This window comes from Pseudomonas sp. R1-6 (assembly GCF_051132115.1).
GTDB lineage: Bacteria > Pseudomonadota > Gammaproteobacteria > Pseudomonadales > Pseudomonadaceae > Aquipseudomonas.
Genome location: NZ_CP071662.1, coordinates 5,167,115 through 5,278,755, shown reverse-complemented (window position 1 = coordinate 5,278,755; position 111,641 = coordinate 5,167,115). Strand labels below are relative to the sequence as shown.

At 60.2% G+C, this 111,641-nt stretch carries 108 protein-coding genes, 2 tRNA genes and 2 pseudogenes (2 of these 112 running past the window's edge); 44 read left to right on the top strand and 68 right to left on the bottom strand.

What is annotated here, in order from left to right; genetic code table 11:
* From J3P81_RS23705 to J3P81_RS23650, 12 genes are all read right to left on the bottom strand, one after another.
* Positions 1–266, bottom strand: the 5' end (the start) of a protein-coding gene (locus tag J3P81_RS23705; protein WP_434561240.1) for a class I SAM-dependent methyltransferase. It extends 361 nt beyond the left edge of the window; 266 of the gene's 627 nt are visible here — the first part of the coding sequence; its start codon is at positions 264–266; its stop codon lies off the left edge, out of view.
* Positions 267–336: 70 nt separating this feature from the next.
* Positions 337–981, bottom strand: a complete 645-nt coding sequence (locus J3P81_RS23700) for a methionine ABC transporter permease (RefSeq protein ID WP_434561238.1) — start codon at positions 979–981, stop codon at positions 337–339.
* Complete coding sequence (locus J3P81_RS23695) at positions 971–2,095, bottom strand: methionine ABC transporter ATP-binding protein (protein ID WP_434561236.1); 1,125 nt, start codon at positions 2,093–2,095, stop codon at positions 971–973. The genes J3P81_RS23700 and J3P81_RS23695 overlap by 11 nt, the downstream gene beginning before the upstream one ends.
* 2 nt (positions 2,096–2,097) lie before the next feature.
* A complete protein-coding gene (locus J3P81_RS23690) occupies positions 2,098–2,907 on the bottom strand; it encodes a MetQ/NlpA family ABC transporter substrate-binding protein (protein WP_420766451.1) in 810 nt (269 codons plus the stop codon).
* Positions 2,908–3,016: 109 nt separating this feature from the next.
* Positions 3,017–4,405, bottom strand: a complete 1,389-nt coding sequence (locus J3P81_RS23685; protein ID WP_434561234.1) for an LLM class flavin-dependent oxidoreductase — start codon at positions 4,403–4,405, stop codon at positions 3,017–3,019.
* Positions 4,405–5,598, bottom strand: coding sequence for an SfnB family sulfur acquisition oxidoreductase (locus J3P81_RS23680; RefSeq protein WP_434561232.1), 1,194 nt, complete (start codon positions 5,596–5,598; stop codon positions 4,405–4,407). The genes J3P81_RS23685 and J3P81_RS23680 overlap by 1 nt, the downstream gene beginning before the upstream one ends.
* A gap of 23 nt (positions 5,599–5,621) precedes the next feature.
* On the bottom strand, positions 5,622–6,863 hold the full coding sequence (locus J3P81_RS23675) for an SfnB family sulfur acquisition oxidoreductase (protein ID WP_434561230.1): 1,242 nt from the start codon (positions 6,861–6,863) through the stop codon (positions 5,622–5,624).
* A 250-nt stretch (positions 6,864–7,113) separates the two neighbouring features.
* On the bottom strand, positions 7,114–7,875 hold the full coding sequence (locus J3P81_RS23670) for a hypothetical protein (protein WP_434561228.1): 762 nt from the start codon (positions 7,873–7,875) through the stop codon (positions 7,114–7,116).
* 437 nt (positions 7,876–8,312) lie between these two features.
* Positions 8,313–9,074 carry an L-cystine ABC transporter ATP-binding protein TcyN gene (tcyN, locus tag J3P81_RS23665; RefSeq protein WP_420766446.1) on the bottom strand — a complete coding sequence of 254 codons (762 nt, stop codon included), beginning with the start codon at positions 9,072–9,074 and terminating at the stop codon, positions 8,313–8,315.
* A gap of 3 nt (positions 9,075–9,077) precedes the next feature.
* Positions 9,078–9,743, bottom strand: a complete 666-nt coding sequence (tcyL, locus tag J3P81_RS23660) for a cystine ABC transporter permease (protein ID WP_420766445.1) — start codon at positions 9,741–9,743, stop codon at positions 9,078–9,080.
* Positions 9,743–10,543: a cystine ABC transporter substrate-binding protein gene (gene tcyJ / locus J3P81_RS23655; RefSeq protein WP_420766444.1), complete on the bottom strand. Its 801-nt coding sequence runs from the start codon at positions 10,541–10,543 to the stop codon at positions 9,743–9,745. The genes tcyL and tcyJ overlap by 1 nt, the downstream gene beginning before the upstream one ends.
* 203 nt (positions 10,544–10,746) lie before the next feature.
* Positions 10,747–11,739 carry a D-cysteine desulfhydrase gene (locus tag J3P81_RS23650; RefSeq protein ID WP_434561226.1) on the bottom strand — a complete coding sequence of 331 codons (993 nt, stop codon included), beginning with the start codon at positions 11,737–11,739 and terminating at the stop codon, positions 10,747–10,749.
* A gap of 389 nt (positions 11,740–12,128) precedes the next feature.
* Here J3P81_RS23650 and betT point away from each other — a divergent pair, with 389 nt between their 5' ends.
* Positions 12,129–14,090: a choline transporter BetT gene (gene betT / locus J3P81_RS23645; RefSeq protein WP_434564165.1), complete on the top strand. Its 1,962-nt coding sequence runs from the start codon at positions 12,129–12,131 to the stop codon at positions 14,088–14,090.
* A gap of 160 nt (positions 14,091–14,250) precedes the next feature.
* On the opposite strand, the gene J3P81_RS23640 is transcribed toward betT, so the two are convergent.
* Positions 14,251–14,991, bottom strand: a complete 741-nt coding sequence (locus J3P81_RS23640) for an SDR family oxidoreductase (RefSeq protein ID WP_434561224.1) — start codon at positions 14,989–14,991, stop codon at positions 14,251–14,253.
* A 125-nt stretch (positions 14,992–15,116) separates the two neighbouring features.
* Here J3P81_RS23640 and J3P81_RS23635 point away from each other — a divergent pair, with 125 nt between their 5' ends.
* Positions 15,117–16,007 carry a LysR family transcriptional regulator gene (locus J3P81_RS23635; protein ID WP_434561222.1) on the top strand — a complete coding sequence of 297 codons (891 nt, stop codon included), beginning with the start codon at positions 15,117–15,119 and terminating at the stop codon, positions 16,005–16,007.
* A gap of 205 nt (positions 16,008–16,212) precedes the next feature.
* Positions 16,213–17,250: an L-glyceraldehyde 3-phosphate reductase gene (gene mgrA / locus J3P81_RS23630; RefSeq protein WP_434561220.1), complete on the top strand. Its 1,038-nt coding sequence runs from the start codon at positions 16,213–16,215 to the stop codon at positions 17,248–17,250.
* 186 nt (positions 17,251–17,436) lie between these two features.
* Here mgrA and tauD read toward each other — a convergent pair whose 3' ends face one another.
* The 7 genes from tauD to J3P81_RS23595 all read right to left on the bottom strand — a co-directional run bounded on the left by tauD (position 17,437) and on the right by J3P81_RS23595 (position 25,699).
* On the bottom strand, positions 17,437–18,279 hold the full coding sequence (tauD, locus tag J3P81_RS23625) for a taurine dioxygenase (protein WP_434561218.1): 843 nt from the start codon (positions 18,277–18,279) through the stop codon (positions 17,437–17,439).
* 48 nt (positions 18,280–18,327) lie between these two features.
* Positions 18,328–19,167, bottom strand: coding sequence for a taurine ABC transporter permease TauC (gene tauC / locus J3P81_RS23620; protein ID WP_434561216.1), 840 nt, complete (start codon positions 19,165–19,167; stop codon positions 18,328–18,330).
* Positions 19,164–19,958, bottom strand: a complete 795-nt coding sequence (tauB, locus tag J3P81_RS23615; protein ID WP_434561214.1) for a taurine ABC transporter ATP-binding subunit — start codon at positions 19,956–19,958, stop codon at positions 19,164–19,166. Before tauB ends, tauC begins: the two co-directional genes overlap by 4 nt.
* A 19-nt stretch (positions 19,959–19,977) precedes the next feature.
* Positions 19,978–20,955: a taurine ABC transporter substrate-binding protein gene (gene tauA, locus J3P81_RS23610; protein ID WP_434561212.1), complete on the bottom strand. Its 978-nt coding sequence runs from the start codon at positions 20,953–20,955 to the stop codon at positions 19,978–19,980.
* A 183-nt stretch (positions 20,956–21,138) separates the two neighbouring features.
* Entirely contained in the window at positions 21,139–22,722 is a 1,584-nt protein-coding gene (gene gshA / locus J3P81_RS23605; RefSeq protein WP_434561210.1) for a glutamate--cysteine ligase, read from the bottom strand.
* A gap of 269 nt (positions 22,723–22,991) precedes the next feature.
* A complete protein-coding gene (locus J3P81_RS23600) occupies positions 22,992–23,375 on the bottom strand; it encodes a PaaI family thioesterase (RefSeq protein WP_434561208.1) in 384 nt (127 codons plus the stop codon).
* Positions 23,375–25,699 (bottom strand): Tex family protein, encoded by a 2,325-nt coding sequence (locus J3P81_RS23595; protein WP_434561206.1) that lies wholly within the window; start codon positions 25,697–25,699, stop codon positions 23,375–23,377. The genes J3P81_RS23600 and J3P81_RS23595 overlap by 1 nt, the downstream gene beginning before the upstream one ends.
* Before the next feature lie 356 nt (positions 25,700–26,055).
* Here J3P81_RS23595 and ompR point away from each other — a divergent pair, with 356 nt between their 5' ends.
* Together ompR and J3P81_RS23585 are read left to right on the top strand one after the other, a co-directional pair.
* A complete protein-coding gene (ompR, locus tag J3P81_RS23590; RefSeq protein ID WP_003196691.1) occupies positions 26,056–26,796 on the top strand; it encodes an osmolarity response regulator transcription factor OmpR in 741 nt (246 codons plus the stop codon).
* 111 nt (positions 26,797–26,907) lie between these two features.
* The gene (locus tag J3P81_RS23585; RefSeq protein ID WP_039592640.1) at positions 26,908–28,221 is read left to right on the top strand and encodes an ATP-binding protein; all 1,314 of its coding nucleotides are present in this window, start codon (positions 26,908–26,910) and stop codon (positions 28,219–28,221) included.
* 130 nt (positions 28,222–28,351) lie between these two features.
* Here J3P81_RS23585 and rimK read toward each other — a convergent pair whose 3' ends face one another.
* The gene (rimK, locus tag J3P81_RS23580; RefSeq protein WP_215003541.1) at positions 28,352–29,257 is read right to left on the bottom strand and encodes a 30S ribosomal protein S6--L-glutamate ligase; all 906 of its coding nucleotides are present in this window, start codon (positions 29,255–29,257) and stop codon (positions 28,352–28,354) included.
* On the bottom strand, positions 29,254–29,676 hold the full coding sequence (locus tag J3P81_RS23575; RefSeq protein WP_230633425.1) for an ATP-dependent zinc protease family protein: 423 nt from the start codon (positions 29,674–29,676) through the stop codon (positions 29,254–29,256). The genes rimK and J3P81_RS23575 overlap by 4 nt, the downstream gene beginning before the upstream one ends.
* A gap of 295 nt (positions 29,677–29,971) precedes the next feature.
* Here J3P81_RS23575 and J3P81_RS23570 point away from each other — a divergent pair, with 295 nt between their 5' ends.
* From J3P81_RS23570 to J3P81_RS23540, 7 genes are all read left to right on the top strand, one after another.
* Positions 29,972–30,376 carry an RNA-binding S4 domain-containing protein gene (locus J3P81_RS23570; protein ID WP_420766432.1) on the top strand — a complete coding sequence of 135 codons (405 nt, stop codon included), beginning with the start codon at positions 29,972–29,974 and terminating at the stop codon, positions 30,374–30,376.
* A gap of 241 nt (positions 30,377–30,617) precedes the next feature.
* Positions 30,618–31,520 carry an Hsp33 family molecular chaperone HslO gene (gene hslO / locus J3P81_RS23565; protein ID WP_434561204.1) on the top strand — a complete coding sequence of 301 codons (903 nt, stop codon included), beginning with the start codon at positions 30,618–30,620 and terminating at the stop codon, positions 31,518–31,520.
* 178 nt (positions 31,521–31,698) lie between these two features.
* Positions 31,699–33,243 (top strand): phosphoenolpyruvate carboxykinase, encoded by a 1,545-nt coding sequence (locus tag J3P81_RS23560; protein WP_420766430.1) that lies wholly within the window; start codon positions 31,699–31,701, stop codon positions 33,241–33,243.
* A gap of 230 nt (positions 33,244–33,473) precedes the next feature.
* Positions 33,474–34,673, top strand: coding sequence for a colicin E3/pyocin S6 family cytotoxin (locus J3P81_RS23555; RefSeq protein ID WP_434561202.1), 1,200 nt, complete (start codon positions 33,474–33,476; stop codon positions 34,671–34,673).
* Complete coding sequence (locus tag J3P81_RS23550) at positions 34,670–34,903, top strand: DUF7683 domain-containing protein (RefSeq protein ID WP_434561200.1); 234 nt, start codon at positions 34,670–34,672, stop codon at positions 34,901–34,903. Before J3P81_RS23555 ends, J3P81_RS23550 begins: the two co-directional genes overlap by 4 nt.
* A gap of 729 nt (positions 34,904–35,632) precedes the next feature.
* On the top strand, positions 35,633–36,859 hold the full coding sequence (locus J3P81_RS23545; protein ID WP_434561198.1) for a 3-hydroxyacyl-CoA dehydrogenase NAD-binding domain-containing protein: 1,227 nt from the start codon (positions 35,633–35,635) through the stop codon (positions 36,857–36,859).
* A gap of 46 nt (positions 36,860–36,905) precedes the next feature.
* The gene (locus J3P81_RS23540; RefSeq protein ID WP_420766426.1) at positions 36,906–37,325 is read left to right on the top strand and encodes an acyl-CoA thioesterase; all 420 of its coding nucleotides are present in this window, start codon (positions 36,906–36,908) and stop codon (positions 37,323–37,325) included.
* Between the two features lie 72 nt (positions 37,326–37,397).
* On the opposite strand, the gene J3P81_RS23535 is transcribed toward J3P81_RS23540, so the two are convergent.
* The 4 genes from J3P81_RS23535 to J3P81_RS23520 form a co-directional block, all read right to left on the bottom strand.
* Positions 37,398–37,880, bottom strand: coding sequence for a glycine zipper domain-containing protein (locus J3P81_RS23535; RefSeq protein ID WP_434561196.1), 483 nt, complete (start codon positions 37,878–37,880; stop codon positions 37,398–37,400).
* A 237-nt stretch (positions 37,881–38,117) separates the two neighbouring features.
* Positions 38,118–40,466 (bottom strand): FdhF/YdeP family oxidoreductase, encoded by a 2,349-nt coding sequence (locus J3P81_RS23530; protein ID WP_434561194.1) that lies wholly within the window; start codon positions 40,464–40,466, stop codon positions 38,118–38,120.
* The gene (gene fdhD / locus J3P81_RS23525) at positions 40,463–41,302 is read right to left on the bottom strand and encodes a formate dehydrogenase accessory sulfurtransferase FdhD (RefSeq protein ID WP_420766423.1); all 840 of its coding nucleotides are present in this window, start codon (positions 41,300–41,302) and stop codon (positions 40,463–40,465) included. The genes J3P81_RS23530 and fdhD overlap by 4 nt, the downstream gene beginning before the upstream one ends.
* 93 nt (positions 41,303–41,395) lie before the next feature.
* Positions 41,396–42,283 carry a LysR family transcriptional regulator gene (locus J3P81_RS23520; protein ID WP_420766422.1) on the bottom strand — a complete coding sequence of 296 codons (888 nt, stop codon included), beginning with the start codon at positions 42,281–42,283 and terminating at the stop codon, positions 41,396–41,398.
* 135 nt (positions 42,284–42,418) lie between these two features.
* Here J3P81_RS23520 and lysM point away from each other — a divergent pair, with 135 nt between their 5' ends.
* On the top strand, positions 42,419–42,859 hold the full coding sequence (gene lysM / locus J3P81_RS23515; protein WP_434561192.1) for a peptidoglycan-binding protein LysM: 441 nt from the start codon (positions 42,419–42,421) through the stop codon (positions 42,857–42,859).
* Positions 42,860–42,970: 111 nt separating this feature from the next.
* Here the strand turns inward: lysM and yrfG are convergent, their stop codons facing one another.
* Positions 42,971–43,633, bottom strand: a complete 663-nt coding sequence (yrfG, locus tag J3P81_RS23510; protein WP_434561190.1) for a GMP/IMP nucleotidase — start codon at positions 43,631–43,633, stop codon at positions 42,971–42,973.
* Positions 43,634–43,722: 89 nt separating this feature from the next.
* On the opposite strand from yrfG, the gene nudE reads away from it, so the two are divergent.
* Both nudE and cysQ read left to right on the top strand, forming a co-directional pair.
* A complete protein-coding gene (nudE, locus tag J3P81_RS23505) occupies positions 43,723–44,289 on the top strand; it encodes an ADP compounds hydrolase NudE (RefSeq protein ID WP_434561188.1) in 567 nt (188 codons plus the stop codon).
* The gene (gene cysQ, locus J3P81_RS23500) at positions 44,286–45,113 is read left to right on the top strand and encodes a 3'(2'),5'-bisphosphate nucleotidase CysQ (protein ID WP_434561186.1); all 828 of its coding nucleotides are present in this window, start codon (positions 44,286–44,288) and stop codon (positions 45,111–45,113) included. Before nudE ends, cysQ begins: the two co-directional genes overlap by 4 nt.
* A gap of 68 nt (positions 45,114–45,181) precedes the next feature.
* On the opposite strand, the gene J3P81_RS23495 is transcribed toward cysQ, so the two are convergent.
* From J3P81_RS23495 to rfbB, 7 genes are read right to left on the bottom strand one after another with little or no spacing between them, the layout of a single operon-like run.
* A complete protein-coding gene (locus tag J3P81_RS23495) occupies positions 45,182–45,637 on the bottom strand; it encodes a thioesterase domain-containing protein (protein ID WP_434561184.1) in 456 nt (151 codons plus the stop codon).
* Between the two features lie 32 nt (positions 45,638–45,669).
* On the bottom strand, positions 45,670–47,061 hold the full coding sequence (locus J3P81_RS23490) for a sigma-54-dependent transcriptional regulator (protein ID WP_420766416.1): 1,392 nt from the start codon (positions 47,059–47,061) through the stop codon (positions 45,670–45,672).
* Positions 47,058–48,866, bottom strand: a complete 1,809-nt coding sequence (locus tag J3P81_RS23485; protein WP_420766415.1) for a sensor histidine kinase — start codon at positions 48,864–48,866, stop codon at positions 47,058–47,060. Before J3P81_RS23485 ends, J3P81_RS23490 begins: the two co-directional genes overlap by 4 nt.
* A gap of 35 nt (positions 48,867–48,901) precedes the next feature.
* Positions 48,902–49,783 (bottom strand): dTDP-4-dehydrorhamnose reductase, encoded by an 882-nt coding sequence (gene rfbD / locus J3P81_RS23480; RefSeq protein ID WP_434561182.1) that lies wholly within the window; start codon positions 49,781–49,783, stop codon positions 48,902–48,904.
* Positions 49,780–50,325 carry a dTDP-4-dehydrorhamnose 3,5-epimerase gene (rfbC, locus tag J3P81_RS23475; RefSeq protein ID WP_434561180.1) on the bottom strand — a complete coding sequence of 182 codons (546 nt, stop codon included), beginning with the start codon at positions 50,323–50,325 and terminating at the stop codon, positions 49,780–49,782. Before rfbC ends, rfbD begins: the two co-directional genes overlap by 4 nt.
* Positions 50,322–51,197, bottom strand: a complete 876-nt coding sequence (rfbA, locus tag J3P81_RS23470) for a glucose-1-phosphate thymidylyltransferase RfbA (protein ID WP_420766412.1) — start codon at positions 51,195–51,197, stop codon at positions 50,322–50,324. Before rfbA ends, rfbC begins: the two co-directional genes overlap by 4 nt.
* Positions 51,194–52,276, bottom strand: coding sequence for a dTDP-glucose 4,6-dehydratase (gene rfbB / locus J3P81_RS23465; protein WP_434561178.1), 1,083 nt, complete (start codon positions 52,274–52,276; stop codon positions 51,194–51,196). Before rfbB ends, rfbA begins: the two co-directional genes overlap by 4 nt.
* Positions 52,277–52,474: 198 nt before the next feature.
* On the opposite strand from rfbB, the gene J3P81_RS23460 reads away from it, so the two are divergent.
* From J3P81_RS23460 to J3P81_RS23440, 5 genes are all read left to right on the top strand, one after another.
* Positions 52,475–55,387: an aminotransferase gene (locus tag J3P81_RS23460; RefSeq protein WP_434561176.1), complete on the top strand. Its 2,913-nt coding sequence runs from the start codon at positions 52,475–52,477 to the stop codon at positions 55,385–55,387.
* A 251-nt stretch (positions 55,388–55,638) separates the two neighbouring features.
* On the top strand, positions 55,639–56,517 hold the full coding sequence (aguB, locus tag J3P81_RS23455) for an N-carbamoylputrescine amidase (RefSeq protein WP_434561174.1): 879 nt from the start codon (positions 55,639–55,641) through the stop codon (positions 56,515–56,517).
* 3 nt (positions 56,518–56,520) lie between these two features.
* The gene (aguA, locus tag J3P81_RS23450; RefSeq protein WP_420766408.1) at positions 56,521–57,627 is read left to right on the top strand and encodes an agmatine deiminase; all 1,107 of its coding nucleotides are present in this window, start codon (positions 56,521–56,523) and stop codon (positions 57,625–57,627) included.
* Between the two features lie 243 nt (positions 57,628–57,870).
* On the top strand, positions 57,871–58,071 hold the full coding sequence (locus J3P81_RS23445; protein ID WP_420766407.1) for a hypothetical protein: 201 nt from the start codon (positions 57,871–57,873) through the stop codon (positions 58,069–58,071).
* Positions 58,072–58,466: 395 nt separating this feature from the next.
* Positions 58,467–59,753, top strand: coding sequence for an OprD family porin (locus J3P81_RS23440; protein ID WP_434561172.1), 1,287 nt, complete (start codon positions 58,467–58,469; stop codon positions 59,751–59,753).
* Between the two features lie 70 nt (positions 59,754–59,823).
* On the opposite strand, the gene J3P81_RS23435 is transcribed toward J3P81_RS23440, so the two are convergent.
* On the bottom strand, positions 59,824–60,582 hold the full coding sequence (locus tag J3P81_RS23435; protein ID WP_434561170.1) for a DUF4123 domain-containing protein: 759 nt from the start codon (positions 60,580–60,582) through the stop codon (positions 59,824–59,826).
* 399 nt (positions 60,583–60,981) lie between these two features.
* Between J3P81_RS23435 and J3P81_RS23430 the strand changes: the two genes are divergently transcribed.
* Genes J3P81_RS23430 through J3P81_RS23415 form a run of 4 tightly spaced genes read left to right on the top strand, consistent with a single transcriptional unit; the run spans position 60,982 to position 63,185 of the window.
* On the top strand, positions 60,982–61,728 hold the full coding sequence (locus J3P81_RS23430; protein ID WP_420766404.1) for a 2OG-Fe dioxygenase family protein: 747 nt from the start codon (positions 60,982–60,984) through the stop codon (positions 61,726–61,728).
* A 13-nt stretch (positions 61,729–61,741) separates the two neighbouring features.
* The gene (locus tag J3P81_RS23425) at positions 61,742–62,179 is read left to right on the top strand and encodes a GNAT family N-acetyltransferase (protein ID WP_420766507.1); all 438 of its coding nucleotides are present in this window, start codon (positions 61,742–61,744) and stop codon (positions 62,177–62,179) included.
* A complete protein-coding gene (locus tag J3P81_RS23420; protein ID WP_420766403.1) occupies positions 62,176–62,889 on the top strand; it encodes an AzlC family ABC transporter permease in 714 nt (237 codons plus the stop codon). Before J3P81_RS23425 ends, J3P81_RS23420 begins: the two co-directional genes overlap by 4 nt.
* Entirely contained in the window at positions 62,868–63,185 is a 318-nt protein-coding gene (locus tag J3P81_RS23415; RefSeq protein ID WP_039592671.1) for an AzlD domain-containing protein, read from the top strand. Before J3P81_RS23420 ends, J3P81_RS23415 begins: the two co-directional genes overlap by 22 nt.
* Here J3P81_RS23415 and J3P81_RS23410 read toward each other — a convergent pair.
* The gene (locus J3P81_RS23410) at positions 63,102–64,025 is read right to left on the bottom strand and encodes a LysR family transcriptional regulator (protein ID WP_434561168.1); all 924 of its coding nucleotides are present in this window, start codon (positions 64,023–64,025) and stop codon (positions 63,102–63,104) included. The genes J3P81_RS23415 and J3P81_RS23410 overlap by 84 nt on opposite strands.
* A gap of 334 nt (positions 64,026–64,359) precedes the next feature.
* Here J3P81_RS23410 and J3P81_RS23405 point away from each other — a divergent pair, with 334 nt between their 5' ends.
* Entirely contained in the window at positions 64,360–64,770 is a 411-nt protein-coding gene (locus tag J3P81_RS23405; RefSeq protein ID WP_434561166.1) for an MbcA/ParS/Xre antitoxin family protein, read from the top strand.
* Positions 64,770–65,447: an RES family NAD+ phosphorylase gene (locus tag J3P81_RS23400; protein WP_420766400.1), complete on the top strand. Its 678-nt coding sequence runs from the start codon at positions 64,770–64,772 to the stop codon at positions 65,445–65,447. The genes J3P81_RS23405 and J3P81_RS23400 overlap by 1 nt, the downstream gene beginning before the upstream one ends.
* Before the next feature lie 4 nt (positions 65,448–65,451).
* Here J3P81_RS23400 and J3P81_RS23395 read toward each other — a convergent pair whose 3' ends face one another.
* Positions 65,452–67,059 carry a methyl-accepting chemotaxis protein gene (locus J3P81_RS23395; RefSeq protein ID WP_434561164.1) on the bottom strand — a complete coding sequence of 536 codons (1,608 nt, stop codon included), beginning with the start codon at positions 67,057–67,059 and terminating at the stop codon, positions 65,452–65,454.
* Between the two features lie 187 nt (positions 67,060–67,246).
* A complete protein-coding gene (locus J3P81_RS23390; protein WP_434561162.1) occupies positions 67,247–67,504 on the bottom strand; it encodes a LysR substrate-binding domain-containing protein in 258 nt (85 codons plus the stop codon).
* On the opposite strand from J3P81_RS23390, the gene J3P81_RS23385 reads away from it, so the two are divergent.
* The gene (locus J3P81_RS23385; RefSeq protein ID WP_434561160.1) at positions 67,414–67,728 is read left to right on the top strand and encodes an SDR family oxidoreductase; all 315 of its coding nucleotides are present in this window, start codon (positions 67,414–67,416) and stop codon (positions 67,726–67,728) included. The two genes, J3P81_RS23390 and J3P81_RS23385, sit on opposite strands and share 91 nt — an antisense overlap.
* A gap of 108 nt (positions 67,729–67,836) precedes the next feature.
* On the opposite strand, the gene J3P81_RS23380 is transcribed toward J3P81_RS23385, so the two are convergent.
* A complete protein-coding gene (locus tag J3P81_RS23380; protein ID WP_434561158.1) occupies positions 67,837–68,115 on the bottom strand; it encodes a DUF3077 domain-containing protein in 279 nt (92 codons plus the stop codon).
* A 329-nt stretch (positions 68,116–68,444) separates the two neighbouring features.
* On the opposite strand from J3P81_RS23380, the gene J3P81_RS23375 reads away from it, so the two are divergent.
* Both J3P81_RS23375 and J3P81_RS23370 read left to right on the top strand, forming a co-directional pair.
* The gene (locus J3P81_RS23375) at positions 68,445–68,684 is read left to right on the top strand and encodes a type II toxin-antitoxin system RelB/DinJ family antitoxin (protein WP_027911784.1); all 240 of its coding nucleotides are present in this window, start codon (positions 68,445–68,447) and stop codon (positions 68,682–68,684) included.
* Positions 68,674–68,964: a type II toxin-antitoxin system RelE family toxin gene (locus J3P81_RS23370; RefSeq protein ID WP_434561156.1), complete on the top strand. Its 291-nt coding sequence runs from the start codon at positions 68,674–68,676 to the stop codon at positions 68,962–68,964. Before J3P81_RS23375 ends, J3P81_RS23370 begins: the two co-directional genes overlap by 11 nt.
* A 114-nt stretch (positions 68,965–69,078) precedes the next feature.
* On the opposite strand, the gene J3P81_RS23365 is transcribed toward J3P81_RS23370, so the two are convergent.
* The 6 genes from J3P81_RS23365 to J3P81_RS23340 form a co-directional block, all read right to left on the bottom strand.
* Positions 69,079–69,154: transfer RNA gene (locus tag J3P81_RS23365), tRNA-Thr, on the bottom strand.
* A gap of 421 nt (positions 69,155–69,575) precedes the next feature.
* Complete coding sequence (locus tag J3P81_RS23360) at positions 69,576–70,805, bottom strand: methyltransferase (protein WP_434564164.1); 1,230 nt, start codon at positions 70,803–70,805, stop codon at positions 69,576–69,578.
* Positions 70,786–71,475, bottom strand: coding sequence for an ABC transporter permease (locus tag J3P81_RS23355; RefSeq protein ID WP_420766354.1), 690 nt, complete (start codon positions 71,473–71,475; stop codon positions 70,786–70,788). The genes J3P81_RS23360 and J3P81_RS23355 overlap by 20 nt, the downstream gene beginning before the upstream one ends.
* Positions 71,472–72,167 carry an ABC transporter permease gene (locus J3P81_RS23350; protein WP_420766353.1) on the bottom strand — a complete coding sequence of 232 codons (696 nt, stop codon included), beginning with the start codon at positions 72,165–72,167 and terminating at the stop codon, positions 71,472–71,474. The genes J3P81_RS23355 and J3P81_RS23350 overlap by 4 nt, the downstream gene beginning before the upstream one ends.
* A 78-nt stretch (positions 72,168–72,245) precedes the next feature.
* A complete protein-coding gene (locus J3P81_RS23345; protein WP_434561154.1) occupies positions 72,246–72,998 on the bottom strand; it encodes an ABC transporter substrate-binding protein in 753 nt (250 codons plus the stop codon).
* A gap of 13 nt (positions 72,999–73,011) precedes the next feature.
* Positions 73,012–73,785, bottom strand: a complete 774-nt coding sequence (locus J3P81_RS23340) for an ABC transporter ATP-binding protein (RefSeq protein ID WP_434561152.1) — start codon at positions 73,783–73,785, stop codon at positions 73,012–73,014.
* A 378-nt stretch (positions 73,786–74,163) separates the two neighbouring features.
* Between J3P81_RS23340 and J3P81_RS23335 the strand changes: the two genes are divergently transcribed.
* Entirely contained in the window at positions 74,164–74,601 is a 438-nt protein-coding gene (locus J3P81_RS23335; protein ID WP_434561150.1) for a carboxypeptidase regulatory-like domain-containing protein, read from the top strand.
* 8 nt (positions 74,602–74,609) lie between these two features.
* On the opposite strand, the gene J3P81_RS23330 is transcribed toward J3P81_RS23335, so the two are convergent.
* From J3P81_RS23330 to panM, 10 genes and pseudogenes are all read right to left on the bottom strand, one after another.
* Complete coding sequence (locus J3P81_RS23330) at positions 74,610–75,056, bottom strand: hypothetical protein (protein WP_420766349.1); 447 nt, start codon at positions 75,054–75,056, stop codon at positions 74,610–74,612.
* A 40-nt stretch (positions 75,057–75,096) separates the two neighbouring features.
* Positions 75,097–77,331, bottom strand: a complete 2,235-nt coding sequence (locus tag J3P81_RS23325; protein ID WP_434561148.1) for an ATP-binding protein — start codon at positions 77,329–77,331, stop codon at positions 75,097–75,099.
* The gene (locus J3P81_RS23320; RefSeq protein WP_434561146.1) at positions 77,328–77,936 is read right to left on the bottom strand and encodes a biliverdin-producing heme oxygenase; all 609 of its coding nucleotides are present in this window, start codon (positions 77,934–77,936) and stop codon (positions 77,328–77,330) included. The genes J3P81_RS23325 and J3P81_RS23320 overlap by 4 nt, the downstream gene beginning before the upstream one ends.
* 212 nt (positions 77,937–78,148) lie before the next feature.
* A complete protein-coding gene (locus J3P81_RS23315) occupies positions 78,149–78,556 on the bottom strand; it encodes a hypothetical protein (RefSeq protein ID WP_420766346.1) in 408 nt (135 codons plus the stop codon).
* A 61-nt stretch (positions 78,557–78,617) separates the two neighbouring features.
* Positions 78,618–78,946, bottom strand: a pseudogene (locus J3P81_RS23310) (DHCW motif cupin fold protein).
* 116 nt (positions 78,947–79,062) lie between these two features.
* Positions 79,063–79,138: transfer RNA gene (locus J3P81_RS23305), tRNA-Phe, on the bottom strand.
* Positions 79,139–79,240: 102 nt separating this feature from the next.
* Positions 79,241–79,513, bottom strand: a complete 273-nt coding sequence (locus tag J3P81_RS23300) for an oxidative damage protection protein (protein ID WP_039592693.1) — start codon at positions 79,511–79,513, stop codon at positions 79,241–79,243.
* The gene (mutY, locus tag J3P81_RS23295) at positions 79,510–80,577 is read right to left on the bottom strand and encodes an A/G-specific adenine glycosylase (RefSeq protein ID WP_434561144.1); all 1,068 of its coding nucleotides are present in this window, start codon (positions 80,575–80,577) and stop codon (positions 79,510–79,512) included. Before mutY ends, J3P81_RS23300 begins: the two co-directional genes overlap by 4 nt.
* Positions 80,574–82,799: an AsmA family protein gene (locus J3P81_RS23290; protein ID WP_434561142.1), complete on the bottom strand. Its 2,226-nt coding sequence runs from the start codon at positions 82,797–82,799 to the stop codon at positions 80,574–80,576. The genes mutY and J3P81_RS23290 overlap by 4 nt, the downstream gene beginning before the upstream one ends.
* Positions 82,800–83,049: 250 nt before the next feature.
* Positions 83,050–83,448 carry an aspartate 1-decarboxylase autocleavage activator PanM gene (gene panM / locus J3P81_RS23285; RefSeq protein WP_420766342.1) on the bottom strand — a complete coding sequence of 133 codons (399 nt, stop codon included), beginning with the start codon at positions 83,446–83,448 and terminating at the stop codon, positions 83,050–83,052.
* A 260-nt stretch (positions 83,449–83,708) separates the two neighbouring features.
* Between panM and J3P81_RS23280 the strand changes: the two genes are divergently transcribed.
* The 6 genes from J3P81_RS23280 to hisF all read left to right on the top strand — a co-directional run bounded on the left by J3P81_RS23280 (position 83,709) and on the right by hisF (position 88,695).
* Positions 83,709–85,370 carry an OFA family MFS transporter gene (locus J3P81_RS23280; protein ID WP_434561140.1) on the top strand — a complete coding sequence of 554 codons (1,662 nt, stop codon included), beginning with the start codon at positions 83,709–83,711 and terminating at the stop codon, positions 85,368–85,370.
* A 279-nt stretch (positions 85,371–85,649) separates the two neighbouring features.
* Positions 85,650–86,243 carry an imidazoleglycerol-phosphate dehydratase HisB gene (gene hisB / locus J3P81_RS23275; protein WP_024778052.1) on the top strand — a complete coding sequence of 198 codons (594 nt, stop codon included), beginning with the start codon at positions 85,650–85,652 and terminating at the stop codon, positions 86,241–86,243.
* Positions 86,243–86,881, top strand: coding sequence for an imidazole glycerol phosphate synthase subunit HisH (hisH, locus tag J3P81_RS23270; protein WP_434561138.1), 639 nt, complete (start codon positions 86,243–86,245; stop codon positions 86,879–86,881). The genes hisB and hisH overlap by 1 nt, the downstream gene beginning before the upstream one ends.
* Positions 86,881–87,135, top strand: a complete 255-nt coding sequence (locus J3P81_RS23265) for a DUF2164 domain-containing protein (RefSeq protein WP_030141479.1) — start codon at positions 86,881–86,883, stop codon at positions 87,133–87,135. Before hisH ends, J3P81_RS23265 begins: the two co-directional genes overlap by 1 nt.
* Positions 87,136–87,177: 42 nt before the next feature.
* Positions 87,178–87,915, top strand: a complete 738-nt coding sequence (gene hisA / locus J3P81_RS23260; RefSeq protein ID WP_434561136.1) for a 1-(5-phosphoribosyl)-5-[(5-phosphoribosylamino)methylideneamino]imidazole-4-carboxamide isomerase — start codon at positions 87,178–87,180, stop codon at positions 87,913–87,915.
* A gap of 9 nt (positions 87,916–87,924) precedes the next feature.
* Positions 87,925–88,695, top strand: a complete 771-nt coding sequence (gene hisF, locus J3P81_RS23255) for an imidazole glycerol phosphate synthase subunit HisF (protein ID WP_420766339.1) — start codon at positions 87,925–87,927, stop codon at positions 88,693–88,695.
* Between the two features lie 30 nt (positions 88,696–88,725).
* Here the strand turns inward: hisF and J3P81_RS23250 are convergent, their stop codons facing one another.
* A complete protein-coding gene (locus tag J3P81_RS23250) occupies positions 88,726–90,225 on the bottom strand; it encodes a trypsin-like serine peptidase (RefSeq protein WP_434561134.1) in 1,500 nt (499 codons plus the stop codon).
* A 212-nt stretch (positions 90,226–90,437) separates the two neighbouring features.
* On the opposite strand from J3P81_RS23250, the gene J3P81_RS23245 reads away from it, so the two are divergent.
* Positions 90,438–91,193: a substrate-binding periplasmic protein gene (locus tag J3P81_RS23245; RefSeq protein ID WP_420766337.1), complete on the top strand. Its 756-nt coding sequence runs from the start codon at positions 90,438–90,440 to the stop codon at positions 91,191–91,193.
* Between the two features lie 140 nt (positions 91,194–91,333).
* Here J3P81_RS23245 and J3P81_RS23240 read toward each other — a convergent pair whose 3' ends face one another.
* From J3P81_RS23240 to gpmI, 4 genes are all read right to left on the bottom strand, one after another.
* Complete coding sequence (locus J3P81_RS23240) at positions 91,334–92,113, bottom strand: divergent polysaccharide deacetylase family protein (RefSeq protein WP_434561132.1); 780 nt, start codon at positions 92,111–92,113, stop codon at positions 91,334–91,336.
* Between the two features lies 1 nt (position 92,114).
* Positions 92,115–93,431: a S41 family peptidase gene (locus J3P81_RS23235; protein ID WP_420766335.1), complete on the bottom strand. Its 1,317-nt coding sequence runs from the start codon at positions 93,429–93,431 to the stop codon at positions 92,115–92,117.
* 32 nt (positions 93,432–93,463) lie between these two features.
* On the bottom strand, positions 93,464–94,756 hold the full coding sequence (locus tag J3P81_RS23230) for a murein hydrolase activator EnvC family protein (protein WP_420766334.1): 1,293 nt from the start codon (positions 94,754–94,756) through the stop codon (positions 93,464–93,466).
* A gap of 272 nt (positions 94,757–95,028) precedes the next feature.
* Positions 95,029–96,558 carry a 2,3-bisphosphoglycerate-independent phosphoglycerate mutase gene (gpmI, locus tag J3P81_RS23225; RefSeq protein ID WP_434561130.1) on the bottom strand — a complete coding sequence of 510 codons (1,530 nt, stop codon included), beginning with the start codon at positions 96,556–96,558 and terminating at the stop codon, positions 95,029–95,031.
* A gap of 152 nt (positions 96,559–96,710) precedes the next feature.
* Between gpmI and J3P81_RS23220 the strand changes: the two genes are divergently transcribed.
* Genes J3P81_RS23220 through secB form a run of 3 tightly spaced genes read left to right on the top strand, consistent with a single transcriptional unit; the run spans position 96,711 to position 97,901 of the window.
* Complete coding sequence (locus J3P81_RS23220; RefSeq protein WP_420766332.1) at positions 96,711–97,124, top strand: rhodanese-like domain-containing protein; 414 nt, start codon at positions 96,711–96,713, stop codon at positions 97,122–97,124.
* A gap of 1 nt (position 97,125) precedes the next feature.
* Complete coding sequence (grxC, locus tag J3P81_RS23215; RefSeq protein ID WP_434561128.1) at positions 97,126–97,380, top strand: glutaredoxin 3; 255 nt, start codon at positions 97,126–97,128, stop codon at positions 97,378–97,380.
* A gap of 38 nt (positions 97,381–97,418) precedes the next feature.
* Positions 97,419–97,901 carry a protein-export chaperone SecB gene (secB, locus tag J3P81_RS23210; protein WP_420766331.1) on the top strand — a complete coding sequence of 161 codons (483 nt, stop codon included), beginning with the start codon at positions 97,419–97,421 and terminating at the stop codon, positions 97,899–97,901.
* 145 nt (positions 97,902–98,046) lie between these two features.
* Here the strand turns inward: secB and trmL are convergent, their stop codons facing one another.
* A complete protein-coding gene (gene trmL, locus J3P81_RS23205; RefSeq protein ID WP_420766330.1) occupies positions 98,047–98,502 on the bottom strand; it encodes a tRNA (uridine(34)/cytosine(34)/5-carboxymethylaminomethyluridine(34)-2'-O)-methyltransferase TrmL in 456 nt (151 codons plus the stop codon).
* Here trmL and J3P81_RS23200 point away from each other — a divergent pair.
* On the top strand, positions 98,501–98,941 hold the full coding sequence (locus tag J3P81_RS23200) for a hypothetical protein (protein ID WP_434561126.1): 441 nt from the start codon (positions 98,501–98,503) through the stop codon (positions 98,939–98,941). The two genes, trmL and J3P81_RS23200, sit on opposite strands and share 2 nt — an antisense overlap.
* 505 nt (positions 98,942–99,446) lie before the next feature.
* Here J3P81_RS23200 and ntrC read toward each other — a convergent pair.
* From ntrC to glnA, 6 genes and pseudogenes are all read right to left on the bottom strand, one after another.
* On the bottom strand, positions 99,447–100,883 hold the full coding sequence (gene ntrC, locus J3P81_RS23195) for a nitrogen regulation protein NR(I) (protein WP_420766328.1): 1,437 nt from the start codon (positions 100,881–100,883) through the stop codon (positions 99,447–99,449).
* Positions 100,880–101,965, bottom strand: a complete 1,086-nt coding sequence (gene glnL / locus J3P81_RS23190) for a nitrogen regulation protein NR(II) (RefSeq protein ID WP_420766327.1) — start codon at positions 101,963–101,965, stop codon at positions 100,880–100,882. Before glnL ends, ntrC begins: the two co-directional genes overlap by 4 nt.
* Positions 101,966–102,219: 254 nt before the next feature.
* Positions 102,220–102,846: a DUF4124 domain-containing protein gene (locus tag J3P81_RS23185; protein WP_420766326.1), complete on the bottom strand. Its 627-nt coding sequence runs from the start codon at positions 102,844–102,846 to the stop codon at positions 102,220–102,222.
* Positions 102,843–103,361: a DUF4124 domain-containing protein gene (locus tag J3P81_RS23180; RefSeq protein WP_420766502.1), complete on the bottom strand. Its 519-nt coding sequence runs from the start codon at positions 103,359–103,361 to the stop codon at positions 102,843–102,845. The genes J3P81_RS23185 and J3P81_RS23180 overlap by 4 nt, the downstream gene beginning before the upstream one ends.
* A 135-nt stretch (positions 103,362–103,496) precedes the next feature.
* Positions 103,497–104,054, bottom strand: a pseudogene (locus tag J3P81_RS23175) (chorismate mutase).
* A gap of 121 nt (positions 104,055–104,175) precedes the next feature.
* Positions 104,176–105,582: a type I glutamate--ammonia ligase gene (glnA, locus tag J3P81_RS23170; protein ID WP_014336114.1), complete on the bottom strand. Its 1,407-nt coding sequence runs from the start codon at positions 105,580–105,582 to the stop codon at positions 104,176–104,178.
* A 328-nt stretch (positions 105,583–105,910) separates the two neighbouring features.
* Between glnA and thiI the strand changes: the two genes are divergently transcribed.
* Together thiI and typA are read left to right on the top strand one after the other, a co-directional pair.
* The gene (thiI, locus tag J3P81_RS23165; protein ID WP_420766324.1) at positions 105,911–107,365 is read left to right on the top strand and encodes a tRNA uracil 4-sulfurtransferase ThiI; all 1,455 of its coding nucleotides are present in this window, start codon (positions 105,911–105,913) and stop codon (positions 107,363–107,365) included.
* A 134-nt stretch (positions 107,366–107,499) separates the two neighbouring features.
* Complete coding sequence (typA, locus tag J3P81_RS23160) at positions 107,500–109,320, top strand: translational GTPase TypA (protein WP_420766323.1); 1,821 nt, start codon at positions 107,500–107,502, stop codon at positions 109,318–109,320.
* Positions 109,321–109,540: 220 nt separating this feature from the next.
* Here the strand turns inward: typA and J3P81_RS23155 are convergent, their stop codons facing one another.
* Positions 109,541–109,978, bottom strand: coding sequence for a YkgJ family cysteine cluster protein (locus J3P81_RS23155; protein ID WP_024778075.1), 438 nt, complete (start codon positions 109,976–109,978; stop codon positions 109,541–109,543).
* Positions 109,979–110,232: 254 nt separating this feature from the next.
* Here J3P81_RS23155 and J3P81_RS23150 point away from each other — a divergent pair, with 254 nt between their 5' ends.
* On the top strand, positions 110,233–111,641 hold the 5' portion of the coding sequence (locus J3P81_RS23150) for a glycogen/starch/alpha-glucan phosphorylase (protein ID WP_434561124.1). The gene runs 1,042 nt beyond the window's last position; 1,409 of the gene's 2,451 nt are visible here — the first part of the coding sequence; its start codon is at positions 110,233–110,235; the stop codon falls past the right edge of the window.

Sequence of the window (111,641 nt, the reverse complement as noted above, 5' to 3'; positions counted from 1 at the left end):
CGGGCCATGCGCGCGAATTCGCTCGAACCGTCGAGGCCCACCGCGACATGGCCCATGGCCGTGAAGGTGCGAAGATCACGCCCAGGGCCGCAGCCGAAATCGAGGATATGGAACGGCGCCTGGCCTTGGATGTGTCGCAGCAGGGCGTCGATGTTCTGGCTGACGTCATGATCGCGGGTGCCTTCGCGAAAACTCTCCGCCACGGCGTTGTAATGGCCAAGGGTCGTGGCGGTGATGGACTGCAGATCGTCGGCGGTGTGTTTCATGGTCGCTGGCTTTGGATTGGGAGTGTTTGATGACTATACCGCAAGCTCGCTTCCCACAATGTTTCGCCTCTCAGCGCTTGTTCAGCCCCCGCGCCAACCGATCCCCGCCCAGTTGAATCATCGCCACCAATGCCACCAGCAACACGATCACCGTGAGCATGATCTGGCTGTCGAAACGCTGGTAACCGTAGCGGTAGGCAATGTCACCCAGGCCTCCGGCGCCGATCGCCCCGGCCATGGCCGATGAATTGATCATGGTCACCAGGGTGATGGTAAAGCCGCCGACGATGCCGGGCAGCGCTTCGGGTAGCAGCACATGCCAGACGATGTGCCAGCGCCGGCAACCCATGGCCTGGGCCGCTTCGATCAGGCCATGGTCAACTTCCCGCAAGCTGACTTCGGCGATACGCGCAAAAAACGGCGTGGCGGCAATCGTCAGCGGCACCACCGCGGCCCATACGCCATAGGTGGTGCCGACAATCAATCGGGTGAACGGAATCAGCGCCACCATGAGGATCAGGAAGGGGATCGAGCGGAACAAATTCACAAACCCGCCCAGGGCCTTGTTCAAGGCGGGCGCCTCATAGATGCCGCCCTTGCCGCTTGTGACCAGAATCACCGCCAGCGGAATGCCCGCCAGCAACGCGATCAGCGACGACACGCCAACCATGAGGAACGTGTCGATGAAGCCCTGCAGCAATCGGTCAAACCACATAACCCAACACCTCCACCCGTTGTGCCCAGTTGCCCGCACGTTGACGCAGTTCATCAGCGCCCCATGACGACCCGCTCACCGCCAGCAGCAACTGCCCCAGCCCGTGGCCTTGAATTCTTTCCAGGCCGCCGTGCAGCAGCCGTACCCGTCCACCCAGGGCACTGAACAGGGCCGCGAGGTCTGGTTCGTCGCCGCTGTGCCCCGTGAATTGCAGGCGCAGTACAGTGGCTGCGTCGGCGGAGGTCGGGTGGGGTTGCAAGCGGCTTTGCAGTTCGTCGGGCAGCGCGTGCTGCAACGGCGCCAGGAGCGTGCGGCTGACGGCATGCTGCGGGTTGCCGAAGACTTCCCAGACCGGCCCTTGTTCGACGATCCGTCCTTGTTCGAGCACCACCACCCGGTCGCAGACTTCGCGGATGACCGCCATTTCATGGGTGATCAGCACGATGGTCAGGCCCAGCCGCTGGTTGATCTCACGCAGCAAACCGAGGATCGATTGAGTCGTTTCCGGATCGAGCGCCGAGGTGGCCTCGTCGCACAACAGGATCTGCGGGTCATGGACCAGCGCCCGGGCAATCCCGACACGCTGCTTCTGACCGCCCGAGAGCTGCGCCGGATAGGCGCCGTGCTTACCTTGCAGGCCGACCAGTTCCAACAATTCGCGAACCTTGTGCAGACGTTGTTCCTTGGGCACGCCGGCAACCTTGAGCGGCAGCTCGACGTTCTGCCACACCGTCTTGGCCGACATCAGGTTGAAGTGCTGGAAGATCATGCCGATGCGCCGGCGCAGCTCCACGAGACGATCTGCATCGAACTCGCCGATGTCCACCTGATCGATCAGCACCCGTCCGCTGGTGGGTTGTTCGAGGCGGTTGATGGTGCGGATCAGCGAGGACTTGCCCGCGCCACTGCGGCCGATGATGCCAAAGACCTCGCCGCGCTGGATCGCCAGGTCGATGCCTTGCAGCGCGGCCACCGGGCCCTGGGTGCCAGGGTAGGTCTTGCCGAGGCCGATGAAGCGCACATGGGCACGGTTCAGTTCTGGATGCAGCTCGGTCTGGTCGGCGATGTGGGGCGCGGGGGCTTCATGGCGGAGTCGAGCGTTGACGGCACTCATGATCAGCCTTCCCAGCCGGCTTGGTAGAGCTTGCCATGCGCCTTGTCCAGGGCCGCGCGCACGGCAGGTGAGTGTTGGTAAATGTCGACGAACTTGATCAGCCTTGGATCGTTCTCGCTCTTGGGCTGGATCACGAACTGGATGACATATTCCTTGTGGTCGAGGCCGTCGAAGAGCAAGGCAGACGTCGCGTCGAAGGTGTTCGCGAGGCGAATGTAGGCTGGATAACCTTGTACCAGATCGGCGTCTTCATAGGCACGCACCAACTGCACGGCTTCGACTTGCAGGATCTTGAGCTTCTTTGGGTTGGCGATGATGTCGTCTTCGGTGGCCTTGTAGCCGACGCCCGGCTTGAGCTGGATCAGCCCGGCCTTGGCCAGCAATTGCAAACCGCGTCCGCTATTGATCGGATCGTTGGCAATGGCCACGCTGGCGCCTTCGGGCAGCTCGTCGAAGCTTTTGTACTTCTTCGAATAGAGGCCGACGTTGTTGATGATTCCCGGTGCGAACGGCACCAGGTCGAAACCGGCGGCGGCCTTGGCGTTCTCCAGGAACGGTATGTGCTGGAAATAATTCACGTCGATGTCGCCCGAAGCGAGGCTGACGTTAGGCGCAATCCAGTCGCTGAATTCCACCAGTTCGACTTTCAGGCCTTGTTTGCCGGCCTCTTCGACGGCGGCCTCCAAGGGAATGGCGAACGCAGCGGTGGTGCCGATTTTCAACGGGGCGTCGGCGGCGAACAATGCCGAGCTGAACAGGCCGAAAGCCAGGGCCAGGGTTCTGACTGGCAGAGTGAGGAAGTGCTTGGTCATGTCGGATATTCCAGTCATCGATTAATTGAGTGATGCGCCTTTGTGGCGAGGGAGCTTGCTCCCGCTGGGCTACGAAGTAGCCCCAAACTCTTTGGGCGGGCTTCGCCCATCAGCGGGAGCAAGCCCCCTCGCCACAGGATGAGTGCCGGTAGGTTGAGCCGGTATGTTGTTCGGGCAAATGAGCCCCCCCGTGAAACAGCTTTTCCCGCAACGTGCCATCGTCGTATTCGGTCTTGTACGACCCGCGTCCCTGCAGCTCGGGAATCACCAGGTCGATGAAGTCCAGGTAACTTTGCGGCGTGACGATGCGGGTCAGGTTGAAGCCGTCGAGGCCGGTTTCGGCGATCCAGGATTCCAGCTCATCGGCGACCTGTTCGGGCGAGCCGACCACCGTGATGTAGCGACCGCCCAAGGCGTGTTGCTCCAGCAATCTGCGTCGGGTCCAGTCGTTGTTTTGCAGGGTCTTGGTGGCGGACTGGATGGCGTTGCTCTTCACGTACTGGATCGGTTCGTCCAGTTCGTACTCGGCAAAATCAATGCCCGTCGAGGCGGAGAAATGCGCCACTCCGGCCTCGGCGCTGGCGTAGCCCAGGTACTCGGCATGCTTGGTCCAGGCCGCCGCTTCGGTTTCGCCGACGATCACGTTCAGGCCCATGAACACTTTGATGTCTTCGGCATGGCGCCCAGCCGCGAGGGCGCTGGCGCGGACCTTGTCCACCTGGACCTTGGTCGCCGGTTTGTTCTGGCCACTGATGAACACGCACTCCGCATGGCGCCCAGCGAACAGCAGGCCCCGCTCGGAGCTGCCCGCCTGGAACAGTACCGGCGTGCGCTGTGGCGAGGGCTCGCAGAGGTGATAACCCTCGATCTGATAGAACTCCCCCTGATGCTGGACCTTGTGCACTTTCTCTGGCCGGGCATAAATCCGCTGCTCGCGATCGTTGATGACCGCGTCGTCTTCCCAACTGCCTTCCCATAGCTTGTAGAGCACTTGCAGGTACTCGTCGGCCTGGTCGTAGCGCCGGTCGTGCTCGACCTGCGCGGTAAGGCCCATGGCCTTGGCGGCGCTGTCCAGGTAGCCGGTGACGATGTTCCAGCCAACCCGTCCGCGGCTCAGGTGGTCCAGGGTGCTCATGCGCCGGGCGAACAGGTACGGCGGTTCGTAGGTCAAGTTGGCGGTGAGGCCAAAGCCGAGGTTCTTCGTCACTGCGGCCATTGCCGATACCAGCAGCAACGGGTCGTTGACCGGCAGTTGAATCGATTCTTTCAGCGTGACGTCCACGGACTGCTGGTAAACGTCATAGACCCCGACGATATCGGCAATGAACAACCCGTCGAACAAACCTCGCTCCAGCAACTGGGCCAGCCCGGTCCAGTATTCAATGGTGTTGAACTGGGTCGAAGTGTCCTCTGGATGGGTCCACAGACCGTGGTTGATGTGCCCGATGCAGTTCATGTTGAACGCGTTGAGGAGGATTTTTTTCTTGCCGGCCGCCATCAGATTGTCCCCCGCAGCGGCGGTTTTTCATCGTTGAGGTAGAAGTTGCCGACCGCGTGATACTTCCAGCGCACCGGGTCGTGCAGGGTGTGCACTCGGGCGTTGCGCCAGTGGCGGTCGAGGCCATGCTCGGCCAGGGTCGCCTGGCTGCCGGCCAGTTCGAAGAGCGTGCTGCCGGCGGCGAGGGAAATTTCAGTGCTGAGGGCCCGGGCTTCGGCCACGGCGATCGAGGCCGCCGCCACCGTTTCTGCGTTCGTGTCGGCCTGGGCGCGGTCAAGAAATTCACCGGCGCGTTCCAGCAAGGCTTCGGCGGCATGCAGGCGAATGCTCAGGTGGCCGAAGCTTTTAAGAGTGTGCGGGTCCTGGGTGGCGACGTCGCTGGTGGCGTCGATCCACGGACGGGTTTTGCTGCGGACAAAATGCAGGGCGTCTTCATAGGCGGCGCGGGCGATGCCGGCGTCGATGGCGGCGTGGAGGATCTGCGCCAACGGGCCTACCGGCGTTGGGCGTTCGAAGGCGCTCTGGAAGGGCACGATGTCTTCGGCACTGACAAGGACATCCTCAAACACCACCGAGCCGCTGCCGGTGGTGCGCTGGCCGAAACCGCTCCAGTCGTCGATCACCGTCAGGCCCTTGCTGCTGCGCGGGACGAACGCCAATTGCTGCACGCCGTTTTCATCCACCACCGAGGTGGGGATGCGCTGGGCATAGATCGCCCCGGTGGCGTAGAACTTGCGGCCATTGATGCGATAGGCCTCGCCGTCGCGACGCAGTTGGGTGATGCGGTCATGGGCCGTCCTCGTCCCGAGTTCCGCCAGGGCATTGCCGAACCGCTGGCCGGCCAGCACCTCGGCGTACAGCCGTTGCTTCTGGGCCTCGCGGCCGTTAACCCGCAGCACTTCCAATGCATAGAAATGATTTTGCGGAATCTGGCCGAGCGAACCATCGGCCTGTGAGATCAGCGCGATGACCTTGGCCAGCGTGACGTTGGATACGCCCGCACCGCCGTAGGCCTTGGGCACGCTGATGCCCCAAAGGCCCGCGCGAGTGAACGCTTCCAGCTCCGCAAGAGGCAGACGCCGTTCGCGGTCGCGCAGGGCACTGTCGCGTTTGAAGTCATCAGCCAGGTCGCTGGCGACAATCAAGGCTTGTTCATCGCTGGTGATCACCGCGACGTGTTGGGAAAACGTCATGTGCTGCTCCAGAGTCGGGGTCGTCAAATCCAGGAGTGCCGGGCCGGCAAGGTGCCGTTCAGGCGGTAATCGCCGACCGCGTGGTATTTCCAGCGCACGGGGTCGTGCAGGGTGTGGACCCGTGCGTTGCGCCAGTGGCGATCAAGGTTGAATTCAGCGAGGGTGGCGCGGCTGCCGGCCAGCTCGAACAGTTTCTCGCTGGCGTGCAGGGCGATTTCGGTGGTCAGGACCTTGGCTTCGGCGACGGCTATCGAGGCGCGGGCGGCGGACTGTTCGGTGATCGGCGCGGCGTTGACCTGGTCAAGCACCTGCCCGGCCTTGCGCAGCAAAGCCTCGGCGGCGTGCAGTTCGATCTTCAGCTTGCCGACATCGGCGATGACATACAGATCGTCACTGGCCCGCTCGACGTTGGCGTCGATCCAGGGGCGCGAGCGTTTGCGCACGAAGTCGATGGCATCGTCGATGGCGCCGCGGGCGATGCCCAGGTCAATAGCGGCCTGGATCAGTTGCGAAAATGCTCCTTGCACGTTGGGCGTGTCGTTGATGCGCCAGTTGTCCAGTACCAGCTCGGCGTCGACCCGCACATCGTTCAGCAGCACCGTGCCACTGGCCGTGGTGCGCTGGCCGAAGCCCGACCAGTCATCAACGATCCGCAGGCCCGGTGTGCCGCGCCGCACGAACGCCAATACCTGGCGACCCTCCTCATTCAAGGCCTTGACGGCGACCCAATGGGCGAACAGCGCACCGGTGGAATAGAACTTCTGCCCGTTGATGACATAGCCGTCACCGTCGGCCGTGATCCGTGCCTTGAGTTCCAAGGTGTTGCGGGTGCCGCGCTCCGGTCCGGCATTGCCGATGCGCCAGCCTTCCAGCACGCTTTGGAGAAGCAATCTCTTCTGCCGCTCGGTGCCCGTGGCAAGAATCAGCTGGAGCACGCCGAACTGGTTTTGGGGAATCTGACCAAGGGCCGGATCGGCAGCGCAAATGATTGCAAACACCTCGGCGATCGTGACGCAGGAGACTTGCGGGCCACCGTAATCGCGGGGCACGGCAATGCTGCCGAGCCCGCTGCGGGTGAATTGCTCGATTTCCGACCAGGGCAGCTTGCGTTGCTGGTCGCGACGCGCAGCTTGCTGGCGCGCCAATTGCGCCAGTTCATGGGCAGCTTTGATTGCTTCGGCATCGGTGCGCAGCACCTGCGCCGGCAGCAATGGTGGGGCGATGTTTAGGTCGCTCTGGACCTTTGCCTGTGCCAGATCGGACATCACAGCCACTCCGTGGCTGCACGCAGTGCCTTGGCGCCCTGCATTGGGGTGATTGTGTTCCGTACCATACCCACCTCACATCTCAAGAAAACGCCGCGATGAAGCGGCGACCAAAATCAAGAATGTCCGGTGGTCCGGTTTATATACCCTAAACGCGTAGATATTATTTTTGAAATAACTTTTAGGAATAACCATAGGCTGGATGTGATACCGGCGTGGCCTGCCCAGATACGACCATGGAAGAGAAACGTCACGGCGCCCGGCGTCGCGGTTCAGCGGCCACGAGCAGGTCTGTCGGCGGATTCTTCAGATACGGGTTGGCGCAACCGATCTTCAACGTACGCGGCGGAGCCCAGCGGGAATTGTTGCCCACCCGGTCGATGATGCAATAGGTCACTTCCAGACGCAGGTCCTCGCCCGCTTCCATGATGACTTCCGGCGGAACCCAGACGTGGACCGGTTGGCCAACTTCACAAGGCTTGATCCTTGGCAGGTCCATGCGCACGTCGCCCCAACGCACGGTAATCGCATCGTCGGCGGCCATGTTCAGGTAGGGCTCGATCGTCACCGGCACGCCACGTCTGATCTGGTTCGGGTTCACGCCTTGGCGGCGGATGGTTTCCGGGATCCGCACCGGCGCCAGGCTCTGGTTTTCATCACCGGTCAAGGCCGACGGTTGGCCACCGGGGCAGTCCAGCTTGACCTGAACCTGTCGCGCCGCGGACAGCGCCGGTCCGCGTCCGATTTGCATGACGCGGTAGTGGACGCGGGAGGTCCCGTTGACGATGAAACTCTCCGGTACCCGCAGGCAAATGCTTGCGCGCAGGTCCGATTCTGTAAGCAGGCGGGAGCCGACGTAGCAGTTGTCCCAGAATAATTCGACCAGATCCCCCGGATCCATGCCGGGGTAGGGCGCTACATCGACCTCCAGGTGCGCGGCGCTGGTGATATTGATGCCGCTGCTGGCCAAGGTGGGCGCGGGCAACTCAGGGGTATGCGACGTACATGTCATGGGTGTTCTCCTTGATGTCTAAACGCACTACGTTCCGGAAATATCGAAGACGTGAATAATTGCCGCGTTACTTGGTTTTAGGATGCTCGTTGATTTTTTGTTGAAGATAAGTAAAGCGCTTCGCCTGTTTGCGTCTAGATAAAGGTTGGAGAGTTTCAGTGTCAATAGAAGCGCTTGCGCAAAAGTTGATAATGTCAGGCTTCAGAAATGTCCTACGCATTGCTGTTAAGAATACGTTGTTCTGGTCGTACTTTTCCTCGGGCGTTGGGGTTCGAGGCTTTGCAGAGTGCGGATAGGCTGATCTCAGTCGAGGCGCGACTGGATAACTTTCTAACTTGGCTGGATAAGTAAAGGCGGGAAGTTCACGTTTGGCTTTGAATGAGGGATGTTGCAAGTTGTCTTACTTCCATCCTTGGAAGTAACGACATTGTGCTGCTTTAGTGCGTGCCGTGTCCGGCTGAGAGGAACTTGCTGAGGAACTGTCGGGTACGCTCTTCTTTCGGTGCTTCAAACAATGCCTTGGCTTCGCCTTGTTCAACGATCACGCCTTTGTCGAAGAACACCACGCGGTTTGCCACATCCCGGGCGAAGCCCATCTCGTGGGTCACGATGACCATGGTGCGTTTTTCTTCGGCCAAGCCACGAATGGTTGCCAATACTTCACCCACCAGTTCCGGGTCGAGGGCCGAGGTGGGCTCGTCGAAGAGGATCACCGCCGGTTCCATCGCCAGCGCCCGGGCGATTGCCACGCGCTGTTGCTGGCCACCGGACAGGCGCCTTGGATAGGCGTTTTCCTTGCCGGCCAAGCCGACTTTCGCCAACAGTTTGCGACCCAGCGCTTCGGCGTCGGCACGGGGCGTCTTTTTCACCACGATCGGGCCTTCGGTGACGTTCTCCAGCGCGGTGCGGTGGGGGAACAGATTGAAGTTCTGGAACACGAAACCGACCTGCTGGCGCAAACGACGCACCAGGCCCTGCTGCTGGTTCAAAGGGCGACTGCCATCGATCTCGATGTCGCCGACCTTGATCCGACCGCTGCTGGGCTCTTCGAGGAAATTCAGGCAGCGCAGGAAGGTCGTCTTGCCCGAACCGCTGGGGCCGATGATCGCAACCACTTCGCCTTCTTCGATCTTCAAGTCGATGCCGTTGAGCACAACCTGGCCCTTGAACTGCTTTGTCAGTTTTTCCACGACAATCATGGGTCAGGACTCCTGGTCGTGCCGATTGACCCGAGCTTCCAATACGTTCTGCAAGTGCGAAAGCACGGTGGCGAGAACCCAGTAGATCAGCGCGGCGGCAAGATACATGGTGAAGATTTCGAAGGTACGGGCGGTGATCAATTGCGCCTGACGGAACAGCTCCGGCACCTGGATAGTCGCCGCCAGCGCGGTGTCCTTGACCAGGGAGATGAAGCTGTTGCCCAGCGGTGGCAGGGCCGTACGCGCGGCTTGCGGCAAAATGGCCCGACGCAGAGTCTGGGCACGGGTCATCCCGATGCTCGCCGCCGCTTCCCACTGGCCGCGCTCGATGGAGCTGATGGCGGCCCGCAGGATCTCACAGGCATAGGCCGCCATGTTCAGCGAGAAACCGATCAGCGCCGCTGGGAGCGGGTCCAGCTCGACCCCCAGCTGCGGCAACCCGTAGTAGATCAGGAATAACTGCACGAGCAACGGTGTGCCGCGAAAGAACGACACGTAGGCGCGGGCTATCCAGTTGACCACCTTGAGACGAGACAGGCGCATCAGCGCCAGGCCAAACCCCAGCAACAAGCCGAAGAACATCCCGCCCAGGCTGAGGATGACGGTGTAATACGCGCCCTTGAGCAGGAAGGGCGCGGAGTCCAACGCGAGTTGAAGAGCTGCTTCCATTATTGGGTGACGTCAGCGTTGAAATATTTTTCCGACAGTTTTTTCAGCGTGCCGTCGGCGCGCAGTTTTTCTATGGCTTTGTTCACGGCGGCCAACAACTCAGGCTCGCCTTTGCGCAGGGCGATACCGGCCTCCTGGCGAGAGAAGGCTTCGCCGGCGGCGGTCGTGTCCTTGGCTTTCTTGGCGTATTCCAGCGCGGCGAGGCGGTCGATCAGGATGGCGTCGATGCGGCCAACGCGCAGGTCCTGGAACTTGCTCGGGTCATCTTCGTAAGTGCGTACATCGGCGGTAGGCACGTTGGCCTTGACCCACTGTTCGTAGTTGGTGCCCAAGCCAACGCCGACTTTTTTACCGCCCAGGTCAGCGGCTTTCTTGATGTTCAGCTCGTCGGCTTTTTTGGTCAGGACCAGCGCTTGAATGCCGGAAACAGTGTACGGCTCCGAGAAGTCGTATTTCTTCTTGCGTTCTTCAGAAATGGTCACCTGATTGACCACAGCGTCCAGGCGCTTGGATTCCAGTGCCGCGAGGATGCCTGCCCATGGGGTGGTCTGCAGCTTGACCTTCACACCCAGCTCCTTGGCCAGGGCTTCGGAAAATTCCACTTCGAAACCGGTCAGCTTGCCGTCGGCGTCAACGAAGCTGAACGGTGGGTACGTGCCTTCCAGGCCGATCTTGATTTCACCAGCGTCCTTGATGTTTTGCAGTTGCTCACCGGCAACCGCTTGCCCCAGCAGGCCGGCGCCCAGTACCAGGCCCAGCGAACCCACCAGCAGGTTGCGACGTAATGCGGAAAAATTCATGACAAGCCCCTGTGTTTTCTTAGAAGACATCGTTTGGATGGAAAGGCGTCGCCGCGCTCCGAAAAGATTGCCACATCCTGCCTTAAAGCAGCCAAGACGTCTCGCGGCAAATGCGCCTGCGGCGAGACTATAGGGTGGCTTTTATAGGTTGGAAAATAATATTAAATCCTCCCTATATAACCACATGGATTGTTTTCTGGACCTCAAAACGCCGCGTTGTAGGCAAACAATGCCGGCGCACCACCGGTGTGAAGGAAGATGATCGGGCCCTCGTCGAAGCGGTCGCGACCAATGCCGTCGAGCAGGCCCGCCATGGCCTTGCCGGTGTAGACCGGGTCGAGCAAAAGCCCTTCCTGGCTCGCCAGTAGCTTGACCGCCGCCAGCGTGCCGGCGCTGGGTTCGCCGTAGCGGGGAGCAAAGTATTCATCCCACAGGTTCACTTTGAAGGCTTGCGGGACGGCGACATCCAACAGCTGCGCCGTGCGTTCGGCCAGGCCCTGGACCTTGGGGAATTGATCTTCTTCGCTACGGGAAACCGTCACGCCAATGACCGGAAGCGCGGGCAGGCTTTCGCTCAAGGCCAGCGCCAGGCCGCTGTGGGTTCCGGCACTGCCCGAGGCCAGCACGACGGCGGCGAAATCGATACCGGTGTCCTTGATCTGTTCGGCCAGCTCCAGCCCAGCACGGACATATCCCAGTGCGCCGAGGGCGTTCGAACCGCCAATCGGCACCAGGTAGGGTTTTTTCCCGTTGCTGCGCAGGCGGCCAGCGAGGGCCTGCAATTGTTCGTCGGCGTTATCCAGGTTATCCACCAATTCGACGTTCGCGTCGAACAGGTCAAGCAGCAGTCGATTGCCGTTACCCAGGTAATTGCTGTCGTCGGTGCCGATGGGGTTTTCCAGCAGCGCCACGCAACCCAGGCCCAGCCTGGCGGCCAAGGCAGCTGTCTGGCGGACATGGTTGGACTGGATCGCGCCCGCGGTGATGAGGGTGTCGGCACCTTGGGCCAACGCGTCGGCGCCCAGGTATTCAAGCTTGCGCAGCTTGTTGCCGCCCAGTGCCAAGGGCGTCAGGTCGTCGCGCTTGATGTAGACCTCGCGGCCGAGCCATTGGGAGAGGCGTTCAAGTTTTTCCAGCGGTGTCGGATGACCGAGCAGGTCGAGACGATGAAAGCGGGACAGCTGTTCTTTGATCATGAGTCCGTACTGGTTGTAGGCGATGTCGGACTATAGGCATGTGGATATTCGGGCGGCAACCAGCAATCTTCGACCCGGCGTGAATGGAGATGAAGAAGGGTTTGTAAGCTTCCACAGGGTTCGAGGCAACACTGAACGAATGCGCGCCAGGCAACGTCATACCCAGCCATAGGCTAGTGTATGAAACGTGCCATTTAGCCCGGCGATTAGTCTCTAGTTCCCTATTCATGTTTAACTTGAACGTTCATTCAAGTTAAACCATTGGTTTGCTGCCCGCTCACAACAGGAGGCTTGCCTTTGCCGAGTCCGTTTGTACACATCGCTGCTTCGCTTCGCGAGGTGCTCTGTCGATGAGCACTTCGTCCCTCCCACCCAGCGGCCTGGTCCGCATGAATCCGCCAGTGTTTTATTTCTCGGCGACCTTCATCCTGCTGTTCGGCCTGGTTGTCATCACGCTGCCCAAGCAGGCCGGCGCGTGGCTTCTGGCGGCCCAGAACTGGGCGGCCAACATGGTCGGTTGGTATTACTTGCTGGCGATGACCCTGTATCTGATTTTCGTGGTGGTCACTGCATTGTCCGGCTACGGCAAGATCAAGCTCGGAGCCGACCACGACGAACCCGAGTTCAGTTACCTGTCCTGGGCCGGCATGCTGTTCGCCGCCGGGATCAGCATCACGTTGTTCTTCTTTTGCGTTTCGGAGCCGCTGACCCATCTGGTCCAGCCCCCCCAAGGGGAGGCCGGCACCGCCGATGCGGCGCGCCAGGCCATGCAGATCCTTTTCCTGCACTGGGGCTTGCACGGCTGGGGCGTCTTTGCATTCGTCGGCATGGCCCTGGCGTACTTCGCCTATCGGCACAATTTGCCGTTGGCCTTGCGGTCGGCGTTGTACCCACTGATCGGCAAGCGCATCAATGGCCCGATCGGTTATGCAGTGGACGGCTTCGGCATCATCGCGACCGTGTTCGGCCTGGGCGCGGACATGGGGTTTGGAGTGCTGCACCTCAATTCCGGGCTGGATTACCTGTTCGGCATCGCCCACACGCAGTGGATCCAGGTTGGCCTGATCGTACTGATGATGGGGGCGGCAATCATCGTCGCCGTGGCGGGTGTCGATAAAGGTGTGCGGGTCATGTCCGACATCAACATGCTGCTGGCCTGCGCGCTGTTGCTGTTCGTGCTGTTTGCCGGGCCGACGCAGCACCTGCTCAACACGCTGATTCAGAATTTGGGGGACTACCTCGGCGCGCTGCCGATGAAAAGTTTCGACCTGTACGCCTACAACAAGCCCAGTGACTGGCTGGGCGGCTGGACCGTTTTCTACTGGGCGTGGTGGATCGCCTGGTCGCCGTTCGTGGGGCTGTTTATCGCACGGATTTCCCGTGGCCGTACGATCCGCGAATTCGTGTTTGGCGTGCTTTTGATTCCACTGGGTTTCACCCTGGCGTGGATGTCGATCTTCGGCAACAGTGCCCTCGACCAGGTACTGAACCATGGCATGAGTGCCTTGGGCATGTCCGCCCTGGAAAACCCGTCGATGAGCCTTTACCTGCTGCTGGAAACCTATCCGTGGAGCAAGACGGTGATCGCGGTCACGGTGTTTATCAGCTTCGTGTTTTTTGTCACGTCCGCCGATTCAGGCACCGTGGTGCTTTCGACGTTGTCTGCCAAGGGTGGCAGCCCCGATGAAGACGGGCCGAAATGGCTGCGTGTGTTCTGGGGAGCGATGACCGCCCTGGTGACCAGTGCCTTGCTGTTTTCCGGCAGCATCGATGCGCTCAAGTCAGCGGTGGTGCTGACGTCGTTGCCGTTCTCCATGATTCTTTTGCTGATGATGTGGGGGCTGCACAAGGCGTTCTATCTCGAATCCCAGAAGCAGATTGCGCAATTGCATTCCCTCGCGCCGGTGGCGGGGTCTCGCCGGGGCACGGGCGGCTGGCGCCAGCGTCTGAGCCAGGCGGTGCATTTCCCTTCCCGGGACGAGGTGTACCGTTTCCTGGACACCACGGTGCGCCCTGCCATTGAAGAAGTGAAAGCGGTGTTCGCTGAAAAAGGCCTGGCGGTGATGACCCAGCCAGACCCGGCCAACGACAGCGTCAGCCTGGAGATCGGCCACGGTGAGCAGCATCCGTTCATCTACCAGGTGCAGATGCGCGGCTACTTCACGCCGTCCTTCGCCCGGGGCGGCATGGGCTCCAAGCAAATCAACAACCGGCGTTACTACCGAGCCGAGGTGCACCTGAGCGAAGGCAGCCAGGATTACGACCTGGTGGGCTACTCCAAGGAGCAGGTCATCAACGACATCCTCGATCAGTACGAGCGGCACATGCAGTTCTTGCATCTGGTGCGCTGAGCTAAGCCCAAGGACGGCGTCAACGAGCTTAGGGTCTGGCACCACCGGCCCCATCGCGAGCAGGCTCGCTCCCACAGGTCAAGGATTCCCTTGTGGGAGCGAGCTTGCTCCGGGCGGCGATCCGACGAAAGTGGTTTGACTTGGGGTTCAGATCGCAGCCTCAGACCAGCCCACCATTGGCCCGCAGGATCTGCCCGTTCACCCAGTCGGCAGCCGGGCTGGCCAGGAAAGACACGATGCTGGCAATGTCTTCCGGCTGGCCGAGGCGCTCCAAGGGCGGCATCTTCGCGTAGTGCTGCACCTGCTCTTCGCTTTTTCCGTGCATGAACAGCTCGGTGGCGACCGGCCCCGGGGCCACGGCATTGACCGTGATCTGTCGACCGCGCAGTTCCTTGGCAAACACCTGGGTCAGCGACTCCACCGCGGCCTTGCTGGCTATGTACACCGAATACCCAGGCAGGTTCAGGCCCACGGTGCTGCTGGAAAAATTCACGATTCGGCCGCCGTCGTTCAGCCGGGTCGCGGCTTCGCGCAAGGTGTTGAACGTGCCCCGGGTATTGATTGCAAACGTGCGGTCGAACAGCTCATCGCTGTGCTGTGCCAAGGGCATGACCTGGAGGATGCCGGCGTTGTTGATCAACACATCGACCTTGCCCAGCTGTGCTTCGACTTCATCGAACATCCGGCTGACATCGGCGGCAACCGACACGTCGGCCTTCACCGCTATGGCCTGGTGACCGGCCTGGCGCAACTGCACGACCAGCCTGGAGGCTTCGGTGGCACTGCTGGCGAAGTTGACGGCGACGGCGAAACCGTCAGTGGCCAGTTGCTTGGCAATCTCAGCACCGATGCCGCGCGAGGCGCCGGTGACAATGGCAACTTTGGAGTTTGGAACAGTCATGGCAAGAATCCCCTGAGATGTCGTGGTAGGTTGAAGCCAGATTCACATGTTTACTCTTGGCGATAAATGCAAGAAAGTTGCCTTGACTGTTCAATATCTCTCAACAATCAGGGCGCAGGATTCCGATGGATCAGGTCAAGGCCATGCGGGTATTTGTCCGCATATACGAGCGCAGCAGTTTCACCCTGGCCGCTGAAGATTTGAGCATGCCCCGGGCGACGCTGACCCACACGCTCAATCAGTTCGAGGCCTGGTTGGGGGTGCGTTTGCTGGAGCGCAGCACCCGCAAGGTACGCCCGACCCTTGATGGCGAAGCCTATTACCCGCGATGCGTGCAGTTGCTGGCCGAGCTGGAGGAAGCCGAACTGGCGTTTCGCGGCGTGGCGCCCAAAGGCAAGCTGAGGGTGGACCTGCACGGAACCCAGGCGCGATATTTCGTGATCCCGGCGCTGCCGCAATTCATGGCTCGCTACCCCGAAATAGAATTGTTCATCAGCGAGGCGGATCGTTTCGTCGACCTGATTGCCGAAGGCGTTGATTGCGTCGTGCGTTCCGGCACGTTGGCGGATTCGTCATTGATTGGCCGGCGCGTCGCCAATCTTCGGCAGATCACTTGCGCCAGTCCTGCTTACCTTCGCCGGCACGGTGAGCCGAAAAGCCTCGCGGATCTGAAACATCACAAAGCGGTGAATTACGTCTCGCGCAGTACCGGCAAGCTGTATCCGTTCGAGTTCATGGTCGAGGGCGAACTCAAGGAAGTGCCGATAGGTGGCACGTTGTCAGTGTCCGGCGCGGAAATCTACGCCGCGTCGGCCATCGCCGGGATGGGCCTGATCCAATGCCCGCATTACCGGATGGAGGAGCCGATCCGGCAGGGTCTGATCCAGGAAGTCCTCGCCGCGACTCCACCACCTTCCATGCCAGTGTCGGTGCTCTATCCGCACAACCGACACATGTCGCCACGGGTGCGAGTATTCGTGGATTGGGTGGCCCAGGTGTTTGCGCAGGCGCGTTAAGGCTTGGCTATCGAGCCCTGTGGGCGCGAGCTTGCTCGCGATGAGGCCATACCTGTCGATGATTTGTTGGCAGATCCACCGCTATCGTCGGATCGCCGCCCGGAGCAGGCTCGCTCCACACCTGCCATGCGAACTTTGGGCCTGACCGATGCGTCTGTGAAATGTTAGCTTCTGCCATTCGCCGTCCGCACAGAGAGCCTTTTCGATGACCTACACCGCTGCGCAAAACCGCTACGAGTCCATTCCCTATCGCCGCGTCGGGCGCAGCGGGCTGGTGCTTCCGGCCCTGTCACTCGGCTTGTGGCACAACTTCGGCGACAGTACGCCGATCGATACTCAGCGAGCCTTGCTGCGCACGGCATTCGACCTGGGCATCAACCATTTCGACCTCGCCAACAACTACGGCCCGCCCTACGGCAGCGCCGAAATCAATTTCGGTCGGCTGTTGCGTGAAGATTTCAAGCAGTACCGCGATGAATTGATCATCTCCAGCAAGGCCGGCTGGGACATGTGGCCCGGCCCTTATGGACAGGGCGGCGGTTCGCGCAAATACGTGCTCGCCAGCCTCGACCAGAGCCTGCAACGCTTGGGCGTGGATTACGTGGACATTTTCTACTCCCACCGTTTCGATCCCGACACGCCACTGGAGGAAACAGCCAGCGCCCTCGCCACAGCCGTGCAACAGGGCAAGGCTTTGTACATAGGCATCTCTTCGTATTCGGGCGTGAAGACCCGGGAAATGGCCGCGCTGCTCAAGGAATGGAAAGTCCCGCTGCTGATCCACCAGCCGGCCTACAACCTGCTCAATCGCTGGGTGGAAAAAGACCTGCTGGACGCTACCGAGGAACTCGGCACTGGCGTCATCGCTTTCACGCCGCTGGCCCAGGGACTGCTGACCGACAAGTATCTCAAGGGCATTCCGGCCGATGCGCGGGTGAATCGCCCGGGCGGTGGCTCGTTGCAAGCGTCGCATCTGTCGGATGAAAATATCGCCCACGTCCGCGCCCTCAACGAAATCGCCCAGCGTCGCGGCCAAAGCCTGGCTCAAATGGCCCTGGCCTGGACGCTGCGCGATCCACGTGTCACCTCGGCCCTGATCGGCGCGAGCCGGCCGGAGCAGATCGTCGAGAACGTCGGGGCGTTGCAGAACCTCAACTTCAGCGCCGAAGAACTGGCCGAGATCGACCGGTTTGCCCAGGAGGGTGGGATTAACCTGTGGGAGAAGCCTTCGACAGCGGAGTAACACCGAACACCCCTGTGGCGAGGGAGCTTGCTCCCGCTGGGCCGCGAAGCGGCCGCAAACCCATTCAACGCTGCGTATCAGGAAAAGCAGTGGGACAGGTTTTGCGACTGCTGCGCAGTCGAGCGGGAGCAAGCTCCCTCGCCACGGGGATATGCGTTACCCCGGAAAACCATTCGGGCAAGGCACTCACCTGAAAAACGGCACATCCCCCAACACCGTCGCCCGGTGCATCACGCGCCGGGCGGGACGGTAGTCGTCCACGGCGAAATGCTGGGTCACGCGGTTATCCCAGAACGCCACGTCGTTGGCCTGCCAGCGCCAACGAACGGTGAACTCCGGTCGGGTGGCGTGGGCGAACAGCAGTTTCAGGATCGCCTCGCTTTCGGTTTCCGATAGCTCGTTGATTCGGGTGGTAAAGCCTTCGTTGACGAACAGCGAGCGGCGGCCGCTCACTGGATGAGTACGTATTACTGGATGGGACAACGACGGGTTCTTGCGCCGTGCTTCCTCCCAGCGCACCAGGTCTTCAGGCGAGTTGCCGAAGCGCTCCAGCGGAAATGAACGGGTGAAATCGTGGGTCGCTGTCAGACCTTCCAGCAAACTTTTCAACGGCGCCGACAAGGCTTCGTAGGCTGCAATGCCGCTGGCCCATAACGTGTCGCCGCCAAACGCCGGCAGCAGCTTGGCGCTGAGCACCGCGCCCAGGGCGGGTGTCGGCAAGAAGGTCACGTCGGTGTGCCACACCGCGTTATCGCGAACGTCGGTGACGGCGGTGTCGAGCACCAGCACTTCAGGCTGCTCCGGTATGTTGGGGTAGATCGGATGGATGTGCAGGTCACCGAAATACGCCGCGAAACGTGCCTGTTGCGGTGGTTCGATCGGCTGGTCGCGGAAAAACAGTACCTGATGTTCCAGCAATGCCTGCTCGACGAAATCCCGGTCTTGCGGACTCAGCGGTTGGCTGATGTCGATCCCGTTGATCTGCGCGCCGAGGGCAATGCTTAAAGGGGTAATGGTCGGGCGGCTCATTTTGATTCTCTCGGATGGGCGCCGAATGGTCGGCGTGGTCATTGCGTATCAGTGAGCCTGGCCGTGCCATGGCACCAGTTTGCGTTGCAGGGCGCGCAGGCCCATCTCTATGGCGAAGGCGATCACTGCGATCACCAGGATTCCCAGAACCACGACATCGGTGACCAGGAATTGCGCCGCCGACTGCACCATGAATCCCAGGCCGCTGGTGGCTGCGATCAGTTCAGCGGCGACCAGCGTCGACCACCCCACGCCCAGGCCGATGCGTATGCCGGTAAGAATGTCGGGCAAGGCGCTGGGTACGATCACATGACGAATCAATTGCCTCCGCGAGGCGCCCAGGGACTGCGCGGCGCGCAATCTGGCCGGGTCGACGGTGCGCACGCCGGTGGCCGTAGCGATGGCGATCGGGGCGAAGATCGCCAGGTAGATCAGCAGGACTTTCGACAGCTCGCCGATGCCGCACCAGATCACAATCAGCGGCAAGTAAGCCAGGGGAGGGATCGGCCGATAGAATTCGATCAGCGGATCGAGCACGCCACGGGCAATACGATTGGCGCCGATGGCGATGCCCACCGGCACCGCTGTCAGCACCGCGAACAACAGGCCCAGGCCAATCCGGCCGAGGCTTGCGCCCAGGTGTTGCCAGAGTGTCGAGTCCATGTAGCCGCTGGTTGCCAGCAGCCAACCCTTCTGCAGCACGGCGGAGGGCGGCGGCAGGAACAGCGGTTCGATCAGCCCGGTGGCGGTGATCGCCCACCAGAGAAACAGCAACACCACCAATGTCAGGCCGCTGATCCAGCGTGTGCTCAGCCTGCGTCGAGCGGGTGCGGCCGCGTGCGAATTCACGGCATCGCCGGCCACGGCTGGAATTTCATAGCTGCTCATGCGCGCTCCTGTTGTCGAGTGGCGCTGCGTTGGGAAAACACTCTGGCGAGCACGTGCTCGCGGGTCTCGATGAAGCGTGGATCGGACTTGATCGACCGGGCCGATTCGCCAGCGCCGTACCGGTGGCCGAAATCCAGGCTCAGCCGCTCGACGATCCGCCCGGGATCGGGCGCCAGCAAAATCAGATCGGTCGCCAGGAACACGGCTTCTTCGATGTCGTGGGTAATCAGGAACACCGGTTTGGCGGTGCGCTGCCAGACCTGCAGCAGCAGTTCCTGCATCTGCTCGCGGGTGAAGGCGTCCAGGGCTCCGAACGGTTCGTCCATCAACAGTACCCGTGGATCGGCCGCCAGCGCGCGGGCCAGGCCGACGCGTTGCTTCTGACCGCCAGACAGCTGCCAGACGCGACGCTTTTCGAACCCGGCCAGGTCCACCAAGGCAAGCATTTCCCGGGCGCGAGCCTCGCGTTTTTCTCTCGCGAGCCCGGCCAGTTCAAGGCCAAACCCGACGTTTGCCAGCACGTCCAGCCAAGGCAGCAACGCATCGTCCTGGAACACCACGCCACGTTCGGCGCCCGGGCCTGACACTGGCACGCCGTCCAAGGTGATTTGTCCGGCGCTGGGCTCGACGAACCCGGCAATCAGGTTCAGCAACGACGTCTTGCCACTGCCGGATGGCCCGAGGGCGACCAGCAACTGCTGTGGACCCAGGGTCAACGAAATATCCGCCAGTACCGGTTTCGTGGCGCCGGGGTACTGTGCGCTGATGCGCTCCAGCTGTAGCAAGGCCATCTCGGTGTCTCCTTTTTGATCAGCGAGTGATGTATTTGGCGCTGACGTACGGTGCGTAATCCGGCAGTACGGCTTCGACCTTGCCTTGCTCCTTGAGGAACGCGGCGGTGTTGGTTATCGCCTGGGTGGTTGGGGCGCCGAGGCTCAGCACCTGGTCTGCGGCCAGGGGGAATACGTTGCCTTGCAACAACAGCGGGATATCGCTGGCCTTGGCCCCGGATAGCTTCACCAGCTTGTCGATGTTGGACGCATCGGCCAGCCAGGCTTGTGGGTCCTTGCGGTATTGGGCGTAGGCATCCAGGGTGACTTTTGCGAAAGCCGTGACGATTTCAGGGTGCTGCTGGGCGAAGTCCTTGCGCACGATCCATGCGTCGAAGGTCGGTGCGCCAAATTGCGCCAGTTCCGCAGAGGTAATCAGCACCTTGCCGTTTTCCTTGGCCACGCCCAGGGCTGGGTCCCAGACGTAGGTGGCGTCGATGTCGCCGCGTTTCCACGCCGCGATGATGGCCGGTGGGGCGAGGTTGAGCACGGTGACTTTCGATGGGTCGATATTCCAGTGTTTCAGCGCGGCGAGCAGGCTGTAATGGCCGGTGGAAACAAACGGCACGGCGATCTTCTTGCCGATCAGGTCTTGCGGGGTCTTGATGCCGGAGCCGTCACGGGCCACCAAGGCTTCGGCGGCGCCGATCTGCGTCGCGATGAGGAATGTTTCTACTGGCACCTTACGAGTGATCGCGGCGGTCAGCGGGCTGGAGCCGAGGTAGCCGATCTGCACATCGCCCGAGGCGATGGCGGCGATGATATCGGCACCGTTGTCGAACTTGCGCCAGGCGATCTTGGCCTGGGTGGCTTTTTCATATGCGCCATCGGCTTGGGCGACTTTCGCCGGGTCCACGGTGGTCTGGTAGGCGACGGTCAGGTCGGTTGCCTGAGCGAAAAAACTCGCCGCGGCCACGGAGGCGGCTGCGAGAAGGCAAAGGGGGAAACTCAAAGACATGGTAAAGCTCCTCAACAAGCCGCCGGAGAGTCGGCGTTGGAGGAGACTAAATGATCTAAGAACTCTAAAATAAATAACTTTTTCGCATTAGCTTATCTGCGAAAAAGTCTATCGAGAAGCCACGAAACCCCTGTGGCAGGGAAGCAAGCTCCCTCGCCACAGAGTGTTCTTGCCAGCGGCGAATCAGTTACTGATCGCTAGAATGCTCGCCTGGTACGACCCCACGAACACGTCGAAATCACCCACTTCGTTCTGCTCCAACTCGGTTTGCTGGACCAGGGATCGCCGAGCATTTTCCTCGAAGGCAATTATTTCATCGGCCGACAGTGGCTCTGCGCGGAAAAACTCGGCGTGGGCCTTGCTCTGGCGCAGGGAGAACTGGGCGAAGCTTTCCTTGTGTTCGGCCATGGCCGCCAGTACCCGGGCGGATGGCGTGAGGGATGGGTCGCGGACTTTTGCCAGTTGGGCGTCCAGCGCCTGGCGGTGGTCATCACCACCTTGGCTTTGGTCGAGCAGTGCCGCCAGCGGGGCGATCTTGTCCAGTAATTCCAGGGCCCAGGCTTGCATGTCCACCGATTCACCCTGGCGCTGCAATTGCAAGCCTGGCTTGCGGCCTTCCTTGACCACCGTCAGGAAGTTGCTGGTGGCGTTGCTGCACTCGTTGTTTTCCAGTTGCGGGCTGTCGTCGAGGCCGCAATACAAGAGGAACGCATCGAGGAACCGCGATTCGGTCAGGTCGATGCCCATCGGCAAGAACGGGTTGATGTCCAGGCAACGTACTTCGACGTACTGGATGCCACGGGCCATCAGCGCCTGGATCGGTCGCTCCCCGGTGTAGGTCACGCGCTTGGGGCGGATGTTGGAGTAGTACTCGTTTTCGATCTGCAGGATGTTGGTGTTAAGTTGCACCCATTCGCCGTTCTGGTGAGTGCCAATCTCGACATACGGCGCATACGGCGTTGCCACAGCCTTGCGCAGGCTATCGGTGTAGCTTGCCAGGTCGTTGTAGCAAGGCGTCAGGCCGGCCTGGGCGTTGCTCTGGTAACCCAGGTCGCTCATGCGCAGGCTGGTGGCGTAGGGCAGGTACAAGGTGTCCGGGTCCAATTGTTCCAGCTGATGCGGTCGGCCACGCAGGAAACCGGCGTCGAGGGCCGGCGAGGCGCCGAACAGGTACATCAATAGCCAGCTGTAGCGCCGGAAATTGCGGATCAGGGCGATATAGGCCGACGACTGGAAATCCCGGTCGCTCAGATCGCTGGCTTCGTCCTGGCGCAGCAGGGGCCAGAGCTTTTCCGGCAGGGAAAAGTTGTAGTGGATCCCGGCGATGCATTGCATGGTCTTGCCGTAACGCAGGGCCAGACCCTTGCGATAGACATACTTGAGCCGACCGATGTTCGAGGTGCCGTAATAGGCGATCGGAATCTCCTCCTCAGCCGGCAGCGGACACGGCATCGAAGGGCTCCACAGGTATTCGTCGGCGAGCTTGCTGTAGACAAATCGGTGGATCCTGTCGAGGCTGCGCAGGGTATCAGCCGGGTTGGCCAGGGCCGGGGTGATGAATTCCAGCAGCGACTCGGAATAGTCGGTGGTGATCTGTTCGTTGGTCAGCGCCGAGCCCAGGGCTTGCGGGTGCGGCGTCTGCGCCAGGCGCCCGTTGTCGGTGACACGCAGGCATTCACGTTCGATACCGTGCAGGCACTGCTCGAGCAGGGAGAGGTTGGCGCGCTCGCCGAGCAGGGCCAGGCGGCGGTTTAAAAGGTCGCTCAAGTTGAATTCCTTCACGCGTCAGTCGCCCCAATATGGGGGTGGGCAAGACGGTCTACAAGGGTGAAGTTAAAACTGGCGTTTTCGCCTGGTTTACATACGGTCAAAGAAGATCGCCGCCGTCCCTCGTGGGAGCGAGCTTGCTCGCGATAGCGGTATATCAGTCAACTAAATGTGACAGGTCCATCGCCATCGCGAGCAAGCTCGCTCCCACAGGAAAGCCCGACACCGCATTCGTGGCGTCGAAATTAACTCAAATCGATGACCAGGAGCTATAGGACAGCGAACGTGCCTTGCGCTTTTGCGACCAGCTTGTCGCCTTGCATCACATCGGCCTCGACCACCAATGTGCGCCGGCCCGGGTGGATGACCCGGGCGGTGCACAACACCTCGCCGCCGGACACGGCGCGGATGTAGTTGATCTTGCACTCGATGGTCGCAGACTGCTGGTCGAAGCCATGGACACTGGAGCAGGCCAGGCCCATGGCGATGTCCACCAGGCTGAACAGCGCGCCACCGTGCAGCTTGCCGCCGCGATTCCGCAACTCGGGGGCCAGATCCAGGGTGACTTGCGCCACCCCGTCCCCAAGGCTGTGCAAACGGCAGCCGAGCAGCTTGAAAAACGCGCTCTCCACCAACCCGGCTGGCGCGTCCATCAGCGTTTCTTCAATTGCTTGGCGTTGGCGAACAGCGAGGCCATGGCGTTGTTCGCCGGGGCCGCCGTGGCGGTTTCCTTGCGGGGCGCGGTGTTCTGCGACTGGCGTGGGGCGGCGCCTGGGCGAGCACCGCGGGCACCGTCGACCTTCTCACCCGGCGTGTCACTCATGCGCATCGACAGGCCAACGCGTTTGCGCGGGATATCGACTTCCATGACCTTCACTTTTACCACGTCGCCGGCCTTCACGGCTTCGCGCGGGTCCTTGATGAATTTTTCCGACAGTGCCGAGATGTGTACCAGGCCGTCCTGGTGCACGCCGATATCAACGAACGCGCCGAAGTTGGTCACGTTGGTGACCACGCCTTCGAGGATCATGCCCGGTTGCAAGTCCTTGAGGTCTTCGACGCCTTCTTGGAATTCGGCGGTCTTGAATTCCGGACGCGGGTCGCGGCCCGGCTTCTCCAGCTCTTGCAGAATGTCGGTCACGGTGGGCAGGCCGAAGGTTTCGTCGGTGAATTTCTTCGGGTCCAGGCGCTTGAGGAACGCGGCGTCGCCGATCAGCGAGCGGATGTCGCGGTCGGTCTGGGCGGCGATGCGTTGGACCAGCGGATAGGCTTCCGGGTGGACCGCCGAGGAGTCGAGCGGGTTGTCGCCGTTCATGACGCGCAGGAAGCCGGCGGCTTGTTCGAAGGTTTTTTCACCCAGGCGCGGGACTTTCTTCAACGCGGCGCGGGTCTTGAACGCGCCATGTTCGTCACGGTGGGTGACAATGTTCTGCGCGAGTGTCGCGTTCAGGCCGGAAATCCGCGCCAGCAGTGCCACCGAAGCGGTGTTCACGTCCACTCCCACGGCGTTCACGCAATCCTCCACCACGGCGTCCAGGCCACGGGCCAGTTTCAGTTGGGACACGTCGTGCTGGTATTGACCGACACCGATGGATTTCGGATCGATCTTCACCAGTTCCGCCAGTGGGTCCTGCAGGCGACGGGCGATCGACACCGCGCCACGGATCGACACGTCCAGGTCCGGGAATTCCTTTGAAGCCAGCTCCGACGCCGAATAAACAGAAGCACCGGCTTCGGAGACCATGACCTTGGTCATTTTCATGGCCGGGTATTTCTTGATCAGTTCCGCTGCCAGCTTGTCGGTCTCGCGGCTGGCGGTGCCGTTGCCGATAGCGATCAGGTCCACCGAATGCTTGGCGCACAGGGCGGCGAGCACCGCGAGGGTCTGGTCCCATTTGTTGTGCGGCACGTGCGGGTAGACCGTGGCGTGGTCCAGCAACTTACCGGTTGAATCGACGACCGCTACCTTGCAACCGGTGCGCAGGCCCGGGTCCAGGCCCAGGGTGGCGCGGGGGCCGGCCGGCGCGGCCAACAGCAGGTCGTGCAGGTTGTGGGCGAATACGTTGATCGCCTCGGTCTCGGCGTTATCGCGCAACTCACCGAGCAAGTCGGTTTCCAGGTGGGTATAGAGCTTGACCTTCCAGGTCCAGCGCACCACCTCGGCCAGCCATTTGTCGGCGGCGCGGTTCTGGTTCTGGATGCCGAATTGCTGGGCGATCATGCCTTCGCACGGATGCATGGTGCCGGGCAGTTCTTCGCCAACCTTCAGCGCGGAGCTGAGAATGCCTTCGTTGCGGCCACGGAAAATCGCCAGGGCACGGTGGGACGGCATGCTCTTGAGCGGTTCGTCGTGCTCGAAGTAGTCGCGGAACTTGGCGCCTTCCTCCTCTTTGCCGGCGATGACGCGGGCACTGAGGGTCGCCTCCTGCTTGAGGAAGTTACGCAGCTTTTCCAGCAGGTTGGCGTCTTCGGCGAAACGCTCCATGAGGATGTACTTGGCGCCTTCCAGCGCGGCCTTTACGTCCGCCACGCCTTTTTCCGCATCGATAAAACGCGCGGCTTCGGTTTCCGGGGCGAGGGTCGGGTCGTTGAACAGGCCGTCGGCCAGCTCGCCGAGGCCGGCTTCCAGGGCGATCTGGCCCTTGGTGCGGCGCTTTTGCTTGTAGGGCAGGTACAAGTCTTCGAGGCGGGTCTTGGTGTCGGCCAGCTTGATGTCGCGTTCGAGTTGCGCGGTCAGCTTGCCCTGCTCCTGGATGCTCGCCAGGATGCTGATGCGCCGTTCGTCGAGTTCACGCAGGTAGCGCAGGCGCTCTTCCAGATGACGCAATTGAGTGTCATCGAGGCTGCCTGTCACTTCTTTCCGGTAACGGGCGATGAAAGGGACCGTGGAGCCTTCATCGAGTAGCGCGACGGCCGCTTCGACCTGTTGTGGGCGGACGCCGAGTTCCTCGGCGATGCGGCTGTTGATGCTGTCCATAAAACCACCTGACAAATTGTGAAATCAGGCTCGCCACCGCAGAAGCCGGGCTCGGCGAGACTGGTTGAGCGGCCTGGCGTGCGCCGCTGCCTGGGTCAAAAGGCTGCCTGTTGACCCGTGAAATCAAAAAAATGCTGCCTGGCCAGGGGGGAAAAGTGTTTCGCCGGTGTAACGATCCGGCCCTGTCCTGGCACAAAGGCCGCGCATTATAACCAGCGTTCCACCGTTAGGGTGCGTCGCGCCCGTGGGCTTGATCAGCGGATTGCTGGAGATAGGCGAAAAATCTGCTAACAATGCACACGGTACGCACAACGGCAGCTAGGCCATAATGCGCGCCGAGATCAAAGGAGCTTCCTATGAGCAGCACCGCACAAACTGCTGAAGGCGAAAAAATTCTGATTGTTGACGACGATCCAGGGCTGAGCAGCCTGCTGGAGCGCTTTTTCGTCAGCAAGGGTTACCGAGCCCGCACTGTACCGAACACGGAGCAAATGGACCGTCTGTTGGCCCGTGAGGTTTTCAACCTCGTCGTCCTCGACCTGATGCTGCCCGGTGAAGATGGCTTGACCGCCTGTCGTCGCCTGCGCGGCGCGAACAACCAGATCCCGATCATCATGCTGACCGCCAAGGGCGACGAGCTGAGCCGTATCAAGGGCCTTGAACTGGGCGCCGACGATTACCTGGCCAAGCCGTTCAATCCGGACGAGCTGATGGCGCGGGTCAAGGCGGTCTTGCGTCGCCAGTCGGCGCCGGTGCCGGGCGCGCCGGGCAGCGAAGACGAAAGCGTCACCTTCGGCGACTATGAACTGTCGCTGGCCACCCGCGAGCTCAAGCGCGGCGACGAGGTTCACATGCTCACCACCGGTGAGTTCGCGGTGCTCAAGGCCCTGGTGATGAACGCTCGCCAGCCGCTGACCCGAGACAAGCTGATGAATTTGGCCCGTGGCCGGGAATGGGATGCGCTGGAGCGTTCCATCGACGTGCAGATCTCCCGCTTGCGCCGGATGATCGAGCCCGATCCATCCAAGCCGCGTTATATCCAGACCGTCTGGGGCGTAGGCTACGTATTCGTGCCGGATGGCGCCGCCAGCAAGTGATCGGCGATTTGTAGGAGCGGGAAGCCTGGTTGATTGAAGTCTTTTCCAGGCGACTCGCGGTCCGTCATTGTGCGAGCATCGCTCGCTCCTGCAAGTGTGTAGCGGCTATTCATGAAAACCCCCGTTTGGTTCCCCCAGAGTTTCTTTTCCCGCACCCTCTGGCTGGTGCTCATCGTCGTGCTTTTTTCCAAGGCGCTGACGTTGGTCTACCTGCTGATGAACGAAGACGTGCTGGTGGACCGCCAATACAGTCACGGCGTTGCCTTGACATTGCGGGCCTACTGGGCGGCCGACGAAACCAATCGAGCAAAGATTGCCGAGGCGGCAACATTGATCCGGGTGGTCGGAGCCGGCGTGCCGGAAGGCGAGCAGCACTGGCCATACAGCGAGATCTATCAGCGGCAGATGCAGGCCGAGTTGGGCGCCGACACCGAGGTGCGATTGCGCATGCACTCGCCGCCGGCATTGTGGGTGCGCGCTCCAAGCCTTGGGGATGGTTGGCTGAAGGTTCCGCTGTACCCCCATCCATTGCGGGGCCAGAAGATCTGGAACGTACTGGGCTGGTTCCTGGCGATCGGCCTGCTTTCGACGGCTTCGGCGTGGATCTTCGTCAGCCAGCTCAACCAACCGCTCAAACGCCTCGTGTACGCCGCCCGGCAATTGGGCCAAGGGCGTAGTGTACGGTTGCCGATCAGCGATACGCCCAGCGAGATGACCGAGGTGTACCGCGCCTTCAACCAGATGGCCGAGGATGTCGAGCAGGCCGGACGCGAGCGTGAGCTGATGCTTGCAGGGGTCTCCCATGACTTGCGCACGCCCCTGACCCGGTTGCGGTTATCGCTGGAGTTGATGGGCGAGCACACCGACCTGACGGATGAAATGGTCCGCGATATCGAAGACATGGACGCGATTCTTGACCAGTTCCTGGCATTCATTCGCGACGGTCGTGATGAGTCGGTGGAAGAAGTCGATCTCAGCGACCTGGTTCGGGAGGTGGCTGCACCCTATAACCAGAACGAAGAGAAGGTCCACCTGCGCCTGGAGCCGATCCAGCCGTTCCCGCTACGTCGCGTATCGATGAAGCGCCTGCTGAACAACCTGATCGGCAACGCCCTGAACCATGCAGGCACCGGTGTGGAAGTGGCCGCCTACGTTTCGGGCGATACCAGCGCGCCCTACGTCGTTCTGAGCGTCATGGACCGAGGCGCCGGCATCGATCCGTCGGAATTGGAGGCCATTTTCAATCCGTTCACCCGAGGCGATCGCGCCCGGGGGGGAAAGGGCACGGGACTGGGCCTGGCGATCGTCAAGCGCATCGCCTCGATGCACGGCGGCAACGTCGAGCTGCGCAATCGCGTGGGCGGCGGACTGGAAGCGCGGGTGCGGCTGCCGTTGGGCTTGATGTTGCCTCGGGATGCGGTGTAGCGGAATCGCTCGGAAGGCGCAAAACCTGTGGGAGCGAGCTTGCTCGCGATGCGGTGGCTCAGCCAAATTTATGTTGGCTGACACACCGTCATCGCGAGCAAGCTCGCTCCCACAGTAATTTATAAATGGATTACCCCTTGCCCTTGGTCCGGGTCATGTTCGGCCCGCCATTCTTTTCCAAGTGCTCGATGATGATCCCTGCCACGTTCTTGCTGGTGGTGGTCTCGATGCCTTCCAGGCCTGGCGAGGAGTTGACTTCCATCACCAGCGGCCCGTGATTGGAGCGCAGGATGTCCACGCCAGCCACCGCCAGCCCCATGACCTTGGCTGCCCGCAGGGCGGTCATGCGCTCTTCCGGCGTGATCTTGATCAGGCTTGCGCTGCCGCCGCGATGCAGGTTGGAGCGAAACTCCCCTGGCTTGGCCTGGCGCTTCATCGACGCGATTACTTTGTCGCCGACCACGAAGCAACGAATGTCCGCGCCCCCGGCTTCCTTGATGTATTCCTGGACCATGATGTTCTGCTTCAGGCCCATGAATGCTTCGATCACCGACTCCGCCGCCGTTGCGGTTTCGCACAGCACCACGCCAATGCCCTGGGTACCCTCCAATACCTTGATAACCAGAGGCGCGCCATTGACCATGGCGATCAGGTCGGGAATGTCATCTGGAGAGTGGGCGAAGCCGGTCACGGGCAAGCCGATGCCACGCCGAGACAGCAGTTGGAGCGAGCGCAGCTTGTCTCGCGAGCGGGCAATCGCAACGGACTCATTGAGGGGATACACCCCCATCATTTCGAACTGGCGCAATACCGCGCAACCGTAGAAGGTCACCGACGCGCCGATACGCGGGATCACCGCATCGAAGCCTTCCAGCGGCTTGCCGCGGTAATGGATTTGCGGTTTGTGGCTGGCAATGTTCATGTAGGCGCGCAGGGTATCGATCACCACCATTTCATGGCCACGCTCGGTCCCGGCCTCGACCAGGCGGCGGGTGGAATACAGACGCGGGTTTCGCGACAGCACAGCGATCTTCATGCAACACCTGTGGCAGAGGTAGTGGATACCGGGAATGCCGGCTTGTCTTGAACGTATTTGATGCCTGGATTGACCACCAACTGGCCGTCGATCAAGGCCTTGGAACCCAGCAACAGGCGATAACGCATGGATTTGCGGCAGGCGAGGGTGAATTCGACCCGCCAGAACCGATCGCCCAACGCCAGCGTGGTGCTGATCACATAGCGGACCTGGGCGTGGCCGTTGGAGCTCTTGATGGTCTTGCGCGCCACCAAGGGTGCTTCGCAGCGGCGATGGCGCAGTTGCACGACGGTGCCGAGGTGCGCGGTGAAGCGCACCCATTTTTCGCCGTCACGCTCGAATGGCTCGATGTCGGTGGCGTGCAGGCTCGAGGTGCTGGCGCCGGTGTCGATTTTTGCCCGTAGCCCGGCGACTCCCAGATCAGGGAGCGCCACCCACTCGCGCAGACCGACAACGGTCAGATGGTCGAAAGTCTTCAATAAAAACAACCTGAAATTGGCGCATCGGATTGCGGGCCCCGCGAATCGCGGTATTCACGCAGAATAATCACAAAATGACGACAGTTATCTACGTACTTGTTTGCATGTGTAACCGATGCCGACGCATGCCATGCGGACAGGCGGTTCGGCGGGCATTCTATCCGTCGGGACGGATTCGTGCGCCCGACAAAAACGGTAGTACAGTTCCAGCCATAGGTTAGAAAGAGGAATCCAAGTGGCACAAAAAAGCGAAGAGGATGACAAGGTCCGTCTCGATAAATGGTTGTGGGCGGCACGATTCTATAAAACCCGTGCCTTGGCCAAGGCTGCCATTGAAAGCGGCAAGGTCCATCACCGGGGCGAACGATGCAAGCCTGGCAAAGAGCCACGTATCGGTGATGAATACGTCATTCGAACAGGCTTCGACGAAAAAACGGTGGTCGTCGAAGCTTTGTCCATCGTGCGTCGCGGCGCGCCGCAGGCTCAAACGCTATACCGCGAGACCGAAGCCAGCGTCGCCAAGCGCGAAGCGGCAGCCGCCCAACGCAAGGCTGGTGCCCTGGGTGTGAGCACCGATGGCAAGCCCAGCAAGAAACAACGGCGAGACCTGTTCAAGTTCCATGGTAGCAACAGCGAGTAAAGCATCGGCCACACCGGTAACCCGTGGCGAGGGAGCTTGTTCCCGCTGGGCTGCGTAGCGGCCCCAGAATCTTGCGGTCGCTACGCAACCGAGCGGGAGCAAGCCCTCGCCACAACAGCGCTGCACATGCAGATAGATGCTCAGTCTTCCCGCAAAGCAAAATCATGGCTTGCTTGGAACCCATCCTGAATGCCCATAAAATGCCAGCCATCCATTGCCATCACCTCAGAACCAGACTCCTATGACTGATTTACCGGATACCGACTACACCCAACGTTTCATCTTCGATGACAGCGACGCCCGTGGCGAGCTGGTAGCGTTGGAGCGTAGCTACGCCGAAGTCCTCGCCAAGCACCCCTATCCGGAGCCGGTCGCGCAGTTGCTCGGCGAGTTGATGGCCGCCGCGGCGCTGCTGGTGGGTACCTTGAAATTCGATGGCTTGTTGATTCTCCAGGCCCGCTCCGAAGGCCCGGTGCCATTGCTGATGATCGAGTGTTCGAGCGAGCGTGAGATCCGAGGCCTGGCCCGTTATCACGCCGAGCAGATCGCCCCCGACGCGACACTCGCCGACCTGATGCCCAATGGCGTTTTGGCCCTGACGGTCGACCCGAGCCATGGCAAGCGCTACCAAGGCATTGTCGATCTCGACGGCGCAACGCTGGCCGAGTGCTTCACCAACTACTTCGTCATGTCCCAGCAGACCAACACACGCTTCTGGCTGTACGCCGACGGGCGGCGTGCCCGTGGCCTGCTGTTGCAGCAATTGCCGGCCGACCGCATTCGTGATTCGGAAGAACGTGATGCCAGCTGGCAACACGTCACCGCTCTCGCCAGCACCTTGAGCGCCGATGAGCTGCTGAGCCTGGACAACGAAACCATCCTGCATCGCCTCTACCACGAAGAACAGGTTCGCCTGTTCGAAGGCCAGCCGTTACGCTTCAAATGCAGTTGCTCCCGTGAACGTTCCGGCAATGCGTTGGTCAGTCTGGGTCTGGAAGATGCGCAGCAATTGGTGATCGAGCATGGCGGCGCCATCGAAATCGATTGCCAGTTTTGCAATGAGCGCTACCTGTTCGATGCCGCGGACATCGCCCAATTGTTCGCCGGTGCGGGTGTCGACACACCGTCAGATACTCGTCACTAAATCGGTTCAGCGCAGGTAAATCTCCTGGCAAACGCCGGATTTACGCCGTACTGACGGGAGGGCCCTACTCTTTTTGGGCTTTTCTGGCATAATCCGGCCCACTTTTTTCGGGTAGTAGTGCGCGACTTCCTACTACAAAACGTTTGGAGCACTCGGCCACGGGCCGACGGGGAATCTCATGACGCAAGCCAATAACGCCGTGTACACCGATCTGAGTGTCGATGATCTGGTTAAAGAAGCCCTGAATCGCGGTGAAGGCGAGCTTGCCGATACTGGCGCGCTGGTTGTACGTACCGGTCATCGTACCGGTCGTTCGCCAGTGGACCGTTTCATTGTGGAAGAGCCAACCACCCAGCACGCCATTGCCTGGGGCCCGATCAACCGCAAGTTCCCGGCTGACAAGTTCGATGCCTTGTGGAACCGCGTCGCAGCCTACCTGGGCGAGCGCGAGCGTTTTGTCTCCCACGTGCATGTAGGTTCCGATCCTGCGCACTACCTGCCGGTCAAGATGACCACCGAGACTGCCTGGCACAACCTGTTCGGCCGCTGCCTGTTCATCAACCCCGAGCAATACAACGCCGGCGGCAAGGACGAATGGCAGATCCTCAACGCGCCGAACTTCGTCTGCGAGCCTGAGCGCGACGGCACCAACTCCGACGGTACCGTGATCATCAACTTCGCGGCCAAGAAAGTGCTGATTGCTGGCATGCGCTACGCCGGCGAGATGAAGAAAGCCCTGTTCTCCGTACAGAACTTCCTGCTGCCGGCCGCCGACGTGCTGCCGATGCACTGCGCCGCGAACATGGGCGAAGAGGGCGACGTGACCCTGTTCTTCGGCCTGTCGGGCACTGGCAAGACCACCCTGTCCGCCGATGAAAGCCGCTACCTGATCGGTGACGACGAGCACGGTTGGGGCGTGGGCGTGGTCTTCAACATCGAAGGCGGTTGCTATGCCAAGTGCATCGACCTGTCCGAGAAGAACGAGCCGGTCATCTGGAAAGCCATCCAGCACGGCGCCGTACTGGAAAACGTGGTCCTGGACCCGGTCACCAAGAAAGCCGACTATGCCGACGACAGCCTGACCCAGAACAGCCGCGCCGCCTACCCGCGTGAGCTGATCGAAAAACGCGCACCGAAAAACCTCGGTGGCGAGCCAAACGCCGTGATCTTCCTGACCTGCGACCTGACCGGCGTACTGCCACCTGTGTCGATCCTCAGCGAAGAACAAGCCGCCTACCACTTCCTGTCCGGCTACACCGCACTGGTGGGCTCGACCGAAATGGGTTCGGGCAGCGGCATCAAGTCGACTTTCTCCACCTGCTTCGGCGCGCCGTTCTTCCCGCGTCCAGCCGGTGAATACGCTGAGCTGCTGATCAAGCGCATCCGTGGTTTCGGCTCCAAGGTCTACCTGGTCAACACCGGCTGGACCGGCGGCGGCTACGGCGTCGGCAAGCGCTTCAACATCCCGACCACCCGTGCGGTGATCGCAGCGATCCAGAGCGGCGCGCTGATCGGTGCTGAAACCGAACACCTGGACATCATCAACCTGGACGTGCCGCTGGCCGTCCCAGGCGTCGAGACTGGCCTGTTGAACCCACGCAACACCTGGGCCGACAAGGCTGCCTACGACGAAGCGGCCAAGGCATTGGCCGGTCTGTTCATCGAAAACTTCAAGAAGTTCGAAGTGAGCGACGCGATCAAGGCGGCAGGTCCACAGCTGTAGGGCTTGCCGATACATGAGAAAGCCGCCCTTTAAGGGCGGCTTTTTTGTGGGTGACTATTTTTCTTCCAGCGCCTGTTTATCCCTGGAAAGTAGAGGGCGAAATCGTATCCCAACAAAAAGAAAAGTCTCACGTCAGTCTCGGAACCGTCTGGTGATCACTTCCTTGCTTACTCGGTAAGGTTCGCCGCGCCGCTTGTATTGAGCCGGCGCTGACCGAGCAAGGACGAAGCATGGCGAAAGGTAAAAGCGATATCCCTCAGGTCTGGGAGTACCGCGGTGGCGAAAGGCGCTACAGAGTCCTGCGGGACATGACCCCGGGCGAGCTGGCAAAAAGAGACGCCGATTTTAAAGCCCATGAGGACATGCTCGCTCGGCAAGAGGAATACATGAGCCAGCGGCTGGGCCAGACAAGCCAGAGGGATGCACCGAGCATCAAGGGCTGTGTGTTCGCCAAATCCTGCGAACTGCCCGATGCAATCATCGACTATCACAATCCAACCGGTTACATCCCGACGGAACTGCTGAGCGCCTATGGTGCGTTCAAATTGTTGGGCGGTCGGGAGGTTGACGCGTCAGGCTGCGTACCGCTGAAGACCATCAGCGGAGCGTTACCGGCGAGTTTTGGCACGCTCGCACTGGGTGGGACCGCTTTGGCCTCCCTTGGCGCTGGCGCGACCGTCACGGCACCCGTGGCGGCCGGCGCGCTGGTGGGGTTGGTTGGGCTGCTGATGCCCTCGAACCTGGGCGATGGTTCGCTGTACACCGAAGAGCAACTAAGGTCCCTTGAAAAAGCGCGCAGCCGGGTTCGCCTACATGTCGAAACCCAGGCCGACGGGACGCTGAAAGGGTATGGCTACAACACCCAGTCAAGACGCGACTGGGAGATGATCCCGGTGGTGACATTCCAGGCGCGTGGCGAGCAGCAAGTGGCAGATTTTGGCGATGGGGTCGAGTTGATCTGGACGCCGGCAGTGGACCCTTGCGCGACGTTGGGCATCCCAGCTTTGGAGGCTGCGCCACAGGCGCCGCGTATCTGGATCTTCCCGCCGACACCCATGGCGGACAGCATTATCGTCAATCCGATTTATCCACCGGAATACAAGGATTTCATTCTTGTGTTTCCGGTGGGGTCTGGGGTTTCGCCGATCTACGTCGTACTCAGTGTTCCTGGGGACCACAAGTATCATAAAGCTCCGGAGGTGCTGATCGCTTTTCCAGACGCATTGCGCGCTGATCGTAAAACTCGGGTCAAGGGTGGGGGCGCCCTAAGGAAACGCTGGAAGACCCTAAAAGGAATTATTTTGGAATGGGACTCTCAACACGGAACAGTCGAAATGTATACCAAGCGTGGACAACATCTCGGCGAGTACAGTCCGACCACGGGAGAGCAAACTAAACCCGCAGACAAAACCAGGAGTGTCGAGCCATGATTTATATGATTGAAGCTTTCGATCGGAAAACCGGATTCCTGGATTTTGAAGAAAAAATACCTGAAGGTCAGGAAGAACGTACAAAGCAGATCATGGGATGGGCTAACGAGCAGGAAGGCTGGGAGGGCTATAATCTAACGAGAGCCCAGCTTAGTAAGTTCGAGGAGATTTTAGGTAAAGAAATCTACCGTTCTAGCTGTATTTTTCAAATCACTTGTAATGACTATTGATAGGCCGACTTATGCGAGGTGCGACACCATGAATGATTACCCCGCTCGAAGTCCTAAGAACTCAAGGTACTAGGCTTTGTTCAAGGAAAGCGAGGTTGTATAGGTGAAATAAGGTTTGGGTGGTTCGATAAATCAGCAGGTCCCAGACGCCGCGAGCGGCGTTTCGCCTCCCGCTAGCATCGGGGGCACTTCGGGTAGCCTCATGCATCCACCCAGTAAGAGAAACATGATCAGGGCGGTGGGCAATGTCAGTTTGTACGACATGACTATCTTTCCTTCTTGAATTCCAAAGTAACGGGCGTCCTGCTCGTCTGGCACGGGGAATATTTCCCAGCATGACGGCGCACCTTAACGCGGCCAGGAAGCAGAGACGAGACATCAAAGAGCCCTGATTTGTATCGCCCTGTGGCAAAAGAAGAAGGCTTCCGGGTTGTATCATCCGGTATCGTTTTTCATCCCCTACCTTTGCTCGATACAAGCATGAGTAGCACACCGCCCGGCTTCTCTGCGGCATCAGTGTGCCGCTCTTCACCAAGCTGAAGGCCCGGACGATCCGGGGATTTGCCGCGCTGGAAGAGTAACCATACGCCGAGATTCGTCGGTGGACCCTGGCGCAACTCTGAGCTCCATCCATCCGCTGAATGCCCTCCATCACACGAATAAATTTCAAAAAATGTCGATGGCTGACTAAGGTGAAGCAGTCTTTGGATCGCCAACAAGAGAGCAAACATGAGCCAGACATCCTTCGATATCCAGCGCGCCGCCGTAGTCGGCGCAGGCACCATGGGGCGGGGCATCGTGATGTGCCTGGCCAACGCTGGCGTAACGGTGCAGTGGGTCGATAACAATCCACAAATGCTGGAGCAGGCGCTGGCCACGGTGGCCGATACCTACGCCCATAACGTCCGCCAGGGCCGACTCGAACAAAGCGAAGCCGACGCCAGGATCGCCCGTATTGCGCGGGCGCAGGACTACGCGGCGATCCGCAACGTGGACCTGGTCATTGAAGCGGTCTACGAGAACCTCGAACTCAAGCAGAAAATATTTCGCGAGCTGGACGGCATGCTCAAGCCCGAGGCAATCCTGGCAAGTAACACCTCGGCGCTGGATATCGATGCCATTGCCGCCGCCACGCGTCGGCCAACGCAAGTGCTGGGCCTGCACTTCTTCAGCCCGGCGCACATCATGAAGTTGTTGGAGATCGTGCGCGGCGCACAAACGTCCAAGGCTGTGCTGGACGCTGCCCTGGCGCTGGGCAAGCGCATGGGCAAGGTGAGCGTGGTGTCGGGCAATTGTCACGGCTTCATCGGCAACCGAATGCTTCACCCTTATGTGCTGGAGGCGCGCAAGATGCTGTTGGAGGGTGCGTTCCCCCATCAGGTGGATGCGGCGCTGCAGGGTTTTGGTTTCGCCATGGGACCGTTTCGAATGTACGACGTGGTCGGGATCGATCTGGAGTGGCGCGCCCGGGAGCTGGCGGGCCAAGGGCAGGATGCCCCCGAGGTGCAGGTGGACAACCGCTTGTGCGAGTTGGGTCGGTTCGGCCAGAAAAGTGGCAACGGTTATTACCACTATGAGCCGGGCAGCCGGCAGGCTGAACACGATGTAGAAGTCGATGCGCTGGTGCAGCGGGTCAGCGAGGACCTGGGTTTCCAGCGGCGTGACATCGACGCCGATGAGATCCTCGAACGCTGCTTGCTGGCGCTGGTCAACGAAGGTGCGAAGATTCTCCAGGAAGGCATTGCCGAGTCGTCCCACGATATCGACCTGGTGTATCTCAACGGCTATGGCTTCCCGGCTGACAAGGGCGGCCCGATGGCCTGGGCTGATCAGCAAGGCCTTGCGGACATCCATGCACGCTTGGTAGACCTTGAGACGAAGCAGGGGGATCAATGGAAGCCTGCTCGCCTGATCGGAGAGTTGGCGGCGCAAGGCAAGGGTTTCTCGCAGCGATAACCGACAGCCTGTCTTCCCCACAACACTGCACAACCAAGGACAAGAGATGCCCCAGCGCACCGAGTACTTTCATTTCCAGCCGGTGACTACGCGCTGGCACGACAACGATGTGTACGGTCACGTCAATAACGTCACCTACTACAGCTTTTTCGATACGGCGGTGAATACCTACCTGATCGAGGCCGGTGGACTGGATATCCATGACGGCGAAGTAGTGGGTTTCGTGGTGAGTTCAGCCTGCGACTATTTTGCATCGGTCGCATTTCCGGACCGGATCGAGATCGGCCTGCGGGTCGCCAAGCTGGGCAACAGTTCGGTGCAATACGAGCTGGCGGTGTTCAAGGAGAACGAGCAGGAGGCCTGCGCGGCGGGGCGCTTCGTGCATGTGTTCGTGGACCGGATGTCGAATCAGCCAGTGCCGATCCCGGGTCGGCTACGCGAGGCATTGGAACGATTGGTACCCTGAAACGAAAAATCGCAGCCTCCGGTCAGTCTCCCGAAGGCTGCGATCATCTAACGGTACGGGTCAAGCCGGCCGTCAATCGTCGTGATAGCGATGCTTGTGCTTGTGCTTGCGATGTCCGTAGGCATGACCGCGGCCCCGGTGGCCATCGCGGTAGTAGCGGCGATCGCTACGGCGACCTTCGTAACGGTCGTCATCGTCGTCCTTGCCCATGTAGTTACCCAGTGCGCCACCGGCGCCACCGCCCGCTGCGGCACCGATCAGGCTGCCCGTGGAGCCGCCCACGCTGCGGCCGACCACGTTACCGCCGGCTGCACCCAGTGCGCCGCCGATTGCCGCTTCGCCGCGGCTATGTTTGTCTGCGCCGACTGCGCTACCGCCCGCGCCGCCCAGGGCCGCGCCGATAGTGGAGCCGGTGTTGCCGCCCAGGGACTGGCCGACGACCGAACCCAAAACCCCGCCCAATGCGCCGCCTACACCTGCTTCGGCGGTACCGCCGGCAGACGCGACGCCACTGACCAGGCTAAGGGACAACAAGAGAATGGAGGAGAACTTCATAGAGGAGCCTCAAAGGGATGACGGCGCGATCCTGAGGCTGGCTTCGCTTGGTTACAATCGAAATCCGACGAGTAACACGACTTGTGCACAATTCGCTAAGTTACTGTTTTCATAGCGGAACTTAAGTAGATTTTGCCGGTCTTTAGCTACTTCAGACAGGCCGTTTTCATTGGAAAACGGCCTTTTTCATGGGCGTCTGAAAGTGCCCGGCAAGGCCAGTTCAACGCCAGGATTGACTCAAGCCGACTTGGCCATGATCAGCCCGTTCTCGCTCGCCGCTTCCAGACGGATCGCCACGAACTTCGAGGTCGGGGTGTGGCTGCCGTCACCGGTACTTTCCAAGGGCACCAGCGGGTTCACTTCCGGGTAGTAGGCGGCGGCCTGTCCGGCCGGGATGTCGAAGGCCAGCAAGGTAAACCCTTTGACCCGCCGCTCGCGTCCGTCGTCCCACAGCGAGACGATGTCGGCCTTTTGCCCGGGTTTGAAGCCCAGTCGGATGATGTCCGCTTCGTTGACAAACAGTACGTCACGCTGGCCTTTCACACCGCGATAGCGGTCATCGAGGCCGTAGATGGTGGTGTTGTACTGGTCGTGGGAGCGCATGGACTGCAGGATCAGGTCCGGCAATTGCCCTGTGGCTCGGGTCCGCTCGTGGAGCAGGTCGGTCGGCAACCGGTTGGGCTTGAAGTTGGCGCGGCCTGACGGTGTGTTCCAGCGACGGGCACCGGCACTGTTGCCCAGATAGAAGCCACCGGGATTCTTGAGTTTCTGGTTGAAGTCCTTGAAGCCGGGGATGGTCTCGGCGATCAGGTCGCGGATGCGGCTGTAATCGGCCACGAGCCAGTTCCAATCCACCGGACGGCTGCCCAGCGTGGCGGCAGCGATGCCGGCGATGATCCACGGCTCCGAACGCATCTGGTTCGACAACGGCTGCAATTGGCCATTGGAGGCGTGGACCATGCTGAACGAGTCTTCCACGGTCACGGCCTGGGAGCCTTCGGCTTGCAGGTCGATGTCGGTGCGACCGAGGCACGGCAGGATCAACGCATCTTTCCCGTGGGCCAGATGACTGCGGTTGAGCTTGGTGCTGATCTGTACGGTCAGGTCACAATTGCGCAGGGCCTGGAAGGTGCGGTGGCTATCGGGAGTAGCCTGGGCGAAGTTGCCGCCCAGGGCGATGAATACCTTGGCCCGGCCCTCGGCCATGGCGTGGATCGCCTCGACTACGTTATGGCCGTTTTCACGCGGCACCTTGAACTGGAAACGCCGCTCCAGCGCGTCGAGGAACGCAACGGGCGGACGCTCGTTGATGCCCATGGTCCGGTCGCCCTGCACATTACTGTGCCCTCGCACCGGGCAAAGCCCCGCGCCTGGCTTGCCGATGTTGCCACGCAGCATCATCAGGTTGGCGATTTCCTGGATGGTCGCGACGGAATGGCGGTGCTGGGTAATGCCCATCGCCCAGCACATGATCACGTTGCTGGCTTTGGCGTACATGCGCGCGGCCTGCTCGATCTCGGCCAGGGTCAGGCCGGATTGTTCGGCGATTTGTTCCCATGGGGTGTCATCGACGACCGCCAGGTATTCCAGGACATCGACGCTGTGTTCGTTGAGGAACCCATGGTCGAATACTGCGGGGCCGCCGCTGTTCTGTGCTTCACGCTCCCATTGCAGCAGGAACTTCGCCATGCCGCGCAGCACGGCCATGTCTCCGCCCAGGGCTGGACGGAAATACGCGGTATTGGTGGGTTTATCACCGTTGGTAAGCATTTCCAGCGGGTGTTGCGGATGCTGAAAGCGCTCCAGGCCACGCTCTTTCAGCGGGTTGATGCATACGACCTGGGCGCCGCGCTTCACGGCTTCGCGCAGCGGTTCGAGCATCCGTGGGTGGTTGGTGCCGGGGTTCTGGCCCCAGACGAAGATCGCGTCGGCATGCTCGAAGTCGTCAAATGTCACCGTGCCTTTGCCGACACCCACGCTCTGGGACAAGGCCACGCCGCTGGCTTCATGGCACATGTTCGAGCAGTCGGGGAAATTGTTGGTGCCGTACGCGCGCACGAACAGTTGATAGAGATAAGCTGCCTCGTTGCTGGCCCGGCCCGAGGTGTAGAACTCGGCCTCGTTCGGGTTGGACAACCCCTGCAGATGTTTTCCGATCAAGGCAAATGCCGCATCCCAGCTGATGGGCTTGTAGCGGTCGGTTTGCGCGTCGTATTGCATCGGCTCCGTCAGGCGCCCCTGGTATTCAAGCCAGTAGTCACTCTGCTCGAGCAATGACGTGACGCTGTGCTTGGCAAAAAAAGCGGCGTCGACACGACGTTTGGTCGCTTCCCAGTTCACCGCCTTGGCGCCGTTCTCACAGAACTTCACCATGCCGCTTTCTGGCGAATCACCCCAGGCGCAGCCAGGGCAATCAAAGCCGCCGTTCTGGTTGGTCTTGAGCATCATGCGGATGTTTTTCAGCGCGTTATCGCTGGTCAGCCAGGCCTGGGCAACGCTGATCAGCGCGCCCCAACCACCGGCTGGGCCCTTGTAGGGTTTGTAGCGCGGTGCGGGTTTCTGGTTGGCTTGTTGATAATTGCTCACGCTTGTTTCTCCATCGCAGGGCTGTAGACCCGCGGCGCACTTTTTTGCGGCAGGTGGATGAGGTTGAGGTTGTGTTGGCGGGCCCATTGCACGGCAAGGCCCGTGGGCGACGACAGGCTGACCAACGTCTGGATGCCGGCGCGCAGTACTTTCTGGATCAATTCGAGGCTGCAACGGCTGGTGACGATTGCCACGCCACCAGCCACCGGGATTTGCTGACGGATCAACGCGCCGATCAATTTATCGAGAGCGTTGTGCCGGCCAATGTCTTCGCGGCCCATCAGCAACTCGCCGTTGGCGTTCATGAACAATGCCGCATGGACGGCGCCACAGTGCTGGCCCAGGGGCTGGAACTGGCTGATGCGTTGACGCAGGCCATCGAGCCATTGCGCTGGTGGCAAGGGTGCCCCGGGCAGCGACTTGAGGTCGGGCAGCGCCTGTTCCACGGCTTCCACGCCACAGAGTCCGCAGCCACTGGTGCCGGCCATTTGGCGACGTTGCTCTTTGAGATTCCAGAAGGCGCGATTGGCGATGGTGACCTGGGCATATTGGGCCGAACCGGCGCCGCTCAGTTGCAAGTCGTAAATGTCCGCTGGATCCTCGATGATGCCGCTGCCCAGGCTGAACCCGACGATAAAATCCTCGAGATCGGTTGGCGTGACCAGCATCACCGCTTGGCTGATGCCGTTATAGGCAATGGCCAACGCCACTTCCTCGGCCAGCGCGGCGCTGGCCGATTCGAAGTGCTCCAGGTTGCAGTAGCGATAGCTCTGGCTGGCGGCTGGCGTGGAAGGTTCCACGTCAGGCACTGGACAGGCCTGAGGCTTGTCGTTCATGGGCATCACTGAAAGTAGGAATAGTGCTAAGACTAAATGCGGCAATCTGCCACGTCTAATCGCTATTACTGATCTTTCAATAGATGACGTCGATCAAGGAAAGGTTATTGATTTCTGGTAAAGGGCGAAACAAGCCTCCGCCAACGCCGAACGCGGAGCCCCGCGACGCATGATCAGCCCAAGCGGAACAAGGGTTTGGGCGTTTTCGATGGGCTGGATGCGCAAGTCCTCGGTCATGACGTTCAGTCCGCTGTCCAATGGGACCACCGCGCAGCACAATCCGCCATGCACCGCTTGCAGCAATTGATGCACGGCGTCGGTTTGCAGCAACGGTTGAGGTGCAAGGCCTCGGCTATGGAACGCGTGATCGATGGATTGGCGAAAATGCATGCCGCTGGTGAGCATGCCCAGGGGCAGTTCAACCAGTGATTCCCATCTCAGCGGTTCTTCGCCAAAAAAGAAAAACCGCTGGTCGTACAGCAGGCCCATGCGGGTGTGGCTGAAGGGCAAGGATTCGAAGCGCTCGTTATCCAGGCGTTCCATGTAGGAAATGCCCAGGTCGATGCGGTTGTTCGCCAATTGTTCGAGGATGCGCTCCGAACTCAAGGACGATAATTCGAAGCGCAGGCTCGGGTGCTCGGTGTGCAGGCGTTGCATCATCGACAGCGGGTCGAAATCCGACAGCGGCACCACGCCCAGGCGCAGCGTACCCACCAGGTTGCCACGGCAGGCCGCCGCTTCGGCCTGAAGCCCGTCATAGGCCGCCAGCACTGTGCGTGCCCAAGCCAGCACCCGTTCGCCTGGCGCGGTAAAACCCTCGAAACGCTGGCCGCGGTTGACCAACGGAAGGCCCAGCTCTTCTTCCAGGCTGCGCAAACGCATCGACAGGGTGGGTTGGGTGATGTGACAACGGGCGGCAGCCTGGCCGAAGTGGCGGGTTTCGTCGAGCGCGATGAGAAATTTCAGCTGCTTGATGTCCATCTTCACTCCTTGGCGCGGGAAGATTGGGATTCTAGCGCTTTGGGCGTGTTGGGGTCATTGGTCGGTTGGAAGGCGGGCTCGGTGGGCTTGGTCTAGGCTTTGCGTCTGGACATTCAATTCCAAGGAGCAAGCGCCATGAGTCTTTTTAGTTTTGTGAAGGAGGCGGGTGAGAGACTTATCGATCTCCTGACCCCCGGTAATGCCAATGCCGGTGAGCAATTGAAGGAGCACATCAATAAAGTCGGGCTGGGCAACCCCAATATCCAAGCGACCGTTGAAGGTGACAAAGTCATCGTGACCGGTGAAGTCTCGAGCCAGGAGGAAAAAGAAAAGGTCCTGTTGGCTGTGGGCAATATCCAAGGTGTCGGCAGTGTTGACGATCAGATCACCGTGACTGGGCCGGTAGCGCAGGCCGCACGTTTCGTAACCGTGAAGAAGGGTGACACGCTCAGCGCCATATCCAAGGCCGAGTACGGTGACGCCAACAAGTACAACAAGATCTTTGAAGCCAACAAGCCGATGCTTTCGCACCCAGACAAAATCTATCCGGGGCAGGTGCTGCGTATTCCGGAATAGACTGCCGCATTTGCGGCGCCTTCATCGCGAGCAGGCTCGCTCCCACAGAGGCTTTGGTTCGCGGCGAAACCATTGTGGGAGCGAGCTTGCTCGCGATGAAGGCAGCGCGGTTCAAAGCCCGGCAATCAAATCCCGATAATCCCCGACCGCTTCGAATTCCCCGGTATCCTTCGGCCCCTTGCGGCTGTCCGGTTCGCTGACCGCCAGCAGATGCGCGATGCCGAAATCACGGGCGCTGCGCAAGACCGGCAAGGTGTCGTCAATGAACAGGCTGCGAGTGGGGTCGAAGTCCAGGTCCGCTTGCAGGGCGTCCCAGAACTGCGGGTTTTCCTTGGGGAAACCGTAATCGTGGGAGCTGATCAAACGCTCGAAATACGGGGCGAGCTCGATACGCTCCAGCTTCAGCGACAGCGAGTCTCGATGGGCGTTAGTGATCATCACGACGCGTTTGCCGGCCCTTTGGATCGCTGCCAGGAACGTATCGGCGTCGGGGCGCAGGGCGATCAGGTGGGCGGTTTCCAGTTTCAATTCGCGCACCGGCAGCTTCAGCTCCGCGCTCCAGAAGTCCAGGCAGTACCACTGCAACTGGCCGGCGTTGCGCTCGAACAGCGGTTGCAGCTCCATCTCGGCCATCGCGCGGCTGACGCCATGCAGTTCGGCGTAGCGCTGAGGCAGGTGTTCCAGCCAGAAATGGTTGTCGTAATGCAGGTCCAGCAGGGTGCCGTCCATGTCCAGCAGGACCGTGTCGATCGCGTGCCAAGGCAACAAGGCCATAAAAACTTCTCCAGCGGTAATCGGATATCCGACACAAACAATCAGAATAGGCCGGGTATAGTAGCCCGCTATCGCCCAGGGAGCCGTTTATGCGCCAGAAACCCACCATACTCGACCGACGGATCGTCGCCACCAGCCGCCTGTTTTGCGTGGAAGAAATGAAGCTGCGTTTTTCCAATGGTGTGGAGCGCACTTACGAGCGATTGGCGGCCAAGAGCCCTGGCTACGGCGCGGTGATGATTGTCGCGATGCTCGATGCCGACCATGCCGTGCTGGTGGAAGAGTATTGTGGCGGTACCGACGCTTATGAGTGGTCATTGCCCAAGGGTTTGGTCGAGCCGGGCGAAGACGTGCTGGCGGCGGCCGAGCGCGAGCTCAAGGAAGAGGCCGGTTTTGGCGCGCGTCAGCTGGAACACCTGACGGAGCTGTCGTTGTCGCCTGGCTACATGAGCCAGAAGATCCAAGTGGTGCTGGCGACCGACCTGTATGAAGAGCGGCTGGAGGGCGACGAACCCGAGCCGATGCGAGTGGACAAGATCAACCTGGGCGAGCTCTCGGCCCTTGCACAGAATCCCCAATTCACCGAGGGACGGGCGCTGGCGGCGTTGTATCTGGCCCGCGACCTGCTGACCCAGCGTGGAGCCTACCTGCCATGATTCTTCCTCACGCGCTGATGGTCCCGGTGATCGAACTGGCGCTTCGGGCCGGCGCGGCAATCCTGCCGTTCTGGCGCGCCGATGTAGAAGTTGCGCACAAGGCGGATGAATCGCCTGTAACCGCCGCGGACATGGCCGCCCACGATGTCATCGTCGCTGGATTGACCGCGCTGGCGCCGGATATTCCGATCCTCTCAGAGGAGGACGCCGATATCGCGCAAAGCGTCCGCGCTACCTGGAAACGCTGGTGGCTGGTGGACCCGCTGGATGGAACCAAGGAATTCATCTCGGGCAGTGAAGAGTTCACCGTCAACATCGCCTTGGTCGAAGAAGGGCGGGTGGTGTTCGGCGTGGTCTCGATGCCCACCAATGGCCGTTTCTACGTCGGTGGCGTGGGGCTGGGGGCCTGGCGTGGCGAGAAAGGCGTCGAGCCTTCGCCGATCACGGTGCGTAACGCGCTAGCGCCTGGTGATGCCTTTACCGTGGTCGCCAGCCGGCGCCACACCAGTGCGGAGCAGGAGCGCCTGTTGGCCGGCTTGAGTGAGAGCCTCGGCGCCTTGCAACTGACCAACATCGGCAGTTCGCTGAAATTCTGCCTGTTGGCTGAAGGCGCCGCCGATTGTTACCCCCGTTTGGCGCCAACGTCTCAGTGGGACACCGCCGCCGCCCAGGGCGTACTCGAAGGAGCGGGCGGCGAGGTGCTGGACCTGAGCGGCGAACCGTTCCGCTATCCACCGCGCGAGTCGCTGTTGAATGCTTCGTTCCTGGCGCTGCCGGCGAAAGCGGCGTGGCGTGGGAAGCTGTTGGAGCTTGCCCGCTCTTGAACCAAGGCTGATTTCTGGCCGGATGCTTTTGTGAGAGCAAGCTCCCTCGCCACGTGAATCAACGATGATCAGCGGTGCAAAACGTATTGCCCTTCGAATTGCACCGCCACATTCTCGCTGTCGACGTTCAACACCCGCGTTTGTAATGCCAGCCGCGCCCGCCCGTAGCGCTTATAAGTCGCCACGAAACGTTTCCAGGTCTTTTCATCGGGCGCGTCGCAAATGACGGTTGCATCTCGGGTCACGGGCAGCGGATAGCTGATCTGCCCTTCCTGGATCACGATGTGTCCGTCTTCGACTCCCTCCTCGCGCAAGGCCAGGTGCAACCAGCCCCAGCCACCCAGCACCGCGCCGCAATACAGGCTCCCCCCGAACATGGTGCTCTTGTGGTTGACGTTGGCCTCGAGCGGCAGGAACAGACGCAGCTGGCGGGCCTGCCATTGGAGCACCTTCAGGCCCATGTCCCGGGTCAATGGGATGTCCCGGTGCAGGATCGTTTCCAGATAATGGCTGTCGCGGTTCATGCGGGCCCTCTTCTAACGGTGGGTGGCAGGACTCAATCGGAATCGTCGGCCTGGCCTGGGCTATTGTCGCCGAAGGCCAGCCCATGCTTGCGCAGCTTGTCGTGCAGGGTTTTGCGTGGAATGCCCAACGCTTCGGCAAGGCTGCGCACTGAACTGTGGGGCCGTGCCAGCTCGGCGGCAATGAGGGTTTTTTCGAAGTTCTCCACCTGCTCGCTCAAACCGCCGCTGACGGTTTGCACCGGGGCGCCTGGCTGGCCTTCCGGCGCGCTGTTATCCAGGGCCAGCTCCAGGCCCAGGGCGAAACGCTCGGCGGCGTTCTGCAATTCGCGTACGTTGCCCGGCCAGTCATGGCGCAACAACAGCGCCCGGTGGGCCGGTAGCAGTTCGTGGGGCGGCAGGCCATGACGGGCGCTGGCCTCATCGGCAAAATGCTGGAACAGCATCAGCACGTCCTCACCGCGCTCGCGCAACGGCGGTATGCGCAGCGGCGCGACATTCAGCCGGTAATACAAGTCGGCGCGAAAGCGGCCTTGATCGGCGGCCTGGCGCAGGTCTTCCTTGGTGGCGGCGACGATACGGATGTCCAGGGGGATCTGCTGATTGCCACCCAGTCGTTCCACCACCCGCTCTTGCAGCAGGCGAAGCAATTTGACCTGCACGTCCAGGCTCATGCTTTCGATTTCATCGAGAAACAACGTGCCGCCATTGGCGAATTCGAATTTGCCGATACGGCGCTTCTGCGCGCCAGTGAAGGCGCCGGGTTCGTGGCCGAACAGTTCGCTTTCAACCACTGACTCGGCCAAAGCGCCGGCGTTGATCGCCACGAACGGCCCGTTGCGTCGACTCGAAAGATCGTGCAGCGCGCGGGCGACCACTTCCTTGCCGGCGCCGGTTTCACCCAGGATCAACACGTCGGCGCGCGTCGCTGCCAAGGCACCGATCTGCTCGCGCAGGCGCAACATGGGCGACGATTGTCCTACCAGCCGGGCGCTGAGTTCATGGCGATCGCTGAGGGCCAGGCGCAGGCTGCGGTTATCCAGGACCAGGCGCCGCAAAGCCAGGGCCCGACGCACACTGTCGAGCAGATGATCGCTGGCAAAGGGTTTTTCGAGAAAGTCGTAGGCCCCGGCGCGCATTGCCTGCACGGCCAGCGGTACATCGCCATGGCCGGTAATCAGCAGCACTGGCAGGTCCGGGTCCTGGGCGTGCAGTTGGCCCAGCAGTTCCAGGCCGTCCATGCCGGGCATGCGGATATCGCTGACCACCACGCCTGGCCAATCCCTCGGCAGTTGCCCGGCCAGGCCGTTGGCCTCGCCCAGTGGCAGGATTTTCAGCCCAGCCAGGTCGAGGGTCTGGCTCAGGGCCTGACGCAGGTGGGGATCGTCGTCGATCAGCACCACCTCAATCTGGTTTTCGATGGTCATACACTACGGTCCTCGGACGGTTGCAGGCTCACCCCGGGCGCACCCGCCCGCAGCTTCAGGGTAATCAGGGCGCCGCCTTCCTTGTGGTTGGCGAACAACAATTCGCCGCCGAAGGCGCGCATCAGGGTGTCGCAGATTGCCAGCCCCAGGCCAAGGCCCTGGGTGCGAGTCTTGGTGGTATAGAACGGCTCGCCGGCGCGGCCGAGGGCTTCCATGCAGAAACCCGGGCCGTTATCGCGGATGTACAGGTTGACGCCGGTTTCGGTCGCCTGGGCACTGAGCCAGAGTCTACGCGGCGGACCTTTTTCAGTCAGGGCATCCAGGGCATTGGCCAGCAGGTTGCCCAGCACCTGGCGCAGGCGTGTTTCACCGGCCTCGACCCACAAGGTGGCGGCGGGCAGGTCACGGATCAACTCCACTTCCATGCTGCGCCGACGTTTGGCGAGCAAGGCAAGGGCATCGTCCAGCGCCGGTTGCAGCGCGACGCTTTCCGGGGCGTGGCGGTCGCGGCGCGCGAAGGCGCGCAGGTGAGCGATGATCGACGCCATGCGCCCGGTCAGTTCGTTGATCAGCTTGAGGTTGCCACGGGCGTCGTCGGTGCGTTGGTGATCGAGCAGTATTTCAGCGTTTTCGGCATAACTTCTGATCGCCGCCAACGGTTGGTTGAGTTCATGGCTGATGCTGGCCGACATGGTGCCGAGCGCCGACAACTTGCCGGCCTGCACCAAATCATCCTGGGCACGGACCAGTTCCTGCTGGGCGTGCTCGCGTTCCAGCACCTCTTGCTTGAGACGACGGTTGAGGCCCTCCAGGTCGCTGGTGCGTTCCGCGACGCGGCCCTCCAATTCATGACGGGCCTTGGCCTCGAAGGCGATTCTTTCCAGGTAGTGGCGCCTGCGCTGCATCATCAACCCGAGCAACAGCATCAAGACCAGCAATGCCGCGCCGCCGATGACGACCACCGTGCGCACCGGGCGGTCAATCAGGGTGCGCGGGGCCAGGATGCTCACATTCCAGCCGGTTTCTTCGATGGCCTGGGTCTGGGTCAGCCAGGCATTGGGGTCCAGGTTGAGCGGCTTGGGGTCACGAGTAGGGTAGGGTTGTATCGCGCTGATCGCCTTGCTTTCCGGATCGCTCAGGGGCCGCGTCGAGCGGAAGCGCCATTCCTGGCGCGAGGTGAGAATGACCACGCCGTTGTGGTCGGTCACCAAGAGCTGTTCGGGCGTTTTGCCCCATAGGCTTTCGGTGTGGTCCAGGTCCACCTTGACCACCAATACGCCGATGACTTTTTCGCGATCATGCACGGCGGCAGCGAAGAAATAACCGCGTTTGCCCGATGTGGTGCCCAGGCCGAAGAAACGTCCCAGGCGCCCGGCCATGGCCTCGATGTAATAAGGGCGAAAGGCGAAATTGCGACCGACGAAGCTGTCGTGCTTATCCCAATTAGACGCCGCCAGGGTCTTGCCCGTGGCGTCCATCAGGTACATGACCTCGGCGCCGGTCTGGGCGCTGATGTTTTTCAATAACCGGTTGGCATTGCCCTGGGTGACGCCATCGTCCGGTGTCGACAAGGCCGCGCGCAGGGCCGGCAGCTCGCCGAGTATCTGGGGCAGTACTTCGTAGCGGTGCAACGTCCCCAGCAGGTTGGCGACGTAGAGGTCGAGTGTCTGTCTGTTCTGCCCGGCCAGTTCGCTGCGGTAGTAGCGCTCGGCCAGATGCTCAAGCGGCCACAGCAACGGTGCCAGGCACAGCGCGAGCAACGCCAGGCTGCGCCAACGAGGTCTGCGGGGGAGGGTGGAGGTCATGGGAGTCTGCGCCTGGGGTTACAGGCGCATTATGCCTAGGCTTGCCCGGCAAGGCACTGCTGTAACGCGCTTCGCCAGTCTGGTTGGCTCACGCCCCACTCCCTGGCCAGCCGGGCGCAGTCCAGGCGCGAGTTCAACGGACGCGGCGCCGGGGTCGGGTATTCGCTCGATGCGATGGCTTCAAGCACGGCGCAGGATTTGTGCTGCTCGACCAGGTGTTCACCGATGGCTTGGGCGAATCCGAACCAGGATGTCTGGCCCTGGGCTGTCAGGTGATAGGTGCCCCAGGCGCCGCGTTGCCCAGCTTGCCAGCGCTCGATCAGCTTCGCGGTGCTCTCGGCGATTGTCCCCGCCCAGGTCGGTGCGCCGATCTGGTCCGAGACGACGCGCAGATGGGGCTTTTCCTGCAGCAGACGCTGCATGGTCAACAGGAAATTGCGTCCCGCGTTGGAATACACCCAACTGGTGCGCAGGATCAGATGCTCTCCGCCCGCCTGGCGGATGGCCTCTTCGCCCGCCAGCTTGCTGCGACCGTAGACACTCAGCGGGTTGGGCGCGTCGTCCTCGGTGTAGGGGGTGTGCTTGCGACCGTCGAAGACATAATCGGTGGAGTAGTGGATCAGCGGCACGCCCAGTTCGAGCGCCGCCTGGGCGAGCACGCCCGGTGCGATGGCATTGATGGCGAAGGCCTGCTGCGCCTCGCTCTCGGCCTGGTCGACCGCCGTATGGGCGGCGGCGTTGATGATCAGGTCGGGCCGCGCCGCCTCGATAGGCGCGCGCAGGTGATCGGGTCGGGCCATGTCGAGCTGGCTGCTGCCCAGCACCGTCAGTTCGCCGATGCCGGCCAGGCGCTTTTGAAGGGCTTGGGAGACCTGGCCGTTCCGGCCGATGATCAAGATGCGCGAGGAAGTACTCATGGGAACAGATCGGCCTCATGCAGGGCCTTGCCGGCCTGGTCCTTGGGCGACAGGATCGGTGCGCCTGGCAACTCCCAGTCAATCGCCAGGTCGGGGTCGTCCCAGCGAATGCAGCGCTCGGCTGACGGGGCATAGTAATCGGTGGTCTTGTAGAGAAAGTCCGCCGAGTCGCTCAGTACGACAAAACCGTGGGCAAATCCAGGGGGAATCCACAGCTGCCGATGGTTCTGTCCCGACAGGCGTACGCTGGTCCACTGGCCGAATGTCGGCGAGCTGCGGCGAATGTCCACCGCAACGTCGAGTACCTCGCCGGCGGTGACGCGCACGAGTTTCCCCTGGGTTTGTTCGATCTGGTAATGCAGGCCGCGCAGCACGCCCTTGGCCGAGCGCGAATGGTTGTCCTGGACGAACTGCACCGTGCGCCCCGTGGCTTCGGTGAATGCCTGGGCATTGAAACTTTCATAGAAGAAGCCGCGATCATCGCCGAAGACCTTCGGCTCGAGGATCAAGACTTCCGGCAGTCGCGAGGCGATAACATTCAACGTGTTTCTCCGGCAATCTTGAACAGGTATTGGCCGTAGCCGGTCTTGCCGAAGTAACTGGCACGCTCCAATACGTGCTCGCGGCTGACCCAGCCCTGTTGATAGGCGATTTCTTCCAGGCATGCGACCTTCAGGCCTTGGCGATGCTCAATGGTCTGAACGTATTGCGAGGCTTCCAGCAGGCTGTCATGGGTGCCGGTGTCCAGCCAGGCAAAGCCGCGGCCAAAGCGCTCGACATGCAAGTCCCCTCGTTGCAGATAGGCATTGTTGACGTCGGTAATCTCCAGTTCGCCTCGTTTGGACGGCTTGATGGCTTTGGCGATCTGTATGACGTCGTTGTCGTAGAAATACAGGCCGGTCACCGCATAGCTGGACTTGGGGGCGGCGGGTTTTTCTTCGATGGAGACGGCGCGTCCTTCGGGATCGAAGTCGATCACGCCGAAACGCTCGGGATCCTTGACCCAATAACCGAACACCGTCGCACCGCGTGGGCGGTTGACGGCGGTCTGCAATTGCTCGCCGAAATGTTGGCCATGAAAAATGTTGTCACCCAGGATCAGGCAGACCGGATCATTGCCGATGAACTGCTCGCCAATCAGGAAAGCCTGGGCCAGACCGTCGGGGGTCGGCTGCTCGGCGTAGCTGAAATGGACGCCGAACTGGGCGCCATCGCCCAGCAGATTTCGATATTGGGGCAGGTCCTGCGGGGTGGAGATGATCAGGATTTCCTTGATGCCGGCGAGCATCAGTACCGAGATCGGGTAATAGATCATCGGCTTGTCGTAGACCGGCAACAACTGCTTGGAAACCCCGAGGGTGATCGGATGCAGCCGCGTGCCGGAACCGCCGGCCAGAACAATGCCTTTCATCATGCAATCGTATCCTTGTTTTCGAGCGAGCCGAGGCGCTCGCCTTGATAGCTGCCATCCTGCACGCGCCGGCACCACAGCAGGTTCTCCAGATACCACTGCACGGTCTTGCGCAGCCCGGTCTCGAAGGTTTCCCGAGGGGTCCAGCCCAGCTCCCGTTCGATCTTGCCGGCGTCGATAGCGTAGCGCAGGTCATGCCCGGGACGATCCTTGACGAAGGTAATCAGGTCCGCATAGCGCTCGACGCCCTCGGGTTTGTGGGGCGCGAGTTCTTCGAGCAGCGCACAGATGTTGCGCACGACATCGATGTTCTTCTGCTCATTATGGCCACCAATGTTGTAAGTCTCGCCGACTACACCTTCCGTCACGACTTTGAGCAGCGCCCGGGCGTGGTCTTCGACGTAGAGCCAGTCGCGCACTTGCTGGCCGTCGCCATAGACAGGCAACGGCTTGCCCGCCAGCGCATTGAGGATGACCAGCGGGATCAGCTTCTCGGGGAAGTGGAACGGCCCGTAGTTGTTCGAGCAGTTGGTCAGCAGCACGGGCAAGCCGTAGGTGCGCTGCCAGGCCCGGACCAGGTGATCGGACGCTGCCTTGCTGGCTGAGTAAGGCGAGCTGGGGGCGTAGGCGGTGGTTTCGGTGAACAGGTCATCGACGCCGTGCAGGTCGCCATACACTTCGTCGGTGGAAATATGGTGGAAACGAAACGCCCGTTTCTGCGGTTCGGCCAGGGCCTGCCAATAGGCACGGGTTGCTTCGAGCAAGCTATAGGTGCCGACGATGTTGGTCTGGATGAAGTCCGCCGGACCGTCGATGGAGCGGTCCACATGGGATTCGGCGGCCAGGTGCATGATTGCGTCAGGTTTGAACCGCGCCAGCACCGCGCTGATCGTTGCTTGATCGACGATGTCCGCCTGCACGAATTCGTAGCGGCTGTCGTGATCAATGCTGCTCAGCGACTCCAGGTTGCCAGCGTAGGTCAGCTTGTCGAGGTTCAGGACCTGGTGTTCGGTATCAAGAATCAAATGCCGTATGAGAGCCGAGCCGATGAAGCCGGCACCGCCGGTGATGAGAATGCGCATCCGGTTAAGCCTTTTTTCGATAAGACGATACAGCGATGGAGCATAGCTTGTCGGCATGACGAGGAGCGTGCAAGCGAATCTCCCTTGGGAACGGGCCAAGGGAAGCAGGCTCACTACTTAATAAGAAGTGGGGGTTGCTAATCCTCCGACTCAATGGCGAGATAAGCATCCAAAACAAAACCACTCAGGGGTCGTTGTATGCCGCTCGCTACGTTGGTTCACCGTGCCAGTTTGCCAAGCCCACAGATCAGCGCCGAACAGGCGTTGGTGCTGCTGCGCTCGAATTACGGACTCAGCGGTGACCTGCGACCCCTCGGCAGCCATCAGGATCTCAATTACCGCGTCGACAGCGACCGCGGGCGGTTCGTATTGAAGATTTGCCACGGCAACTATGCCGTCCAGGAGCTCCAGGCCCAGCATGCCGCGCTCAAGGCGCTGGCCGGGCATGGCGCGGTAAAGGTGCCTGCGGTCATGGCGGCCAGCAATGGCAAGGACCTGTTGACGCTTGAGGTCGACGGGCAAACCGTTCACGTGCGGTTGCTGGAGTACATCGAGGGCCAGTCCCTGACCCAGCTCAAGCATCTTTCCCGCGACCTGGTGACGGGGCTGGGGCGCGTGTGTGCCGAGATGGACGTGGCCCTCGCTGCGTTCGATCATCCCGGCCTGGATCGCACATTGCAGTGGGACGCGCGTCATGCGCCGGCCTTGATCGATCATTTGCTGCCCGTCATCAAGGATGAACAACGACGCCGATTGATCGCCGAGGCGGCGCAACAGGCCGAACGGCGCTTGCAACCACTCAAGGAAAGCCTGCCGGTGCAAGCGATCCACATGGACATCACCGATGACAACGTGGTCTGGCAGCGGGACGCCCAGCGCCAATGGCAACTGCAAGGCGTCATCGATTTCGGTGACCTGATCCGCACCTGGCGTATCACCGATCTGTCGGTAACCTGCGCGGCCCTGCTGCATCACGCCGATGGGGACCCGTTTTTCATCCTGCCGGCGATCCGCGCCTACCACCGCGTCAATCCGTTGCAACGCGAAGAACTCATGGCGCTTTGGCCGTTGATTGTCGCCCGCGCCGCGGTGCTGGTGCTCAGCGGCGAGCAACAAGTGGCTATCGATCCGGGCAATGAATACTCCCGTGACAATCTTCAACATGAATGGGAGATCTTCGATGTTGCCCATTCAGTGCCGCTCGAGTTGATGGAGGCTGCGATTCTCACCGCCGCCGGCCACAGCCTGCCGCCTTTCGCCAACGAGGGTTTCGCGCCGTTGTTGCCGACATTGGTCGGGCGAGATTTCGCCCTGATCGACCTCGGCGTCCTGAGCCCGCATTTCGAGGCCGGCAATTGGGAGCAGGCGGGAATCGACCAGCGCCTGCTGAGCGAAGCGGCTGCGGTGCATGGATTGGCGGCCAGCCGCTACGGGCAATATCGGCTTTCACGCACCCGTCCGGACAGTGCCGTCGAGCCCGATACCTTTCCATTGCACGTGGAATTGCATGTGCCCCACGGTACGCCGTTGGCGTCGCCCTTCGCCGGGGTTGTGCACAAGGATGCCAATGGCTTGCTGCGGCTCGACGGCCCGCAACTGAGCTTGCATGTGTGGGGCGTGTCTTCGTCGCTGCGTTCCGGGGCCTCGTTGACCAAAGGCCAGGCACTTGGCGAAGTGGCTGGCCCTTTGCGGGTCCAACTGTGCCGAGGTGAACATCTGGCGCCGCCGCTGTTCTGTGCGCCGTCGAGGGCGCCGGCTTGGCAGGCGCTTTGCCCCTCGCCCGCGGCGTTGCTGGGGCTGGCTTGCGATGCTGAGCCGGAAATCGACCCCGAGGCGCTCCTGGCCCGTCGCGATGCGAGTTTCGCCCGGTCGCAAAAACACTACTACGTCGACCCGCCACGCATCGAGCGCGGCTGGCGCAATCACCTGATCGACATGCAGGGCCGCTCCTATCTGGACATGCTCAACAACGTCGCGGTGTTGGGGCACGGCCATCCGCGCATGGCGGCGGTTGCGGCCCGGCAGTGGTCGCTGCTCAATACCAACTCGCGCTTTCACTATGCGGCGATCGCCGAGTTTTCCGAGCGCCTGCTGGCGCTGGCACCGTCGAACATGGACCGGGTGTTTCTGGTCAACAGCGGCACCGAGGCCAATGACCTGGCGATCCGCCTGGCCTGGGCCTACAGCGGCGGGCGCGACATGCTCAGCGTGCTGGAGGCCTATCACGGATGGTCGGTGGCGGCGGACGCGGTCTCGACGTCCATCGCCGACAACCCCCAGGCCCTCAGCAGCCGTCCAGACTGGGTGCACCCGGTGACAGCGCCGAACACTTATCGCGGTGAATTCCGCGGGGTCGACAGTGCGCCAGACTACGTGCGCAGCGTCGAGCACAACCTGGCGAAAATCGCCGAGCAGAAACGCCAGCTCGCCGGTTTCATTTGCGAGCCTGTGTACGGAAACGCCGGCGGCATCGCATTGCCGCCGGGCTACCTGAAGCAGGTGTATGCCATGGTGCGCGAGCGTGGCGGTGTCTGCATCGCCGACGAGGTGCAGGTTGGCTACGGGCGCATGGGCGAGTTTTTCTGGGGCTTCGAAGAGCAAGGCGTGGTGCCGGATATCATCACCATGGCCAAGGGCATGGGCAACGGCCAGCCGCTGGGGGCAGTGATCACCCGCCGGGAGATCGCTGAGGCGCTGGAAGCCGAGGGGTATTTCTTCTCTTCCGCAGGCGGCAGTCCGGTCAGTTGCCAGATCGGCATGGCCGTGCTGGATGTCATGGAAGAAGAAAAGCTGTGGGAAAACGCCAGGGTGGTAGGAGGACATTTCAAGGCCCGCCTGGAGGCGTTGATCGACCGGTATCCGCTGGTCGGAGCGGTGCATGGTTCGGGGTTTTACCTGGGGGTGGAATTGATCCGCAACCGCGACACCCTCGAACCGGCCACTGAAGAAACAACGGCGCTGTGCGATCGTTTGCGCGAGCTGGGTATCTTCATGCAGCCGACCGGTGATTACCTCAACATTCTCAAGATCAAGCCGCCGATGGTCACCACGCGTCAAAGCGTGGATTTCTTCGTCGATATGCTGGCGAAGGTGTTGGAGGAGGGGTTGTAGCCAATCTGAAACGCCACGCTGTTCCCCTGTGGCAGCGAGCTTGCTCGCGATGACGGTTCCAGGCCGATAATTGTTTGACTGGTCTACCGCTATCGCGAGCAAGCTCGCTCCCACAAGTTTTTCCGGCGGTTATTTATCGATTTTTGTCGGCTCTAGAAGCATAGTTTCAAGGAAAATTGGCCTGATTCTATTTTAAAGTCGATTTTTATCGGCTATAAAGGCGGCTCTGTCCATCGCCCAGGAGATGATTCATGAGCCGTATCGTTACCGTAGCCGCTACTCAAATGGCCTGTTCCTGGGATCTTGAAGCCAATATCGAGACGGCCGAAAAGCTCGTTCGCCAGGCCGCTGCCCAAGGCGCGCAGGTTATCCTCCTCCAGGAACTGTTTGAGACGCCCTACTTCTGCCAGAAGCCGAACCCGGATTACCTGCAGTTGGCAACGCCGGTCGATGAGAACATCGCCATCAAGCACTTCCAGAAACTTGCCGAGGAGCTGCAGGTCGTGTTGCCTATCAGTTTTTTTGAACTGGCCGGCCGGGCGCGCTTCAACAGTATTGCCATCATTGATGCCGATGGACGGAACCTGGGCGTCTACCGCAAGAGCCATATCCCGGACGGTCCTGGCTATCATGAAAAGTATTATTTCAATCCTGGCGACACCGGTTTCAAAGTATGGGATACCCGCTACGCAAAGATTGGCGTAGGCATTTGCTGGGATCAGTGGTTCCCGGAATGCGCCCGCAGCATGGCGCTGCAAGGCGCGGAGATCCTGCTGTATCCGACCGCTATCGGCAGCGAGCCGCACGACAAGACCATCTCGTCGCGCGATCACTGGCAACGCGTGCAACAGGGTCATGCGGGCGCCAACCTGATGCCGCTGGTGGCCAGCAATCGCATCGGCAACGAAGAGCAGGATGGCTACGACATCACGTTCTACGGCTCGTCGTTCATTGCCGATCAGTTTGGCGAGAAGGTCCAGGAATTGGACGAAACCGAAGAAGGCGTGCTGGTGCATAGCTTCGACCTTGACGAGCTGGAACACATTCGCAGTGCCTGGGGCACTTTCCGTGATCGACGGCCGAACCTGTACGGCGCGATCAAAACCCTCGACGGCTCACTGGAGTCCTGATTGATGACAACTTTGCACAGCACTCCGCGCGCGGACGGTTTCCACATGCCCGCCGAATGGGCGACTCAGACTCAGGTCTGGATGATCTGGCCCGAGCGCCCGGACAACTGGCGCCTGGGCGGCAAGCCGGCGCAGGCTGCCCATGTCGCGGTCGCCAAGGCCATCGCCCGTTTCGAGCCGGTGACCGTTGCGGTGTCCGCTGCCCAGTATGAAAACGCCCGGGCGCGCCTCGATGTGCCGAATATTCGTTTGGTGGAAATGTCCAGCGATGACGCCTGGGTCCGGGATACCGGCCCGACGTTCGTCGTCAATGACAACGGCGAAGTTCGCGGCGTCGATTGGGATTTCAATGCCTGGGGCGGGTTCGACGGTGGGCTGTACTCGCCGTGGAATCGCGATTCACAAGTGGCCGGCAAGATTCTCGAAATCGAGCGCAGCCCGCGCTATCGCACCGAAGGTTTTGTACTCGAAGGCGGTTCGATTCACGTCGATGGCGAAGGCACGTTGATCACCACCGAAGAGTGCCTGCTCAACCGCAATCGCAACCCGCACATGAGCCGCGAGGACATCGAGGCGGTGCTCAGCGCCCAGTTGGCGGTAGACAAGATCATCTGGCTGCCGGACGGCCTGTTCAATGATGAAACCGATGGCCACGTGGATAACTTTTGCTGCTACGTGCGCCCTGGTGAAGTGCTGCTCGCCTGGACCGACGATCCGCAGGACCCCAATCATGCCCGCTGCCATGGGGCGATGGAGGTGCTGCGAAACAGCACCGACGCCAAGGGGCGCCCGTTCACAGTGCATAAAATGCCGATCCCCGGGCCGTTGTACGCCACCGAGGAAGAATGCTCGGGCGTTGACGCGGTGGAAGGATCCCAGGAGCGCAATCCGACTGTGCGCCTGGCCGGTTCCTACGTGAACTTCCTGATCGTCAACGGCGGCATCATTGCCCCGAGTTTCGATGACCCGCTGGACGGTCCGGCCAAGGACCTGCTGCAAAGCCTGTTTCCGGAGCATGAAGTGGTCATGGTACCGGGTCGGGAACTGTTACTGGGAGGCGGAAACATCCATTGCCTTACCCAACAGCAGCCGGCGCCGCGCATAAAATGAGTGGCGATGTAACAGCCGGGTGACACTCATCGCAGCGGCTCTATGCCGGTGTTTTTGGATCCATCCCGGCAAGCCCGCGTCCTGATTGGGGCGCGGGCTTTTTTGTGTCTGGCGGGCTACCAGCGCGATGACATTGGCATAGCTCTTGTATCGTTATTTCGGCAGTTCTGGGGCAGTGGAGCTGCGTTGTTTTGTCATAAACCTCGGATAGATTGGCCGCTCATCAACCAGGAGGGCGCTGGAATGAACATGATTAGCGAGCGCACATGCCATCCTTTGGCTGTAAATGGTGAGTCGCTTCAAGCCGTGGCGCAGTGGTTGAAATCCAACGGAACGCGTCAGATCAGGGAACCTGATCCGCGCCGGATGATCATGGAACGCTATCCCGCTGGCCTGTTCAGCGAGGCGGAGCTGGAAGCGTTGTGGGATGTGATGCAAGGATAGAATTCAACGGATTGATAAAAAGCGCTGACCGCGAGGGCAGCGCTTTTTTTATGAGCGACTGTTTACCCGCTCATGTAAACGGCTTGCTCACCATGGTGGCGTCTCAACCCACCCGACATCCGCTTGGACCGCATGCTTACTTGAATCCGTTTCCGGAAATTTTTTGCCTGATTTCAGAAGATTCACGAAATTGACACAGGCTTCCGGGCGCGACTAGGATTCGCCCACGCCTGTGGCTAACAGCCATGACTCTTAAATAATAAAAAGGCCCGACACGATGATTCGTGGGCGGGCCTTTTTATTATTTCCAGGAGCAAGAGTCCGAATAAAGAGCGCTAAAGCGCCATTCCGGTTGCCGGTTGCAGTGCGAATCAACCCGTACAAGGAAAATAATCATGTTGAACAAGCGCTTTACTTTGATAGCACTGGGGATATTGAGCAGCACACAAGCCATGGCCAACGACCAGGCTGAATCCAAGGGGTTCGTTGAAGACAGCAGCCTGAAAGTGCTGTTGCGCAACGCCTACATCAGTCGCGACTACAAGGACGGCAACCGGGACAAGGCCGAATGGGGCCAAGCGGCCATCGGTACGTTCTCGTCCGGCTTCACCCAAGGCACCGTGGGCGTAGGCGTGGACGCCTTCGGCCTGTACGCACTGCGCCTGGACGGCGGCAAGGGGCGCACCGGTGCGCAAGGCATCGACTTTTTCAAGAAGGGTGACAGTGGCAACGCCGCCGACGACCTGTCCAAGTTCGGTGCCGCGGTGAAGTTCCGGGTTTCCAACACGGTGCTGGCCTACGGTGACCAGATGCCGGCCCTGCCGGTGTTGAACTATGACAACTCGCGCCTGCTGCCGGAAAGCTACACCGGCACGCTGATCACCTCCAAGGAAATCAAAGGCCTTGAACTGAACGCAGGCCGCTTCACTGCCGAGTCGCGCAAGAGCGCCGAAGGTCGTGACAGTGGTGGTCTGAAGTCGATCAACGTGTTGGGCGGCAGCTATCAGTTCACCGAGCAGTTCAAGGCTTCGCTCTACGCCTCGGATGTCGAAGACGTCTTGAAGAAGCAATACGTGAATGCCAACTACGTGTTTCCATTGGCCAAGGATCAGTCCTTGACGCTGGACTTCAACGGTTATCGCACCAAGCTGGACAACAGCTACGTTCGCGAAAACAACGTCACCGGGGACGACAATAAGATCTGGAGCCTGGCGGCGACCTTCGCCACCGGCCCGCACAGCTTCACGCTCGCCCATCAGCGCAGCACCGGCGACAGCAACCTCGGCTACGCCTACGGTGGCTACCAGCGTGACCAGAACCGTGTCGGTGATGGCGGCAATACCATCTACCTGGCCAACTCGTACTGGTCGGACTTCAACGCCGAAGACGAGCGCAGCTGGCAATTGGGCTATGGCCTGGATTTCACCACCTTCGGTGTACCGGGCCTGACTTATAACGTGGCCTATGTGCGTGGCGATAACATCACCACCTCCACCAGCGAAGGCGGTACCGAGCGCGAGATCTTCAACCAGTTCAAGTACGTGGTCCAGGGCGGACCGGCCAAAGACTTGAGCGTGCGGTTGCGCAGCTCGTTCCTGCGCGTGTCGCAGAAGTCCAGTGAGTACAACGTCAGCGGTAATGAACTGCGGGTGTTCGTGGATTATCCGATCAATGTCTTTTGATCGTTGACTGCATCGCCCGCGTTTGATGAAAAACCCGATCTTTGGATCGGGTTTTTCTAAGTGCCTACCTTTATTCCAAGACCGTTTTCTGTTCAAGGCGCAGGACATCAAGCAGGGTTTGCTGTGGATTGGCTTCAGCGCCGATGAGCTTTGAAAAATAGCCCACCTTGCGCTTGAGAACACTCCTGGGCCATGCGCAATGGATATCAGGATGTTCTTCTTCGAGCCACTGCATCAGATTGTCGATCGGCGCAGACTGGTCCTGCTCGGCTAAAGCATCGAGTAACCCTTGCGGTACTTCCCACCATGGCCAATCCTGGACCATCGGCACCTTCCTCGGGCTTGCTTCCAGCGGTTTGCCATTGATCAAATATCGTTCGAACACCGGTAGCAAGGCTTGGGCGTCGTCTCCCAGGCCTTCAAGGATCGGATAGATGAAACGTCCATCCCAAAACCGGAAAAACACCTCGCGACCTTTCGGCATTTTCACTTGCGTCAGGCTGCGCAGATGCGCCAGCACCTCCTCCGGTTCACAACGGGAGACAGCAAGCCAGCCCCAATCGAGGGCGTCGGTTTCGGTAATCCATGGCAGGAACGTTGACTCGGGGGCGAGTTTCGTGACGTAGGGCATCACCGCATGCCAGGTGCAATAGGGCGTTTCGCTCCAGATAGGCAGGAGCGGATGGCTAGGTCCGCTCAGGCGATAGGTCCCCAGGGCGTCCGTATCGCTCGCCGCGCTAATGATCAGGTAAAGGTGTTCGTTTTCCCGCAGGGGCTGTTGGGCCAGCCAGGCGATGGGGTCGAGGGTCTTGAACGCCAGGGTCGTCATCCGGCTCTCCTTGCCAAGGGTATGGGGCCGGGCTTCACCCGGGGATGAGGCGCAGCAATCAAGGATCAAGCCAGATTCGGCGAGTGCCGCGTGGTTCGGTGTTTACGACGGATTTTCAATGGTTTGGAGGAGCGGAAGTCGAGAATGACGAGCAAAAGATGCCTAATTGATTGCGCACTGTTGTGCCATGACTTGCGCACCCTCGTGGCGTCGAAAGCTGTGGGCGGTCTTTCCCCGGAATGAGGGTTCTGCGATGCAATTTTCCCAACGTAAAGTCGTACTAATGAAACTTTTTGCACCGTTTCAAACATCGCTTGAAATGCTTCAAATACTTTTTCATGGACGCAAATCCTGCACCTAATAGATTAGTCCGCTCAATGTAGTGGAGACCTATGAAAAATGATCGTTTTGAACAGGGAAGTGGGCGAAGCGCTCAGACGTGACAAATACGTCAACGTCCGCGGTGGAGACTTCAATCTCTACGGTCATTTCGGCGATTTTGTCCGGCTGACCAAAAGCTGGGAAAATATGGAGCCCGACAGCTATTACGGCCAGGCCGAGTCAGGCATGCGTTTTCGCCGCTACAGCGATTTCGAATACAACCCCACGACTCGTGAACTCAAGCAGCTCGAACACCGAGCCTATGTCCAGTCCAAGGCCAACAACAGCTACGTGGGCGGATTGGAGCGGCACTTCCAGGATTTCTCCAACGAAGTGATCAATTCTCCGGTGATGCGCAGCCTGATCGACACAGACTTCGACGTGTACAAAAACGTCCTGCCCCAGGAATTGCATGACGAAATCTGGCAATGCCAGATCCATCAGATCCGCATCGAGATCAAGCCGGGCAAGCAATTGGAAATCACCCCGGAAGGCATCCATTGCGACGGCTATCCGTTCAGCGGCGTCCATTTCTGGGGCCGAAATAACGTGTCCGGTGCAGAAAGCCGTCTCTACAGCCCTCAGGAAGAACAACTGGCGGCAACCACTTACGAGGATATCCTCGATACGACATTCTTCCTCGATCGGGACATGCGCCATTATGTGACCCCGGCGCGCAATATCCACAGCCATGAAATGGCGTTCAGGCAGATTCTGGCGATCTCCTTCTCGCGGCCCGGGACCGCTTTTGACATTGTTCGCTGAGCAGCTCGAACCGATGGACGATTCGGTGCAGCAAGTCCTGTTGCGCCGAGCCATGGTCAGGGACGCGGAGCGACTGGAGCAGTTTTTCCGGGGTTTTGCCGAGGTGTCATTCTGCGAGTGGCAGGATGCGCGGTTCCTGCGCGGTGTGTTGTTGCAGGAAACCACCACCGCCTACATGGCGTTCGATGCGATGGGTGAAGTCGTCGGCGCGGTCATCGGCGGCATGCTGGGCACTCGAGGCACTATCAATCACCTGGCGGTCAGCCCGAGGCATCGTACCCAAGGCCTGGGCCAGCGTCTGGTGGAAGCGGCATCGGCGGATATGAAACGCGTGGGTGTACTGCGCATGTTTCTGTTCGTCGACGATGCCAACCTGGCTGGCAAGCGCTTCTGGGCCGCCCAGGGGTTCTGCGAGCCCCAGGGTGAAATCACTTTCGAGAGGGATTTATGAACAAGACTTCCAGCCAGCCGCTGGTGGTCGAACCACAAGCCTCGCGAACCTTCGCTGAAGCCAGTCCGGTAGTAGCGGGTTATTTCACGGTTTCGTTTGTGTTCGGCCTGATGGCGGTGAATGCTGGGCTGCCATTGTGGCTGCCAGTTGCGATGTGCCTGTTCGTCTACGCAGGCGCCTCGCAGTTCGCTGCGCTGGCGCTGATTTCCAGCGGTGCGTCGTTGACCACGATCGTGCTCACCACGTTCCTGATCAATGCGCGCCACATGCTCATGTCCGTCTATATGGCCAAGGCATTACGGGCGTTGGGGCTCAGTCGGTTCGAGCGCTGGTGCTACGCGGCGGGGCTTACGGACGAGTCGTTCGCCTTCCACAGCGTCAAGCTGGGTAGCGGGGCCCCGGTCAGCTTGCGCTACCTGATTGGCTTCAACCTTTTTTGCCATGCGTCCTGGGTATTGGGCGGCTTGTTGGGGGCCATCTGCGCGCAGTACGCAGCGCACCTGATCAAATATCAGCTCGATTACGCCCTGACAGCCATGATGCTCTACGTCCTGGTTTCGCTGTGCAATACGCGCAACAAACTGATTGCGGCTCTGGCGGCGGTCGTCTGCATGGGCGTGCTCAGCCTGGTGGGCAATTCACCGTTCAACGTATTCATCGCCACGTTTGTTGGCTGCGGGGTGGGCGTATGCCTGACCAAACGTTCCTGATCCTTGTCGTTGTGTTGATGATGGCCGTGACCTTCCTGCCGCGGGCCTTGCCATTGCAGGTCAATACGGAAAACTGGCCACCCTTCGTCGCCCGCGCGCTGGAATACCTGCCGGTAGCGATTGTCGCCGCCATCAGCCTGACTCCGTTGTTGATCAAGGATCAACAGATACAGATCGACCGCCCTGAGTTCTATGCTGCGATTCCGACACTGCTATGTGCGTATTTCAGCCGCAACCTGTTTCTCAGTGTGGCGGTGGGCACGGCGTCGTATATCGCGCTCGGTTCGTTCCTGTAGCGTCAGGTCTACCACATCGTGCAGCGCCTGGTCGCAAAGCTCGGGATTGTTAACCGCCAGGCGCACTTCCAGGAAGTCTTCGAAATCAGGGAAGATGGCCAAGCCGTTGCGCATCGCCGCGTCCCTGGAGACAAGCCCCAGGCCGTCGAGCTGGGTGATCAGCGACAAGGTCAGCGTTTCGCTGCAGGAATACACCATCCTCTGGCTGGGTCCGTATTCGCCGAGACCCGCGTCGAGAAAACGCAAGAAGCTGTGGGAATACGGGCATTCCTGCGCAGGGCGCACTTGGAATTTGTCGACGAGCAAGCCAAGGGAGTCATCCTGGTTACCGCAATGGGCCCCGACCACCTGCACTTGCACATCCGGCATCGGGATACTGGTGAAACCGCTTTGTTGGCCGATCAGGATTGCCAGGTCGAAATGCTCGTTCTTCAGCTTGCTCAGGTTCTCCATCGACTCGGCATAACTGAACTCCAGCTGGTATTCAGGAAAAACCGCGATCAGGCGATCGATCATGCGTCGATTGAAATCGGGCGTAAGCGTCGTGTTGAGCGCCACTTTAAGGCTCCGTTGCCTGGGGGCCTTGAGCGCCGCGACCTTTTCTTCGAGTTGCCGAGTGGCCGCCAAAACCTGATCCATGAAAGGCGTCAACTCAGAGCCTTGGGTCGTCAATGTCAGGCCTTTGTTCGAGCGACGAAACAACCGGAACCCGAACTGTTCCTCAACCTTGTTCAATTGCGCCGCCAATGCCTGCACCGTAAGGCACGACTGTTCCGCGGCGGCCGACAACGAGCCGGTCTGCATGATGCGCATGAGATTGCGTAAGGTTCTGCTATCCATGAGGTAATGCCCTCTGCTTAAGTGGGCTCGCTATTGTTGGGCACCTGGCCGGGTCTGGCGGTGCGATGCTGGCTATCATCAAGCACCTTGTCACGCTTGTCGCGGTTTTGTGGCGAAAAGCGCTGGCAGGCGATGATTGGAGCTTATGCGCGATTCTGGATTTTTGCTGGGGCGGCGTGTAGGCCAATTCAATTAACCCGGAATACGGGACGCATCGTGTAGAGAAGCTGACTTTATTACAGTCGCTGTTGTACGTTTTTGAATTAAAATTTAATATTTGTACGTATATGTACTAATCTTCAGAGATCAACCTGTAGCAAAGGAGCCAGACCTCATGGCGACCTCTTCGATTACCTTGAGTACCCAGCAACAATTGGACTCCCCGGATGCGGGTCGAGTCGCTTTGAAGTTTTTCTTCAATCTGATGGAGTTGTGGGGCTGCAGCGTCGAGCAGCAGCGCACCTTGTTGGGAAAAGTAGGAAACACGACCTTTTACAAGTACAAGCAGTTACCCGAAAACGTCAGGCTGCCGCGAGACACCCTTGAGCGCATCTCATACCTGATGGGTATCCATAAAGCCCTGAGCATCATTTTCAGCAACAGCCGCGACCGTGTGTATCAATGGGTCAGCAGCCCCAATGCTGCCGCGCCGTTCAACGGTCAGTCAGCGCTGTCGTACATGTTGGCCGGGCGGGTGGTGGATATTGCCGATGTGCGGCGGTACCTCGACGGAGTACGTGGTTGATGGCGCCGCCTCTGGCGGAACCGCAATGGAAACGGGCCTATCGGATCGTCAATAGCAGTTTCCCGCCGATCACCCTGTTTGAAGATGTGCTCGATCCGCAAGACCTCGCCACCGCCTATGCGTTAGAAGCTTTGACCAATGATCGGCTGATGGAAGAAGCCGGCGTGCTCTCCAGGGTTCGTCCTGAAGATCGCGTTTCGGGTCCTGGTTCGTCACCCGTGATGGCGGCATTTACCCATATCGGCAAAAGCAGCCGTTTCAGCGATGGCACGTTTGGCGTCTATTACGCTGCCAGCAGCCAGGAAGCGGCCATTGCCGAGACGTGTTACCACCAGGCTCGGTTCTTGGGGGCGACCAACGAGCCGGACCTGGAATTGACCATGCGTACCTATGTCAACCAGGTCGTCAGACCCCTGCACGACATTCGCCACGATTATCCGCATCTGCACAATCCAGACCCCACGGCCTATGGACCGTCCCAGGTATTTGCCCGGGAGTTGCGCGCAACCTTGTCCTGGGGGCTTTTGTATAACAGCGTCCGCCTGCCTGGTCACGAATGCATCGCCGCGTTCCGGCCGCCGGCGGTGTCGATTCCGGTGCAGGGCAAGCATATTCGTTATGTCTGGAGCGCCCAGAAGCGGGAGATTTCGTTTGTGTTTGAGGTAAATCAAGTGTGATAGATCATATCTTGAACTGCTGCACCGAAGCCTGCATCGAGCCTGCGGCATCGTTCAAATGATCTGCCGTTTTCGTCAAATCGTGGATCGAGCGGGTGTTTTCCCTAGACTGCTCGGCGATCGACTCCACCCGTTGGGCCATCTCATCGCTGGCTTTTGATTGCTCGGCGATGGTCTGAGAAATTTCCTCGACCACTTCGGCGGCATGCCGGGCGCCTGTGCGGATTTCACTGATGGAAACCCCGGCCTGCTGCGCCAGGTTCACGCCTTCGTCCACTCGGCTCACACAGGCCTGCATGTTCGCCACCGCATCTCGTGCGCTTGATTGGATGCGCTCGATCATCGCGGTGATTTCCTGGGTGGATTGCGTCGTGCGCGCCGCCAGGTTGCGTACCTCGTCGGCCACCACCGCAAAGCCGCGGCCCGCCTCGCCGGCGCGAGCGGCCTCGATGGCTGCGTTGAGGGCCAGCAGATTGGTCTGTTCGGCGATGCTCTTGATCACCTGGATAATGGAATGGATGTCCTCGGACGATGCATCCAGCGCGGTGATTTTGCTGGACGACTGGGCGACCACTTCGGCGATCCGATTCATCCCTTCCACTACGCCAAGGATCACCTGCCCACCGCTGCTCGCCAGTTGTTCTGACTGCGCCGAAATGGTCCGCGCACTGTCGGCGTGTTGATGGATCTGGCTTATGTTCGCCATCATTTGCTCCATGCTCGCCGCCATGCTGGTGGCGCTCTGGGCCTGCTGGTCGGCACTGGAGACAATCTGCCGCGCCGTATCGCCCAGATTCCGTGATGTGCCGTGCAACTCATCGCTCTGACCGCGAATGGTGGCGATCATCTGCCGCAGGTTGGCCTGCATTTGCTCTATCACCGCCTGCAATTGCCCCAGTTCGTCATTTCCATGAGCGCCCATTGAGCGCTGCAGGTCACCTTGGGAAATGGCCTGGGTATTGAGAATGATTTTATTCAGCGGCGTGAGCACAGCCTTGAGCAGGCTCCACGACAACAACGCCAACGCCACACACGTGGCCAGTAAGGTGATGATCAACCAGCGCTCGGAGGTGTTGATGCTCTGATCTTGAAACTCGCGAGAGGAATGCGCCTGGCTCTCGATCAGTTCACTGACCGCCTCGTTGCGCTCCTCCAGGGCAGAAAATGCCTTGTCGAATTCAATGCGCAACGCCCGGCCATCCTGAGCGCCGCTCAGCGCCTTGCCAATCACTTGCTTCGCTGAGGCAATATAGGCCTCGGCCTGAGGCTTGAGCTCGGAAATGGTCTGGGAAATAGTACCAGGCAACCGCGCCTCGGCGTTTTCGGCAATGACCTTGCGCATCCGCTGTGAATGCTCATCAAACGCCTCGTTTACTTCCTTTGCGCCTTCGGCATCTCCCGGCGCCACTAGCAAGGCAGCCAACACATCGCCACGTATGGCGTCGTGCATCATGTCCGCCTCCATGTGCTTGCGCATGGCGGAAATACTGGTCTCGTTCTGCGCCAAGGCCTCGGTCATGGCGTGATAGCCCCACAATCCGATCCCGCCGAGCAGCAACGCAAAGGAAAGACTGACCAACCCCGAGCCTATGACTTTGGTGCGGATCTTCATCGCTAACTGCTCCTGGAGCGAGATGTCTGGGCAAGTGTAGTCAAGCGCCAGCAGAGTCTTGGGACGACGGCTCATACCAGAAGCTATCGGCGGGAGAAATGATTGGATGAGCCGGTGGTGAGAGAGCTTGCTCCCGTTGGGCTGCGAAGCCGTCCTTCTTTCCCGCAGTGAGCCGGAAGCAGGCATTTCAGGAAAAGGTCAGGGCGCCCTTCGCGACGATCTCGTCCCATGGCGTAGGGGTAGGAAACAGTTCGTTCAGAAAACCCACGAACGCCTTGACGTTCGGGCTTCCCCGACGGCTCTCCGGCCACAAAGCGGTAATGGAGGAACGGTCGACGGCAAATTGTGGAAACAATGGCGTCAGTTCTCCCCGGGCGACATAGGGTGCGGCAACATAAGTGGGTGAGATGCCGATGCCACCGCCAGCGGCGAGCACCGCAGCCACCGCATCGCTGGCGCACGCTGTCTCCAGGCCCGATCGATACGCCTATCTTCAGCAAAGCCTTGGGTGAGGGGCGCGATGCGTACGTTCGCGCATGGGAGCAGGTGCTGCCGCTGCATCGCGTGGGCACTGCCGCTGAAGCAGGCGCGGCTACGGTTTTCCTGATGACTAACACGTTCATGAACGGCGCCACGCTGAACATCGATGGCGGTGCGCGGTTGGTCTGACCCAAACCCGTGGCGAGGGAGATTGCTCCCGCTGGGCTGCAAGCAGCCCCTCTTTATCCGCTCAAGCCAATGCTGCCCCATCCAGCGAGCAGCATTGGCCCGCTACCCTTAAACCGGATGACTCCCCGGCGCCTCCAGCACCTTCACCACATCATCAATGACGGCCTTGCTCATATCCTGCAAATAATACGAAGCCCAGGCATACCGATCCGTGCCGCGAATCATCGCCGCTTCCTCGGCGAGGACTTTGGCGACGTGGAGAAGGTCGGAAGCGTGGGATAGGGCTTCGTCAATGGGGATGCCGCTGTTGACGCGGAATAGCGGGGGGTCGGAGTGGTAGGAGAAGGGGGTTAGGCCTGGGGTTTTGAGGTCTTTGGGATGTGTCATTGCGCGCCTCCGTTCGCCAATTGGCGGCGGGTGGCTGGCAACGTGATAAAGCGAGACTGCAGCAGATCCTCGTTTTGTATGTGCGGATCTGCCGAAAACATCCCATAGTTTTAGCGCATAAAAAAAACCGCACGATTTGAGCATGCCGACCAGGTCAACCTAGGCTTGGCGGGTATTTGACAGCCATTTTAGGTTGCTGGAAAAGGTCGCCAACGTCCCGATAAAAGTATTTGTAACCCTGGATTGGAGATGAATGAGTTCTGGGGCTTGCCGGACTCAAGCTTTTCCTTCACTGTAAAGACTAACGTCATTACAGCGAGGACTATCTCATGGCTTCCATCAACGTTCGTATCGACGACGACCTCAAGGCGCGTGCATACCGTGAGCTGGAAAAACTCGGCGTCACCCCTTCTGAGCTGATGCGCCAAGCTCTGCAGTACGTAGCGGAGCGCGGCCAGTTGCCGTTCAAGCCCGTCCTGATGACCGAGGACGATGAAGCCCTGATCGCAACGGTGCGCGAGCGACTCGCAGCCCCGCAGCGGGTTAAGGTTTCGCTAGATGACCTATAACCTCGAATTCGATGCACGGGCGCTAAAGGAATGGCAAAAGCTAGGGAATACCGTCCGTGAGCAGCTCAAAAAGAAGCTCACGACGATCCTGGCCAATCCGCGCATCGAAGCAAACCGACTGCATGCCTTTCCTGATTGCTACAAGATTAAGCTGCGGAGCAGCGGTTATCGGCTGGTTTATCAGGTGATTGATCATGAGGTCGTGGTGTTTGTCGTGGCCGTCGAGAAACGTGAACGAGATCAGGTTTATCGGAAAGCGGCTGAGCGATTAGGTGGTTGAGTTGTCGGTGAGTTGATGGCCTCATCGCGAGCAAGCTTGCTCCCGCAGATTTTTCAGGAATGGACACCCAGAAACAACAAAGCCCCCGCATTTCTGCGAGGGCTTTGTTTTGTATGGTGCCGGCACCAGGAGTCGAACCCGGGACCTACTGATTACAAGTCAGTTGCTCTACCAACTGAGCTATACCGGCGTGTGGGCGACGATTATAGCGATTGGGAAGGTTCTGTAAACCCCTGAATTCTGACTATTTTTAGACGAGCTGCAGTTCTGGTGGATGTGGCGCCGCTGGGCGGGGCGCGAGGGGCCTGGTAGCGTGCGGTTGCCTGACTCGAATCGAGGCAAGCCAAAGCACTTGATGCCTGAGCGCAAAAGACGCCAGACCCAACCTTTATGCTGGTTTGCTCAAACGCTTATGCACAATCGAAAGGACGCTGCGAGGGATATCTTTCTGTTTTGTGACCGCTTTCCCGTTTGCTCGCAAGCTGCTGTTTTCATGGTTTTTTATCCATGTGAACAAAAAATGACCAGCTGAGATTCAGCCCGGAAATCGCGGTTTTCTTGGATCCTGGTTTAATTCATCAACAGAGTTATCCACAGGCTGTTTCGCCTCATTAACGTTCTGCCAGCAACAGCAGGTTGCGCGGTGTCAGAGGTGTCTCGCAGAAGGTGCCAAGGCGGACGTTGTAGCCTTTTTGAGTAAGGAAAAGCGCCCGGTCCAAGACCAGCCAAAGCTCCAGGGGGCGGCGGAAGAGGCTTCGCACCAATTCCAGATTACGCACTTCGGCCAAACGCTGATGGCCAGCGGCTTCCAGGGCAGCCCAGTCAGGAGTGCCGACTGTGGATAAGTTTTTCAGCGCCGCCAGGTCGGTGCAGTACTGGGCGAAGGATTTTTCCAGCCAGACGCTGGGCAAGGAGGGCGTGGGTAGGTAGTCGTCGTGCCCTCTGATTTGTCGTTGCAGCAGGTCGAAGCCCAGGCGCCAGGCCATGGATTGGTCCCGTTGTCTTCTTACGCGGGCGCCTGCGGTGACGGTCTCGGTCTGCGGCAGGCTGAGATCGTCGAGCGACAGTTGTAGGGCAGAGCCTTTTGCGGCGTCGGACAGCGGCTGATATTCCGAGGTGCTGATGCGGTTGTAGCAGCACGGCGCGATAGCCAATTGTGCGCAGCCAGCGGCGCTGGCCAGACGCATCAGCCGCACATGCAAGTCGCCGCAAGCGTGCAGAGCCACCGGGGTGTGTCCGGGGCGCAGCGCCTGATTTGCGTCTGCCGCCAATACGTCTTGTTGCGAGTGCGTGGCGGGCAGGTGATGGCGTTGGCTCAGCAACTGGCCGCTGGCGACCAAGGCGGGGTCGTGTTCCAGGCAGGTCAGTTGTTGTCCATCCTGCAACAGGCGCCGGCCAAGGTGGCCTTTACCGGCGCACCAATCGAGCCAATGGATCGGTGGGGTGGTGAAGCGCAGGCGGCTGGCAAAGGCTTCTATCTGCTGCCATTTGCGCCCGGGTACGTCGACGTTGAGGCGATGGCTGGGAGCTTCGAGCGAGTTGGCCGGCAATTCAGCCACGGCGCTCAATGCCCGGGAGAGAGCAGCCAGTTCCGGGAATGGCGCTGGCGCGCTCTCAATCAACCATGGTTGATGATGGTCGTTTTCCGCTGCGTCCAGCGAACGCTCGCGTAGCCATCGGGCCAATTCCGGGTGGGAAGTTTCCCAAGGCAATTGCAGATGCGTGAAGGGCCGAGGCTTCCATAGTGACTGGTGCGTTGTAAGAAACGCATCCAGCGCGGTGAAACGGGTGAGCAATGCTTCACCCGTCAGCACTTGGCTGTCAGCGCCCTTGGCAGGCATCGACGCGAAGCCAGCGTTCAAGCTGCTTGAAGCCTTGCACCAGTACGAAGGACATCAGCAGGTAGAACATGCCGGCCGCGAAGAAAATCTCCACTGGCATGTAGGTCCTGGCAATGATGGTGCGCGCCATGCCGGTGAGTTCCAGCAGGGTCACCGTGCTTGCCAGGGCGCTGGCCTTGAGCATCAGGATCACTTCGTTGCTGTAGGCGGGCAAGCCGATGCGCGCGGCCCGGGGCAGCATGATGTAGAACAGCGCCTTGGGCCGCGACATGCCCAAGGCTCGTGCGGCTTCGATTTCGCCGCGGGGAATGGCCTGGATGGCGCCGCGCAGGATCTCGGCGATGTAGGCGGCGGTGTGCAGGGTCATGGTGGCCGTGGCGCACCAGAACGGGTCCCGCAGATACGGCCACAGCGCGCTGCTGCGCACGGCATCGAACTGTGCCAGGCCGTAATAGACCAGGAACAACTGGACCAGCAGTGGCGTACCACGGAAAAAGAAGATGTAGGCGTAGGGAAACGCCCGCACGTACCACAGCCGCGATGAACGGGCGATGCCCAATGGGATCGCCAGCAGCAAGCCGGCGATCACCGCGATGGCCACCAGCTCCAGTGTAAGCGTGGCGCCCTGGGCCAGTTTCGGCAGCCATTTGATGATGACTTCCCAGTTCATTGGGTGCTCCTGGCAAAGCCGCGGGCGGCGCGTTTTTCCAGCAGGTGCATGCCGATCATGGCGAGCACCGTCAGGCCCAGATACATAAGCGCTGCGACCATATAGAAAGTGAACGGTTGCTTGGAAATGGTCACGCCGATTTGCGCGTGGCGCATGATTTCTTCCAGGCCGATCACCGAAACCAGTGCGGTATCCTTCATGAGGATCATGAACAGATTGCCCAGGCCGGGCAGGGCGATGCGCCACATCTGCGGCAGGATCAATCGGGTGAAGATCCGCCATTTCGACAGGCCAAGCGCCACGCCGGCTTCACGGTGCCCCTTGGGTATCGCCAGGATCGCACCGCGAAATACTTCGGTGGCGTAGGCGCCAAAGCATAGGCCGAGGGCGATGACGCCGGCGGCGAAGGCATTGAGGGCTAGGTCGGGATTGCCGAAATATTCGCCCAAGGCACGCATCAGGTTGACGGTACCGAAGTAGATCAACAGCACCCAGAGCAATTCCGGAATGCCGCGGACCAGTGTCGAATAGGTGCCGCCAAGCCATTGCAACGGCTTGTACGGGGAGGTCTTGGCCAAGGCGCCGAGCAGGCCGAGCACCAGCCCCAGGCAGAGAGCCGAAAGGGCCAGCTTGACGGTCATCAGCGCGCCGGCGGCAAGCGCCGGGCCGAATCCGTAGAGGTCGATCATCATGGGCGTGTGTTCATATCGCGGCAGGCTTTGCTAAGGGCCGGCGCTACTGGGTAGCAACGCCGGCCAGGCACGTCAGTATCAATAGATGCTGAACGGGAAGTACTTGTCGTTGATCTTTTTATAGGTGCCGTCGGCAACGATTTCCTTCAGCGCGGCATTCAGTTTGTTGCGCAGTTCATCATTACCCTTGCGCACTGCAATGGCGATCTTGTCGCCTTCCACCACTGGGTCGCCCTTGAACTCATAGGCACGGCCGGCGTCGGTTTTCAGCCAGTCGTAGTTCACGTATTTGTCCGCCAGGATCCCGTCAACGCGGCCGGAGGTCAGGTCCAGATAGGCGTTTTCCTGGGTATCGTAGAGTTTCAGTTCGACGCCTTCCATGTTGTCTTCCATCCAGGTACCAGCCAGGGTGGAACGCTGGGCTCCGATGACCTTGCCCTTGAGGGAATCTTTATCGACTTTGAACTCGACGTTTTTCGGCGCAATGAACTGCAGCTTGTTGGAGTAGTACGGGTCGGTGAAATCAACGGCCTGCTTGCGCTCTTCGTTGATCGACAACGAAGAAATCAGGAAATCGAACTTTTGGGCCATCAAGGCCGGAATGATGCCGTCCCAGTCGGAAGTGACCACTTCACATTCAACTTTCATCTTGGCGCACAGCGCGTCGCCGATGTCTTTATCGAAGCCTACGACCTGGCCGCTGGCATCCTTGTTATTGAACGGCGGATAGGCCGCCTCGATGCCCATTTTCAGTTTGTCGGCCGCCATGACGTTGGCCGAGAAGACCAGGCTGGCGGCAGCAGCCAAAAAGAATTTCCTGTAGGTCTGCATAGGTACTGCTCCGTTAGCGGTTGCTGGACATGAATTGTTTGCAGCGCGCCGAAAGCGGGTTTTCGAAGACCTGCTGCGGCGACCCTTGCTCCTCGATCAGCCCTTGGTGAAGGAACACGACTTCGCTCGATACCTGGCGGGCGAAGCCCATCTCGTGGGTTACGAGCAGCATGGTACGACCTTCTTCGGCGAGGGCGCGGATCACGCTTAGTACTTCCTGGACCATTTCCGGGTCAAGGGCAGAAGTCGGCTCGTCGAACAGAATGACTTTAGGTTGCATCGCCAATGTGCGGGCGATGGCGGCACGTTGTTGCTGGCCGCCGGACAGTTCGGCAGGGTAGGCGTGGCGCTTGTCAGCAATGCCGACCTTGGCCAGCAAGGCTTCGGCCACTTCCACGGCTTCGGCCTTGCTCTGGCCCAGCACGCGGCGCGGGGCTTCGATGATGTTGTCGAGCACGCTCATGTGCGGCCAGAGATTAAAGTTTTGAAATACAAAACCAATCTTGCTGCGCATGCGATTGATCTGTTTGCCATCGGCGGCAATCAGCTCACCGTTTTTGGCAGCCTTGAGCTTGAGCTCCTCGCCTGCGACCAGAATCTGACCCTGGTTGGGATTCTCCAGCAGATTGATGCAACGCAAAAACGTGGACTTGCCGGAGCCGGAGGAACCCAGGATCGAGATCACGTCACCGTCGCGAGCGGTCAGCGAGACGCCTTTGAGCACCTCCAGCTTTGCGTAGCGTTTGTGCAAGTTGCGGATTTCAAGCGCGGGCGTGGCCTGGGCCATGTGCGGTCCTCATGATTTGTGCTCCCTTGCTATTGGCAGCCTTCCTGGCGAGGCGGCCAAGCTAGCATGCGTCCGAATGACAGCCAACAGCGCTTCGGATGGTAGACCGATGATGAGTGACAGGTTGTCGCATCGGCGCAGCAGACTGTCGCGCCATCAACAACCGAACGGCTGTTTGAACCCTGTCCATCGGCGATTTGCCCGGGGAGTCGCGTAAAAAAAGGCGCGATGGTGCCAGCTTTGGGCGGGGGTGGGAAGGGTTAACCGGATGAGCGTTGTCTATTCCGTTTGGCATTCGGCTCAACTTCCAATCGATCTGAACATGGGTGTTCATAAAACGATCAAACGAGGTGGTGTTCCCTATCAGGAGTTGTGGTCATGAAATTGCTATATTGCCCCATCGTTCTGGGTGCGCTGCTTTTTCCCATCATGCTCAACGCCACCAACCTCGCGCCCATCGACAACGCAGGCGTCCAGGTCCAGCCCATGCAACAGAACGGTATCAGCTACCTGTCCGGCGGTATCGGCGAGGACGAAGCCCGGGCCATCGAACAGGCCCAGGGCTACAACCTGCACATGACTTTTGCGATCGGCCCGGAGGGCAAATACGTCCCGGATGTGGAGGTGACCGTGCGAAGCTCAACGGGACAGACATTGCTGACGCTCAGCGACGCAGGCCCGTTGGTGTATGTACAACTGCCGCCGGGCAGTTACAGCTTGATAGCGACGCGTAACGGCGAGGAGCGTCGCGACACCGCCAAAGTAAGCAGCGGAGCCGCGCGCAAGCTAGTGTTCCATTGGAACAGCAGCGAGTAGCCGAGAGCTTACTCGCTGGCGGGCTCTTCCATGGATTGGCGATAACGGTCCAGCGCCTCGCTGAAGTCCTTGATGAATTCCGGCGTGCTGAGCCAGCGCTGGGCGGCCTCGCGGTCCATGTCGTCGGCCCACATGCGGTAGTCCACCAGCATATCGGCGGCCAGGTTGGTGGCGGCCATGCCCTCGTTTTCCGCGTTCTTGAGGTCCAGCAGGCCCGGACGCTCGATGATCATTTCGCTAACGTCGGCAAGCAGCGTGTCGAGCATCTGGCTGCGGCTGACGGCCTCGGCTTCACGCAACTTGGCGAATAGCTCCAGCACATAGACCGGCGGCTGGGCAGTGGCGTGAGCCGGATCGCCGTACATCGGGATGGATTTGCGCCCGGTCATACGGATTTGCTTGGCTTTGTCTTTGGCGCGCTTGGCGCGTTTCTGCTGTTTGTTCAGTGAGGCCATTGGGCTTCGGTTTCCAGTTCGTTAGGGGGCGGTGGCCGGCTCAATCGACTTTCGGCACGGTGAAGCGGAATTCGCTGCCTTTGCCTGGCTGGCTTTCGGCCTGCAGTTTACCGCCATGAGCCTGGACAATCCCCTTGGAAATATAAAGGCCGAGGCCGGTGCCGTTCGGGTTGCCGTCCTTGGTGGTCCAGTAACGGTCGAAAACATGAGGCAGTTGTTCTGGCGCGATGCCCTCACCAGTGTCGCGGACACTGAATACGATCTCATCGCCCACCGACATTGCGCTGATACCTACGCTACCTTTCTGCGGCGTGAACTTGATGGCATTGCCAATCAGATTGGACAGCACCTGGAACAATCGCTCCGGGTCCGCGTTGATCCTGAGGTTGGGTTCGGCGTGGAAAGAGATATCGATGGCCTTGGCAGAGGCCAGCGGCGTCAGTAATGAACACGCGTCTTCGAATATCTGGCTCACGTCCATCGGCTTGGGGTGGATGGTGTAGCGGCCGGCGTCGATTCGCGAGGTGTCGAGAAGGTCCTCCAGGAGCGAATTCATACGGCTGGCGGCCTGCTGCATGGTATCGATGGCCGAGGAAATTCGCTTCGAGCTATGGGAGCCATCGGAGCTGAAAGCCTTTTGCATCATGCCGCACAGCATGGAAATGACCGTCATCGGGTTGCGCAAATCATGGGACACGACTGCAACCAACTCATCCCGGGCCTGCACCGCCTGGCGCTCCTTGCGAACTTGCCGTGCCAAGTCGTTTTCCAGGGCCGAGCGCCGCAGGTCGTTGGCGGCGAATACATCGCCATGGCTCCATTTGGTACTGATGCCCCCCATTTCGACTTTCCAGATTTCGAACGACGTCCTCGGGCGTAAGCGTAGTCCGGTGGCGCTTTGCTCCAGGTCGAGGGGTTTTTGAGGGTCACCGCTCCAATTGATGGTTTGCTTGACCTCGGGGCGGAACCACAGCACGCCATTTTCCACGGGCTTGGGCAGGTGAATCGCCAGCACACCGCTCGCAACCTCCGGATAAGCCTTGGCCGGCGCGAAAATTTCGCCCAGGTTATGGTGAGCAAAAACCGGTTGGTCGGTTTCCATTATCCATTTGTGCAATTCACGAATCTGCTCCGGTTCCGGGCACTGTCCGTGGCGATGCAGCTTGTTGTCCTCGATGATCGCAACGCCATTGGCCCCGGTGAGTTCCATCAGACGCTGTGGGTCGTGGGACAGACTGTCAAAGACGTTTTCGCTGGATTCGGCCATGAGAGTGGCAAGCGCCCCGAGGTCTTCGAGCTTGGCGTCCCGTTGCCCTGCCAGTTCAAGAGCCTCCATCGCACTGATCTGCAGTGAGAGGATCTGGCCGATCGTCTGGCAGGCCATGCGCATTTGGTGGGGAACATGCAGCGGCTGGCGGTTGCCGCAGCTGATCAATCCCCATAATTGCTCGCCTTTCATCAGCGAGATGCTCATGGATGACAACACGCCCATGTTCTTCATGTATTGACGGTGAATCGGCGAGACGCTGCGCAGCGTGGAAAAGCTCAAGTCCAGTGGCGCCTGCGTATCGGGGCGCAGCTCGGGTATCAGCGGTACCGGCGTGTAGTCGGCGTTGGGGATGATGCGCAACCAGTTGGTGCGATACAGCTCGCGAGCCTGTTCCGGAATGTCCGATGCTGGGAAAAACAGGCCCTTGTAGAGCTCCATCGAAGGCGCGCTGGCCTCGGCAATGACTTGCCCGTGGCCTCCTTCCTCGAAACGATAAATCAGGACGCGGTCGTATCCGGTCATGGCCTGGATCTCCCGCACGCTGATTTCGTACAGGGCCTGGAGCGTTTTCGCGCTTTGCAGACGCTGCAGCATGCGGCCCAGGTTGGCCTCGCCATTGACGCCCTCGGGGCGGTAGTCGGTCAGGTGCTGTTCCAGTTCGACAATCAAGGCGCCCTGATGGCGGTGGATCAGGGCGTCGAAGCGCTGCTGGTTCACTACGATGTCGAGCGGAACGTTGTCTCTTTCAGTTTCGGTGCGGAAAGCTTCCAGAAGGGTTGCGGCCTGTTCCTGCCCAAACAGTGCATCCAGGGGCAGACCGAGAAGCTCTTGAGGATCATACCCTGTCAGTTGTTGCGCGTTTGCGCTGACCTGGCGGATCACGAAATCAGGCTCGGACAGCATCAGCAATACGCCGTGAGGCTGGATGGCCCCGGGGAAGCGGATCGGTTCGTCTGCGCAATTGGCCAGCAATTCTTCGAAGGCTTCTTGGTTTTCCGGTTTCATAACAGAACCTCCTGACTGGCCAGCCAGCGTTCAAAACAGATGAATGTCGCCTTGGCAGCGCGTGTGGCTTCGAGCATCTGGTCGTCGCCAAGGTTCCGGTCACCTAGATACTGAAGAAAATCCTTCCAGCGCCGGCCGGTAAGTTCTCCATAAACGTCGAGGAAAGCGGCACCGCTGGATGAATCGAGACCTAACTGTTCGGCCACCCTGCGTCGCAGGATCTGTCCGCCTAATGTTGCGCCTTCCAGCACATAGGAAACGCCGAGGGCGGCGGCCGGAGAATCAATCTGCGGCAGGAGTTGGCAGACGGGTAGCGAGTCAATCGCCATTTCGTCCAGACCCAGCGCCATGAGATCCGCTCGTAGCACCGGCAGCTTGATGCGTAGGGATTGGTCCAGCCCCGTCGGCGTCAGCGCGAGAATATGGAGGCGACGTTCCAGTGGCTCATAAAAACCGTGGTATGCCGCTATCAAGCGCCGGTACAGGCCTAGATCCAGTTGCTCCGAGAAAAACGGCAAGCGTTTCTCAAGGGCAATGTGCAGTTCAGCGGTTTCAGTCCGCAATGCCTGGATCAGGGAGGGCGGAGGGGCGGACGGTGCAGGCATGCAGAATGAAGCTCTTTGAGTGGAGCGTTGCAGAAAAAAACGCATCAATCTTACACAGGTTTATTGGGTGGGCGATCGTCAATAGCCCGCTTTATTGTTCGGGCGGCATGGCCGGTCTGTCGCTCCTGGTATTGGCCGGCGAAGAGGTGTTCATTACCTTCACGGCGGGTGTCCAGCCGTTGGGCGTATCCACGATAGGCTACGCCGTAAAATCAGGCTTGGCCTTGGCTCAGTGCTTGGGATGCGGCCACATAGTCGGCTTGGAATTGCTTGCTTTCCACCCAATCCAGCGCGGTCTGCTCATCGACACCCGTGGTCAGGCGACGGTACTCGATCAATGCAGTGATGATGAAGTCGGTGGCCTCTTCTTCGCCTTCCTGTTCCAACACGAGCGCCAGTAGCGGATGTGCCAGGAATGCTTCGCACATGGCTTTCTGGCTGACCTTTTCGGCGGCGCTCATGAGTCGGAACAGATCCGACAAGTCCACGGTTTCCAAGTCGATGCGTTCATCGTTCGGGTCAAGGAAATCGTTTGGCGCAGCAGCACGCTGAATGCGGTTGTTCTTGGCTTTCGCCTTCGCGCGCTGGCTGCGTTTGTGCTGTTTGTTCGCCGATGACATGGTCGGATTCCTGATGGATAAGACGATCTATCCTACAGCTTCGACGCGGACGCTTCGAATCTCAATCGACTATGAAGAGCGTGGCCCCTGATGAAGTCGAAGACCGATGGGGCTCGGCCTGGTCCGCCACCTGGTAGCTCATGCCTGGCTTGAGCAAAAATTGCCGGCCATCTTCGAGTTCGGTATCGAGCTCGCCCTTTAGGCAAAACAGGATATGGCCCTTGGTGCACCAATGGTCGGCCAGGTAACCGGCGGTGTATTCCACCATCCGTACCCGAATGCTCCCGAACTGCCGCGTTCGCCAAAAGCGGTTCCGGTAATGCCCTTATGCTCGGTGGGCTCGATGGTGGACCAATCGGTGGTGCCGAAGGGGATGCCAGTGATGTCCATTTCGACTCGCTTGCTGGAGGGGAGCGGACGAATGTAGCTGAGTCGATAGGGCGGCGGAAGAAAAATCCGGGCAATAAAAAACCCCGATCAATTTCTTGATCGGGGTTTTCGGTATTTGGTGCCCAGAGACGGAATCGAACCGCCGACACGGGGATTTTCAATCCCCTGCTCTACCGACTGAGCTATCTGGGCAACGGGGCGCATTAAACGGGTTTTTCAGGGGGGCGTCAAGCGAGTTATCAAAAAATATTTAATTATTACCGTCGCTTACGATTCGCCCCCGCTCTGGAAGGCTTATTCGGACGGCGGCACGTAGCCTTCGGCCTTGGCGTATTCTTCGCCGGAAAAGAACTTCTCCATCTCGCCTTGAAGGTATTTGCGATCTTCGGCGTTCATCATGTTCAGGCGTTTTTCGTTGATCAGCAGGGTCTGGTGTTTCTGCCAATCGCCCCAGGCCTTGGCCGAGACGTTGTCGTAGATGTCCTGGCCTTTGGCGCCCGGGAACGGCGCGCGTTCCAGGCCTTCCAGTTCTTCTTTGTACTTGCGGCACATGATGGTGCGGGTCATTGCAACTCTCCTGCATTCAATACGGCGGCCGCGCGTTCGAGCAAGGTTTTGACCGGGGCGGCAAGGCCCAGGCGCGGCGGGGTGGCGAGGTTATACCAGAGCCAGTCGGCCTCGGCCACGTGGTGGCCGGTTTCCCGGACCCGGACCAGCCAGGGTTCGATTGCCAACTGGAAGTGGCTGAAGGTGTGTATCAGGTCCGGCATTGACTGTTGCTGGCCCAGCTCCAGGGAATGTTGCAAGGCCAGGTGCTGCAGATCATCCAGGCCATCGAGTTCCGGCAGACTCCACAAGCCGCCCCATAAGCCGGTGGATGGGCGACGGTAAAGCAAGATGGCGCCCTCGCGATTGGCCAGCATGGGCATCAAGGTGCGCTTCTTGGGCACTTCCTTGCGTGGTTTGGGAATCGGGTAGCGGGTTTCCAGGCCCAGCATGTGCGCCTCGCAGCCTTTTTTGAGCGGACACAACAGGCAACTGGGCTTGCTGCGGGTACACAGCGTGGCCCCCAGGTCCATCATCGCCTGGGTGTAAGCGTTGACGCGGTCTTGCGGCGTGAAGCGCTCGGCGGTGGCCCATAGCTGTTTCGCAACCTTGGGTTCGCCCGGGTAGCCTTCCTGGGCGGTGAAACGCGCCAGCACCCGCTTGACGTTGCCATCGAGGATCGGCGCCCGCAGGTCCATGCTGATGCTGGCGATGGCGCCAGCGGTGGACAGGCCGATCCCCGGCAGTTCGGTGAGCTTTTCCACATCCCGGGGGAATTCCCCGGCGTATTGCTCCACGACGATTTTCGCTGTTTTCTGCAGATTGCGTGCACGGGTGTAGTAGCCCAATCCGGTCCACAGATGCAGCACTTCATCCTCCGGCGCGTCGGCGAGAGCCTGGACCGTTGGCAGGGCGGCCATGAACCGGTCGAAGTAATTGAGCACGGTGCTGACCTGGGTCTGCTGCAGCATGATTTCCGAGACCCACACCCGATAAGGCGTGATGCCCTGTTGCCAGGGCAGGTCGTGGCGTCCATGGCGGTCGAACCAATCCAGTACCGCGGCGGAAAACTGCTCGGATGTCATCGCTTGAACAGCCCCTTGAGCGCGTCTTTGAGCTCAGGGCTGACTTTGTCGCCCAGCTTCTCGTCAATCTTGTCGCCGAGGCGGTCTCCGGCCAGTTTCGCCGCGACCTTGCCCAGCCCATCGTTGTCCAGGCGGCAGGCTTTGGCACCCAACTCCAGCGGGCCGCGGCAGCGCAACGGCCACTCGACGTCGACGTAGCGTTCGTTGACCTGGCAGGCAGGGTCGGGCATGTCGCTCTTGTCGCCTTCGACGATCACGCCGACGCGGTAGTCCATGCCCAGCACGCGCAGGTCGATGTCGCCGTTGCCGTTGACGGTCATGCCGGGAATGCGGACTTTCAGGTCTGGGTTGTGGGCAACGCCGTTGGTGAAAGTGAGGTTGCCGTTGAGCTGCTGGAACGGCGTGTCCTTGCCGCGAGGTTCGCCAGTGAGTGACTTGCGGTTCAGCGTGGCGATGCCTTTGCACAGTTGCTGTTCAAGATTGGCATTGAGCAATACGCCATCGTTGATGACGAAACCGGCCGTGCCATTAAGGCTATCGATCAGGGCTTTTTGGCTGTTGCCGTTGGCGGTGATCGCGCTGTTGAGCGTGACCAGACCCTTGACCGGCGGATTCTTGCCTTGGCTTTCGATGATTTTCTCGGCCGGCACCCGGTTGATGCGGGTTTGCAGGCTCAACTGTGGCGTAGGCTGCCGTACGTCCAGGGTGCCCTTGGTTTCAAAGTTGCCGCTGTACAAGTCGCCGCGCAGGTTCTCCAGAGTCAACAGGCCACCCAGGCCGGTCGCTTTGAGCGCGGCGTTCTGGATCGGCAGTTTGTCGAGGGTCAGTTGGCCGAAGGTCAGGTCGGCATCGATGTCCAGCTTGCTCAGGCGCTCCACCGGAAACAGCCGATCATTGCTCCAGGCGCCTTGGGTTGGAGCGCTTGGCAGGGGTGTGCTGCCGGCGCCGGCCATGGCACTGGCCTCGGTGTTGCTGACTTCGGCCTCGCGGGCTGCCTTGGAGCTGTCGGCTTCGGCGGACTTTGGCGGCAGGTAGCGGTCGACGTTGAACGTATCGGCCTTGAGCTGCACGCGCAGGGCCTGTTTGGCAAAGTCTTCCACAGCGATACGGCCGCTGAAACTGCTGTCGTCGACCTTCAAATTGATGTCGTTGAGTTCGACACTGTTCGGCGTGCCGGCAATGCGGCTCGCCAGTTCGACCTTGCTCAGGCTGCCCTCAGCCATGGCTGGCAGTTTTTGGCCAACGCTGTCGACAAACTTTGCCAAGTCGAATTGGGCAATCGAAATGCCGCCATTCAGTTGTGGCGCCTTGTCGAGGTCGTTGACCTTCAACTCGCCCAGTGCACGCAGTTGGTTGAGGGAAAGCTTGATCCCGGTCCACTCGGCGACGTTTGCCGCTTTATCCAGGGAAAGTTGCCCTTGGGCCGCGAAACTCACGGTCTTGCCCTGCAAGGGATCGCCGGTGGCTTCGCCGGACAGCTTCAGGTCTTCGAACCGATAGCGCTGCAACGCGCGCTCGAAGCGCAGTTCGCCAGTGACCTCGGTGCGCACGCGGACGGCCGGCTGGTTGCTCGACAGGAACGCCGTGAGGGTAACCGGGATGTTGGTAGCGTCATGGATCGGGCCGGTGCTCAACTGGATGCTTTCGGCACTGAACTGCTTGCCGGTCTGCTCGTCGGTGTATTCCACGCGGGCGTTGTTCACGGTCAGGCTGTCGATGTCCAACCGTGTTGGCTGGGCCGGCTTTTCTGCCGGTGCGCTGGCCGGCGGGGTGGATTGTTCGATGGGCGTTGGTGCTTCCTGGGTGGATGCGGAGGTGGGCGCCTTGCCAATATCTTCCCAGTTGCCGTGGCCGCTCTTGTCACGGTTCAGGCGTAGGTTCAGGCCTTCGACCCGGACATCGCTCATCTGCACTTCGCGGCGCAGCAGCGGCATCACCCGGACAGACAGCCCGAGCATCTGAAGGTCGGCGAAAGGTTGGGTTGGGTTGGCCAGGGTGGCGACACTGGCTTCGTGCAGTTCCAGACCCAGCCATGGGAACAGGCTCCAACCGATGTCCCCATTGAGTGTCAGCTCGATGTGGGCTTTGTCGCGGGCTATCTGGCGGATCTCTTCTTTATAGTCGTTGGGATCGAAGAGGTGGGTCAGGGCAAAGCCCAGGGCCACAATGATCAGCAACAGCCCGAGAAGTACCAGACCCAGGATTTTGCCGAACGCTTTCATGGGCGAATCCTTATAGGTTGAGTTCAAATTTTGCCAGGGAGTATAACGTCCCGGGTCGGTGGAGCGATGAGGGATCGATTTTTCGAGCTGCCGTTACCCGGCCAGACACGGCCCCGTGGCGAGGGAGCTTGCTCCCGCTGGGCTGCGAAGCGGCCCAAAACCAGGCGAATCGGTATGCCAGGCGCGCCGTGGATTCAGTTTTTGGGGAGCTACGCTCCCAGCGGGAGCAAGCTCCCTCGCCACAGGGGAGCTATTCGACATCCAGAGGTAATTTCAATTTCGCCGCCAATGCCTGGGCTTCCAGATGCCCGGCAGGCGCCTGAAGTCGCAGCTCGGCGTTGCCTTGCTCAGCCATCCTCCGGGCTTCGCTCACCAGCCGTTCCGCCACGCCCCGGCGGCGAGTGACGTTTCGCACGCATAGGTGGGACAAGCGCCAGACGTTCTGGTGCCGTTGCAGTCGTGCTGCACCGAGCAGGCGATCGTTGAAGCGTGCCGCGATCAACGAGCCTTCCTCGAGACATTTCTCTATGAGTCGCGCGGCGTCGCTGAACGGCTCGAACAGCCAGACCGGCGCGTCCCGATAGATTTTCTGCAGATCCTGCTCGTCCTGACGAGTGGCTTCATTCAGGTGCTCGACAACGATGGGCATGGAAATTCCTGAAAAATAAACGAATTGCCCCCTACAGAAAGTCAGCAGAGGCGCGATAAGACGAGTGAGAGAAAAAAGGTGATAGCACTTTGGTTTTTCTGTCACGAGCAAATGTTAACCTTTGTCGGTTCGTCCGTCCTTCTGCGACGTGATGTCGCACTAAAATGGAGCTTCACCACAGAATACAGTCATGCCTGCGTGCAAGAAGGCTGAGGGTGAGGTGTGGCTGGCGAACCATTCCAATAACTGGGGGATACACAATGAGCACGAGCATCACGGCGGACGGCATCGCCGACCAGCCTGCGTTCCTCTCCAAGGAACGTATCATCGCCAAGCCCGGATTCAACCGGTGGCTGGTTCCACCGGCCGCGCTGGCCATCCACCTCTGCATCGGCATGGCCTATGGCTTCTCGGTGTTCTGGTTGCCACTGTCCAAGGCCTTGGGTATCACCAAGCCTGTCGCCTGTGCACCGGATATGAGCTTTATCTCGCAAGTCTTTTCGTCCCAATGTGACTGGCCGATCTCCATGCTCGGCTGGATCTACACCCTGTTCTTCATCTTCCTGGGCTGCTCGGCAGCCATCTGGGGCGGCTGGCTGGAACACGCCGGGCCACGCAAGGCCGGCGTTGTTTCGGCATTGTGCTGGTGCGGTGGCCTGCTGATTTCCGCGCTGGGTATCTATACCCACCAGATCTGGCTGATGTGGGTCGGTTCCGGTGTGATCGGCGGCATTGGCCTGGGCCTGGGCTATATCTCGCCAGTCTCGACGCTGATCAAATGGTTCCCGGACAAGCGCGGCATGGCGACCGGCATGGCGATCATGGGCTTTGGTGGCGGTGCGATGGTCGGTGCTCCACTGGCTGCGGCGCTGATGAGCCATTTCGCTACGCCGACCGAGGTGGGTGTCTGGCAGAGCTTCCTGGTGATGGCCGCGATCTACTTCGTGTTCATGATCGGTGGCGCCTTGTCGTACCGCGTTCCGCCAACCGGTTGGAAGCCTGAAGGCTGGACCCCGGCACCGAAGAAAGCCGCGAACGCGATGATCACTCATCGTCACGTTCACGTGAACGTTGCCTGGAAAACCCCGCAGTTCCGCCTGGTATGGCTGGTGCTGTGCCTGAACGTATCCGCCGGTATCGGCATCCTGGGCATGGCTTCGCCACTGCTGCAGGAAGTGTTTGGCGGCAAACTGCTGGGCAACGACCTGCCTTTCGGTCAGCTGGACGCCGTGCAACTGGGCCAGATCGCTGCCATTGCGGCCGGTTTCACCGGTCTGTTGAGCCTGTTCAACATCGGTGGCCGGTTCTTCTGGGCGTCCTTCTCGGACTACCTGGGCCGTAAAAACACCTATTTCGTGTTCTTCGCATTGGGTGTTGCCCTGTACGCGTTGATCCCGAATCTGGGTCACTTGGGCAGTATCGCGCTGTTCGTGGCGGCGTTCTGCATCATCCTGTCGATGTACGGCGGCGGTTTCGCAACCGTGCCGGCCTACCTGGCGGACCTGTTCGGTACGCAGATGGTTGGCGCGATCCACGGTCGTCTGCTGACGGCGTGGGCGGCGGCAGGCGTGCTGGGCCCGGTTCTGGTGAACTACTTGCGTGAATATCAGCTGAGCATCGGCGTCGAGCGTGCCGCGGCCTATGACATCACCTTGTACATCCTGGCCGGCCTGCTGGTGCTGGGTTTCCTGTGTAACCTGATGGTCCGTCCGGTCGCCGACAAGTACTTCATGACCGACGCCGAACTGGCCGCTGAACAGGCGCTGGGCCATGACAAGGGCGCCGACAGCACCACTTCGCTGGAATGGAAAGCCGCGCCGGGCACCAAGCCTTTGGCAATCGCCGCCTGGCTGGTGGTGGGCATTCCGTTGGCGTGGGGCGTGTGGGTGACCCTGCAGAAGACGGCGGTGTTGTTCCGTTAAGACCGTTGCCCTGATCATCAGGTCAGGGCAGCCCTTGTGGGAGCGAGCTTGCTCGCGATAGCGGTGGGTCAGCGGACAGTAATGTCGGCTGACACGCCTCATCGCGAGCAAGCTCGCTCCCACAGTCGTTTTGGCTGGTGGATAAGACTTGTATGCACATGTCTATCGCCGACAGCCCGGGTTTCAACCCGTCAGTGATGTCACCTCTTTTGTTTCTGTTTGCCGCTCGCGCCCCTATAATGGCTGCCTTTTTCGCCCAATGATTTTGCGGAGCTGGTGATGGCCGAACGTAAGGCGTCTGTCGAGCGCGACACTCTGGAAACCCAGATCAAAGCCTCGATCAACCTGGATGGCACCGGAAAGGCCCGGTTTGATATCGGCGTGCCTTTTCTTGAGCACATGCTGGACCAGATCGCCCGTCACGGGCTGATCGACCTGGACATCGTCAGCAAGGGCGACCTGCATATCGACGACCACCACACGGTGGAAGACGTCGGTATCACCTTGGGGCAGGCCTTTACCCAGGCCATCGGCGACAAAAAAGGCATCCGTCGCTACGGCCATGCCTACGTGCCGCTCGATGAAGCGCTGTCGCGCGTGGTCATCGACTTCTCCGGCCGCCCTGGCCTGCAAATGCATGTGCCGTACACCCGTGCCACCGTCGGCGGCTTCGACGTTGACCTGTTCCAGGAATTCTTCCAGGGCTTCGTCAACCACGCCAACGTGACCCTGCACATCGACAACCTGCGCGGGCACAACACCCATCACCAGATCGAAACCGTGTTCAAGGCCTTTGGCCGCGCGCTGCGCATGGCGGTGGAGCTCGATGACCGCATGGCCGGCCAGATGCCTTCCACCAAGGGCGTGCTGTAATGCAGACGGTCGCGGTTATCGATTACGGCATGGGCAACCTGCACTCGGTGGCCAAGGCCCTCGAGCACGTGGGCGCCGGCAAGGTGTTGATCACCAGCGATGCCGATGTGATTCGCGAAGCCGACCGCGTGGTGTTCCCCGGTGTCGGCGCGATTCGTGATTGCATGGCCGAGATTCGTCGCCTGGGCTTCGACAAGCTGGTGCACGAAGTCAGCCAGGACCGGCCGTTCCTCGGCATCTGCGTGGGCATGCAGGCTTTGCTCGATCGCAGCGAAGAGAACGACGGCGTCGATTGCATTTCGCTGTTCCCCGGCCAGGTAAAGTTTTTCGGCAAGGGCCTGCATGAGGGTGGCGAACATCTGAAAGTCCCGCACATGGGCTGGAACGAAGTGAAGCAGGCGGTCGATCATCCCCTGTGGCACAACATCCCGGACCTGGCGCGCTTCTACTTCGTGCACAGCTACTACATCGCCGCCGGCAACGCGCGGCAGGTGGTGGGCAGCGGTCACTATGGCGTCGATTTCGCCGCGGCCCTGGCCGATGGTTCGCGCTTCGCCGTGCAGTTCCATCCGGAGAAGAGCCATACCCATGGCCTGCAACTGTTGCAGAACTTCGCCGCATGGGACGGACGCTGGTAATGGCACGCAAGAAACCGCCGATCCTCACCCTCACGCCTGAGCAGGAAAGTGAAGCGAACCGCAAGATCCAGCGGTTCATGGAGGAACGTTTCGAGCTGGACCTTGGCTCGTTCGAAGCGGCGGAAATTCTTGACCTGTTTACCCGCGAAATTGCTCCGCACTATTACAACAGGGCGATTTTCGATGTGCAGGCGCACCTTAAAGAAAGGTTCGAAAGCATTGAAAGCGACTTGTGGGCGCTCGAGAAAAACTGATTCCCGAGCCAAGCTGAATACTCGTATTTAAGGGTTTGCCAGATGCTGATTATCCCCGCTATCGATCTCAAGGACGGCGCTTGCGTACGTCTGCGCCAGGGCCGCATGGAAGACTCCACGGTGTTTTCCGATGACCCGGTGAGCATGGCCGCCAAGTGGGTGGAGGGCGGCTGCCGTCGCCTGCATCTGGTTGACCTGAACGGTGCTTTCGAAGGCCAGCCGGTCAATGGCGAAGTGGTCACGGCCATCGCCAAGCGCTATCCGAACCTGCCGATCCAGATCGGTGGCGGCATCCGCTCGCTGGAAACTATCGAGCACTACGTCAAGGCTGGCGTGAGCTACGTGATCATCGGCACCAAGGCCGTGAAAGACCCGGCTTTCGTCGCTGAAGCCTGTCGCGCGTTCCCTGGCAAAATCATCGTTGGCCTGGATGCCAAAGACGGTTTCGTCGCCACCGATGGCTGGGCTGAAATCAGCTCCGTGCAGGTCATCGATCTGGCCAAGCAGTTTGAAGCCGACGGCGTGTCCTCGATCGTTTATACCGACATCGCCAAAGACGGCATGATGCAGGGCTGCAACGTACCGTTCACCGCTGCGCTGGCCGCTGCCACCAAGATCCCGGTGATCGCTTCCGGTGGCATTCATAATCTGGGTGACATCAAGTCGCTGCTCGACGCCAAGGCGCCGGGCATTATCGGCGCAATCACCGGGCGTGCGATCTATGAGGGCACCCTCGACGTCGCTGAAGCGCAAGCTTTCTGCGATTCCTACAAAGGCTGAGGACTGACCATGGCGCTGGCCAAACGCATCATCCCTTGCCTGGACGTGGACAACGGCCGGGTGGTCAAGGGCGTCAAATTCGAGAACATCCGTGACGCCGGCGACCCGGTGGAAATTGCTCGCCGCTACGACGAGCAGGGTGCCGATGAGATTACCTTCCTTGACATCACGGCCAGTGTCGATGGCCGCGATACCACACTGCATACCGTCGAGCGCATGGCCAGCCAGGTGTTCATCCCGCTGACCGTGGGCGGCGGCGTGCGCTCCGTTCAGGACATCCGCAACCTGCTCAATGCCGGGGCGGACAAGGTGTCGATCAACACCGCGGCGGTGTTCAACCCCGAATTTGTCGGTGAAGCAGCGCAGCACTTCGGCTCGCAGTGCATTGTCGTGGCCATCGATGCGAAGAAGGTTTCCGCCCCCGGCGAAACCCCGCGCTGGGAAATCTTCACCCATGGTGGGCGCAAACCCACGGGTCTGGACGCTGTTGAATGGGCAAAGAAAATGGAAGCCCTGGGCGCCGGTGAGATCCTGCTGACCAGCATGGACCAGGACGGCATGAAAAACGGCTTCGACCTGGGCGTCACCCGCGCCATCAGCGATGCACTGGGCATTCCAGTCATCGCTTCCGGCGGTGTCGGCAACCTGCAGCACTTGGCTGACGGCATCCTCGAAGGTCACGCCAGCGCGGTATTGGCGGCGAGTATCTTCCACTTCGGCGAGTACACCGTGCCGGAGGCCAAAGCTTATATGGCGCAGCGCGGTATCTGCATTCGATAGGTTTCTTCATCGAAAACAGCCCGGTGCCTGTCAGAGTGTCGGGCTGGTCTCCTGCCGGCTTGTGGCAGGACTTAGCAAGTCTTCCCTGGGCTTGGATTCCTGATTCATTTTGTCGTAAGCGATGCTGCAGAATTTCTGCGGCAGTTCTTCGTTTTCGAACAAATAACCTCTCTGGTCATAGGGTTCGTACTCTTGCGCTTCAGTGCAGTCTGTCGTTTCCGGCGGGCCGAACTTGATGGCGTAGGTATGGTATTGATCCTCGGATTGTTCCAGTGCGACTCCGATGCCCGCGTAGATCGACAGATTTGGCTGGGCTGTCGGAGCGCCGTCCAGGATTTCTACCGGCAGCGAAAGGGTAGTGAGTGGCTCTGCCGGTCCCGAGGAGTCAACACCAATAATGCATAGGAAATAGACGCCTGGCTGAGTGCCGATATCAGTGTCTATAAACGCGTCGACCGAGCTGATTGGATCGCTATAGTTTTGGCCGTTTTCGCAGTGCTTTGCGGTACGAACCGTCTTGTGGCGATAAAAGGCAGTGCTGATCTTGAAGCGGTAGTTCCAAGTCGGGATTGCTATGGTCCCGTCAGGCTGTTTTACAAGACGCTGATACCGCGCCGGGCTGTTTTTTTCCAGGTCAACGGAAAATGACGGGTAAAGCGCGCAAGATGCCGTCACGTCCTTTACCAGATGGCCTTGCACGAAGCACCCGTTGAGAAAAGCCGTCGAAGTTCCATAGTGGTTGTCGGGGACTGGTTTATAGCCACTGTTGGTGCGCATACAAGGCACATGCCATTCGCATGGGGTGAAGCCCTCAGGTGTGGCACTGGTGTTCAGCACACCGACAATCTCGTTGGTGTAACGATCAAGGATGGGGCCTCCTTCACTGCCTCCCGCCAGATCCGAGCATTGATTCATTATGTTGTTTCGCCAGACAAACTGACCTTTGATGACCTCGTCGGCAGATTGCAATGTGCACGCGGCCATGCGCAGTGTGTTCTTTGGAAAACCCAACGAGGCTCCTACCGTCAACACATCGGTTCCATCAGTCGGCTGTCCCTGGGCCAATTTCAATGGTTTTATACCGGCCCTGATGAGTTCCTGAAGGCTGACGTTCAGCTCGATGATAGAAAGATTGGTGCCATGCATACTCCGCCATGCCACTTTTTTTACCGGGTAGATCTGGAATAACAGGGTGTCAGCGAAGTAACTGAAATAGATGTGGCCGCTTATGGGGGTGTCCGTCATGTTGCTTTCGTCGATTTGCCTCGTACAGAGACCCGTGGTGACCACATAGGCGGGGGTTGGTCCGGCCACAGTGGAATCCTGAGTATCGAGCAGTGTGGCGGTGCAATAACTGTCGGTATACAGCCGACCGATGCCTCGCCAATAGTCATATTTGCCATCCGCATTTTCCAAGACCCTGGACGCTGCGAAGTTTTGCAGGCCATCACCATAGTCCTTGCTGTGAGCAATACCTTGCAAAGCCGACACGCACAGCACGGCCATTAAGGGAAATAAGATCGATCTCATAAAACGCTGCCTCTGATTAAATGAATAGAAACCGGTCAGGCCGGTGTTTCAATTAACCAGAGCGCGCCCGTTGGCTGGCGGTAACTAATTACCTCACCCTTGAAGGCTGGAACCTCTAGCCTGAAAGGTTGAGCCGGCGGCAAGTAACGACCGTAGACATGATTGCGGCCCTGAGGCACTCTTGGCTCGCCATGGATCTTCGGTAGTCAGACATGTTCAGACGTTTGGTTTTCTTTCTTGCCGGCACCGTGCTGTTGTTCATCAATGGGGCGCAGGCTCAAGAACATCGCGATGTCGGCGTGGTATTGCTGACGGAAAATTTCCCGCCATACAACATGGCCAAGAACGGCAAGAACTTCGCCCAGGACGAAAACATCCATGGCATCGCCGTGGACATCGTGCGCGAGATCTTCAAGCGCGCCGACATTACTTACAGCCTGACATTGCGCTTTCCTTGGGAACGAATCTACAAGCTCGCCCTGGAGAAACCCGGCTACGGGGTGTTCGTCACGGCGCGGTTGCCGGAGCGCGAGAAACTCTTCAAATGGGTCGGCCCTATCGGCCCGGACGACTGGGTCATGCTAGCCAAGGCAGACAGCAAAATTGCCCTAGACTCGCTTGAGCAGGCGCGTGAATACAAGATTGGCGCCTACAAGGGCGACGCTATTGCCGAGACATTGGCCAAGCAAGGACTCAAGCCTGTCGTCGTGTTGCGCGATCAGGACAACGCCAGGAAACTGATCAGTGGCCAGATCGATCTGTGGGCCACCGGAGACCCGGCCGGGCGTTACCTGGCGCGGCAGGAAGGAGTGAGCGACCTCAAGACCGTGCTGCGATTCAACAGTGCCGAGCTGTACCTGGCGTTGAACAAGGATGTGCCGGACGATGTGGTTGCCCGACTCCAAGCGGCCCTGGACGAACTGCGCAAGGACGGTACGGTGGACGCGATCATGGCGCGGTATCTCTAAGCACTTCACCCGCCGCGCGGCCGCCATCGCGAGCAGGCTCGCTCCCACAATGGTTCTGCATCGGGCACAAGAGTTGTGTTCACCGCAGATCCCCTGTGGGAGAGAACTTGCTCGCGATGGCGGCGACGCGGTTACCGTCGCTACCGATAAACCCCATCTTTCCCATGCCCGGCCATTGCTCGGTTGCTGCGCAGGCTGATCATCGATTTGATGTCGATCCATTCGATGCCCTGAGCCTTGAGCTTGGGTAGTTCGCGTTCGAGTACCGCCAGGGTCTGTGGGTAGGGGTGGCCGATCATCACGGCCGAGCCCTGCCGGCGGGCCAGGTCGATGGCGGTCTGGAGCTGATGGGCGATGGCTGCTTCGGTGCGCTCGTCATCCAGGAACACATCCCGCGACACGCTGGCGAGGCCGATTTTCTGGGCCTCGGCGCCGGCGACCGTCTGGGCGCTGGTGCGGCTGTCGACGAAAAACTTGTGCCGCTGTTGCAGGTTCGCCATCAACCACGCCATGGCCCTGGGTTGGGCGGTCATGCGGCTACCCATGTGGTTGTTGACGCCGCTGGTATAGGGCACTGCGGCAAACGCGGCGTCCAGGCGCTTGCCCAGTTCTTCGACACCCAGTTCCGGATGCCAGGCGAACGGCCCGTTGGCCGGGTCCATGGGCATGTGGAGCATGACCAGTTTGCCGGCGCGATGGGCTTCGCGGGCAAGTTCGGCGGCATGGGGTGTGTCGGGCATGATCGCAGCGGTGACGGGCCCAGGGAGGGCCAGTACCCGGAGATCCCGAGGCAGGTTTTGCCCCAGGTCGTCGATGATCAGGCTCAGGTACGCCTTATGCGGCGAAGAAGGTGTAGCGGGCGCCGCGTTAACGGCTCCCGCCAGCAGGCACAGCAGGACGAAGGTAAACCGCCGGAACATCTCAGCGGCCGGAAGTGATGTTCAACCCCTTGAGCAAGCTCAAGGCCTGGGCCAACTGATAGTCGTCGTCCTGCGGCATTGGCTTGGCCTTGGCACCGGAACCGGTCGGCTTGTCGGCGCCGCCGTTGCCATTGCCCAAGTGACCTTGCAGGTCGGCTTCCTTGAAGTACTCGCTGTCCGCCTCGCTGGTGATCTTGGCCTTGCGCACTTCGATGTCCGGAACGATGCCCTGGGCCTGGATGGAGCGGCCGTTAGGGGTGAAGTACAGCGCGGTGGTGATCTTCAAGGCTCGATCGTTGTTCAGCGGCAACACGGTCTGCACCGAGCCCTTGCCAAAACTGGTGGTGCCCATGACCACGCCGCGTTTCTGGTCCTGCAGGGCGCCGGCGACGATTTCCGAGGCCGAGGCACTGCCGCCGTTGATCAGCACCACCAATGGCACGGCTTCGCTCAGGTCGTTGCCAGTGGCTGAGAAGCGCAGCTCGGAATTGGCAATGCGCCCCTTGGTGTAGACGATCAGGCCCTTGGTGATGAAGTGATCCACCACCTCGACGGCCGATTGCAGTACGCCGCCGGGGTTGTTGCGCAGGTCCAGAACCAGCCCGTTGAGCTTCTTGCCGTTGTCCTTGCGCAACTTGGCCAGGGCCTTGGCGACTTCTTCGCCTGTCTTGACTTGGAACTGCGTGATGCGGATGTAGCCGTAGCCCGACTCCAACAACTGGCTCTTCACGCTCCTGACCTGGATGACCGCTCGCGTGAGGGTCACGTCGAATGGCGTGCCGCCGTCGCGCACCAGCGTCAGGGTGATTTTCTGGCCGATCTTGCCGCGCATCTTGTCTACGGCTTCGGTCATGCTCTGGCCGCGTGTCGGCTGGCCGTTGATCTTGACGATGAAGTCACCGGCCTGGATGCCGGCCTTGGAAGCGGGCGTATCGTCGATTGGCGAGACGACTTTGACGAAGCCGTCTTCGCTGCCGACCTCGATACCCAGGCCGCCGAACTCGCCACTGGTGCTTTCCTGCAACTCGGCAAAATCCTCCGGCCCCAGGTAGGCCGAGTGCGGGTCAAGGTTGCTGAGCATGCCTTTGATGGCGTTTTCCAGCAGCTGTTTGTCATCCACGGGCTCGACGTAGGCAGCCTTGATCCGGTCCATGACCTCGGCGAAGGTGCGCAGTTCGTCCAGCGGCAGCGGAGCCTTGGTGGTCGCGGCGGTGGCGGCGGGTGCCGACGGGGCCGGTTCGGCGGCGAAGGCCAGGGGCGCGCCGATCACAAGGGCGATCGTCAGGGCCAGCGAGGTGAGGCGGGACAAATGCAGCATGTCGAACGAACTCCTTAATAGGATGGGCGCGCTTATCCTTGCGCACGACACCATTGGGCCGGGTCGCTGGGGCGACCCTGCTGACGAATAGCGAAATACAGTGCTGGCGTATCCTGCCCGCCACTGTTGCCGACCGTGGAGATGGACTCGCCGGCCTTGACCACATCGCCCGCGGCCTTGAGCAGCGTCTGGTTGTGGCCGTACAGGCTCAAATAACCGTTGCCGTGGTCGAGAATCACCAACAGGCCGGCGCCGCGCAGCCAATCGGCAAACACCACGCGCCCGCCATGCACGGCGTGCACCTGGCTACCGGCGGAGGCGCTGATCATCACGCCGTCCCACTTGGTGCGGGTATCGTCGCCGCGGGTTTCACCGAAGCGCGCAAGCAATCGACCATTGACCGGCCATGGAAGTTTTCCCCGGGCCGAACCAAAAGCACCGCCGAAGGTTTCTCCGCCGCTGGAAACCAGCGTGCCGGGGCTCGATTTTGCAGGTTTGCGCGGCGCGTCGCCGGCGTCCGCGTCGGCCTGGGCTTCACGTAAACGCTTTTTTTCGGCCTCCTGCTGGGCGATCAGCGCTTTCTGGCGCGCTTCTTCAGCCTCTCGGGCCTGGCGGGCCAGTGTTTCCTCGATCGTCTTCAAGACGTTGGCCAGTTCGGCCTGGTCTTGCTCGCGGGCCTTGAGCTTGCTGTCGCGGGCTTTCACATCGTCATTGAGTTTGGCCAGGGCAACCTGGCGCTCCTTGCGGACTTTCTCGAGTTCTTCGCGCTGGGTGTCGAGACTGCTTTTCTGGACCAGCAACTGGGCTTGCTGCAACTCGATGTCTTTTTCGACATTGGCCAGTTGGCGCAGGGTTTCGTTGAAATTCTTGAGCTGTTCCAGGCGTGCCTGGCTCAGGTAGTCGTAATAAGTGAGGGTGCGGGCGAATTTCTCGGGGTTCTGCTGGTTGAGGAGCAGCTTGAGGTATTCCTGGCGACCGTTCTGGTAGGCCGCTCGGGCCTGGATCGCGATCAGCTTTTGCTGTTCAGTGCGTGCGCTCTGGAGTTTTTTTTTCTCTCCATCGAGCCGTTGCAGCTCGGATTCGCTTTTCTTCAGCTCTTTCTGCAGGGCCTCGACCTGCTTCTCCAGCTTGCCCATCTCGGTCTCGGTGCCGCGCAAGTCTTTCTGCACACTGGATTTTTCTTCCTGCAGCTTGCCCAGCAGTTTCTTCAGCTCGGCGATGTCCTGGCGCGTGGCTTCCAACTGCTGTTGGGTTTGCGCGCGCTCGTCGGCGAAGGCCGGTTGGAGCAGGCAGGTCAGGGCAAGGGCTATCAGGACGCGGAGCATAGAGGCGGGTGGCACCAGGGAAAGGGACGGCCTAGTATGCCCGCCCCACGCTGCAAAAAAAACGCCCATTTAGGGCTGTGTGATAACTGGCCGAAAAAACACCAAACCCCAATGTGGGAGCGAGCTTGCTGTGGCGAGGGAGCTTGCTCCCGCTGGGCTGCGAAGCAGCCCCTCGACAGTAGATCAGGCCAGAAGCCTTTGCGATGGCTGCGCCATCGAGCGGGAGCAAGCTCCCTCGCCACACAAGCTGTGCTCAAACCTGCGACGCTTCGTCAGACCAGGATCGAAGTCCCGGTCATCTCCGCCGGTTTCTCCATGCCCAGCAACATCAGCATGGTTGGTGCCACGTCAGCCAGCACGCCGCCGTCGCGGACCTTGAAGTCGCGCTTGCCGACATAAATGAACGGCACCGGCTCGGTGGTGTGGGCGGTATGGGCCTGGCCGGTGGACTCATCGGACATTTGCTCGACATTGCCATGGTCCGCCGTGATCAGGGCTTCGCCGCCGACTTTTTCCAAGGCGTCGACGATGCGACCCACGCAGGTGTCCAAGCATTCAACGGCCTTGACCGCCGCCTCGAACACGCCGCTATGGCCCACCATGTCGCCGTTGGCGTAGTTGACCACGATTACGTCGTAGCGCTGGTTCTCGATGGCATCGACGATGCGGTCGGTCACTTCCGGCGCGCTCATTTCCGGCTGCAGGTCATAGGTGGCGACTTTCGGCGAGGGGATCAGGATGCGTTCTTCGCCCGGGAAGGGTTCTTCACGGCCACCGGAGAAGAAGAACGTCACGTGGGCGTACTTTTCGGTTTCGGCGATGCGCAGCTGGGTCTTGCCGTTTTTCGCCAAGTAGTCGCCCAGCACGTTGTCCAGGCTGCCGGCGGCAAAGGCGGATGGCGCGGGAATGCTGGCGGCGTATTGAGTCAGCATCACGAAGCCGGCCAGTTTCGGCTGGCGGGCGCGCTCGAATTCCTTGAAATCATCTTCGACAAATACGCGGGTCAGTTCGCGGGCACGGTCGGCACGGAAGTTCATGAACACCACGGCGTCGCCGTCTTCGACTTTTACCGGCTCGCCGAGGGTGGTGGCCTTGACGAACTCGTCGCTTTCGCCGCGTTCATAAGCCGCTTGCAGACCCTCTTGCGCGGTGGCGGCATGGAATTCGGCATTGCCGTCGACGATCAGGTTGTAGGCCTGGGCGACGCGGTCCCAGCGATTGTCACGGTCCATGGCGAAATAACGGCCGATCAGGCTGGCTATCCGGCCCTTGCCCAACGCCTTGAAGGTGTCGTCCAGTACTTTGATCGACGACTCGGCGCTCTTGGGCGGCGTGTCGCGGCCATCGAGGAAGGCGTGCAGGTAGATGTTCTTGGCGCCGCGCTTGGCAGCGAGTTCGGCCATGGCGACCAGGTGGTCCTGGTGGCTGTGCACGCCGCCGTCCGACAGCAGGCCCATGAAGTGCACGGCCTTGCCAGCGGCCACTGCTTTGTCCACGGCGGCGCAGATGGTGGGGTTTTCGAAGAAGTCGCCGTCGCGGATCGACTTGGTCACGCGGGTGAAGTCCTGGTAAACCACGCGGCCCGCGCCGAGGTTCATGTGGCCGACCTCGGAGTTGCCCATCTGTCCGTCCGGCAGGCCGACGTCCATGCCGCTGCCGGAGATCAAGCCGTTCGGCACGGTGGCCCACAGGCGATCGAGCACAGGCTTCCTGGCCGCGTATACGGCGTTGGATTCGTGGCTGTCACTGTGACCGAAGCCGTCCAGAATCATCAGGACCAAAGGTTTAGGCGTGGTAGTCATGGAATCCACTCGTGGCTGGTTAAAAGAAGACGATGGAAAAGGGACGGGCAGTTTAAAGGTAAGTTCCGGTGCCGTCACCGCCGGGCGGGGTTTGGCCGGCCTTGCGTGCTGTGTATACTGGCCGACATTTTAACGCCCTGGAACCTCCTTCGATGGTTGCTCACCTGATTGAATTTGCCACTAACCACTACATTCTCGTCGGTATCTTCGTCGTACTGCTGGCTTTGCTGGTTGCCCACACGATGCAGGGCGGCGGTCGCAGCCTGAGCACTGGCGAGCTGACCGCGCTGGTCAACAAGGACGCCGGCGTCGTGGTCGATATTCGTCCGAGCAAGGACTACGCCGCCGGTCACATTGTCGGCGCGCTGAACATCCCTCAGGACAAACTGGTCGCACGCGTAGGCGAACTGGAAAAGCACAAGGCCAAGACGGTAATCCTGGTCGACGCCCAAGGCCAGCAGGCCGGGACCCTCGCCCGCGAACTGATGAAATCCGGCTTCACCGCCGCCAAACTGTCCGGTGGCGTTGCAAGCTGGAAAGCCGACAATCTGCCCCTGGTGAAGTGACATGCCCCACGTTGTTGTCTATTCCAGCGATTACTGCCCCTATTGCTCCCGAGCCAAGCACTTGCTCCAAAGCAAAGGCGTGGCTTTCGAAGAGATCAAGGTCGACGGCAAGCCGCAACTGCGCGCCGAAATGACCCAGAAGGCCGGGCGTACTTCCGTGCCGCAGATCTGGATCGGCGGCACTCACGTGGGCGGTTGCGATGACCTGTATGCCTTGGAGCGCGCCGGCAAGCTTGACGCGCTGCTCAAGGCTTGAATTCCTTATCAATAGAACTGAAGTAAGAAGGATCTGCGATGACTGACCAACAGAACACTGCTGCCACTGAAGAAGAAGCCGCACCGCAATTCTCCTTGCAGCGCATCTATGTCCGTGACCTGTCCTTCGAGGCCCCGAAAAGCCCGGCGATCTTTCGTCAGCAGTGGGAGCCGAGCGTGGCCCTGGACCTGAACACCCGTCAGAAAGCCCTGGAAGAGGATTTCCACGAAGTGGTGCTGACCCTGTCCGTGACCGTGAAAAACGGTGACGAAGTGGCGTTCATTGCCGAAGTCCAGCAAGCCGGTATCTTCCTGATCAAGAACCTCGACGCCGCTTCGATGAGCCACACCCTGGGCGCCTTCTGCCCGAACATCCTGTTCCCTTACGCTCGCGAAACCCTGGACAGCCTGGTGACCCGCGGTTCGTTCCCGGCCCTGATGCTGGCTCCGGTGAACTTCGATGCTCTGTACGCACAAGAGCTGCAGCGCATGCAAGAGGAAGGCGGCGCGACCGTTCAGTAATCCGTTCCATAGCCAGGCACAAAACCTGTGGGAGCGAGCCTGCTCGCGAAAGCGGTATGTCAGTCAGCAGTGAGTTGACAGATACACCGCTATCGCGAGCAGGCTCGCTCCCACAGGGGTTTCTGGCCCGGGATTGTCAATCTTGTTACCGGAAGCCGTTCTGCCGCCACGCCTCGTAAACCGCCACTGCCACGGTGTTGGACAGGTTCAGGCTGCGGCAGCCTTCGCGCATCGGCAGGCGCAGGCGCTGTTCCGCCGGCAGGGCGTCGAGCACATCGGCCGGCAGGCCGCGACTTTCGGGGCCGAACAGAAACGCATCACCGGCAACGAAACTGGCGTCATGAAACGGCCGTGAACCCTTGGTGGTGAACGCGAACAGACGTGGGTGCCCCAGGCTTTCCAGGCAACTGGCGAGGTCGGCGTGCCGCTGCAAAGTGGCATACTCGTGATAATCGAGGCCCGCGCGGCGCAGACGCTTGTCGTCCATCTCGAAGCCCAGCGGTTCGATCAAATGCAAGTGGCAGCCGCTGTTGGCGCACAGCCTGATGACGTTGCCGGTATTGGGCGGTATTTCCGGTTGAAAAAGGATGACGTGAAACATGCACGGCTCCGCAGATAAAGATGAGCGGCATTCTACGCCGCAAACCGACCGACGTTCGAAGCTATTGCCTCGGGTGCTGGGCTCGCTGGCGATCTTCGGCATGATGGTCGGGCTGATGATCGGCCGTCTGACCACGCCTGACCCCAGTGCGCTGCAACAGATCGAGGCGGGCGATGGGGTGTTGGTAGCCTGGTTCAACAATGAACCCAAGCTCCACGGGGAAATCGTCGACGGCTCCGTGGCGCTGTTGTTCCAGGCCGAAGGTCGACCGCAGAAGGGCCAGCTCAAGCTCAACGGCAAGGACGTGAATTGGCGGGTGCGGTTGAGTGACAAGGGGTTGTTGCTGATGCTGGTGGCGGCGCGTCCGTTGCGAGGGGAATGGGCCGGCAGCGAAGTCGATGACCGCTGGCGGCTGGAGATCCGTCTCCAAGAGCAATAAAAGAGGGAATCCCCGGCCTGCCTGTACCAAGGTTCCCAAAACGGGAGGGCTCGCGCTTGGCGCAGAGCCCTGGGTGTAAAGAAGGGAAACCTTGACCTGCCTGTATCAAGGCCCCCAAAACAGCGGGCTCGAGAGCCCGGTATAAAAGAGGGGAATCCCCGGCCTGCCTGTACCAAGGTCCCCAAAACTGGGTAGTGACCTAGCTATTGCAGGGGGCGTGCCAGTTTTAAACGGCTTGTCACAAAAACACTGCTGTGAATGAGCAAAGCCCCGTATTCCGGGGCTTTGGCTTTTGTGTGGGCTGGTTTTCCTAGCATGGTCCACCGGCTTTTGGCTTGTTACAGTGGGGCAATTGCAGCCCGCAGTGCATTGAAGCGGTGCACAAAACCTTTAAAAGCATCGCGAGCAGGCTGCTCTCACAGTAGCTCTGTGTCGTTCCCAAAACCTGTGGGAGCGAGCCTGCTCGCGATTGGGCCTTCAAATCCAGTGAAGGATCAAAGGCTGATCAACCCTCATCTCCCTCATCGTCATCCCCACCATCGACCTTCATCCCCAATTCCTTGATCTTGCGGGTCAAGGTATTGCGGCCCCAGCCCAGCAGCACGGCGGCGTCGCGGCGGCGGCCGGCGGTGTGCTTGAGGGCGGTCTCGATCATGATGCGTTCGAAGCTCGGCACGGCGCTGTCCAGCAGGCTCGATTGGCCGCGGGCCAACGCCTGGTCGGCCCACTGGCGCAGGGCCTGTTCCCAATTGGTCACCGGCGCCGAATCTTGTGGCAGGCTCAACAGCTCGGGTGGCAGGTCGCTGATATGCACTTCGCGCCCCGAAGCCATTACCGTGATCCAGCGGCAAGTGTTCTCCAATTGGCGCACGTTGCCGGGCCATGGCAGGTTCTTGAGGTATTCCTCGGTTTCGCTCTTGAGCAGCTTGGGCTCCACGGCCAGTTCCTGAGCGGCACGGCCCAGGAAATGCCGGGCCAGGGTCGGGATGTCTTCGCGGCGGTCGGCCAGGCGCGGTATGTGGATGCGGATCACGTTCAGGCGATGGAACAAGTCTTCCCGGAATTTACCGGCGTGGACCAGGGTTTCCAGGTTCTGGTGGGTCGCGGCGATGATCCGCACATCCACTTTGACCGGCGTATGGCCGCCTACGCGATAGAACTCACCGTCCGCCAATACCCGAAGCAGGCGGGTCTGGGTGTCGGCCGGCATGTCGCCGATTTCGTCAAGGAACAAGGTGCCGCCATCGGCCTGTTCGAAGCGTCCGCGTCGAAGGTTGGCCGCGCCGGTAAACGCACCTTTTTCATGGCCGAACAGCTCGGATTCCATCAGATCCTTGGGAATCGCCGCCATGTTCAAAGCAATGAATGGCGACGCCGCCCGGGGACTGTGACGGTGGAGGGCATGGGCAACCAATTCCTTGCCAGTGCCCGACTCGCCGTTGATCAGCACGGTGATGTTGGAATGGCTCAGGCGGCCGATGGCGCGAAACACTTCCTGCATCGCCGGCGCTTCGCCGATGATTTCCGGGGTGCGGGCCAGGGCTGGCACTTCTTCCAGGCCTTGTTGTTCCTGGGCATGCTGGTTGGCGCGCTTGACCAGGGACACGGCTTCGTCGACGTCGAACGGCTTGGGCAGGTATTCGAACGCACCGCCCTGGTAGGACGCGACGGCGCTGTCCAGGTCGGAATGAGCGGTCATGATGATCACCGGCAGCCGCGGATGCTGCTCGCGAATCCTCGCCAGCAGGTCCAGGCCACTGGCGCCGGGCATGCGGATGTCGGAGATGATGACGTCCGGCTGCTGACGGGCCAGGCGGCTCATCACCCCATCGGCGCTGTCGAAGCTCTGGGTGGTCATGCCTTCCTGTTGCAAGGCTTTTTCCAGGACCCAGCGGATAGAACGGTCGTCATCGACGATCCACACGGTTTCACTACGGCTCATGTCGATGTGGCTCCTTGTTCCAGTGGCAGGAAGATCGAGAAAGTGGTGTGGCCAGGGTGGCTTTCACATTCGATCAAGCCCTGATGCTGACTGATGATGTTCTGGGTGATGGACAGCCCCAGCCCGGTACCGTCCGGGCGGCCGCTGACCATGGGAAAGAAGATGGTTTCCTGCAGCTCGGCAGGGATCCCCGGGCCGTTGTCGATGATTTCGATCTTGGTCACCAGGCGATGACGCACATGGCCGATGGTGAACTGGCGCATGGCGCGGGTGCGAAGGCTGATGCGGCCCAGGCGCAGCTCGTTCTGGCTGCTGATGGCCTGCATGGCGTTGCGCACGATGTTCAGCACGGCCTGGATCATCTGCTCGCGGTCGATCAGGACGTCGGGGATGCTCGGGTCGTAGTCGCGCACCAACGTGATGCAGCCCTGGCTTTCCGCTTCGACCAGGCTGCTGACGCGCTCCAGCACTTCGTGGACGTTGCACATCGCCAGGGACGGAAGCTTGTTCGAGCCGAGCATGCGGTCCACCAGGTTCCGCAGGCGGTCGGCTTCTTCGATGATGACGTTGGTGTAGTCCTTGAGGCTTTCTTCCGGCAGCTCACGCGCGAGCAACTGCGCCGCGCCACGTATGCCGCCAAGCGGATTCTTGATCTCGTGGGCGAGGCCGCGCACCAGCATCTTGCTGGTTTCCTGCTTGGACAATTGCGCCTCTTCCTTGGTGATGCGCAGCAGGCGATCACGGGGATGGACTTCCAGCAACAGGAGGGTGGCGTGGTTGTTCAGGATAGGCGTTACCGCGTAGTCGACGGTCAGGGTCTGCCCGGTCAGGGCGGTAAGCATGGCTTCGCGCTTGGTGAATGGGTGGGCCTGCTCGACGGCCTGGCGCAGGGAGTTGAGCGCTTCGGCGGATTCGGTAAACAGTTCGCTGATGAACTGCCCATGGCTGCGCTGGCCACTGACAGCCAAGAGCATCTCCGCCGCCGGGTTCATGTACTCAAGGCGCAGTTCGGCGTCGAGCAGGATGGTCGCGGTGGTGAGATTGTCGAGCAGCAAGCGGTGTAGTGCGTCGCTAATGGTCATCAGGACCTCTTTTAAAGCGTAGCAATTGGAGGCAAGCCCTCAAATTGCGCGCGCGATTAATGCGCTGATACCAGGAAAATGCAAAAACCAAACCAAGGCTCCGAAAAGAAGCGTTTAAAGCCTCAATCAGCCTTTGTGCGCTCGTTTACGCGGCGTTCTGCCAGCGCTTTCGGGTAGTTTCGAACCAAAATGGGTTGGGATCTGGGTAGGGCGTGCGGAGCCTGCACCAATATGGTGCTCCATCTCCAGGGGCATTAGAAGAACGGCAGGATGCTGCTTTCTTCTTCCTTGGGCTTGTCGGCGAGCGGGCATTCGGGACGTTGGCCGTAATCGGCCTTTGTACAAGGTTTGACGCGGCGCTTCTGTGCCAGGGACATGCGCTGCATGTGGAAGGGTTGGTTGGCGGTGCGTTCGACGATGCGGTCTTGCTCATCGAGGATTTCAACCGCCAGTTGATGGCTGCCACGGTCGATATTCTTCAACGCGAATACCGGGCTGGGCCCTGCGGCGCCGGTGGGTTTGCCATCCAGCAGCAGGCGGTAGCGATGGCCTTTCTGCAGGCCGGGTTCGCTGGTAGCGGTGACGATCAACTCCCCGGCGGTGCTGCGTATCGTGGCGTCCGGTTCGGGAATCAGCAGCCGGAGCATCTCGTAACGAAACAATGGTTCGGGTCGCGGTTCCTCCGGTGGCGCCGTTGAGGTTGTACCCGGGGGCGGCGCCTGCATCCGGTTGCCCGGTGATAGCTGCAGTTTCTTGGCATTGCCGGGGCGGGGCTGGTCGGTGAAGACACGATTGCCCTGGGCGTCGATGTAGGTATAGACCTGCGCCAGGCCCGGCGATGCGCTCAACAGCAGGGCTGCGGCGAGTAACCAGCGGCTCAAGGAACGTGTACCCGCTGCACGGTGAAGGTGACGGTTTCGCTCTGCTGCACCAGGCGCTCGCCGTCGATGACCTGGACTGCGAGGCTGTGCTCGCCGCGATCGATGTTCATCAATTGCAGTCGTGGCACATTGCTAGGCTGGCCATAGGGCTGGCCGTCCAGCAGCAACCTGAACAGATGGGGGCTTTGCAGGCGCGGTTGTGTCCGAACGCCGACGGTGAAGGTGCCATTGTTGGCGCGCAGGGCCTCATCGGTGGGAATGTCGGTCAGTTCCAGCAGGTCGTAGGCGTTGCGCGGCGCGTCGTTGTTTTGCGCAGGTGCGGGCGTTTCCGGGGTGGTCGGAGCCTGGGTTTCAACGCTGTTGAGCGGCGGCAACTCCACCGCCTGGGCCGGCACGCCGTCGGGCGGCTGGTTGCTGTAGGCGGTGTTGCCGTTGGCGTCGGTGTATTTGTAGATCTGCGCGGCGGCGGGCAGCGTCAGCAGCAACAAAAAGAAGATTGAGAAACCACGACCCATGGAAAAATTGACCGAAAACAAGAGGTGATAGTTGCAGCATAGGTCACGGTGGGCGGTTGGCCAAAGTGTTGCGCCCAGCCCAGAGCCCGCCTCATCGCGAGCAAGCTCGCTCCCACAGGGAAAGGGGGTGTGGCCTCAGGGTTTTGTGGATATACACAGTCCGCCGGTTGCCCGGATCAGGGCCAGCCGGTGCACCGGGTGCTGTTTGTTGTGGTGGGTGGCCTGGGCCAGCCATTGCGGGCACTGTGGATCGGTGCGGTAGGGCGCGAAGTCGGCCAGTTGTTGCAGCAGGCGTTTTTGCAGGCGGTCGAGTTTAGGGCGGATCTCGCCTACCAGGTCCGGGCGCGGCAGGTCTGGCGCCTTGCCGTCCAGGGCCCAGTCGGACAAGTTGATGTATTGGACCAGTTTGTTGGCTTCTATCTGGGCGGCGAAAAACGCCTCCACCGTCTCGCCGTTCAGCTTGTAGGTGGGCGCCTGGGCCACGGCGGCGGCAATGACTTCGCGCTCGCGCGGACGGTCCTCTACGGGTTTGCCACTGTCCTATTTGCTCAATGCCACTTGATCTGCGATCAGCAGGCGTTCGCCGATGGCATTGAGCAACGGCGTCAGGGCGTCGGGGGCGTTGCTGGCCTCGGCTGTGGAACACAGCAGTGCGGCAGACAGGGCGAGGCAAATCTTCAAGCGGGAAGTCATTGGCGATCTCGTCTTGTAAGGGAAGCGGCGCACCATCATGCACGCATCCTGCGCCCATAAAAAAGGCCTCCCGAAGGAGGCCTCTCTTTAGTTCACGCCGTGCGTGGCGGCGCTTACTGGATCAGCAGCTGTAGTACAGCTCGTATTCCAGTGGGTGTACGAAGGTGCGAACCTTGATTTCTTCTTCGCTTTTCAGTGCGATGTAAGCGTCGATGAAGTCATCGCTGAATACGCCGCCCTTGGTCAGGAACGCACGGCCCTTGTCCAGCTCTTCCAGGGCTTCTTTCAGGCTGCCACAAACCTGTGGGATTTCCTTGGCCTCTTCAGGCGGCAGGTCATACAGGTTTTTGTCAGCGGCATCGCCAGGGTGGATCTTGTTCTGGATACCGTCCAGGCCGGCCATCATCAGTGCAGCGAAGGCCAGGTATGGGTTGGCAGCCGGATCCGGGAAGCGCGCTTCGATACGGCGGGCTTTCGGGCTGTTAACGTAAGGGATACGGATCGAGGCGGAACGGTTGCGAGCCGAGTAGGCCAGCATGACCGGGGCTTCGAAGCCTGGTACCAGACGCTTGTAGGAGTTGGTCGACGGGTTGGTGAAGCCGTTCAGGGCCTTACCGTGCTTGATGATGCCACCGATGAAGTACAGGGCAGTGTCCGACAGACCGGCATAACCTTCGCCAGCGAAGGTGTTCTTGCCGTCCTTGGAGATCGACATGTGCACGTGCATGCCCGAACCGTTGTCGCCGTACAGAGGCTTCGGCATGAAGGTCGCGGTGCGGCCGTAGGCGTCGGCAACGTTGTGTACGCAGTACTTCAGGGTCTGGACTTCGTCAGCCTTCTTCACCAGTGTGTTGAATTTCACACCGATTTCGTTCTGGCCGGCAGTTGCCACTTCGTGGTGGTGAACTTCGACGGTCTGGCCCATTTCTTCCAGTGCGTTGCACATGGAGGTACGGATTTCGTGGTCGAAGTCGAACGGTGGAACCGGGAAGTAGCCGCCTTTGATACCTGGACGGTGGCCTTTGTTGCCGCCTTCCACGTCCTGGTCGGACATCCACGAACCTTGTTCGGAGAAGATCTTGAACATGGAGCCGGAGATATCGGACTTGAACTTGACCGAGTCAAAGATGAAGAACTCAGGCTCTGGACCGAAGAAAGCGGTGTCGCCGATACCGGTGGACTTCAGGTATTCCTCGGCGCGGTGGGCAATGGCGCGTGGGTCGCGGTCATAGCCTTGCATGGTCGAAGGTTCGATGATGTCGCAGACCAGGATCAGGGTCGGCTCTTCGGTGAACGGGTCCAGGACGGCGGTTTCGTCGTCCGGCATCAGGATCATGTCGGAGGCTTCGATGCCTTTCCAGCCGGAGATGGAAGAACCGTCGAACATCTTGCCGATTTCGAAGAATTCGTCGTCCAGCGCATCACGGGCCGGCATGGTCACGTGATGTTGAGTGCCTTTGGTGTCAGTGAAGCGCAGATCAATCCACTTGACGTCATGATCTTTGATGAGTTGAACCGACTTCGACATATGTCCTCCGGGTGGCTTCGGGCGGGTAGTGGAGTGCCCTTAGATATGGGTGATGCCGGCGCGAATACTCTGCCAAGGCAACCTGCCTCACAAGGGAGCAAATTGCATGCCAGTGCCCCACCATGGGTTTTTTGCACCAAATCCACGCTTTTACAGGCGCAAATCAAAGATTGTCAGACAATAACGCACTGCAATGTGGCGCCGTCATTCGATAATGACCCGTTTTGGTGCATGAAAAACCATCTGCACATAAACTGGTTAAACCTTGAGCAATTTCCGCTATAATCCGCGCCCCCCTTTTTCGGCTGGCCGTTCGCGCGCTGTTTTCATGAAACTAATCGTAAAAGTCTTCCCCGAGATCACCATCAAGAGCCGCCCGGTACGGATGCGTTTCATCCGCCAGTTGGCCAAGAACATCCGTGCCGTGCTCCGTGACCTGGACCCGGCCGTGGTGGTGAACGGCGTGTGGGACAACCTCGAACTGGAAACCCGCGTCAGCGAACCCAAGCTGCTGAAGGAAATGACCGAGCGCCTGAGCTGCATGCCGGGCATCGCGCATTTCCTGCAAGTTGACGAGTACCCGCTGGGGGACTTCGACGATATCCTTGCCAAGTGCATGCTCCATTATGGTGATGCACTGGCCGGCAAGATCTTTTCGGTCCGCTGCAAGCGCGCCGGCAAGCACCCGTTCAGTTCCATGGACGTGGAACGTTATGTCGGCAGCCAATTGCGCCGGCAGTGCGGCGCCGCCGGGATCTCGCTGAAAGACCCGCAAGTTGAAGTGCGCATCGAAATTCGCGACCAGCGGTTGTTCGTGATCCACAGCCAGCACGACAGCATCGGCGGTTACCCGTTGGGGTCACTGGAGCAAACGCTGGTGCTGATGTCCGGTGGCTTCGATTCCACCGTCGCCGCTTACCAGATCATGCGTCGCGGCCTGATGAGCCATTTCTGCTTCTTCAACCTCGGCGGGCGCGCCCATGAGCTGGGCGTGATGGAAGTGGCGCACTTCATCTGGAAGAAGTACGGCAGCTCCCAGCGCGTGTTATTTGTGAGCGTGCCGTTCGAAGAAGTCCTGGGCGAGATTCTCGGCAAAGTCGATAACAGTCATATGGGCGTCATTTTGAAGCGTATGATGTTGCGTGCCGCGACGAGCATCGCCGACCGCCTGCACATCGACGCGCTGGTGACCGGCGAGGCGATTTCCCAGGTATCGAGCCAGACGCTGCCGAACCTGTCGGTGATCGACTGCGTGACCGAGAAACTCGTGCTGCGCCCGCTGATCGCCAGCCACAAGCAGGACATCATCGACACGGCGAACGAGATCGGCACCGCCGATTTCGCCCGGCACATGCCCGAGTACTGCGGGGTCATCTCGGTCAATCCGAAGACGGCGGCCAAGCGCGGGCGCGTGGAGCACGAAGAGAAAGAATTCGACATGGCGGTACTCGAGCGCGCGATCGAGAACGCCAGGCTGGTACCGATCGATCGGGTCATCGACGAATTGGGCCAGGACATCCAGATTGAAGAAGTCGGCGAAGCGCTGGCCGGTCAGATCATCATCGACATCCGTCACCCGGACGATGCTGAGGACGACCCGCTGAGTATCGCCGGCGTCGAGGTACAAACGATGCCGTTCTATGCAGTGAACGCGCGTTTCAAGGAACTGGACCCTACTCGCCAGTACCTGCTGTATTGCGACAAAGGCGTGATGAGTCGCCTGCATGCTCACCATTTGCTCAGTGAGGGGCATGCCAATGTGCGCGTTTATCGACCGAGCTAAGTGCCCGGGGCTGTTTGCCTGTGGCCTGCGTCACCGGCCCCCCGACGCCGCCGACACGCTGTAACTGTCGGACTCTACTGTAAATCGCTGCCACGACCTGTCAGCACACCGAATCCTCTGATCGAGATACACAAGTGATCGAAAATCTACGCAACATCGCCATCATTGCTCACGTTGACCATGGTAAGACCACCCTGGTAGACAAACTCTTGCGTCAATCCGGCACCCTGGAGCGCAACGAGCTCAACGACGAGCGCGTGATGGACTCCAACGACCAGGAAAAAGAGCGCGGTATTACCATCCTGGCGAAAAACACCGCCATCAACTGGAACGGCTACCACATCAACATCGTGGACACCCCGGGCCACGCCGACTTCGGTGGCGAAGTAGAGCGCGTGATGTCGATGGTCGACTCCGTGCTGCTGCTGGTTGACGCCCAGGACGGCCCTATGCCGCAAACCCGTTTCGTGACCAAGAAGGCCTTCGAAGCCGGCCTGCGTCCGATCGTGTGCATCAACAAGGTTGACCGTCCAGGCGCGCGTCCGGACTGGGTTCTGGATCAGATCTTCGACCTGTTCGACAACCTGGGCGCCACCGAAGAACAGCTGGACTTCAAAGTCGTCTACGCCTCGGCCCTGAACGGCATTGCCGGTCTGGACCACACCGACATGGCTGAAGACATGACCCCGCTGTACCAGTCGATCGTCGACAACGTACCTGCACCGGCCGTTGACCGTGACGGTCCGTTCCAGATGCAGATCTCGGCACTGGACTACAACAGCTTCCTGGGTGTGATCGGTGTTGGCCGTATCGCCCGTGGTCGCGTCAAGCCGAACACCCCGGTCGTGGCTATCGGCGCAGACGGCAAGCGCCGCAACGGTCGTATCCTGAAGCTGATGGGTCACCATGGCCTGCACCGCGTTGACGTCGAAGAAGCTGCCGCCGGCGACATCGTCTGCATCAGCGGTATGGACTCGCTGTTCATCTCCGACACCCTGTGCCACCCGGACACCGTTGAAGCGATGAAGCCGTTGACCGTCGACGAGCCGACCGTTTCCATGACCTTCCAGGTCAACGACTCGCCATTCTGCGGTAAAGAAGGCAAGTTCGTGACGTCCCGTAACATCAAGGAACGTCTGGACAAAGAGCTGCTGTACAACGTTGCACTGCGCGTTGAAGAAGGCGACTCGGCTGATAAGTTCAAGGTTTCCGGCCGTGGCGAACTGCACCTTTCGGTACTGATCGAAACCATGCGTCGTGAAGGCTTCGAAATGGCTGTAGGCCGTCCGGAAGTGATCATCCGTCTGGTTGACGGTGTGAAGCACGAACCGTTCGAAAACGTCACCATCGACCTGCCGGAAGAATCCCAGGGCAAGGTGATGGAAGAGATGGGCCTGCGTAAGGGCGACCTGACCAACATGGTGCCGGATGGCAAAGGCCGTGTACGTCTGGAATACAACATCCCTGCTCGCGGTCTGATCGGTTTCCGTAACCAGTTCCTGACCCTGACCAACGGTGCTGGCATCCTGACCTCGATCTTCGACCGTTACGACGTGATGAAGTCGGGCGACATGTCCGGCCGTCAGAATGGCGTTCTGGTTTCGGTTGAAACCGGTAAGGCACTGACCTACTCCCTGGAAACCCTCCAGGCGCGTGGCAAGCTGTTCGTCGAGCACGGCCAGGAAATCTACGGCGGCCAGATCGTTGGTCTGAACAGCCGTGACAACGACCTGGGCGTGAACCCTACCAAGGGCAAGAAGCTCGACAACATGCGTGCTTCGGGTAAAGACGAAACCATCGCCCTGGTTCCACCTGTTCGCTTCACTCTGGAACAGGCCCTGGAATTCATCCAGGATGACGAGCTGTGCGAAGTGACGCCTAAGTCGATCCGCCTGCGCAAGAAGATCCTGGACGAAAGCGAGCGTACTCGCGCCGCCAAGAAAGCCAAGGCCTGATTTAGCCCAGGCTGAATGAAAAACGCCCCCGGTTGTGAGACCGGGGGCGTTTTTTTTGTGCCTGGGATTTATGTGGCGCCTTCCAGGGACCCTTCGCGAGCAAGCTCGCTCCCACAGGGGAGCTCTATTCGGCGCAAATTTTGCGTCAGGCACAGATTCCTTGTGGGAGCGAGCTTGCTCGCGATAGCGGTAGGCCAGTCACCGCTAAACCATCAGTCGATCAAAACCGATCCAACGTCCGAGGATTGCGCTCGCGCTCCACTTCCTTGGGCTTGTACGCGCAATAACCCGGCCGTGGCCCGACCCGTGGATGGTTGCGGCAGGTGTCCGGGCGCTTCTCGTAGATGGTGCACAGCCGGCTCTTTCGGTCCAGGTACAGGCAATCGTTGTTGCTCATGCGTTGCAACGTGAAGATTTCCGATTTCTGGTTGTAGCGCTCGACGATCCCTTCCTTTTGCAGGCGCTTGGCGATGTTCTTCGGCGGGTCGCCCAGTTCGAACTCATCGACGATGCCAATCCGGATCAGATCCTTGATCTTCACCTCCACCGGCAGCGTGCAGCAGCTCGACACGCAGGAACCGCACATCGGGGCGGAGTACTTGGCCCAGGTATCGAGTCGGTCGATCTCCGCGGCGGCGATCAGGTTGGGCTTCATCATCGGTGTGTACCAGCATGCATCAGGGCGCGCGATCATACCGGGACTGGTGAAATTTTGAACGACCATCTGCCGGTTTTTTTTGCGTCCCGACAAAACCCGCCCTTACCGGCACGGCCCCTGCATTCATTCGTCCATCGGCAATTCCTTGGCGACGATTCTCCGGCGCCGACGGAAAAACCACCGAACCAAGAGCCTTTACCGTCTGTCAGACCGACTAGGCTCAGACAATTCCATGCTCGTTCGAGGTCTCATCAATGACTCAAGAACCACTTGTTCGCGAAGCTGAGGTTGCGGCATTTCGCGACGCTGTGTTGACCAAACTCACTTATGCCGTCGGCAAGGATCCCGATCATGCGTTTGATCACGATTGGTTCGAAGCCATCGCCCTTGCCGCCCGCGACCACATGGTCGAACACTGGATGGACCACACGCGGCAGATCTACCGCAAGGGCCAGAAGCGTGTCTATTACCTCTCCCTGGAATTCCTCATCGGCCGCCTGCTCTACGACAGCCTGAGCAACCTCGGCCTGCTGGACACCGCCCGCGAAGCGCTGACCGAGCTGGGTGTCGACCTGGAACGCATTCGCCTGCTGGAGCCCGACGCGGCCCTGGGCAACGGCGGCCTTGGCCGTCTGGCGGCGTGCTTCATGGAAAGCATGTCGACACTGGGTATCGCCGGTCATGGCTACGGTATTCGTTACGAACACGGCTTGTTCCGCCAGGCGATTGTCGATGGCTGGCAACAGGAGCAGACCGAGCACTGGCTGGATTTCGGCAACCCCTGGGAGTTCGAGCGGCCTGAAGTCGTCTACCCAATCGGCTTTGGCGGCAGCGTCGAAACCGTCACCGACGAAACCGGCAAGACTCGCCAGGTGTGGTCCCCGGCCGAAACCGTGCGGGCCATCGCCTATGACACGCCGGTGGTCGGCTGGCGTGGCGCCAGCGTCAACACCTTGCGCTTGTGGCGCGCCCGGGCCATGGAAGAGCTGCACCTGGAGCGCTTCAATGCCGGCGACCACCTCGGCGCCGTAGCCGAAGTGGCCCGGGCCGAAAGTATTTCCCGCGTGCTGTATCCGGCCGACAGCACCGAGGCCGGCCAGGAGCTGCGCCTGCGCCAGGAGTACTTCTTTGTCGCCGCTTCGCTGCAGGACTTGCTGCGTCGTCATCGCAACATGCACACCTCGGTGCTGACCCTGGGCGATCACGCGGCGATCCAGCTCAACGACACGCACCCGTCCATTGCCGTGGCCGAGCTGATGCGCCAATTGGTGGACGTCTACGATGTGGCGTGGGACGCGGCCTGGCAGATCACCCAGGACACACTGTCCTACACCAACCACACGTTGCTGCCTGAGGCCCTGGAAACCTGGCCGGTAGGGTTGATGGAGCGCATGCTGCCTCGGCACATGCAGATCATCTACCTGATCAACGCCCAGCACATCGATTCGCTGCGGGCCAAGGGCGTGCATGATTTCGACGTGCTGCGCTCGGTGTCGCTGATCGAGGAAGACAACGGTCGCCGGGTGCGCATGGGCAACCTGGCGTTCCTCGGCTCCCACAGCGTCAACGGCGTGTCCGGGTTGCACACCCAGTTGATGCGCAGCACGGTGTTCTCCGAGCTGCACAAGCTCTATCCAGAGCGAATCAACAACAAGACGAACGG

Coding starts and splice junctions, on each gene's coding strand:
- J3P81_RS23700 (WP_434561238.1), bottom strand. CDS start 981: ATGTGGTTTGACCGATTGCTGCAGGGCTTCATCGACACGTTCCTCATG.
- J3P81_RS23695 (WP_434561236.1), bottom strand. CDS start 2,095: ATGAGTGCCGTCAACGCTCGACTCCGCCATGAAGCCCCCGCGCCCCAC.
- J3P81_RS23690 (WP_420766451.1), bottom strand. CDS start 2,907: ATGACCAAGCACTTCCTCACTCTGCCAGTCAGAACCCTGGCCCTGGCT.
- J3P81_RS23685 (WP_434561234.1), bottom strand. CDS start 4,405: ATGGCGGCCGGCAAGAAAAAAATCCTCCTCAACGCGTTCAACATGAAC.
- J3P81_RS23680 (WP_434561232.1), bottom strand. CDS start 5,598: ATGACGTTTTCCCAACACGTCGCGGTGATCACCAGCGATGAACAAGCC.
- J3P81_RS23675 (WP_434561230.1), bottom strand. CDS start 6,863: ATGTCCGATCTGGCACAGGCAAAGGTCCAGAGCGACCTAAACATCGCC.
- J3P81_RS23670 (WP_434561228.1), bottom strand. CDS start 7,875: ATGACATGTACGTCGCATACCCCTGAGTTGCCCGCGCCCACCTTGGCC.
- tcyN (WP_420766446.1), bottom strand. CDS start 9,074: ATGATTGTCGTGGAAAAACTGACAAAGCAGTTCAAGGGCCAGGTTGTG.
- tcyL (WP_420766445.1), bottom strand. CDS start 9,743: ATGGAAGCAGCTCTTCAACTCGCGTTGGACTCCGCGCCCTTCCTGCTC.
- tcyJ (WP_420766444.1), bottom strand. CDS start 10,543: ATGAATTTTTCCGCATTACGTCGCAACCTGCTGGTGGGTTCGCTGGGC.
- J3P81_RS23650 (WP_434561226.1), bottom strand. CDS start 11,739: ATGATCAAAGAACAGCTGTCCCGCTTTCATCGTCTCGACCTGCTCGGT.
- betT (WP_434564165.1), top strand. CDS start 12,129: ATGAATCCGCCAGTGTTTTATTTCTCGGCGACCTTCATCCTGCTGTTC.
- J3P81_RS23640 (WP_434561224.1), bottom strand. CDS start 14,991: ATGACTGTTCCAAACTCCAAAGTTGCCATTGTCACCGGCGCCTCGCGC.
- J3P81_RS23635 (WP_434561222.1), top strand. CDS start 15,117: ATGGATCAGGTCAAGGCCATGCGGGTATTTGTCCGCATATACGAGCGC.
- mgrA (WP_434561220.1), top strand. CDS start 16,213: ATGACCTACACCGCTGCGCAAAACCGCTACGAGTCCATTCCCTATCGC.
- tauD (WP_434561218.1), bottom strand. CDS start 18,279: ATGAGCCGCCCGACCATTACCCCTTTAAGCATTGCCCTCGGCGCGCAG.
- tauC (WP_434561216.1), bottom strand. CDS start 19,167: ATGAGCAGCTATGAAATTCCAGCCGTGGCCGGCGATGCCGTGAATTCG.
- tauB (WP_434561214.1), bottom strand. CDS start 19,958: ATGGCCTTGCTACAGCTGGAGCGCATCAGCGCACAGTACCCCGGCGCC.
- tauA (WP_434561212.1), bottom strand. CDS start 20,955: ATGTCTTTGAGTTTCCCCCTTTGCCTTCTCGCAGCCGCCTCCGTGGCC.
- J3P81_RS23600 (WP_434561208.1), bottom strand. CDS start 23,375: ATGGACGCGCCAGCCGGGTTGGTGGAGAGCGCGTTTTTCAAGCTGCTC.
- J3P81_RS23595 (WP_434561206.1), bottom strand. CDS start 25,699: ATGGACAGCATCAACAGCCGCATCGCCGAGGAACTCGGCGTCCGCCCA.
- ompR (WP_003196691.1), top strand. CDS start 26,056: ATGAGCAGCACCGCACAAACTGCTGAAGGCGAAAAAATTCTGATTGTT.
- J3P81_RS23585 (WP_039592640.1), top strand. CDS start 26,908: ATGAAAACCCCCGTTTGGTTCCCCCAGAGTTTCTTTTCCCGCACCCTC.
- rimK (WP_215003541.1), bottom strand. CDS start 29,257: ATGAAGATCGCTGTGCTGTCGCGAAACCCGCGTCTGTATTCCACCCGC.
- hslO (WP_434561204.1), top strand. CDS start 30,618: ATGACTGATTTACCGGATACCGACTACACCCAACGTTTCATCTTCGAT.
- J3P81_RS23560 (WP_420766430.1), top strand. CDS start 31,699: ATGACGCAAGCCAATAACGCCGTGTACACCGATCTGAGTGTCGATGAT.
- J3P81_RS23555 (WP_434561202.1), top strand. CDS start 33,474: ATGGCGAAAGGTAAAAGCGATATCCCTCAGGTCTGGGAGTACCGCGGT.
- J3P81_RS23550 (WP_434561200.1), top strand. CDS start 34,670: ATGATTTATATGATTGAAGCTTTCGATCGGAAAACCGGATTCCTGGAT.
- J3P81_RS23545 (WP_434561198.1), top strand. CDS start 35,633: ATGAGCCAGACATCCTTCGATATCCAGCGCGCCGCCGTAGTCGGCGCA.
- J3P81_RS23540 (WP_420766426.1), top strand. CDS start 36,906: ATGCCCCAGCGCACCGAGTACTTTCATTTCCAGCCGGTGACTACGCGC.
- J3P81_RS23535 (WP_434561196.1), bottom strand. CDS start 37,880: ATGAAGTTCTCCTCCATTCTCTTGTTGTCCCTTAGCCTGGTCAGTGGC.
- fdhD (WP_420766423.1), bottom strand. CDS start 41,302: ATGAACGACAAGCCTCAGGCCTGTCCAGTGCCTGACGTGGAACCTTCC.
- J3P81_RS23520 (WP_420766422.1), bottom strand. CDS start 42,283: ATGGACATCAAGCAGCTGAAATTTCTCATCGCGCTCGACGAAACCCGC.
- lysM (WP_434561192.1), top strand. CDS start 42,419: ATGAGTCTTTTTAGTTTTGTGAAGGAGGCGGGTGAGAGACTTATCGAT.
- yrfG (WP_434561190.1), bottom strand. CDS start 43,633: ATGGCCTTGTTGCCTTGGCACGCGATCGACACGGTCCTGCTGGACATG.
- nudE (WP_434561188.1), top strand. CDS start 43,723: ATGCGCCAGAAACCCACCATACTCGACCGACGGATCGTCGCCACCAGC.
- cysQ (WP_434561186.1), top strand. CDS start 44,286: ATGATTCTTCCTCACGCGCTGATGGTCCCGGTGATCGAACTGGCGCTT.
- J3P81_RS23495 (WP_434561184.1), bottom strand. CDS start 45,637: ATGAACCGCGACAGCCATTATCTGGAAACGATCCTGCACCGGGACATC.
- J3P81_RS23490 (WP_420766416.1), bottom strand. CDS start 47,061: ATGACCATCGAAAACCAGATTGAGGTGGTGCTGATCGACGACGATCCC.
- J3P81_RS23485 (WP_420766415.1), bottom strand. CDS start 48,866: ATGACCTCCACCCTCCCCCGCAGACCTCGTTGGCGCAGCCTGGCGTTG.
- rfbD (WP_434561182.1), bottom strand. CDS start 49,783: ATGAGTACTTCCTCGCGCATCTTGATCATCGGCCGGAACGGCCAGGTC.
- rfbA (WP_420766412.1), bottom strand. CDS start 51,197: ATGATGAAAGGCATTGTTCTGGCCGGCGGTTCCGGCACGCGGCTGCAT.
- rfbB (WP_434561178.1), bottom strand. CDS start 52,276: ATGCGCATTCTCATCACCGGCGGTGCCGGCTTCATCGGCTCGGCTCTC.
- J3P81_RS23460 (WP_434561176.1), top strand. CDS start 52,475: ATGCCGCTCGCTACGTTGGTTCACCGTGCCAGTTTGCCAAGCCCACAG.
- aguB (WP_434561174.1), top strand. CDS start 55,639: ATGAGCCGTATCGTTACCGTAGCCGCTACTCAAATGGCCTGTTCCTGG.
- aguA (WP_420766408.1), top strand. CDS start 56,521: ATGACAACTTTGCACAGCACTCCGCGCGCGGACGGTTTCCACATGCCC.
- J3P81_RS23445 (WP_420766407.1), top strand. CDS start 57,871: ATGAACATGATTAGCGAGCGCACATGCCATCCTTTGGCTGTAAATGGT.
- J3P81_RS23440 (WP_434561172.1), top strand. CDS start 58,467: ATGTTGAACAAGCGCTTTACTTTGATAGCACTGGGGATATTGAGCAGC.
- J3P81_RS23435 (WP_434561170.1), bottom strand. CDS start 60,582: ATGACGACCCTGGCGTTCAAGACCCTCGACCCCATCGCCTGGCTGGCC.
- J3P81_RS23430 (WP_420766404.1), top strand. CDS start 60,982: ATGATCGTTTTGAACAGGGAAGTGGGCGAAGCGCTCAGACGTGACAAA.
- J3P81_RS23425 (WP_420766507.1), top strand. CDS start 61,742: ATGGACGATTCGGTGCAGCAAGTCCTGTTGCGCCGAGCCATGGTCAGG.
- J3P81_RS23420 (WP_420766403.1), top strand. CDS start 62,176: ATGAACAAGACTTCCAGCCAGCCGCTGGTGGTCGAACCACAAGCCTCG.
- J3P81_RS23415 (WP_039592671.1), top strand. CDS start 62,868: ATGCCTGACCAAACGTTCCTGATCCTTGTCGTTGTGTTGATGATGGCC.
- J3P81_RS23410 (WP_434561168.1), bottom strand. CDS start 64,025: ATGGATAGCAGAACCTTACGCAATCTCATGCGCATCATGCAGACCGGC.
- J3P81_RS23405 (WP_434561166.1), top strand. CDS start 64,360: ATGGCGACCTCTTCGATTACCTTGAGTACCCAGCAACAATTGGACTCC.
- J3P81_RS23400 (WP_420766400.1), top strand. CDS start 64,770: ATGGCGCCGCCTCTGGCGGAACCGCAATGGAAACGGGCCTATCGGATC.
- J3P81_RS23395 (WP_434561164.1), bottom strand. CDS start 67,059: ATGAAGATCCGCACCAAAGTCATAGGCTCGGGGTTGGTCAGTCTTTCC.
- J3P81_RS23385 (WP_434561160.1), top strand. CDS start 67,414: ATGGCGTCAGTTCTCCCCGGGCGACATAGGGTGCGGCAACATAAGTGG.
- J3P81_RS23380 (WP_434561158.1), bottom strand. CDS start 68,115: ATGACACATCCCAAAGACCTCAAAACCCCAGGCCTAACCCCCTTCTCC.
- J3P81_RS23375 (WP_027911784.1), top strand. CDS start 68,445: ATGGCTTCCATCAACGTTCGTATCGACGACGACCTCAAGGCGCGTGCA.
- J3P81_RS23370 (WP_434561156.1), top strand. CDS start 68,674: ATGACCTATAACCTCGAATTCGATGCACGGGCGCTAAAGGAATGGCAA.
- J3P81_RS23360 (WP_434564164.1), bottom strand. CDS start 70,805: ATGCCTGCCAAGGGCGCTGACAGCCAAGTGCTGACGGGTGAAGCATTG.
- J3P81_RS23355 (WP_420766354.1), bottom strand. CDS start 71,475: ATGAACTGGGAAGTCATCATCAAATGGCTGCCGAAACTGGCCCAGGGC.
- J3P81_RS23350 (WP_420766353.1), bottom strand. CDS start 72,167: ATGATGATCGACCTCTACGGATTCGGCCCGGCGCTTGCCGCCGGCGCG.
- J3P81_RS23345 (WP_434561154.1), bottom strand. CDS start 72,998: ATGCAGACCTACAGGAAATTCTTTTTGGCTGCTGCCGCCAGCCTGGTC.
- J3P81_RS23340 (WP_434561152.1), bottom strand. CDS start 73,785: ATGGCCCAGGCCACGCCCGCGCTTGAAATCCGCAACTTGCACAAACGC.
- J3P81_RS23335 (WP_434561150.1), top strand. CDS start 74,164: ATGAAATTGCTATATTGCCCCATCGTTCTGGGTGCGCTGCTTTTTCCC.
- J3P81_RS23330 (WP_420766349.1), bottom strand. CDS start 75,056: ATGGCCTCACTGAACAAACAGCAGAAACGCGCCAAGCGCGCCAAAGAC.
- J3P81_RS23325 (WP_434561148.1), bottom strand. CDS start 77,331: ATGAAACCGGAAAACCAAGAAGCCTTCGAAGAATTGCTGGCCAATTGC.
- J3P81_RS23320 (WP_434561146.1), bottom strand. CDS start 77,936: ATGCCTGCACCGTCCGCCCCTCCGCCCTCCCTGATCCAGGCATTGCGG.
- J3P81_RS23315 (WP_420766346.1), bottom strand. CDS start 78,556: ATGTCATCGGCGAACAAACAGCACAAACGCAGCCAGCGCGCGAAGGCG.
- J3P81_RS23300 (WP_039592693.1), bottom strand. CDS start 79,513: ATGACCCGCACCATCATGTGCCGCAAGTACAAAGAAGAACTGGAAGGC.
- mutY (WP_434561144.1), bottom strand. CDS start 80,577: ATGACATCCGAGCAGTTTTCCGCCGCGGTACTGGATTGGTTCGACCGC.
- J3P81_RS23290 (WP_434561142.1), bottom strand. CDS start 82,799: ATGAAAGCGTTCGGCAAAATCCTGGGTCTGGTACTTCTCGGGCTGTTG.
- panM (WP_420766342.1), bottom strand. CDS start 83,448: ATGCCCATCGTTGTCGAGCACCTGAATGAAGCCACTCGTCAGGACGAG.
- J3P81_RS23280 (WP_434561140.1), top strand. CDS start 83,709: ATGAGCACGAGCATCACGGCGGACGGCATCGCCGACCAGCCTGCGTTC.
- hisB (WP_024778052.1), top strand. CDS start 85,650: ATGGCCGAACGTAAGGCGTCTGTCGAGCGCGACACTCTGGAAACCCAG.
- hisH (WP_434561138.1), top strand. CDS start 86,243: ATGCAGACGGTCGCGGTTATCGATTACGGCATGGGCAACCTGCACTCG.
- J3P81_RS23265 (WP_030141479.1), top strand. CDS start 86,881: ATGGCACGCAAGAAACCGCCGATCCTCACCCTCACGCCTGAGCAGGAA.
- hisA (WP_434561136.1), top strand. CDS start 87,178: ATGCTGATTATCCCCGCTATCGATCTCAAGGACGGCGCTTGCGTACGT.
- hisF (WP_420766339.1), top strand. CDS start 87,925: ATGGCGCTGGCCAAACGCATCATCCCTTGCCTGGACGTGGACAACGGC.
- J3P81_RS23250 (WP_434561134.1), bottom strand. CDS start 90,225: ATGAGATCGATCTTATTTCCCTTAATGGCCGTGCTGTGCGTGTCGGCT.
- J3P81_RS23245 (WP_420766337.1), top strand. CDS start 90,438: ATGTTCAGACGTTTGGTTTTCTTTCTTGCCGGCACCGTGCTGTTGTTC.
- J3P81_RS23240 (WP_434561132.1), bottom strand. CDS start 92,113: ATGTTCCGGCGGTTTACCTTCGTCCTGCTGTGCCTGCTGGCGGGAGCC.
- J3P81_RS23235 (WP_420766335.1), bottom strand. CDS start 93,431: ATGCTGCATTTGTCCCGCCTCACCTCGCTGGCCCTGACGATCGCCCTT.
- J3P81_RS23230 (WP_420766334.1), bottom strand. CDS start 94,756: ATGCTCCGCGTCCTGATAGCCCTTGCCCTGACCTGCCTGCTCCAACCG.
- gpmI (WP_434561130.1), bottom strand. CDS start 96,558: ATGACTACCACGCCTAAACCTTTGGTCCTGATGATTCTGGACGGCTTC.
- J3P81_RS23220 (WP_420766332.1), top strand. CDS start 96,711: ATGGTTGCTCACCTGATTGAATTTGCCACTAACCACTACATTCTCGTC.
- grxC (WP_434561128.1), top strand. CDS start 97,126: ATGCCCCACGTTGTTGTCTATTCCAGCGATTACTGCCCCTATTGCTCC.
- secB (WP_420766331.1), top strand. CDS start 97,419: ATGACTGACCAACAGAACACTGCTGCCACTGAAGAAGAAGCCGCACCG.
- J3P81_RS23200 (WP_434561126.1), top strand. CDS start 98,501: ATGCACGGCTCCGCAGATAAAGATGAGCGGCATTCTACGCCGCAAACC.
- trmL (WP_420766330.1), bottom strand. CDS start 98,502: ATGTTTCACGTCATCCTTTTTCAACCGGAAATACCGCCCAATACCGGC.
- ntrC (WP_420766328.1), bottom strand. CDS start 100,883: ATGAGCCGTAGTGAAACCGTGTGGATCGTCGATGACGACCGTTCTATC.
- glnL (WP_420766327.1), bottom strand. CDS start 101,965: ATGACCATTAGCGACGCACTACACCGCTTGCTGCTCGACAATCTCACC.
- J3P81_RS23180 (WP_420766502.1), bottom strand. CDS start 103,361: ATGGGTCGTGGTTTCTCAATCTTCTTTTTGTTGCTGCTGACGCTGCCC.
- glnA (WP_014336114.1), bottom strand. CDS start 105,582: ATGTCGAAGTCGGTTCAACTCATCAAAGATCATGACGTCAAGTGGATT.
- thiI (WP_420766324.1), top strand. CDS start 105,911: ATGAAACTAATCGTAAAAGTCTTCCCCGAGATCACCATCAAGAGCCGC.
- J3P81_RS23155 (WP_024778075.1), bottom strand. CDS start 109,978: ATGATGAAGCCCAACCTGATCGCCGCCGCGGAGATCGACCGACTCGAT.